Source organism: Zhongshania antarctica (assembly GCF_014202945.1).
In the GTDB taxonomy this organism is placed as follows: domain Bacteria; phylum Pseudomonadota; class Gammaproteobacteria; order Pseudomonadales; family Spongiibacteraceae; genus Spongiibacter; species Spongiibacter antarcticus.
Map to the genome: position 1 here is coordinate 115,344 of NZ_JACHHW010000002.1, position 115,343 is coordinate 230,686.

110 protein-coding genes, 1 other RNA gene, 1 pseudogene and 1 riboswitch (2 of these 113 cut by a window edge) are annotated in these 115,343 nt (G+C 52.2%); of the genes and pseudogenes, 39 read left to right on the forward strand and 73 right to left on the reverse strand.

Going from position 1 to position 115,343, the window contains the following annotated elements; translation table 11 throughout:
- Both ftsE and ftsY read right to left on the reverse strand, forming a co-directional pair.
- Positions 1-591 carry the 5' portion of a cell division ATP-binding protein FtsE gene (gene ftsE / locus HNQ57_RS03390; RefSeq protein WP_008252272.1) on the reverse strand. Its footprint begins 90 nt before the window's first position, so only the first 591 of its 681 coding nucleotides appear in the window; it begins with the start codon at positions 589-591; the stop codon falls past the left edge of the window.
- Positions 588-1,706 (reverse strand): signal recognition particle-docking protein FtsY, encoded by a 1,119-nt coding sequence (gene ftsY / locus HNQ57_RS03395; RefSeq protein ID WP_184461223.1) that lies wholly within the window; start codon positions 1,704-1,706, stop codon positions 588-590. Before ftsY ends, ftsE begins: the two co-directional genes overlap by 4 nt.
- Before the next feature lie 87 nt (positions 1,707-1,793).
- Between ftsY and rsmD the strand changes: the two genes are divergently transcribed.
- The 6 genes from rsmD to HNQ57_RS03425 all read left to right on the forward strand — a co-directional run bounded on the left by rsmD (position 1,794) and on the right by HNQ57_RS03425 (position 9,099).
- A complete protein-coding gene (gene rsmD / locus HNQ57_RS03400; protein WP_184461224.1) occupies positions 1,794-2,411 on the forward strand; it encodes a 16S rRNA (guanine(966)-N(2))-methyltransferase RsmD in 618 nt (205 codons plus the stop codon).
- Positions 2,412-2,475: 64 nt separating this feature from the next.
- Positions 2,476-2,856, forward strand: a complete 381-nt coding sequence (locus HNQ57_RS03405; RefSeq protein WP_184461225.1) for a hypothetical protein — start codon at positions 2,476-2,478, stop codon at positions 2,854-2,856.
- A gap of 127 nt (positions 2,857-2,983) precedes the next feature.
- Entirely contained in the window at positions 2,984-3,487 is a 504-nt protein-coding gene (locus HNQ57_RS03410; RefSeq protein WP_184461226.1) for a DUF411 domain-containing protein, read from the forward strand.
- Complete coding sequence (locus HNQ57_RS03415; RefSeq protein ID WP_184461227.1) at positions 3,487-4,761, forward strand: TolC family protein; 1,275 nt, start codon at positions 3,487-3,489, stop codon at positions 4,759-4,761. Before HNQ57_RS03410 ends, HNQ57_RS03415 begins: the two co-directional genes overlap by 1 nt.
- On the forward strand, positions 4,754-6,007 hold the full coding sequence (locus tag HNQ57_RS03420) for an efflux RND transporter periplasmic adaptor subunit (RefSeq protein WP_184461228.1): 1,254 nt from the start codon (positions 4,754-4,756) through the stop codon (positions 6,005-6,007). Before HNQ57_RS03415 ends, HNQ57_RS03420 begins: the two co-directional genes overlap by 8 nt.
- Positions 6,004-9,099, forward strand: coding sequence for an efflux RND transporter permease subunit (locus tag HNQ57_RS03425; protein ID WP_184461229.1), 3,096 nt, complete (start codon positions 6,004-6,006; stop codon positions 9,097-9,099). The genes HNQ57_RS03420 and HNQ57_RS03425 overlap by 4 nt, the downstream gene beginning before the upstream one ends.
- Positions 9,100-9,119: 20 nt before the next feature.
- Here HNQ57_RS03425 and HNQ57_RS03430 read toward each other — a convergent pair whose 3' ends face one another.
- The 15 genes from HNQ57_RS03430 to HNQ57_RS03500 form a co-directional block, all read right to left on the reverse strand.
- Positions 9,120-10,676, reverse strand: coding sequence for a cellulase family glycosylhydrolase (locus HNQ57_RS03430; protein ID WP_184461230.1), 1,557 nt, complete (start codon positions 10,674-10,676; stop codon positions 9,120-9,122).
- Positions 10,677-10,773: 97 nt separating this feature from the next.
- Positions 10,774-11,226, reverse strand: a complete 453-nt coding sequence (locus tag HNQ57_RS03435; protein WP_184461231.1) for a styrene oxide isomerase — start codon at positions 11,224-11,226, stop codon at positions 10,774-10,776.
- A 14-nt stretch (positions 11,227-11,240) separates the two neighbouring features.
- Positions 11,241-11,741, reverse strand: a complete 501-nt coding sequence (locus HNQ57_RS03440) for a nitroreductase family deazaflavin-dependent oxidoreductase (protein ID WP_184461232.1) — start codon at positions 11,739-11,741, stop codon at positions 11,241-11,243.
- A gap of 145 nt (positions 11,742-11,886) precedes the next feature.
- Complete coding sequence (locus HNQ57_RS03445) at positions 11,887-15,249, reverse strand: transglutaminase family protein (protein WP_184461233.1); 3,363 nt, start codon at positions 15,247-15,249, stop codon at positions 11,887-11,889.
- 273 nt (positions 15,250-15,522) lie between these two features.
- Complete coding sequence (locus HNQ57_RS03450) at positions 15,523-16,479, reverse strand: hypothetical protein (RefSeq protein WP_221301563.1); 957 nt, start codon at positions 16,477-16,479, stop codon at positions 15,523-15,525.
- A 168-nt stretch (positions 16,480-16,647) separates the two neighbouring features.
- Entirely contained in the window at positions 16,648-18,030 is a 1,383-nt protein-coding gene (locus HNQ57_RS03455) for a tetratricopeptide repeat protein (RefSeq protein ID WP_184461235.1), read from the reverse strand.
- A complete protein-coding gene (locus HNQ57_RS03460) occupies positions 18,030-18,629 on the reverse strand; it encodes an energy transducer TonB (protein WP_184461236.1) in 600 nt (199 codons plus the stop codon). Before HNQ57_RS03460 ends, HNQ57_RS03455 begins: the two co-directional genes overlap by 1 nt.
- Before the next feature lie 5 nt (positions 18,630-18,634).
- A complete protein-coding gene (locus tag HNQ57_RS03465) occupies positions 18,635-19,042 on the reverse strand; it encodes an ExbD/TolR family protein (RefSeq protein ID WP_008252309.1) in 408 nt (135 codons plus the stop codon).
- A 10-nt stretch (positions 19,043-19,052) separates the two neighbouring features.
- Positions 19,053-19,580 carry a MotA/TolQ/ExbB proton channel family protein gene (locus tag HNQ57_RS03470; RefSeq protein ID WP_184461237.1) on the reverse strand — a complete coding sequence of 176 codons (528 nt, stop codon included), beginning with the start codon at positions 19,578-19,580 and terminating at the stop codon, positions 19,053-19,055.
- Positions 19,581-19,583: 3 nt separating this feature from the next.
- Complete coding sequence (locus HNQ57_RS03475) at positions 19,584-20,969, reverse strand: MotA/TolQ/ExbB proton channel family protein (RefSeq protein WP_184461238.1); 1,386 nt, start codon at positions 20,967-20,969, stop codon at positions 19,584-19,586.
- The gene (locus HNQ57_RS03480) at positions 20,969-21,808 is read right to left on the reverse strand and encodes a DUF3450 domain-containing protein (RefSeq protein ID WP_184461239.1); all 840 of its coding nucleotides are present in this window, start codon (positions 21,806-21,808) and stop codon (positions 20,969-20,971) included. The genes HNQ57_RS03475 and HNQ57_RS03480 overlap by 1 nt, the downstream gene beginning before the upstream one ends.
- Positions 21,809-22,107: 299 nt before the next feature.
- The gene (locus HNQ57_RS03485) at positions 22,108-22,629 is read right to left on the reverse strand and encodes a dihydrofolate reductase (protein ID WP_184461240.1); all 522 of its coding nucleotides are present in this window, start codon (positions 22,627-22,629) and stop codon (positions 22,108-22,110) included.
- 12 nt (positions 22,630-22,641) lie between these two features.
- Positions 22,642-23,481, reverse strand: coding sequence for a thymidylate synthase (locus HNQ57_RS03490; protein ID WP_184461241.1), 840 nt, complete (start codon positions 23,479-23,481; stop codon positions 22,642-22,644).
- A 1-nt stretch (position 23,482) separates the two neighbouring features.
- Positions 23,483-24,334 carry a prolipoprotein diacylglyceryl transferase gene (gene lgt, locus HNQ57_RS03495; protein WP_184461242.1) on the reverse strand — a complete coding sequence of 284 codons (852 nt, stop codon included), beginning with the start codon at positions 24,332-24,334 and terminating at the stop codon, positions 23,483-23,485.
- Positions 24,335-24,337: 3 nt separating this feature from the next.
- Positions 24,338-25,129 (reverse strand): sulfite exporter TauE/SafE family protein, encoded by a 792-nt coding sequence (locus tag HNQ57_RS03500; protein ID WP_184461243.1) that lies wholly within the window; start codon positions 25,127-25,129, stop codon positions 24,338-24,340.
- A gap of 69 nt (positions 25,130-25,198) precedes the next feature.
- On the opposite strand from HNQ57_RS03500, the gene HNQ57_RS03505 reads away from it, so the two are divergent.
- Positions 25,199-25,948, forward strand: a complete 750-nt coding sequence (locus HNQ57_RS03505; RefSeq protein ID WP_184461244.1) for an NRDE family protein — start codon at positions 25,199-25,201, stop codon at positions 25,946-25,948.
- 15 nt (positions 25,949-25,963) lie between these two features.
- Here the strand turns inward: HNQ57_RS03505 and ptsP are convergent, their stop codons facing one another.
- Both ptsP and rppH read right to left on the reverse strand, forming a co-directional pair.
- On the reverse strand, positions 25,964-28,231 hold the full coding sequence (gene ptsP, locus HNQ57_RS03510; RefSeq protein WP_184461526.1) for a phosphoenolpyruvate--protein phosphotransferase: 2,268 nt from the start codon (positions 28,229-28,231) through the stop codon (positions 25,964-25,966).
- Positions 28,231-28,749: an RNA pyrophosphohydrolase gene (gene rppH / locus HNQ57_RS03515; protein WP_008252319.1), complete on the reverse strand. Its 519-nt coding sequence runs from the start codon at positions 28,747-28,749 to the stop codon at positions 28,231-28,233. Before rppH ends, ptsP begins: the two co-directional genes overlap by 1 nt.
- Before the next feature lie 158 nt (positions 28,750-28,907).
- On the opposite strand from rppH, the gene HNQ57_RS03520 reads away from it, so the two are divergent.
- Complete coding sequence (locus tag HNQ57_RS03520) at positions 28,908-29,561, forward strand: histidinol-phosphatase (RefSeq protein ID WP_184461245.1); 654 nt, start codon at positions 28,908-28,910, stop codon at positions 29,559-29,561.
- Between the two features lie 81 nt (positions 29,562-29,642).
- Here HNQ57_RS03520 and gcvH read toward each other — a convergent pair whose 3' ends face one another.
- From gcvH to HNQ57_RS03555, 7 genes are all read right to left on the reverse strand, one after another.
- The gene (gene gcvH, locus HNQ57_RS03525) at positions 29,643-30,029 is read right to left on the reverse strand and encodes a glycine cleavage system protein GcvH (protein ID WP_008252322.1); all 387 of its coding nucleotides are present in this window, start codon (positions 30,027-30,029) and stop codon (positions 29,643-29,645) included.
- 73 nt (positions 30,030-30,102) lie between these two features.
- Positions 30,103-31,743 (reverse strand): ABC transporter permease, encoded by a 1,641-nt coding sequence (locus HNQ57_RS03530; RefSeq protein WP_226968232.1) that lies wholly within the window; start codon positions 31,741-31,743, stop codon positions 30,103-30,105.
- On the reverse strand, positions 31,744-32,790 hold the full coding sequence (locus tag HNQ57_RS03535) for an extracellular solute-binding protein (protein WP_226968231.1): 1,047 nt from the start codon (positions 32,788-32,790) through the stop codon (positions 31,744-31,746).
- Positions 32,791-32,901: 111 nt separating this feature from the next.
- Positions 32,902-34,131: a UbiH/UbiF/VisC/COQ6 family ubiquinone biosynthesis hydroxylase gene (locus HNQ57_RS03540; RefSeq protein ID WP_184461246.1), complete on the reverse strand. Its 1,230-nt coding sequence runs from the start codon at positions 34,129-34,131 to the stop codon at positions 32,902-32,904.
- Entirely contained in the window at positions 34,131-35,387 is a 1,257-nt protein-coding gene (gene ubiH / locus HNQ57_RS03545) for a 2-octaprenyl-6-methoxyphenyl hydroxylase (protein ID WP_184461247.1), read from the reverse strand. Before ubiH ends, HNQ57_RS03540 begins: the two co-directional genes overlap by 1 nt.
- Positions 35,374-36,705, reverse strand: coding sequence for a Xaa-Pro aminopeptidase (gene pepP, locus HNQ57_RS03550; protein ID WP_184461248.1), 1,332 nt, complete (start codon positions 36,703-36,705; stop codon positions 35,374-35,376). The genes ubiH and pepP overlap by 14 nt, the downstream gene beginning before the upstream one ends.
- 118 nt (positions 36,706-36,823) lie before the next feature.
- Positions 36,824-37,405 carry a UPF0149 family protein gene (locus HNQ57_RS03555; protein WP_184461249.1) on the reverse strand — a complete coding sequence of 194 codons (582 nt, stop codon included), beginning with the start codon at positions 37,403-37,405 and terminating at the stop codon, positions 36,824-36,826.
- A 232-nt stretch (positions 37,406-37,637) separates the two neighbouring features.
- Here HNQ57_RS03555 and HNQ57_RS03560 point away from each other — a divergent pair, with 232 nt between their 5' ends.
- The 4 genes from HNQ57_RS03560 (at position 37,638) to HNQ57_RS03575 (ending at position 39,038) form a co-directional block, all read left to right on the forward strand.
- Positions 37,638-37,811 carry a TIGR02449 family protein gene (locus HNQ57_RS03560; protein ID WP_231856169.1) on the forward strand — a complete coding sequence of 58 codons (174 nt, stop codon included), beginning with the start codon at positions 37,638-37,640 and terminating at the stop codon, positions 37,809-37,811.
- A complete protein-coding gene (locus HNQ57_RS03565; protein WP_184461250.1) occupies positions 37,808-38,116 on the forward strand; it encodes a cell division protein ZapA in 309 nt (102 codons plus the stop codon). Before HNQ57_RS03560 ends, HNQ57_RS03565 begins: the two co-directional genes overlap by 4 nt.
- A 52-nt stretch (positions 38,117-38,168) precedes the next feature.
- Positions 38,169-38,349, forward strand: a non-coding RNA gene (gene ssrS, locus HNQ57_RS03570) — 6S RNA.
- 71 nt (positions 38,350-38,420) lie between these two features.
- Entirely contained in the window at positions 38,421-39,038 is a 618-nt protein-coding gene (locus HNQ57_RS03575) for a 5-formyltetrahydrofolate cyclo-ligase (RefSeq protein ID WP_184461251.1), read from the forward strand.
- Positions 39,039-39,047: 9 nt separating this feature from the next.
- Here the strand turns inward: HNQ57_RS03575 and ilvA are convergent, their stop codons facing one another.
- Complete coding sequence (ilvA, locus tag HNQ57_RS03580) at positions 39,048-40,565, reverse strand: threonine ammonia-lyase, biosynthetic (protein ID WP_184461252.1); 1,518 nt, start codon at positions 40,563-40,565, stop codon at positions 39,048-39,050.
- A gap of 240 nt (positions 40,566-40,805) precedes the next feature.
- Here ilvA and rpiA point away from each other — a divergent pair, with 240 nt between their 5' ends.
- Positions 40,806-41,477 carry a ribose-5-phosphate isomerase RpiA gene (gene rpiA, locus HNQ57_RS03585; protein WP_184461253.1) on the forward strand — a complete coding sequence of 224 codons (672 nt, stop codon included), beginning with the start codon at positions 40,806-40,808 and terminating at the stop codon, positions 41,475-41,477.
- 130 nt (positions 41,478-41,607) lie between these two features.
- Here the strand turns inward: rpiA and HNQ57_RS03590 are convergent, their stop codons facing one another.
- Together HNQ57_RS03590 and HNQ57_RS03595 are read right to left on the reverse strand one after the other, a co-directional pair.
- On the reverse strand, positions 41,608-42,273 hold the full coding sequence (locus HNQ57_RS03590; protein ID WP_184461254.1) for a fumarylacetoacetate hydrolase family protein: 666 nt from the start codon (positions 42,271-42,273) through the stop codon (positions 41,608-41,610).
- 15 nt (positions 42,274-42,288) lie between these two features.
- Positions 42,289-43,698: an FAD-binding oxidoreductase gene (locus HNQ57_RS03595; protein ID WP_184461255.1), complete on the reverse strand. Its 1,410-nt coding sequence runs from the start codon at positions 43,696-43,698 to the stop codon at positions 42,289-42,291.
- A 92-nt stretch (positions 43,699-43,790) separates the two neighbouring features.
- On the opposite strand from HNQ57_RS03595, the gene serA reads away from it, so the two are divergent.
- Together serA and HNQ57_RS03605 are read left to right on the forward strand one after the other, a co-directional pair.
- Positions 43,791-45,017, forward strand: a complete 1,227-nt coding sequence (gene serA / locus HNQ57_RS03600) for a phosphoglycerate dehydrogenase (RefSeq protein ID WP_184461256.1) — start codon at positions 43,791-43,793, stop codon at positions 45,015-45,017.
- Positions 45,018-45,035: 18 nt separating this feature from the next.
- Complete coding sequence (locus tag HNQ57_RS03605; protein WP_184461257.1) at positions 45,036-45,407, forward strand: hypothetical protein; 372 nt, start codon at positions 45,036-45,038, stop codon at positions 45,405-45,407.
- Positions 45,408-45,547: 140 nt separating this feature from the next.
- On the opposite strand, the gene HNQ57_RS03610 is transcribed toward HNQ57_RS03605, so the two are convergent.
- A complete protein-coding gene (locus tag HNQ57_RS03610; RefSeq protein WP_184461258.1) occupies positions 45,548-46,492 on the reverse strand; it encodes an alpha/beta hydrolase in 945 nt (314 codons plus the stop codon).
- A 16-nt stretch (positions 46,493-46,508) separates the two neighbouring features.
- Positions 46,509-47,279, reverse strand: a complete 771-nt coding sequence (locus HNQ57_RS03615; protein ID WP_184461259.1) for an SDR family NAD(P)-dependent oxidoreductase — start codon at positions 47,277-47,279, stop codon at positions 46,509-46,511.
- 250 nt (positions 47,280-47,529) lie between these two features.
- Between HNQ57_RS03615 and HNQ57_RS03620 the strand changes: the two genes are divergently transcribed.
- Positions 47,530-47,919, forward strand: coding sequence for a hypothetical protein (locus HNQ57_RS03620; protein ID WP_184461260.1), 390 nt, complete (start codon positions 47,530-47,532; stop codon positions 47,917-47,919).
- A gap of 51 nt (positions 47,920-47,970) precedes the next feature.
- Here HNQ57_RS03620 and HNQ57_RS03625 read toward each other — a convergent pair whose 3' ends face one another.
- Positions 47,971-48,777 carry a hypothetical protein gene (locus tag HNQ57_RS03625; RefSeq protein WP_184461261.1) on the reverse strand — a complete coding sequence of 269 codons (807 nt, stop codon included), beginning with the start codon at positions 48,775-48,777 and terminating at the stop codon, positions 47,971-47,973.
- 323 nt (positions 48,778-49,100) lie between these two features.
- Between HNQ57_RS03625 and mscL the strand changes: the two genes are divergently transcribed.
- Complete coding sequence (gene mscL / locus HNQ57_RS03630) at positions 49,101-49,553, forward strand: large-conductance mechanosensitive channel protein MscL (RefSeq protein WP_184461262.1); 453 nt, start codon at positions 49,101-49,103, stop codon at positions 49,551-49,553.
- Between the two features lie 28 nt (positions 49,554-49,581).
- Here mscL and HNQ57_RS03635 read toward each other — a convergent pair whose 3' ends face one another.
- Both HNQ57_RS03635 and HNQ57_RS03640 read right to left on the reverse strand, forming a co-directional pair.
- Positions 49,582-50,130, reverse strand: a complete 549-nt coding sequence (locus HNQ57_RS03635; RefSeq protein ID WP_184461263.1) for a hypothetical protein — start codon at positions 50,128-50,130, stop codon at positions 49,582-49,584.
- 41 nt (positions 50,131-50,171) lie between these two features.
- Positions 50,172-50,711: a DUF924 family protein gene (locus HNQ57_RS03640; protein ID WP_184461264.1), complete on the reverse strand. Its 540-nt coding sequence runs from the start codon at positions 50,709-50,711 to the stop codon at positions 50,172-50,174.
- A 148-nt stretch (positions 50,712-50,859) separates the two neighbouring features.
- Between HNQ57_RS03640 and HNQ57_RS03645 the strand changes: the two genes are divergently transcribed.
- The 3 genes from HNQ57_RS03645 to dxs all read left to right on the forward strand — a co-directional run bounded on the left by HNQ57_RS03645 (position 50,860) and on the right by dxs (position 54,007).
- Positions 50,860-51,093, forward strand: coding sequence for an exodeoxyribonuclease VII small subunit (locus HNQ57_RS03645; protein WP_184461265.1), 234 nt, complete (start codon positions 50,860-50,862; stop codon positions 51,091-51,093).
- 3 nt (positions 51,094-51,096) lie between these two features.
- Positions 51,097-52,014, forward strand: a complete 918-nt coding sequence (locus HNQ57_RS03650) for a polyprenyl synthetase family protein (RefSeq protein ID WP_184461266.1) — start codon at positions 51,097-51,099, stop codon at positions 52,012-52,014.
- 82 nt (positions 52,015-52,096) lie between these two features.
- Positions 52,097-54,007, forward strand: coding sequence for a 1-deoxy-D-xylulose-5-phosphate synthase (dxs, locus tag HNQ57_RS03655; RefSeq protein ID WP_184461267.1), 1,911 nt, complete (start codon positions 52,097-52,099; stop codon positions 54,005-54,007).
- A gap of 83 nt (positions 54,008-54,090) precedes the next feature.
- Here dxs and ribA read toward each other — a convergent pair whose 3' ends face one another.
- From ribA to thiE, 3 genes are all read right to left on the reverse strand, one after another.
- Positions 54,091-54,675 carry a GTP cyclohydrolase II gene (gene ribA, locus HNQ57_RS03660; RefSeq protein ID WP_184461268.1) on the reverse strand — a complete coding sequence of 195 codons (585 nt, stop codon included), beginning with the start codon at positions 54,673-54,675 and terminating at the stop codon, positions 54,091-54,093.
- A 74-nt stretch (positions 54,676-54,749) separates the two neighbouring features.
- Positions 54,750-55,391, reverse strand: a complete 642-nt coding sequence (locus HNQ57_RS03665; protein WP_184461269.1) for a retropepsin-like aspartic protease family protein — start codon at positions 55,389-55,391, stop codon at positions 54,750-54,752.
- On the reverse strand, positions 55,388-56,875 hold the full coding sequence (gene thiE, locus HNQ57_RS03670) for a thiamine phosphate synthase (protein WP_184461270.1): 1,488 nt from the start codon (positions 56,873-56,875) through the stop codon (positions 55,388-55,390). The genes HNQ57_RS03665 and thiE overlap by 4 nt, the downstream gene beginning before the upstream one ends.
- 157 nt (positions 56,876-57,032) lie before the next feature.
- Here thiE and HNQ57_RS03675 point away from each other — a divergent pair, with 157 nt between their 5' ends.
- The 3 genes from HNQ57_RS03675 (at position 57,033) to HNQ57_RS03685 (ending at position 59,210) form a co-directional block, all read left to right on the forward strand.
- Entirely contained in the window at positions 57,033-58,226 is a 1,194-nt protein-coding gene (locus HNQ57_RS03675; protein ID WP_184461271.1) for a SpoIIE family protein phosphatase, read from the forward strand.
- Between the two features lie 6 nt (positions 58,227-58,232).
- Entirely contained in the window at positions 58,233-58,715 is a 483-nt protein-coding gene (locus HNQ57_RS03680; protein WP_184461272.1) for an STAS domain-containing protein, read from the forward strand.
- Between the two features lie 87 nt (positions 58,716-58,802).
- Complete coding sequence (locus HNQ57_RS03685) at positions 58,803-59,210, forward strand: PaaI family thioesterase (protein ID WP_184461273.1); 408 nt, start codon at positions 58,803-58,805, stop codon at positions 59,208-59,210.
- 37 nt (positions 59,211-59,247) lie between these two features.
- Here the strand turns inward: HNQ57_RS03685 and HNQ57_RS03690 are convergent, their stop codons facing one another.
- From HNQ57_RS03690 to glyA, 24 genes and pseudogenes are all read right to left on the reverse strand, one after another.
- Positions 59,248-60,003 (reverse strand): sulfite exporter TauE/SafE family protein, encoded by a 756-nt coding sequence (locus HNQ57_RS03690; RefSeq protein ID WP_184461274.1) that lies wholly within the window; start codon positions 60,001-60,003, stop codon positions 59,248-59,250.
- Positions 60,000-60,689 (reverse strand): NAD-binding protein, encoded by a 690-nt coding sequence (locus HNQ57_RS18215; RefSeq protein WP_420825302.1) that lies wholly within the window; start codon positions 60,687-60,689, stop codon positions 60,000-60,002. The genes HNQ57_RS03690 and HNQ57_RS18215 overlap by 4 nt, the downstream gene beginning before the upstream one ends.
- Positions 60,681-61,799 (reverse strand): annotated as a pseudogene (locus HNQ57_RS18220) (monovalent cation:proton antiporter-2 (CPA2) family protein); the annotation flags it as partial. The pseudogene HNQ57_RS18220 and the gene HNQ57_RS18215, both read right to left, overlap by 9 nt.
- Positions 61,800-61,923: 124 nt before the next feature.
- Positions 61,924-62,859 carry a pirin family protein gene (locus HNQ57_RS03700; protein ID WP_184461276.1) on the reverse strand — a complete coding sequence of 312 codons (936 nt, stop codon included), beginning with the start codon at positions 62,857-62,859 and terminating at the stop codon, positions 61,924-61,926.
- A gap of 60 nt (positions 62,860-62,919) precedes the next feature.
- Positions 62,920-63,771 carry a TIGR03619 family F420-dependent LLM class oxidoreductase gene (locus HNQ57_RS03705; RefSeq protein ID WP_184461277.1) on the reverse strand — a complete coding sequence of 284 codons (852 nt, stop codon included), beginning with the start codon at positions 63,769-63,771 and terminating at the stop codon, positions 62,920-62,922.
- A 176-nt stretch (positions 63,772-63,947) separates the two neighbouring features.
- Complete coding sequence (locus tag HNQ57_RS03710) at positions 63,948-64,745, reverse strand: thiazole synthase (protein ID WP_184461278.1); 798 nt, start codon at positions 64,743-64,745, stop codon at positions 63,948-63,950.
- A 112-nt stretch (positions 64,746-64,857) separates the two neighbouring features.
- On the reverse strand, positions 64,858-65,061 hold the full coding sequence (gene thiS, locus HNQ57_RS03715; RefSeq protein ID WP_184461279.1) for a sulfur carrier protein ThiS: 204 nt from the start codon (positions 65,059-65,061) through the stop codon (positions 64,858-64,860).
- Positions 65,062-65,090: 29 nt separating this feature from the next.
- Positions 65,091-66,197: a glycine oxidase ThiO gene (gene thiO, locus HNQ57_RS03720; protein ID WP_184461280.1), complete on the reverse strand. Its 1,107-nt coding sequence runs from the start codon at positions 66,195-66,197 to the stop codon at positions 65,091-65,093.
- A 36-nt stretch (positions 66,198-66,233) separates the two neighbouring features.
- A complete protein-coding gene (thiC, locus tag HNQ57_RS03725; protein ID WP_244966101.1) occupies positions 66,234-68,129 on the reverse strand; it encodes a phosphomethylpyrimidine synthase ThiC in 1,896 nt (631 codons plus the stop codon).
- 116 nt (positions 68,130-68,245) lie between these two features.
- Positions 68,246-68,357, reverse strand: a riboswitch (TPP riboswitch).
- A gap of 116 nt (positions 68,358-68,473) precedes the next feature.
- Positions 68,474-68,677, reverse strand: coding sequence for a DUF6447 family protein (locus tag HNQ57_RS03730; protein WP_184461281.1), 204 nt, complete (start codon positions 68,675-68,677; stop codon positions 68,474-68,476).
- A gap of 103 nt (positions 68,678-68,780) precedes the next feature.
- Complete coding sequence (locus tag HNQ57_RS03735) at positions 68,781-73,466, reverse strand: beta strand repeat-containing protein (protein ID WP_184461282.1); 4,686 nt, start codon at positions 73,464-73,466, stop codon at positions 68,781-68,783.
- A 425-nt stretch (positions 73,467-73,891) separates the two neighbouring features.
- The gene (locus HNQ57_RS03740) at positions 73,892-75,070 is read right to left on the reverse strand and encodes a beta-barrel domain-containing protein (RefSeq protein WP_184461283.1); all 1,179 of its coding nucleotides are present in this window, start codon (positions 75,068-75,070) and stop codon (positions 73,892-73,894) included.
- Positions 75,067-77,214: an ATP-binding cassette domain-containing protein gene (locus tag HNQ57_RS03745; RefSeq protein WP_184461284.1), complete on the reverse strand. Its 2,148-nt coding sequence runs from the start codon at positions 77,212-77,214 to the stop codon at positions 75,067-75,069. The genes HNQ57_RS03740 and HNQ57_RS03745 overlap by 4 nt, the downstream gene beginning before the upstream one ends.
- Positions 77,215-77,220: 6 nt before the next feature.
- Positions 77,221-78,759 (reverse strand): TolC family protein, encoded by a 1,539-nt coding sequence (locus tag HNQ57_RS03750; RefSeq protein ID WP_184461285.1) that lies wholly within the window; start codon positions 78,757-78,759, stop codon positions 77,221-77,223.
- A gap of 592 nt (positions 78,760-79,351) precedes the next feature.
- A complete protein-coding gene (gene purT, locus HNQ57_RS03755) occupies positions 79,352-80,551 on the reverse strand; it encodes a formate-dependent phosphoribosylglycinamide formyltransferase (protein WP_184461286.1) in 1,200 nt (399 codons plus the stop codon).
- A gap of 33 nt (positions 80,552-80,584) precedes the next feature.
- A complete protein-coding gene (locus HNQ57_RS03760; protein ID WP_184461287.1) occupies positions 80,585-81,055 on the reverse strand; it encodes a phosphatidylglycerophosphatase A family protein in 471 nt (156 codons plus the stop codon).
- A 12-nt stretch (positions 81,056-81,067) separates the two neighbouring features.
- Positions 81,068-82,042 carry a thiamine-phosphate kinase gene (thiL, locus tag HNQ57_RS03765; RefSeq protein ID WP_184461288.1) on the reverse strand — a complete coding sequence of 325 codons (975 nt, stop codon included), beginning with the start codon at positions 82,040-82,042 and terminating at the stop codon, positions 81,068-81,070.
- A gap of 20 nt (positions 82,043-82,062) precedes the next feature.
- The gene (gene nusB / locus HNQ57_RS03770; protein WP_184461289.1) at positions 82,063-82,560 is read right to left on the reverse strand and encodes a transcription antitermination factor NusB; all 498 of its coding nucleotides are present in this window, start codon (positions 82,558-82,560) and stop codon (positions 82,063-82,065) included.
- A 113-nt stretch (positions 82,561-82,673) separates the two neighbouring features.
- The gene (ribH, locus tag HNQ57_RS03775) at positions 82,674-83,135 is read right to left on the reverse strand and encodes a 6,7-dimethyl-8-ribityllumazine synthase (RefSeq protein WP_008252422.1); all 462 of its coding nucleotides are present in this window, start codon (positions 83,133-83,135) and stop codon (positions 82,674-82,676) included.
- A gap of 25 nt (positions 83,136-83,160) precedes the next feature.
- Positions 83,161-84,291 carry a bifunctional 3,4-dihydroxy-2-butanone-4-phosphate synthase/GTP cyclohydrolase II gene (gene ribBA / locus HNQ57_RS03780; protein ID WP_184461290.1) on the reverse strand — a complete coding sequence of 377 codons (1,131 nt, stop codon included), beginning with the start codon at positions 84,289-84,291 and terminating at the stop codon, positions 83,161-83,163.
- A gap of 24 nt (positions 84,292-84,315) precedes the next feature.
- Positions 84,316-84,990, reverse strand: a complete 675-nt coding sequence (locus HNQ57_RS03785) for a riboflavin synthase (protein WP_184461291.1) — start codon at positions 84,988-84,990, stop codon at positions 84,316-84,318.
- A complete protein-coding gene (ribD, locus tag HNQ57_RS03790; RefSeq protein ID WP_184461292.1) occupies positions 84,991-86,121 on the reverse strand; it encodes a bifunctional diaminohydroxyphosphoribosylaminopyrimidine deaminase/5-amino-6-(5-phosphoribosylamino)uracil reductase RibD in 1,131 nt (376 codons plus the stop codon).
- 2 nt (positions 86,122-86,123) lie between these two features.
- Positions 86,124-86,597: a transcriptional regulator NrdR gene (nrdR, locus tag HNQ57_RS03795; RefSeq protein ID WP_184461293.1), complete on the reverse strand. Its 474-nt coding sequence runs from the start codon at positions 86,595-86,597 to the stop codon at positions 86,124-86,126.
- A gap of 134 nt (positions 86,598-86,731) precedes the next feature.
- Entirely contained in the window at positions 86,732-87,994 is a 1,263-nt protein-coding gene (gene glyA, locus HNQ57_RS03800) for a serine hydroxymethyltransferase (protein WP_184461294.1), read from the reverse strand.
- Positions 87,995-88,200: 206 nt separating this feature from the next.
- On the opposite strand from glyA, the gene HNQ57_RS03805 reads away from it, so the two are divergent.
- Together HNQ57_RS03805 and ettA are read left to right on the forward strand one after the other, a co-directional pair.
- Complete coding sequence (locus HNQ57_RS03805) at positions 88,201-88,500, forward strand: hypothetical protein (RefSeq protein ID WP_184461295.1); 300 nt, start codon at positions 88,201-88,203, stop codon at positions 88,498-88,500.
- 309 nt (positions 88,501-88,809) lie between these two features.
- Entirely contained in the window at positions 88,810-90,471 is a 1,662-nt protein-coding gene (gene ettA, locus HNQ57_RS03810; RefSeq protein WP_184461296.1) for an energy-dependent translational throttle protein EttA, read from the forward strand.
- A 216-nt stretch (positions 90,472-90,687) separates the two neighbouring features.
- Here the strand turns inward: ettA and HNQ57_RS03815 are convergent, their stop codons facing one another.
- The 5 genes from HNQ57_RS03815 to HNQ57_RS03835 are packed head-to-tail and all read right to left on the reverse strand — an operon-like array spanning position 90,688 to position 95,300.
- Positions 90,688-91,434 (reverse strand): SDR family oxidoreductase, encoded by a 747-nt coding sequence (locus HNQ57_RS03815; RefSeq protein WP_184461297.1) that lies wholly within the window; start codon positions 91,432-91,434, stop codon positions 90,688-90,690.
- Between the two features lie 14 nt (positions 91,435-91,448).
- Positions 91,449-92,144 (reverse strand): histidine phosphatase family protein, encoded by a 696-nt coding sequence (locus HNQ57_RS03820; protein WP_184461298.1) that lies wholly within the window; start codon positions 92,142-92,144, stop codon positions 91,449-91,451.
- Complete coding sequence (locus HNQ57_RS03825) at positions 92,144-93,217, reverse strand: phosphotransferase family protein (protein ID WP_184461299.1); 1,074 nt, start codon at positions 93,215-93,217, stop codon at positions 92,144-92,146. Before HNQ57_RS03825 ends, HNQ57_RS03820 begins: the two co-directional genes overlap by 1 nt.
- Complete coding sequence (locus HNQ57_RS03830; RefSeq protein WP_184461300.1) at positions 93,204-94,022, reverse strand: SDR family oxidoreductase; 819 nt, start codon at positions 94,020-94,022, stop codon at positions 93,204-93,206. Before HNQ57_RS03830 ends, HNQ57_RS03825 begins: the two co-directional genes overlap by 14 nt.
- 57 nt (positions 94,023-94,079) lie before the next feature.
- Complete coding sequence (locus HNQ57_RS03835) at positions 94,080-95,300, reverse strand: acyl-CoA dehydrogenase family protein (protein ID WP_184461301.1); 1,221 nt, start codon at positions 95,298-95,300, stop codon at positions 94,080-94,082.
- Positions 95,301-95,414: 114 nt separating this feature from the next.
- On the opposite strand from HNQ57_RS03835, the gene HNQ57_RS03840 reads away from it, so the two are divergent.
- The gene (locus tag HNQ57_RS03840; RefSeq protein ID WP_184461302.1) at positions 95,415-96,317 is read left to right on the forward strand and encodes a LysR family transcriptional regulator; all 903 of its coding nucleotides are present in this window, start codon (positions 95,415-95,417) and stop codon (positions 96,315-96,317) included.
- 93 nt (positions 96,318-96,410) lie between these two features.
- Here the strand turns inward: HNQ57_RS03840 and HNQ57_RS03845 are convergent, their stop codons facing one another.
- Complete coding sequence (locus HNQ57_RS03845; protein ID WP_184461303.1) at positions 96,411-97,658, reverse strand: malic enzyme-like NAD(P)-binding protein; 1,248 nt, start codon at positions 97,656-97,658, stop codon at positions 96,411-96,413.
- 286 nt (positions 97,659-97,944) lie between these two features.
- Positions 97,945-98,175, reverse strand: a complete 231-nt coding sequence (gene rpmE / locus HNQ57_RS03850) for a 50S ribosomal protein L31 (RefSeq protein ID WP_184461304.1) — start codon at positions 98,173-98,175, stop codon at positions 97,945-97,947.
- Positions 98,176-98,387: 212 nt separating this feature from the next.
- Here rpmE and HNQ57_RS03855 point away from each other — a divergent pair, with 212 nt between their 5' ends.
- From HNQ57_RS03855 to HNQ57_RS03880, 6 genes are all read left to right on the forward strand, one after another.
- Positions 98,388-100,571, forward strand: a complete 2,184-nt coding sequence (locus tag HNQ57_RS03855; RefSeq protein ID WP_184461305.1) for a primosomal protein N' — start codon at positions 98,388-98,390, stop codon at positions 100,569-100,571.
- A 110-nt stretch (positions 100,572-100,681) separates the two neighbouring features.
- Positions 100,682-102,436, forward strand: a complete 1,755-nt coding sequence (gene argS, locus HNQ57_RS03860; RefSeq protein WP_184461306.1) for an arginine--tRNA ligase — start codon at positions 100,682-100,684, stop codon at positions 102,434-102,436.
- Between the two features lie 3 nt (positions 102,437-102,439).
- On the forward strand, positions 102,440-103,042 hold the full coding sequence (locus HNQ57_RS03865; RefSeq protein ID WP_184461307.1) for an SPOR domain-containing protein: 603 nt from the start codon (positions 102,440-102,442) through the stop codon (positions 103,040-103,042).
- Between the two features lie 93 nt (positions 103,043-103,135).
- Positions 103,136-103,675: an ATP-dependent protease subunit HslV gene (gene hslV / locus HNQ57_RS03870; RefSeq protein ID WP_008252455.1), complete on the forward strand. Its 540-nt coding sequence runs from the start codon at positions 103,136-103,138 to the stop codon at positions 103,673-103,675.
- Between the two features lie 26 nt (positions 103,676-103,701).
- Complete coding sequence (gene hslU / locus HNQ57_RS03875; RefSeq protein WP_184461308.1) at positions 103,702-105,021, forward strand: ATP-dependent protease ATPase subunit HslU; 1,320 nt, start codon at positions 103,702-103,704, stop codon at positions 105,019-105,021.
- Between the two features lie 77 nt (positions 105,022-105,098).
- Positions 105,099-105,482, forward strand: coding sequence for a gamma-butyrobetaine hydroxylase family protein (locus HNQ57_RS03880; RefSeq protein ID WP_184461309.1), 384 nt, complete (start codon positions 105,099-105,101; stop codon positions 105,480-105,482).
- A 13-nt stretch (positions 105,483-105,495) separates the two neighbouring features.
- Here HNQ57_RS03880 and HNQ57_RS03885 read toward each other — a convergent pair whose 3' ends face one another.
- Complete coding sequence (locus tag HNQ57_RS03885) at positions 105,496-105,744, reverse strand: hypothetical protein (RefSeq protein ID WP_184461310.1); 249 nt, start codon at positions 105,742-105,744, stop codon at positions 105,496-105,498.
- A 134-nt stretch (positions 105,745-105,878) separates the two neighbouring features.
- A complete protein-coding gene (locus tag HNQ57_RS03890) occupies positions 105,879-107,264 on the reverse strand; it encodes a PhoH family protein (protein ID WP_184461311.1) in 1,386 nt (461 codons plus the stop codon).
- Positions 107,265-107,607: 343 nt separating this feature from the next.
- Between HNQ57_RS03890 and HNQ57_RS03895 the strand changes: the two genes are divergently transcribed.
- The 6 genes from HNQ57_RS03895 to HNQ57_RS03910 all read left to right on the forward strand — a co-directional run bounded on the left by HNQ57_RS03895 (position 107,608) and on the right by HNQ57_RS03910 (position 112,401).
- On the forward strand, positions 107,608-109,497 hold the full coding sequence (locus HNQ57_RS03895; protein ID WP_184461312.1) for a VacB/RNase II family 3'-5' exoribonuclease: 1,890 nt from the start codon (positions 107,608-107,610) through the stop codon (positions 109,495-109,497).
- A gap of 466 nt (positions 109,498-109,963) precedes the next feature.
- Positions 109,964-110,722 (forward strand): glycerophosphodiester phosphodiesterase family protein, encoded by a 759-nt coding sequence (locus HNQ57_RS03900; protein ID WP_184461313.1) that lies wholly within the window; start codon positions 109,964-109,966, stop codon positions 110,720-110,722.
- Between the two features lie 277 nt (positions 110,723-110,999).
- Entirely contained in the window at positions 111,000-111,125 is a 126-nt protein-coding gene (locus HNQ57_RS18015; protein ID WP_264299217.1) for a hypothetical protein, read from the forward strand.
- Between the two features lie 28 nt (positions 111,126-111,153).
- Positions 111,154-111,276: a hypothetical protein gene (locus tag HNQ57_RS18020; protein ID WP_264299216.1), complete on the forward strand. Its 123-nt coding sequence runs from the start codon at positions 111,154-111,156 to the stop codon at positions 111,274-111,276.
- A gap of 164 nt (positions 111,277-111,440) precedes the next feature.
- Positions 111,441-111,809 carry a PPOX class F420-dependent oxidoreductase gene (locus HNQ57_RS03905; RefSeq protein ID WP_184461314.1) on the forward strand — a complete coding sequence of 123 codons (369 nt, stop codon included), beginning with the start codon at positions 111,441-111,443 and terminating at the stop codon, positions 111,807-111,809.
- Between the two features lie 130 nt (positions 111,810-111,939).
- The gene (locus HNQ57_RS03910; RefSeq protein ID WP_184461315.1) at positions 111,940-112,401 is read left to right on the forward strand and encodes an Mpo1 family 2-hydroxy fatty acid dioxygenase; all 462 of its coding nucleotides are present in this window, start codon (positions 111,940-111,942) and stop codon (positions 112,399-112,401) included.
- 13 nt (positions 112,402-112,414) lie between these two features.
- Here the strand turns inward: HNQ57_RS03910 and HNQ57_RS03915 are convergent, their stop codons facing one another.
- Positions 112,415-113,194: a methyltransferase domain-containing protein gene (locus HNQ57_RS03915; RefSeq protein ID WP_184461316.1), complete on the reverse strand. Its 780-nt coding sequence runs from the start codon at positions 113,192-113,194 to the stop codon at positions 112,415-112,417.
- Positions 113,195-113,461: 267 nt separating this feature from the next.
- Positions 113,462-113,662, reverse strand: coding sequence for a YdcH family protein (locus HNQ57_RS03920; protein WP_184461317.1), 201 nt, complete (start codon positions 113,660-113,662; stop codon positions 113,462-113,464).
- A gap of 229 nt (positions 113,663-113,891) precedes the next feature.
- Here HNQ57_RS03920 and HNQ57_RS03925 point away from each other — a divergent pair, with 229 nt between their 5' ends.
- Entirely contained in the window at positions 113,892-115,019 is a 1,128-nt protein-coding gene (locus HNQ57_RS03925) for a nitronate monooxygenase (protein ID WP_184461318.1), read from the forward strand.
- A 53-nt stretch (positions 115,020-115,072) separates the two neighbouring features.
- On the opposite strand, the gene HNQ57_RS03930 is transcribed toward HNQ57_RS03925, so the two are convergent.
- Positions 115,073-115,343, reverse strand: partial view of a riboflavin synthase subunit alpha gene (locus tag HNQ57_RS03930; protein WP_184461319.1) — the 3' end only. Its footprint extends 350 nt past the window's final position; the window shows 271 of its 621 coding nt (coding positions 351-621); its start codon lies beyond the right edge, outside the window — the gene reads right to left on this strand; its stop codon occupies positions 115,073-115,075.

Consider the following 115,343-nt stretch of genomic DNA (forward strand, 5'->3'; position numbering starts at 1 on the left):
CAGGTCGTGGCTTGCAATTAATACCGTGACACCAACCTGCTTAAACTGCTCAAACAAATGCATAATTTCAGCTGAGAGCTGGGGATCAAGGTTACCGGTGGGCTCATCGGCCAGCAATAAGGCCGGTTTATTCACAACCGCCCGAGCAATACCCACCCGCTGCTGCTCGCCACCAGACAAGGTAACAGGATTTTTACGCTCTTTGTCGAGCAGGCCCACCTTGTCCAGCGCGGCGCGAACACGGCGGCCCACGTCACGATGGCCGTAGCCAGCAATAATCAGTGGTAACGCAACATTGTCGTATACGCTGCGATCAAATAATAATTGGTGGTTTTGGAATACCACGCCCACTTCCCGCCGCACTTCCGGAATATGACGCACCGCCAATTTTGATAAATTACGCCCGCCAACAATAACTTGTCCGGTGCTGGCGCGCTCCATCACCATAATTAGCTTCAGCAGAGTGCTTTTTCCGGCGCCACTATGGCCGGTTAAAAACCGCATTTCGCCACGGGGAATATGAAAACTAACATCGGTGAGTGCCTCATGACCGCCTTCGTAGCGTTTGCTGACTTGATCAAATTGAATCATTGCTGTTTTTGTGTCCAGCCAAATAAGGCGCCAACAAACTCTGAGGCGCGGAAGGGACGCAGGTCTAAAATACCTTCGCCTACCCCAATAAAGCGAATAGGTATGCCCAGCTGCTTGCTGATCGCAAACACAATACCGCCCTTGGCAGTACCGTCGAGCTTGGTCAAGGTCAGGCCGGTCACCCCGACTGCCTCCTGAAAATGCTTAGCTTGCGCTAAGGCATTTTGACCAGTTCCCGCATCTAGCACGAGCATGACTTCATGAGGCGCATCGGGATCGAGCTTCTTCAGCACACGCACCACCTTTTTCAGCTCCTCCATCAAATTGTCTTTATTGTGCAAACGGCCGGCGGTGTCCGCAATCAAAATATCGACTTTGCGCGACTTGGCAGCTTGCAGCGCATCGAATAACACCGAGGCGCTATCAGCGCCAGTGTGCTGGGCAATCACCGGCACCTCATTGCGCTCGCCCCACACCTGCAGTTGCTCTACTGCTGCCGCGCGGAAGGTATCTCCGGCCGCCAACATTACCGATCGACCACCGGCTTGAAATTGCTTGGCCAACTTACCAATCGTAGTGGTTTTACCCACACCGTTAACGCCAACCATAAGAATCACGTAAGGACCGGGGCCCTCGGGGATCACCAGTTCTTCCTCTGCCGCCGCCAGCAAGGTACTCAATTCTTCCTGCAGGGCAACGTAGAGCGTTTCAGGGTTATCCAATTCTTTACGAGAGACCCGCCGAGTAAGATTGCCAATAATCTCTTGGGTGGCATCCACGCCAACATCGGCCATAAGCAGATGGGTTTCAATCTCTTCGAGGAGTTCGTCGTCGATCTCTTTACGACCGAGGAAAAGATTGGCCATGCCCTCGCCTAACTGGGCGCCGGTCTTACTCAGTCCTTCGCGGAAACGCACCAGCAGTGAGGCCTGCTCTTCTGGCGTTAATTCTAGGTGTTGCCAAGGCGCGATTTCTTTATCGTCGATAAAGCCTTCCGCCGCCGCCAGCGCCGCTTGATCTTCTGCTGAGCCAACAAAAGACTCCTTAAAACGGGCGAATAAGCCCTTCTTGACTACGTCGGCGTCGGTCTCGGGCAGCTTTGAATTCTCTGTCATGCGAGTATTTATATTCCGGGTAAGGTTTACTGTGTAAATAAAAGCCGTATCCTACCATTTCTCTGAGTAACTGGCACCGGAAACACCATGCCCAAAACCCCTCGCAATTCAGGCCCCCAAACGACCACAAGCACCCGCCAACAAGGCAGCCTGAGAATCATCGGTGGCCAGTGGCGCAGCCGCAAGCTCGATTTTGAGGGCGCCGCTGGTCTGCGGCCGACCAGTGATCGTATACGCGAAACCCTGTTTAACTGGCTCAACCCCACTATTCACGGCGCCCGTTGCCTCGATTTATTTGCCGGCTCTGGGGCCTTGGGCCTGGAAGCGCTGTCGCGCTATGCCGCGCACTGCGATTTTGTCGACACCGACCGCAATAGCTGCCAGCAAATTCGCCAGCAGCTAGAGAATTTGCGCTGCCCCCACGCGACCGTGCACAGCAAAGAGGCCTTAGCGTTCCTGAATAAGAGCGCGCAAAGCTACAACATCATTTTCCTAGATCCGCCATTTCACTTGGATTTGCTCGCCCCCGTTATCGGCGCCTTAGCTAGTCATGCCCTTAAGCCCCACACCCAGATTTACATAGAAACCGCCAGCGACGAGGCACTACCCGCGCTACCCGCCAATTGGCAGATCGACAAAGAGAAAAAGGCAGGGCAGGTGGTTTACCGACTGATATCGGTTATGGAAGAACCGCCACTAGCTTGACGCGCTGGCAAAGCAAGTCGAGAATAGCCGAACTACCCCTACGCATTTGGCTGTAGCTACCTAGATGACACATAGGCGAACCAAGCATATTCAAATTATTTTGCTGTTACTGAGCTTACTGGCTCAGTCCTTTGCCTATGCCTATGCACCCTGCCCAGAACCGATGGATATGACTTCATCGTCTGCGCTAATGATGCCTGCCGATCACCGCAGCATGAACATGGTCCACGCCACGACAACACAAACACTAAGCGATACCAGTCACAACTGCTGCGACACCCAGCAAAGCGACTGCCCGAAAAGTAGCTGCGCCACCGCTGCACTACTGACTAACAGCAATGTAATTGGCATTCATTCAACATCTCTGACTCACGCCCAATTTAGCCTCCGGCACCCAAAACCCGCCCCACGCCCCAGCCTGTACCGCCCGCCCATATACAGCTAACACAGGACACTTGCGCCTATTTGTTGCGCTAACTTCTGTTAATCGACCAAGAGCACGGCAGCATCAACGCGTCTATATACCCGCCTTGGTTTATTGATTTAAAAGCTATGTTTATCGCGGAGCGATCATGACTATTTCTAAACTTAAAACCTATCTGTTTCTTTTTGTAATCGGTGCCTCAATAAGCACCTATAGCCACGGCGAAACTGCAGCTGCGACAACCCAGCTTGCACCTAGCACGGCATTATCAGTACACAAAAATCCCAACTGCGGCTGCTGTGGCGTCTGGATCGAGCATGCCCAGCAGCACGGTTTCACCACCACGGTTCAAAACCATGTAAACCTCAATATCCTAAAAGCGGAGCTTGGCATTCCCGTCGGGTTGCAAGCCTGCCACACCTCAGTCTCTAGCGACGGCTTTGTGTTTGAAGGCCATATCCCAGCTCGCTATATCACCCAGTTTTTAGCCGAAAAACCCAGCGGCGCCCGTGGCTTGATTGTCGCGAACATGCCCATGGGCAGCCCCGGTATGGACATGGGCCGCGGCTTTCAGCCCTACGACATTTTGCTGCTATTAGACAACGGCAACACCGAGGTTTACGCCACCATCAATAGCAAAGCGCAGCAGTAATGGGCAGCGCAAATCGACGTCGCCACCAAGTGGCGTTAGCTAGCCTGTGCCTGCTCATATCTGGCGCGGCGGTAGGCCTCAGCCTAGACCGCGCCATTCAGCTTGCCCAGGCCAACGATCCCTGGCAACAAGGCAGCCAGCTCAGGGAAAGTGCGCTGGCGGCCGAAGCAATTTCAGCATCTACCCTGCCCGACCCAATACTGAACTTTGGCGCCGCGAACTTACCGACCGACAGCTTCGATTTTCGACAGGAGGGCATGACGCAGGCCAGTATTGGTATTACTCAGCGGCTGCCGCGAGGTAATAGCCGCGAGCTCATGGGCAAGCAAAAGCGACAGCTAGGCCAGCAGCAAGCGATGCTACGCGCAGACCGCCAAGCCAAGGTGGTCGCTACCGTTAGCCAACTCTGGCTAGAGGGTTACCGCGCAGAGCAGAGCATGGCCTTAATTGAACGTACCCGCCCGCTCTTTGAACAATTGCTGACGCTGAGTCGCAGCAATTACGGCGCGGGGCTCGCCCGCGCCGGACAACAGGACATCATTGGCGCAGAACTCGCACTCAGCCGTCTGGATGATCGCGTACTCATGTTAAAACAACAGCGCGATAAGGCCCGTGATCAACTTGGCGAGTGGCTCGGCAGTGAAGTAATTACGGTGTTCAGCACCGGCACATCCCAGGGTATAAGCACTCGAGATATCAACGACCATCATGCAGCCTCCGCATTGCAGGCCCACCCGGCGATTCTGGCTATTGAACAAACAATTGCCGCCGCACAAAGCGACGTCGCCCTGCGCCAAGCGCAGTACAAGGCTGAGTGGGCCGTAAATGCGAAGTATGCACACCGAGCAGAAGACCCTCTGGGCAATGATCGCGCCGATTTATTTTCTGTCGGAGTGAGTGTCGACCTACCCCTGTTTACCGCCAAGCGCCAAGATCAAAACCTGAGCGCTACCCAAGCTCGCGCCGAGGCCAGCCGTACCGACAAGGCCTTGCTCCTACGCAAAATGATGGCCAGTTTAAAAGCTCAGTTCAACCGGCTTCAAGGCATTGACGAACGCCTAACACTTTATAGCAGCCGCTTATTACCCAAGGCCAACGAGCAAGTCCGCACCAGCCTCAATGCCTACCAAAATGATAAAGGTGATTTTAGGGAAGTAATACAAGCCCAGATTTACGCACTCAACGCCGACATTGACGCGCTCAACCTCAGCATCGACCGCAAGAAAACCAGAGCGACCATCGACTATCTACTCACCGGAGAACGCCATGAGTAGCAGTAAAAATATTTTGATTATCTCGGTCTGCAGCGGCCTTTTACTCGGTGCATTATTGGGCGTATATATTATTGCGCCGCAAACCACACCGCCAATAACAGGCAGTACGGAAAGCGACGCCCCGCCCGAACCACTGTACTGGGTCGCGCCCATGGACCCCGACTTTCGCCGCCCCGGCCCCGGTAAGTCGCCAATGGGTATGGACTTACTACCGGTCTACGCCGACAGCAGCGCCAACAACAGCAGCCCCGGCACCGTTAGCATTTCAGCTGATATTGTTAATAATTTAGGGGTGCGAACTGCACAAGCTCGCTACGGAAAATTCACCCAAACCATCAGGGCACCTGCAACTATTCAGTTTAATGAAGATCAACTTCAGCGTGTTCAGCCAAGGGTCGAGGGCTGGGTTCAAAAACTCTACGCCCACGCCGAGGGTGACGCTGTCACCGCAGGAACACCACTTTATACACTTTACTCACCAGCACTGGTCACCGCCCAGGAAGAGTTCCTGCTGGCACTAAAGCGCAACAATCACGAACTCATCATGGGCGCCGAACAACGCTTAATTAGCTTAGAGATAGACCCTTCAATTATTCAAAAAATTAAGGAAACTCGCACAGCCCTGCGCAGCATTACTATCTTGGCGCCGCGCACCGGCGTGCTCAGCGAACTCAATATTCGCGAAGGCGATTACGTTATGCCCGGCAAGGCCATTGCCACCATCGCCACCTTGGATTCAATGTGGGTGATAGCCGACATTATTGGCGGCCAAGGCAGCAGCGTTACCATTGGCGACCATGCCAGCGTGAGCATTGACGGTATTCCCAATCGCACTTGGTCTGCCACCGTAGATTATATCTATCCAACGCTGGACGAGATTAATCGTAGCCAACGACTTCGCCTAAAGCTCGACAACAATGAGCGCATACTCAAACCCAATATGTTTGCCCACGTTAATTTAACGCAAAAGGCTAAAACCAACAGCGTTATCATCCCCAAAGAAGCTGTAATTCGTAGCGAAAGCCAAGACCGCGTGATACTCGCTTTAGGCAGTGGCCGCTTCAAAGCCATCGCCGTCAGTGCAGGACAATTCAATAACCGCGAGGCCGAAATCATTCACGGTGTCGAGGCCGACGACGAGGTGGTTGTTTCTGCGCAATTTTTATTAGATTCGGAATCCAGCAAGGATTCTGATTTTATACGCATGAATCACAGCAGCGCGCCTTCGACTAAGGTTGCACCATGATTAGCCGCATTATTTACTGGTCGGTAGCGAATCGCTTTTTCATCCTACTCGCCACCGCAGTTTTAGTTGGTGCAGGTCTTTACGCCGTTAAAACCACCCCAGTCGACGCTATTCCCGACCTATCTGATGTTCAGGTCATCATTAAAACCAGCTACCCAGGCCAAGCCCCGCAAGTGGTCGAAGATCAAGTCACTTACCCCCTCTCCAGCGCTATGCTCGCGGTACCCGGCGCGGTGACCGTGCGGGGCTTTTCCTTTTTTGGCGATTCCTATGTCTATATTATTTTTGATGAGGACACCGACCCCTATTGGGCACGCAGCCGGGTACTCGAATACCTAAGCCAAGTCAGCCCAAACTTACCCGCCACCGCGAGGCCGCAACTCGGACCCGACGCCACCGGTGTTGGCTGGGTCTATCTTTACGCATTGACCGACCCGACTGGCCAGCACGATATCAGTCAGCTGCGCAGCCTGCAGGATTGGTTTTTAAAATACGAATTACAAACTGTAGCCGGGGTCTCTGAGGTCGCCACGATTGGGGGCATGGTTAAGCAGTATCAGGTAGAAGTAGACCCGCATAAATTACGCGCCTACAACATCCCCCTCGCCCATATTCAAATGGCGATTCAGCGCGGCAATCAAGAAGTCGGCGCCTCAGTGATCGAAATGAGCGAGGCCGAGTATATTATTCGCGCCAGCGGTTATATCCGCAGTGTCGACGACCTCGGCAATATTCCACTAGGCCAATCTGTAAACGGCTCGCCGCTGCTACTCAAGCATGTTGCCAACATACACCTTGGCCCGCGAATGCGCAGGGGCATTGCCGAACTCAATGGCGAGGGGGAAACCGTCGGTGGCGTAATAGTCATGCGCTTCGGCGAAAATGCCCAGAAAACCATCGCTGGGGTAAAGGCCAAGCTTGAGACATTAAAAAGTGGCCTGCCAGCCGGTGTAGAAATCGTTACCGTGCATGACCGGTCGGCCCTCATCGAGCGCTCGGTGAAAAACTTGACCCACAAGCTGCTTGAAGAATTAATCATGGTCGCCGTGATCTGCATAGTATTTTTAATGCATGTGCGTTCAGCATTAGTGGCCATCATCAGCTTGCCTGTGGCTATTTTAGCCGCCTTTATCGTGATGAAAGTGCAGGGAATCAACGCCAACATCATGTCCTTGGGGGGGATTGCCATTGCCATTGGCGCGATGATTGACGGTGCCATTGTCATGATCGAAAACATGCATAAGCATATTCAAGATACCCCCCTCACCCCAGTAAATCGCTGGCAGATTGTAAGCCAATCCGCCTCAGAAGTTGGTCCAGCGCTTTTCTTTAGCCTGCTAATTATTACGGTGAGCTTTGTACCGGTGTTTACCCTAGAGGCCCAGGAAGGCCGAATGTTCTCGCCACTGGCCTACACCAAAACCTATGCAATGGCCGCGTCGGCAATCCTGGCGATTACCTTGGTGCCGGTGTTAATGGGCTATTTTATTCGCGGCAAGATTTTAGCCGAAAATAAGAACCCTATTAACCGCGCGTTAATCGCCGGTTATATTCCAGTGTTGCGCCAAGTACTACGACACCCCAAGAAGACCCTGAGCGTTGCATTCATTACCTGCGCGATTAGCCTATGGCCCATTAGCCAGATTGGCAGCGAATTTATGCCGTCCCTCGACGAGGGCGACCTGATGTATATGCCCACCACCTACCCCGGCATTTCTATCGGTAAGGCGCGGGAGCTGCTACAGCAAACCGACAAGCTCATTCGCACGGTACCCGAAGTGAAAACCGTGTTCGGCAAAATTGGCCGCGCCGACACCGCAACCGATCCCGCCCCGCTCACCATGATAGAAACCTATATTCAGTTTCATCCCCAGAGTGAGTGGCGGCCGGGCTTAAGCAAAGACGACTTACGCGCCGAACTCGATCGGGTAGTTCAGCTACCCGGCGTAACGAACAATTGGGTTATGCCAATAAAAACCCGTATTAATATGTTGGCCACCGGCATTAAGACCCCAGTCGGGGTTAAAGTTTCTGGGCCAGATTTACAAACTATTCAGGATATTGGTCAGCGCCTTGAAACCTTACTGCAAGACCTACCAGGCACCACCTCGGTGTATTCCGAAAGAGTCGCCGGAGGCCGCTATCTGAGCATCGATATCCAGCGCGAACAGGCCGCTCGTTACGGATTAAATATTGCCGATATCCAACAGATTATCAGCACCGCCATTGGCGGTATGAATATTGGCCAAACCGTGGAGGGCCGAGAACGCTACCCCATTAATTTACGCTACCCCCAAGCGTACCGAGACTCTCCCGAGCAAATAGCCCTGCTCCCCATCATCACCCCAGGTGGCCAATACATTGCCCTTGGTGACGTCGCGACTATTGCAATCGAAAACGGACCACCCGGCATTAAAAGTGAAAATGCGCGTATCAATGGCTGGACCTATATCGACGTAAACAATGTGGATGTTGGCAGCTATGTCGCCAGTGCCCAGCAGCGGCTTAAAGATCAATTGGTGCTACCAGCGGGCTATGCACTGACTTGGGCTGGCCAATACGAATACATGGCGCGCGCCAAAGCGAAACTCAGTTATGTAGCGCCACTGACCTTGGCCATTATCATAATACTGCTGTACCTCAATTTCCGAAGGATGACCGAGGTCGCAATTATTCTGGCAAGTCTGCCGTTGGCCTTGGTTGGCAGTGTGTGGCTAATGTACTTATTGGGCTATAACTTTTCGGTCGCCAGCGGTGTCGGCTTTATCGCCCTTGCTGGCGTTGCCATAGAAATTGGTGTGCTGATGCTGGTGTATTTAAATCAAGCATGGCAAGGCTCAGCCAGCGCAGGTATCAATGATGAGGACTTAAGATCCCTGATTATTCGTGGCGCCGGTCTGCGCGTTAGACCTATCATAATGACCGCAGGCGCCACTATCGCGGGTCTACTACCGATTTTGTCGAGCAGCGGCACCGGTTCCGAGGTTATGAGTCGGCTGGCGGCGCCGATGGTCGGCGGCATGATTAGCGCGGTGATATTAACCCTGCTGGTGATACCCGCCATTTATTATTTGTGGCGAAAGTCAGCTTAAAATTAACGTGGGGCAAACCGCTAAGGTAATTTGCTAACCGTAACGTCGACTTCGCCTTCGCAGCTGTTGTTCTGGAGAATTAACAGGCTTGCGTTAGCCGCTGAGATTACTGTCGCACCACTGACTTCTATTTTATAGCCATTAGGATAATGGAGCTTGGGCACGTAAATTTCGGTGTCGGCATTGGCTGGGCGAATTTGGTAGCGATAATGAAAATCAGCGCTGATGGTATTAAAGGACAACTCCAGAGGAATACCCGCTGTCGCCTGAGGGTAGCCACGCTCTAATTCTTTAAGTTTATCGCGCTTTGCCGTACTCAGATCTCGGTCATCGGTAAACAAACCCTGGGCGCCGCTTTCCTGTGATTGGGTAGTAGGATCATTCCAATTCTTGTAAGCCCAATATTGCCATCCGGTTAAATGGCTGTCGGCCAAATTCGCCACCCTATTTAAGAGCACTGGATCATCGCTCGCACCAAACTCGGTCACCAGTTCCACCGCGCCAATTCTTTCACTTGTGATTCGCGCCTGTTCAAAGACCTTGGCCTCGAAGTCTTCACAGGTATCGGGCAGCAGATCTGGAATAGGTAGACCGAGATCCGCAGCCTGCAAAAATGCGGTCAAAGGGCAGTAATTATGAACCGAATACCCGAGCTGAGACTCCCCCGCAATTGGTGTAAAACCGGTCGGTGTGCCAGTGCCACCCGCCAACAACTGCGGTTCAATCCACACCATATTTTTGCTGTCAACACCGCGAATAGCAGAGATCGCCTGCTCAAAAAACGGTTGAATTTCGCGATCAGATGCTGGGCAACCCAGCTCCGGCACAATACAACTCGCCCACTCTAAGCCGGCCCAAGGTTCGTTCAGCAAGTCGTAACCCATCGAATATTTTTGCTCGCCCCATTTACTGGCCACCGCCTGCCAGGCTGCACTAAATCCCTGCCAAATCTGGCCTTGCTCGGACCATAAATTATCGAAAGCTTCCGAGACCTGAGGCGTGAAATAATTAAAGGGGAAGCCTAATGCGGGCGAGCCCAAAACTGTGGTTGTTAGACCACTGGGAATGCCCCACTCTGGGACACCTTCGCCCTGATATAGCTCACCGAGCATATCCTGATGAAAATCGAAAAGTATCCAAATACCCCGCTCAGCAAGCAACTGCACAACGCGATCCCACGCCGTGAGATAGCTTTGATCGATTTGCCCCGGCGCATCGGGCGAGACACCAATCCACAAAGTACCAATACGCGCGGTATTAAAACCATGTTCCACAAGCCAGTCAGCATCAGCGGCAGTAAAACCGTCAAGACTATTTGGCGGGAAATACGGCGTCAGCTTCCAAACGAGGTTTACGCCGTGACTAATAACCACTCGATTGTAGTGATCGACCAACCAACGGCCGTCACGCTGCAAACGCGGCACAGCATCTGGACTTTGCGCTGGCGCCGCGCAGGCATTGCTATTATCACTCACTGGTATCGGCGCAGACCGGCCATTGCTCTTGCAGCTCGGCAGGACTGCCGCAAGTATAAGCACCGTGATGAGTACGAAAAACAATCGCGCTTTATTATTCATGCATGCAATCCATTTGCCCGCGATAGCCCCGACGTGGCAGGGGCTGATTTAATATACTGATATTACATACACCCAGCGCACGTTGACGCGGTACAGTTCACACTAAATCGGCACGCTGACGATAAAGATTCATTACAAATACCGGCAACGCCAGCAGCGGCAGTGTGCCGGGAATATAGAAGCCATAAACCACGAGTGCCTCTAGGGCCGTTTCTGGCGTAACAAGTCGCCTACCAATAAACAAGGCATTGATTATCGGCCCAATAATATTCGCATAACAGCCCAAGACTAAGACGATTCGGGCCACGTCAATGAGCGCGCCGCGCAAATTGAGACGCAGCCAAATACCGGCCACGGCCAAGACTAGCAAGCCATTGATGATCCCTTCCATATGGGCAAATCGCCACGCGCCGTAGCTTGAATCGCTAGTGTCCACCGTGGCAGCAGCGTAGGCAAAACCGATGCCCGACAGCAAACCTAGAAATAGAATAATAAAACCGTGCATTGCCAAACGACGCTGCTGATCCTGCGCCAAAGGTGAGTCCAACATAGTCGATCCCTTGTTCAATCAGTTGTAAGTGAGCAGATAAATACAGGAATATCGCGATCAGTCCGAGCTTGATACTGGTCAAAATCGGGATATAAACTCAGCAGATGGGGCCACAGTTTACGCTTTTCCTCTGCGCTGGCCTGACGCGCGAGATAATGCTGGGTCGTGCCGCCAACCATAATATCGATCTTGGGGTTAGCGGCGATATTGAAATACCACAGCGGGTGTTTCTCCATTCCGCCTTGCGAGGCAACCAGCAGTTTTTTGTCATCCCAAGGGAGGTGGATCAAGGCTATTTCCCGACGTTCGCCGGATCGCTTACCCGTCATGCCAACGATACAAATTGGAAAGCCACCGGGGAAATGCTTCATTAAGCGACCGCTACTTGTCTTGTATACCCAGACATTAAAGCGGGTGAAATACTTCATCACGCGCTGGACAGTAGCCTGCCATTTAACTGGGATAGCGTCGATTTCGTCGCGACGGGTTTTGACGTAATCAAATTTGTTCGTCATTTTATTATTCTCAATCTTGAGTTTGGCACTGCCCACACCAATCTACCACTTAAGGACCCAGCTGCCAGTTGCAAAAAAGGCCATGCGCTAGTGCATTTTCTCACTAGCTACACGGCCTTAATGTTTCGGACAAAGCTTACAACTGTTAACCGATCCAGTTTGGCTTACGACGTAGATCCAATGTATGAGGGTACTCCCCGGGCGCTTCCTCCGGCGGCGGCGCCAAGGGGCGCGGCGGCTCAGTAAAGAACTCCCGCACTGCGTCCAAATCCGGTCGTGGCGTATAGGGACCGGGGGTATGCTCTAGCGTGCCAAACCGATTACCACGCCGAGCCTCCGCTTCCATTGCATTCACGGGGAAGGTCTCGTAGCTACGCCCGCCGGGGTGAGATACGTGGTAGCTACAGCCACCCATGGAACGCCCAGTCCAGGTATCGATTAGATCGAATATAAGCGGCGTGTGAACCCCAATGGTAGGGTGTAAGGCGGATGGCGGCGCCCACGCGCGGTAGCGCACGCCGGCAACATATTCACCGTGCGTGGCGGTATTGCGCAGCGGCACGCGCCGTCCGTTACAGGCAAGTATATAGCGGCCATCGGTTAGCCCAGTGACCTTCACCTGCAAACGCTCCACCGATGAATCCACATAGCGAGCGGTACCGAAGCTACCCACTTCCTCCCCCAGCACATTCCACGGCTCAACCGCCCAGCGCAGTTCAATTTCAATCTCGTCGAGCTTTACTCGGCCATAATGCGGAAAGCGAAACTCCTCAAAGGGTAATAGCCATTCCGCCTTGAACGGGTAGCCATGTTCCTGCAAGTCGGTGACGACTTCGTTCATGTCCTGCCACAAATAATGCGGCATCATGAACTTATCGTGCAATGCCGTACCCCAGCGCACCAGTGGCTTTTTATAAGGTTCAGCCCAAAATCGTGCGACCAAGGTGCGAATCAATAGTGCCTGAACAAGCGCCATGCGGCTGTGGGGAGGCATTTCAAATCCGCGAAACTCTAACAAACCCAAACGGCCGGTAGCGCTATTTGGCGCATACAGTTTATCGATACAGAATTCAGCGCGATGGGTGTTGCCGGTGATATCAATCAGCAAGTTCCGCATTAGCCGGTCAACCAGCCAAGGCTGATCCGCCAATCCTTCGGGCATTTGCTGAAAGGCTATCTCCATCTCGTAGAGCATTTCGTCCCGCCCTTCATCGACGCGGGGCGCCTGACTGGTTGGGCCAACAAACGCGCCAGAAAATATATACGACAAGCTTGGATGGTGCTGCCAAAACGTGACCAAACTGCGCAGTAAATCCGGGCGGCGAAGCACCGGGCTATCGGCCGGAGTGGCGCCGCCAAGGGTGATATGGTTGCCGCCGCCGGTACCCGTATGACGACCATCAAGCATGAACTTTTCGGCGCCCAAGCGACATTCTCGCGCGGCAGCGTAAAGCTCTGTTGTGTTTGCAACGAGCTCCTGCCAATTCGATGTCGGGTGTACATTCACTTCGATAACGCCAGGGTCAGGCGTGACCAGTAACTTTTGGATACGTGGATCACGAGGTGGTTCATAGCCCTCAATGATGACCGGCACAGCCAGCTCATCGGCTGTTTCTTCAATAGCCGCTACCAGTTCAATATAGTGTTCTAAACTGTGTAAGGGCGGCATAAAGATATGGACTTTGCCGCCCCGCGCCTCAATACACATCGCAGTGCGAACCAGTGGCAAACTGTCGTCGACTGCGTCAGCAATAGCCCTACTCGCACCTTGTAATTGCTGGGGGGTAGGCGGGTTCGATTCCAACGGAAAATGAATATCCTCCCGAGCCTGTAAATTACCACGAGGATCGAAGGGGTCGCGATCAGCTGGTATATCTGGTGCTGTTGATTCAGGTAGATCCCCTAACGGCAGGCGTAAGCCCATTGGCGAATCACCCGGTGTAAGGATAAGGCGCTCACGTTTTACATTCCAAATACTACTCGTCCATTCACCACTGGCGGGATCGCAAGCCAAAGGCACTATATAGCCGCTAGGGTCTTTAAAACCCTGTTCTAATAGCCTAGCCAAACGGCGGCGACCTAAATCGTCACTAATTTTGGCGGCGAGAATATCAATGTTTTTAGGAATCTTTTGTTCTTGTAAAAGATAGTGCAGAGCATCTTCGTACGCGGGCTGCACATAGTCCTTGGGCAAGCTCAATAATCCAGCCAATTTAACGGCAAATTTTTCCGCGTTTTTAACCGTGTGGCCATAATCCTGATCAACCCGCGCTAATAATTCAGGCTTAGTCCAAAGCGCCTCACCATCTTTACGCCAAAATAGACCCAGCGCCCAGCGCGGTACTTCTTCACCGGGATACCACTTGCCTTGGCCGTAATGCAATAAGCCCATGGGCGCAAAATGATTGCGCAATTTCAATAATAATGTCTTCGCCAAACGCAGCTTATCGGCGCCAAGGGCGTCAATATTCCACTGCGCGGATTCCATATCGTCTACCGACACAAAGGTCGGCTCGCCCCCCATTGTTAGGCGAACATCCTTTGCCACCAGATCGCGATCAACCGCATCCCCTAACAAAAGAATATCCGCCCATTGGGCATCGCTATAGGGCTTGGTGACCCGCGGATCTTCATGGGCACGCTCTACTTCATTGGAGTAGTCGAACTCTACTTCACACTCATCGGTGTAGCCTTCGATAGGCGCGGCTGAGACTGGGTCTGGCGTGCACGCCAGCGGGATATGACCTTCGCTGGCAAACAGGCCTGAAGTAGGATCTAGCCCTATCCACCCTGCGCCAGGAATATACACCTCGCACCAGGCATGCAGATCGGTAAAATCCGTCTCTGGGCCACTGGGGCCATCCAGGGATTTCTCGTCAGAGCTCAGCTGCACTAAATAGCCAGACGCAAAACGTGCAGCTAAACCTAAGTGACGGAAAATTTGTACCAACAGCCATGCCGAGTCGCGACATGAACCCTTGGCAAGGCTTAGCGTTTCTTCTGGTGTTTGCACCCCTGGCTCAAAGCGTATGCAATATTCTATTTTCTTTTCGAGTATCTGATTCACTTCAACCAAAAAGTCGTTCATTCTCCGTGGCGCTTTAGAGATCGACCTCACGAGCTTATTAAAAATTTTCCCTTGTTTTTCTTTTTCCAAATAGGGAGCAAGCTCCTTTTTAAGCTGCTTCTTATAGTAAAAAGGGAAGTTTTCAGCGTATTCTTCAAGAAAAAAGTCAAAGGGATTTATCACCGTCATGTCGGCGATAACTTCTACCTCAATAGAAAACTTATCGGTTTTCTCAGGAAACACCAAGCGGCCAAGGTAATTCCCGAAGGCATCTTGTTGCCAATTTAAAAAATGCGTCTCCGGAACGACCTTCATACTATAGCTGTGGATTGGGGTGCGACTATGTGGCGCTGGCCGAAGGCGAATGATGTGAGGCGACAAGTTAACCAAACGATCAAACTTGTAATAGGTTTTGTGGTGAATTGCCACGCGAATTGTCATTACATCTCCTGCGGAAACCGCATTTCAATCAATGTTGATTGATCATTAATTAGCCAAGCAATTGCCCGTTATAGCGCCTTGTCATAAAGAAGCAGTGGACCCAGCAAAATATACGCCTACCCTATGCAATAGCTACTGCATTAGTGTGACACCACCCATTTCTTTACAACGTCGACACGTTGAAACAAGCATATTTCGCGCCACATTCTATACAAAGCCTTTTAATGGGCTTTTCAAAAACAACGAACGGCGTGAATATTAACCAAAGCTGGGCTAATGGGAGAAGTAAACGTCCAGCTTAATGGTAAAGCTCGCCTCAGCGTTCCATCCATCCGCTTTTGGAAAAAAGACTTCTGGGCTCGCTGTTACAAACACCCACTCCTCATAAAGTTTGTAGGTGTAACTGGTGCCAACGAAATAGGCCGTCAATTGAGCTTGAAACTCATTTGAAAAAACCAAGCCCGCGCGGTACTCCATGGCAGTCCGATCCGAAAGCCCTTGCGTTAAGGAGTAGACATGCACATTCTGGAAAAAGTCATACTGATCTTCGTACTCAAGCACCGTCCAGTAGCGCAAGCCCATGCGTTCACCTAAAGGTCTCGTCAGCTCAAACTCTGAGGTTTCACCCCAGCCTCGATCACTGAAATACCATACTTCCTGCAAAAACTCAGGCGTCCATTCGCCCCATTTTTCAAAGGGTCGGCGTAAACGATAACGACCAAAACCAACCAGTGGCGCGCGCAGTTTGACACCGACACGAGCGGATCGTTTCCATTTATGCCACTCACTATCAGGGCTAATCTCGATGCCCGAGACAGACTCTTTGCGGTTAAAACGCTCGCCGGTGGAATTGCTCCGCACCCGCTCTTCTAGCGAGTTTTCACTCGCCTCGTCGCTGCTAAAGAACAGCTTCATTTTGCGCTGGGTATTGGGTAAATCAAACTTTGCCTTCACCCTTACGTCAGTCTGAATTTCGCCGCGCTCCTCCCAGGTTTGCTTAAACTGGAGTTTCACGTAGCTTTCATTCTTATAATCGGGAGGGGCGTCCTCTTTACTGAAGTAACGGTCGACGCCTTCGGCAAAATCGACCCAAGACTCCGACCATTCATCACGGGTCTCTTCAGCGCTTAAAAGCGATCGGGTAATGAAACTCGGCGGAGGCGTATCAGCATCGAGGGAGCGAGCTAAGACAGGGGGAACATAAAGCAAGACGACAGCACAGCACAGCATCACTATGTATCTGCACTGCCGGCAAAAACTCAAACCCATGACTGCTACCAACTTCATTGATGTCTAAAGACTATAGAAAGGGCGGCTGTTAACGTCCACTAAACAGTGCAAAATACACAAACAAAAAAGGCACCCGCAGGTGCCTTTTCTCGGAACATCAACTCTAGATCAACCGTCTTTCAACGCTTCTTGACGCTCTAGCTCTTTTGCCATGAACTGCATCCACTGCTTAGCGTAGTCCTTGGATTTCTCGCTTTTCGCTGCTTCTTTAAAGGCCTTTTTAGCACCTTCGTATTCCTGCAGGTTAAAACGAGCCATACCGAGCACGAGGTAAGCGGTATCTGGACGCTTGAGATCACCCTTTTTAAATGCGTTTTCAATCGCCTTCTCGGCTTTATCAAACTCATCATTATCGAGGTAAATATTCCCTAAACGTGACCACAACTCACCCTTATCAGACTTGGCAGCCGCTTTTTCCATTTCTGGAATCGCGCGCTTTAACTCCTGAGCCTGACGCCAAGCGTTACCCAGCAACTCCAAATTCTTAGACGTAGCGGGGATATCGCCTTTCTTAATCCCTTTATCCAGAACCTTAGCTGCTTTATAGGGCACTTCCTGAGACAGGAAGAGATACGCCATATTAATTAGCTCTTTGTCATTATCCAGAACACCTTCGGTGTAAGCCGTCTCCATTGCTGCAGTCGACTTGCTCTCCATTTTCAACTCGTTATACATCGCTGAAAGCTGAAGCCAATAGGCCTTCTTCTGGTAGTGCTTCAGCGTTTCTTCAAGAATCGCAGTTACACGTTTAATGTCGTTCTTTTCATAGTACAAATAGCGCTGCAAACCCCACCATTGCTCTTTAGGAACTTTGCCGCGACTGGTGTAATCATTGATAGCAACTTCAATGTACTTCAGCGCTTTATCTAAGTCCTTAAGCTGGTAGTAACCCTGCGACAGTAAGGCATAAGCACCAGCGCCCGGATCTTCTTGCATCTCTTGCTTTGCTTTAAACCATTCCTGAAGAGTTTTTACCCCGTTGCGGTAATCCTCTTTTACGAAGTAAAGCTGGGCAATGGTGTACTTGGTATTTAACTCCATCGCCTCCGGAATATCCGGCTGCTTAACCACGTTGCGGTATGCATCCAAAGCCAAATTGTACTTTTCTTGCGTAAAGTAAATAAACGCGTACATATTGTAGAGATTGGCAAGCTCATAGCTATTGAGTGAATTTCGCCCTTCTTTATCGCGAAGTTCATTCAATAAGTTAATCGCCTGACTGTATTTTTTCTCGTCCGCAGCCATCTGCGCTTCATTTAATTTTTCATAAATTTTAGCGCGGATTGCTGGTGTTCTACGTGTGCTACGCTTGGGCTTCTCTGATCTGTCGGCGGCGTGGGCGACACCCACGCTAAGCTCACCTACCAGCGGCTGCACGGCGGTGCTTACCACCGGCAGAGCAAGAACAGTGGCAACACCTAAGACCAGGGAGCAACCCAGCTTGACCAACACCGGACGCATCGCTTTAGTGCTCGAGTGATAATCAGACATTATTTTTCCAACTCATAAGTGAACCGGTTTTGAATGCCCGGCACCTCAATAGGCTCGCCGTCGGACACACGCGGTTTGTACTTAAACTTTTCTGCGGCTTTTACAGAAGCTCGCTCAAAATAGCCGGACGGCTCACAATCGACTGCCACGATATCACGGGTAGTACCCGCTTTTGTCACCGTGTATTCGACCGTACAATAACCCGTTACACCTCGACTCTGCGCACGACGTGGATATATTGGTGCAACTTTGACGATTGGCAAATATTCACCATCAGAGGCGGAAAGCCCCCCGGCGGTATTTGTCAAATCGACACTCTGAGCTGGCGTCATATTGACAACATCCATATTCGGATTGATGTCTTCCATCTCAGGCTGCTCCATATCCGGCGGTGGCTCATCTGGCTCCTTCGGCTTATCGGGCTTGCTGTCCTTCATTGTCTCAATTTTGGTGTCGGGCATTTGGATATCGGCCAGCTTTGTCCGCGGCTTTTCATCCAGCGATTTATCAGCCATCTCGATAAGCGACGGCATTATGATGAACAGCGCTGCTGTCACCATAAATGCCAATACCGCACCATATAAAAGTCGAATATTCATATTGATCAGCTGTCTTCAGTGGCCAATGAAACATCGTATACACCAGCCGATCGGCTCGCGTCGATAACCGCAGTAACCGTCTCGGTATTCGAGGCTTTATCAGCCTGAATAACCACGGCACCTTTTGGATTTTCGGCGTGCATCCGCTCAACAACAGAGCGAACTGCGCGCTTATCTACCCGGCGCTTATCAATCCAGATTTCATTAGTTGCTGTTACCGCAATCAGGATATTAACATTCTCTTTTTTACTTGATGTTGATGCGTCTGGTCGGTTCACCTCAACGCCAGCTTCCTTAATAAAGGATGCTGTTACAATAAAGAAGATCAACATGATAAACACAACGTCGAGCATCGGCGTTAAGTCTATTTCAGAGGGATTATCCTCTTGTCCGCCTCTTTTATTCCTTCTCATGTTAGCTCTCTTAGTGATCTGTTGTCAGATGGTCTTCCAAAAGCTCGCTCTCACGCTCTGCAATACTTTTAACATAGGTATTGATAAAAACGCCTGACAAAGCCGCAACCATACCCGCCATTGTCGGGATTGTTGCTTTTGAAACACCGCCGGCCATCGATTTAGCATCGCCGCCACCCGTTACCGCCATGATATTAAACACTTCAATCATACCGGTAACAGTACCCAACAACCCTAACAGTGGGCACAGTGCCACCATTGTCTGGATCATTGGCAAACTCGCATTAATCTTAATTGATACTTCAGATATCAATTTTTCGCGAATTCGCTTGGCATTCCAGGATTTACGCTCTGTGCGATTCTCCCAGGTACCAATGGCACCGTTGACGTCTTTCGACAACTCGAATTTGTAATACCAAAGTCTTTCCAGAGCGAGAGTCCACATCAAAAATGTCAGGCCGGCGATGGCCCAAAGTACGTCGCCGCCTGCATCCATGAATCGTCGAATTATCTCCGCCCATTCATTCAGTAGGTACATCGCTTAATTCCCCGCGTGACCTTCCGTGTGTTCGGCAATGATGCCCGTAGTTTGCTGGTCAAGAACATGGATAATCTTCTTGGCCCGACCGCTCACAAAGGTGTGCAGTAGAACTGTTGGGATCGCTACCACCAGACCGAGTACAGTAGTTACCAGTGCACCAGAGATACCGCCAGCCATTGCCTTTGGATCACCAGCACCAAAGATGGTGATGGCCTGGAAGGTGATAATCATACCGGTTACGGTACCCAGCAGACCCAGTAGCGGGGCAACTGCGGCGATAATCTTAAGCAGGTTCAATGAGTTCTCAAGGCGCGGCGTTTCTTTCAGAATTGCTTCTGATAGCTTCAGCTCCAAGGTCTCCGGATCCATGCTTGGGTTATCTTCATGAATTTTCAGTACACGACCAAGGCTGTTATTACTATTGGCCTTTTTGGTCTTCAGCTGGCTGTTAACTTTCATATCTTCCAGCGTCAGAACTACCAAGCGCCAAAACGCGATCAGCAAAGCCAGAGCACCAACTGCGGTGATGACATAACCAACGACGCCACCTTGATGCCAACGTTCAGTTAAAGTCGGGCTGTCGATCAATGCCGCCAAGTAAGAGCCGCCAGTAGGGCCTGTAGGGTCAACACCAAAAGGATGCATGCCTGAAGTTGCATTAGCCAAGTCTTCAGCCCAATCCATGTAGCGCGTAGGCTGACGAGACAACACAGCCAGAGTGCCGTTTTCTGCGATGTACTGAAGATACTCACCTTCAGTATTGACTGCGTTGAAGGTACCAACACGGACAACGTCCTGCTCGCTCTTCTCGCCGCCAGCACTGGTTACAGTGGTGCGGAATTTAACAACACGACCAGACTCAGTCATTTCACGCTGAAGTTCAAACCATACGCGTTCGATTTCTTCAATGCTTGGCAGCTCTTCAGCACCAGCCATCTTAGCAATCAAGTCGTCGATAAACTGCTCACGCTGTGGGAACTGAATACTAACGAGTGACGATTGGAAGTTTGAACGCAGATCACCAGCAGTAGACGTCAGGTGACCGAACAACTCAGTCAATGTACCCAGACGTTCCTTAAGCGTACGCTGACGCTCAGTGATCACTGTCTCATTTGCTTCGAAGCTTTTTTCCAGATCGGAAGAACGCTTTTCTTCTGCAGCCAGGGTACGCTTCGCTTCATCCAGTGTTTTTTGCTGGTCGTAACGAGCGGCAACAAAGCGCTGTTCGCGCTCTTTGTTTTCACGGGCGTCGGTCGCATAACCCTGACGAACCATTTTAAGCAGTTCATCTAGCGATTTAGCGTCTTCGGCCATAGCGGGCATCGCTGCAACGGCAATCATACCGCCAAAGGCAAGCACTGCGGCTTTAAATAGATTACGTTTCATTATTTCGCAGCCTCCGGAGCAGGAATCGGGAGTTTCATAATATCGATAGAAGCCTGCTTATTCGAAATCCGCAGACCCTTTTGGATCGCACCGCGGTAATCGCCAGCATCCAATTCAACCCAGCTGCGCTTGTCTTGATCCCAAGCACCAGACTTCTCGCCGTCGGTGGTTTGGTACATTAAGCCAATGCGACCAATACGCAAGAAGTTAACGTCGCGCTCAGAACCATTGACCAGCGCTACGCCTTTGTAGCTGTCAATTTTACGGCCGTACTCGTTCTCAATTTTATATGCTTCAAGAACTTGACGGAATTTCTCAGCAATCGTGATATCCGAGCGATCCATGTTGCTACGCAGGAACTCAACACGCTCTTTACGTTCATCGATATGGAACGGCACATCTAGAGAAACGAACTGATCAAGGCCGTCGATCATACGAATCAATAAAGGGGTAATCTGGCGCTGAATAATCGTTGCTTCATCAACAGATTTTTCCAGACCAGCAATGCGGCGCAACTGGCCGGCAATTTGTTTTTCTAGACGAGCATTGTAGATGCGTAAACCATCTACCTGTTTCATAACAATTTTATAGTCTTGGAGCAAATCACCAGTTTCGGCCGCCAGACGGTCAATTTTGACTTGTGACTGCTGAGCTGCTTTCGTTCTCTTCTGACCTACTTCAAGAACTTTACTAACAGGGATCAGTGGTTTAGGGGGTGGCAGTTGTGCTGCCGCATCTTGTCCAGCAGTTGAGTCAGCTGAGTAGGCCGGCGACGCAGCCAGCATACCAACAGCCATACCGACCGCTAGCGCGATTGTTTTCAATCGTTGCGTTTTCATGGGAATTGCTTTTCCTATTTGGGACGTTTAGTGAAAGCAGAGCTTATTATCTTGTTCAGCCGTACGGCCAGTCGTAAGACCGTGCTTTCATACAGCGGAGCTTATTTTAATCACGAGCAATCATAAGAATCAACGAGAAAACTAAATGTTTCGTAATATAAAATCGTTTGCCTTCCGGCTGGGTTAATGTGTTACAGATTCGAGAATTAAGGTAACAATATAAATATTATAAGTAACGCCTATAGCTGGCGTGATTTTGTTATTACGCGAAATACCTGATTGTTATTTGTACAAACCACCTAACACTCAGCCGAAACCCGCTCCAACGTTACAAAACTGTAGCCTAAACCTCCGACACTTGTTACGGGATAACACTCTCTAGCCGTCTCGCACCACTCCACAGCCACCAATTCCGGGAACCACGCGTCGCCATCAAGACTAATATCTACCTCAGTAAGATAGATTTTTTGCGCCTCATTGAGCGCACTTCGATAAATTGCTTCACCACCAATCACGACAATCTCAGCCAAACCCTCCGCCAAGGCATGCTCACGCGCCAGCGCCAAGCCCGCATTTAAGCTGGACACTACATCCGCGCCCTCAGCGACATATCCAGACTGCCGACTTATCACAATATTCTTGCGACCAGGCAGCGGGCGACCGATCGATTCCCAGGTTTTACGCCCCATCACAATCGGCTTACCCAAGGTCGTCGCCTTAAAATGCTTCAAGTCCGCAGGTAAATGCCAAGGCAATTGATTCTCCACACCAATAACTCGGTTATTTGCCATGGCAACAATCAAAGAAACAGTAACCGTCATGAAATCTCCAAATTAGATTGCGATTGGGGCTTTTATGGCCGGATGAGGTTCATAGCCAGCAAATTCAAAGTCTTCAAAATCATAGTCAAAAACCGATTCGGGACGACGCTTTATCAGCAACTTTGGCAAGGCTCGCGGCGTGCGACGCAACTGCTCTTCAACAATCTCGTCGGTTAGGTGATTTTGATATAAATGGCAGTCGCCAAAGGTGTGCACAAAATCACCGACGTCTAAATCACACTGCTGAGCGATCATATGGGTCAGCAGTGCATAGCTAGCGATGTTAAAGGGCACACCAAGAAACAGGTCTGCACTGCGCTGATAGAGCTGGCACGACAGCTTGCCGTCTGCCACATAAAACTGAAACAAAGTATGGCATGGCGGCAGCGCTGCGCGGCCGCGACGAACATTTTCTTGGGGACTCAAAGACTCATCGGGAAGATCAGCAGGATTCCAGGCATTTACCAGCAAGCGCCGAGAATCCGGCTTGCGACGAATCATCGCAACGACCTCGCTAATCTGGTCAATCGTACTGCCATCTGGACAAGCCCAACTGCGCCACTGCTTGCCGTAAATCGGACCTAGGTCACCATTCTCCAGTGCCCATTCATTCCAAATCGAAACGCCACGCTCCTGCAACCAGTTATTGTCGCAGCTGCCCTGCAAAAACCAAATCAGCTCGCAAATAATACTGCGCAAATGTACTTTTTTAGTTGTTAGCAGGGGGAAGCCCTGCTGCAGATCAAAGCGCAGCTGACGACCAAATACTGAGCGCGTACCCACCCCCGTGCGATCACCCTTATCAGTGCCATTGTCGCGAACATCCCGCAGCAAATCCAAATACTGTTGCATACTATTTCCCTGCTTTCTTCGTTGTTCTGCGCTTCACAGGAGCAGCCGTTGCTGCACCACTAGGCGCCGATTCATTGCGGGTATAAGTCCATACCAACAAAAACCCGCCAATAATAATCATCGGCAGCGACAATTCTTGCCCCCGCGTAAGCCAGCCCAAGGCGTCAAAACCAATATGGCTATCTGGCTCACGTACAAATTCCACCAAAAAGCGGAAGCTACCGTAACACAGTAAAAACAAGGCGCCCGCTGCCAGCGGAGGCCGCTGCTTACGCGTAAAGAAAAACAAAATTGCAAACAATACCACGCCCTCTAGCGCGAACTGATATAGCTGCGATGGGTGTCGAGGTAATTGTGACGGGTCGCGGGGGAACAACACACCCCAAGGGCCATCGGTAGGACGCCCCCATAACTCTTGGCCGATAAAATTGCCAATGCGGCCCAGGCCCAAACCAATGGGCGCCAAGGGAGCAATAAAGTCCCACAACGCCGCCACCGGCACTTTAATTTTGCGAGCATACAAGGCGACGGCGACAATCACCCCAAGCAAGCCACCGTGAAAGGCCATGCCACCTTCCCAGACCCTGAACAACCACAGCGGATCTTGCAAAAACTGGGGAAAGTTATAAAAAATAACATAGCCAAAACGGCCACCCAAAATCACCCCAACCGCGCCGTAAAAAATCAAATCTTCAACCTGAGCCTCATTAAGAGGACTCCAAGGCTGGTGGCTGCGACGCTTAGCCAAAAACCACGCAGCGGCAAATCCGGCTAAGTACATAAGCCCATACCAATGAATAGACAGCGGCCCCAAACTCACGGCGACTGGATCGAAATCCGGATGTCTCAACATGCTCTATAGTGCTCCCCAAATAAATTGACTACCAACCACTAACAAAAACCCGGCAAACGCACGACGCAGATGTGTCGCAGATAAACGCTGCGCAAGACGCGCACCCCACTTCGCGCAGGGCGCACTCAACAAAACCAAACCCAGCAATGCAGGCCAATACACGAACCCGGTACTGTAGTCCGGCAGGCTGCTATGACCGTAACCAGCAACAACATTACTCGACGCGCCCACAATCGCAATGGGCAAGCCACAAGCCGCAGAGGTTGCAACGGCGCCCTGCATACGCATATTGCACCAACTTAAATAAGGCACGGTTAACGAGCCACCGCCGACACCAAACAAGGCTGAAAAATAACCAATGCCCACACCCGCCGACGCCAGCCCAAGCGTTCCGGGCAGCGCTCTACTCGCGGCGGGTGCAATGGCAAGCCCCATATAGGCGGCAATAACCAGACAGAAAATACCAAAGGCCAGCTTCAAGCTCTCGGCCTCCATGTAACTCGCTGTCCCCACACCAAAAACAACACCAGCAGCGATGCCCGGCGCCAAGCCTCGCCAACTCGACCAGTCAATATTGCCCAGTTGATGATGGGCGCGCACCGAACTAAGTGATGTGACCACAATCGCCGCCAAAGACGTACCCACGGCCAGCTGCATCGCAATATCGGGGGACACCGCCAGCACTGCGAAGCACGCCACTAGAGCAGGCACAATAACAAGGCCACCGCCCACACCGAACAAGCCCGCAGCAAAGCCAGCAATCGCGCCTACCCCAAGATATATTAGCAATACCATCACACAGTAGACTCGCATCAAAGCTGCTATTATGACGGCCTCTACCGGCAAACAACAGCGTATGACTCCATGTGTTTAATATTATTGTCATGGCAGCAAGAGCCCGACCGGCCATTGATTATTGCGGCAAATCGCGATGAATTCTATTCGCGACCAAGCCTAGCCGCTGACTTTTGGCCGGATCATCCGCAAATATTGGCGGGACGTGATCTAGAACATGGCGGCAGCTGGCTCGGCATTAGTCGCAACGGCCGCTTTGCCGCCGTTACCAACCTCCGGGAAGTCGAGCACAGCGGCGAGCAAAGTCGCGGAGACCTCGTTAAACATTTTTTGCTGAGCGAAAACTCAGCGTCTGATTATTTAGCGGAACTTGAGGCAGAAAAAGACACCTACCGGCCATTTAACTTTATTGGCTTTGACGGCCACCGCTTAGGCTATAGCAATAACAGCGAAGCGGGCTGGCAACTATTGTCGCCGGGCAGCCACGCAATTGGTAATATTCCGCTGAGCAGCACGAATGACAAAACCGCCAAAGGCACAATCGATATGAACGCCGCGATTAGCAGTGAAGCCAGCCACTTAGCACTACTCGCCATGCTGCAAGATAAAAGCCCGAACGGACAGCACCAAGATGCGTTTCATCATGCGCTGTCTTGTCGCTTCGTAAGCGTCGCCGATTTCAACTACGGCACTCGTTCAAGTAGCGTGGTAAGTCGCCACCGAAATGGCCACTGGGATTTCTGGGAGCAGCGCTATAATACCAACTCAGCAGATCCAAACTTCCTGCAAGTAAACGCGCTAAACCATTTTCAGGCCTAAAACACGATATCGACGCTATGCACTGCCAATCGGCTGCAGTAGACGCTCCATGCCAACACCAATCATTGCCTTGCGCAAAAGGGCTTTCACCTCGTCAGCCGTATCGACCACCATCACGCCGTCGAGTAAGCCCTGCAAATCCTCAAAGCGGCAGCTGCGAATAACCGCCTTAACCCGCAGCAGACTGTTATCGTTCATTGATAACATATCGTAACCCATAGCCATAAGAATCAAGACCGCCGCGGGGTCTCCAGCCAGTTCACCGCATATACCAACCGGCTTACCTTCCGCGTGAGCGGCGTCAACAACCTGCTGCAGACTGTTTAAGACTGCGGGATGATAAGCGTGATAAAGATCCGCAACACGGGTGTTATTGCGGTCGACCGCCAGTAAATACTGCGTTAAATCATTTGAGCCTACCGACAAAAAGTCGACTCGCCGCGCCAGCTGCCGCGCCTGATAAACCGCAGCAGGCACCTCAACCATCACCCCAATAGGTGGCAGACTAATATCCCAGCCGTCTTCAAGCAATTCGTCAAAAGCCCTGCGCACCAGCTCCAGCGCTTCATCAACTTCCTGCACATTACTGATCATCGGCAGCATAATGCGCAAATTATTCAAGCCCTCGCTGGCCTTGAGCATCGCCCGAACCTGCACGAGAAATATTTCCGGATGATCCAAGGTTACCCGGATCCCCCGCCAACCAAGAAAGGGGTTTTCCTCCTCAATTGGGAAATAAGGTAAGGCCTTATCGCCACCGATGTCTAAGGTCCGCATCGTAACGGGCAGCGGCGCAAAGGCAAGCAACTGCTCGCGATAAATGATGCGCTGCTCTTCTTCACTGGGGAAACGCTCGCGCAATAAAAAGGGGATCTCTGTTCGGTATAAGCCAACACCTTCAGCGCCCCGATCGAGTGAGCGGGCAACATCAGCCATTAAGCCGGTATTAACCCACAACGGCATGCGATGACCGTCAAGTGTCTCACTAGGCAGGTCGCGTAAAGCCTCCAAGCCCTGATTCAGCGCGTGGTCTTCTTCAGAGACCGAGCGGAAATGCTCGTAGACGTCGGCGGTTGGATTATAGTGCACATACCCTGAGTAGCCGTCGACAATGAGATTGGCATTTTCAATTTGAGTATAGGGTAAATCGCTAGCACCCATCACTGTTGGAATACCCATAGCGCGGGCCAAAATTGCTACGTGGGAGTTACTCGAGCCCCGCACCGACACCATACCAACCAAGCGGTCCCGAGGCACGTCGCCAAGCATAGAAGCCGTGAGCTCCTCGCCAACTAAAATCGTTTTTTCAGGGTATTCCGTAGGCTCCACATCGCTGGCTTGCAGATACGACAAAACCCGGCGCCCCAAATCCTTAATATCCGTTGCTCGCTCTTTGAAATAAGCATCTTCCATCATTTCAAAGGCGCGAACATGGCTCGACATCACCTGGCTCAAGGCACCTTGCGCCCACTCGCCGGCCTCAATTTTAGCAACGACCTCAGATGCCCACGCCCCGTCATCAATAATGCGCAGGTATACATCAAATAAAGCGTGCTCATCCGCGGGCAATTGCGTGAGCAACTTATCACTTAAAGCGCGAATATCGACGCGAACAGCGTCCAGCGCCTCAGCAAAGGCTTTGAGTTCTGCCTGCGGGTCGTCGCTCTGGCGGCGAGGCACCGAGTGCAATTCAGCCAGCGGCACGATCACCACGGCCTGACCTATCGCCACCCCCGTCGCGCCGGCAATGCCCTTAAATGACGCGGTGGCACCGACGGTATTCTGCGCCGTATTAATTGAGCCCGTCGCCCGCGCGTGGGCGATAACCCCAGCTAGTTGAGCAGACATAGTGACGAGAAAAGCCTCTTCATCTTCATCAAAGCGACGGCTGTCTTTTTGCTGAACGACCAGCACTCCCATCACCGAGCGCTGATGAATGATCGGTGCACCAAGGAAGGAGTGGTAATGCTCTTCGCCGATACCCGGCAAAAACAAGAAATTAGGGTGCTTCTCGGCGTGGTCTAGGTTAACCGGCTCCTCACGGCGAGCGACTAGGCCCACCAAGCCTTCATCTGGCCCTAGGCTCACTTTGCCAATCAATTCTGGGTTCAAGCCTTGGTTAGCCATAAAGATCAGGCGTTTAGAATCCGGGTCGCGCAAATAGACTGTACACACCTCAGTATTCATTACTTCGGCGATACGGCTAACAATAATATCCAGAGCAGACTGCAAGTCACCGGCGGCATTAACCGCCTGAACAATACTGCGTAGCGCTTCTAGCATCATCGCAAATCACCTGCGCAAAGATCCCCGCCGCTATCTTTGACTAAGCGTGCATGGCGTGGCGCAAGCTCTTTCATGGCCCGCCGATACACCTCACGCTTAAACGCCACAACCTGACCAAGGGGGTACCAATAGCTCACCCACTGCCAGTGATCGAATTCCGCCTTATCACCGCAATCAAAACTGACTTTGGCGTCGTCGGTTTTCATCTGCAACAAAAACCACTTCTGTTTTTGGCCAATACACAGGGGTTTGTTCTCGCGCCGAATCAAGCGCTGAGGCAGGCGATAACGCAACCAGCCACGGGTGCAGGCGAGCAATTCTACGTCGTCTTCACGCAGTCCCACTTCTTCATAGAGCTCCCGATACAGGGCAGCTTCAGGCGTTTCGCCCTCATGAATACCGCCCTGAGGAAATTGCCAAGCACTCTGACCAACACGGCGCGCCCACAAAACTTGGCCCTGCTCATTCGCGAGCACGATACCAACATTTGGGCGAAATCCATCCGAATCGATCACTAGCTCACCTATAGTTTTGATTTTATGTCTGTTTTCTATTGTTCCACAAATTCACCACGCTGGGAATTCAGCAAATGAAGTCCGGGCGGGAAAGATGAAATTGCACGCTACTGGCGCTATGCTAGCCGCCCACTTCGACATCTTTCATGAGATTTACTATGGCCTTGGCAATTTTTGACCTCGACAACACCCTACTCGGCGGTGATAGCGACCACGCATGGGGTGAATTCTTAGTCAGCGAAGGCATTGTCGACAGCCGTGAATTCCAACAGCAGAACGACGAGTTCTACCGCCAATATCAACACGGAGGCTTAGATATACAAGCCTACCTGAGTTTTGCGCTAACGCCATTGAGTCGTTTTTCCAGTGCAGAGCTCAGCAAACTGCACCAAAGCTTTATGAGCAAATACATTACGCCACTGCGACTCCCTATGGCCGATGCGCTAATAAAACAGCATCACGAGGCAGGTGACTTTCTTATGATTATTACCGCAACCAACAGCTTCGTGACGGCACCCATTGCCGCCGCCCTTGGGATAGACACCTTGCTCGCCAGCGACGCCGAAATTATCGACGGGCGCTACACCGGCAAGCCCTCTGGCACGCCCTGTTTTCAAGACGGCAAAGTTCAGCGCTTAAAAGAATGGCTTGCCGCCAATAAGCAAAGTCTCGATGGGAGTTATTTTTACAGTGATTCTCACAACGATTTACCGCTACTCAAGATAGTCGATAAACCTTGTGCCGTCGATCCAGATGAGAAACTTAGACAATACGCGGAAACAGCAGGCTGGCCCGTAATCAGTTTGCGCTAGTCGCAAAACAAGCGACTAAGTAGTTTGTTAGCGTGACAGAGCCGCCCTTGGCTGCCCGGTCACGCCTGAGAGCAGACTATACTACTCGTCGCACTGCTCGTCATAAGCCTCGGCGTCGAGCAAATTATCTAGCTCGCTTAAATCCGAAGGCTGTATGCGGAAAAACCAACCATCACTATAAGGGTATTCATTGACGGTCTCGGGGCTCTCATCAAGCGCCTCATTAACTTCAATAATTTCACCTGATACTGGCGCATATATATCCGATGCCGCCTTTACCGATTCCACCACGGCCGCCTCATCACCAGCTGAGTACTCAGCTCCTACTTCTGGCAATTCAATAAAAACCACATCTCCCAAGGCATTTTGAGCGTGGTAACTGATGCCCACAGTCACGGTGCCGTCAGACTCAAGACGTGCCCATTCATGGGTGCTAGCGTATTTCAATTCGCTGGGGGTATTGCTCATTTAAGGCCGTCCTCTACAAACGTATGCGTAAGATGGGCGCATTTTAACGCCGCTGCGCGTAAATACAAAGTGCTCAGTGACGACTTTGGCGGATACTGATAATCACCGGGATTAATCCAGCCGCAACCAGTGCCAATGCAGGCAACGCCGCCAGCTGCCACTGGCCCTCTGCCGTCATTTCATAAATCCGTACCGCCAAGGTATCCCAACCGTAGGGCCGCAGTAATAAGGTGGCCGGCATTTCCTTCATGACATCGACAAAAACCAGTACCGCCGCCGTTAATAGACCCGGCCGCAGCATAGGCAGATAAATTCGCCATACCAGTGTCGCACCTTGCGCACCCAAGGTTCTCGCTGCCTCAGGCAGGCTTGGGCGAATGCGCTCAAGACTTGACTCCACGGGGCCCGACGCCACCGCAAGAAAGCGGATCCAATAAGCGGCCAAAAGCGTCAATAACGAACCCACTAATATTGGTGTGGGCGCCATCCCAAACACGCGCTGTAGTGGAATAAAAAACTGATTATCGATATAGGTAAACGACAGCATAATACCCACCGCCAATACCGAGCCGGGCAGCGCATAGCCAAGATGTGCGGCACCATAGACCGAACTAAAACGCCCTTTTTGACGACGATTAAAGGCCAGCACCAAGGCCAATACAACGGTAACCACGGCCGCAATACCCGCCAACCACAGTGAATGCGCTAATAATTCAAAAAATCGACGGTTGAGCTGCTCCGCGCCCGCGCCTAGCGCCCAAAGAATTAGTTGCAGTACCGGAAGCACAAACGCCATGAACAGGACCACTGAACAGATCAGGGTCATCATCCATGCGGTTAATGGTGATACCGCAAACCGAAACCGGTGCTGAAGCCGAGCGCCCTGTACAAAGCGCCGCCCACCCCGCGAACGGCGTTCAGCGAACAAGGTCAGTGCAACAAATAACAATAAAATCGACGCCAGTTGAGCGGCCGCCTGCAAATTAAAAAAACCAAACCACGACTTATAAATTGCGGTGGTGAAGGTATCGTAATTGAAAATGGCGACCGTACCGAAATCGGCAAGGGTTTCCATTAAAGCCAGGCTCACCCCAGCAATAATAGCTGGCCGCGCCATTGGCAGCGCTACCCGAAAGAACGCCTGCCACGCATTGCAACCCAACGCTCTAGCCGCCTCAATGGTATCGCTACTCTGAGATAAGAACGCACTGCGCGCCAACATATAAACATAGGGATAAAGCACCAGCGAGAACACCACAATTACCGTGGGTTCGCTGCGCACATCGATACTACCGTAGGCTTGGCCAACATGGTCTCTTAAAAAACTCTGTAGGGGCCCACCAAAATCGAACACCCCCAAGGTGACAAACGCCATAACATAAGCGGGCACGGCCATTGGCAGCATCAGCAGCCACTCAAACCAACCCCGCCCAGGGAAGTCGCACATCACGGTAAACCAGGCGAGGGCGATACCCAGCAGGCTCACCAGTATTCCGACCCCCACTAACAAGGTCAATGTATTGGCGAGCAAGCCGCCCAGCTGGGTGGCTATTAAATGCTGCCAGATATCTGTTTGCTCAGAAGACCAGCTGAATACAACAACCAAAATTGGCGCTAACACACACAGTACCGCCAGCAAACCAACGGCCCGCAGCAACCATATCGCCGCCGCAGATCGGCGCGATGTCGCCGCCACTAGCACAGAGGCCTGCACTCAGCGGTATCCCGCCCGGTCCATCATTTTAATGGCCTCGCCCTGCAAGCGGCCCGCCTCACTCATTGGCATGGTATCAGCACTGAAACTGCCCCATTGCTGAATGAGTTCCGACGGCGCAGTCGCGTCATTGACCGGATACTCTTGATTCAAACTCGCGAAGTCATATTGGGCTGTTGGCCCAGACATCCACTCCAGCAAACGCAGCGCCTCGGCTTTATGCTTGCTCGCCTTGGTTATACCTGCGCCAGAAATATTAACGTGCACGCCACGGCCTGCGGGCGCCGCACCTTGCTGATTGGCCCAAAACAAGCCCACAGGCAGATCGGGATTGTCGGCCAACATTCTGGCCAAATAATACGTATTGACCAAACCAACGTCACACTGCCCAGCATCAATCGCTTCAATCACTTTATTGTCACTGGCAAAAGGAGCAACAGCTAAGTTGTCGACCCAGCCGGCAACAACCTGCTCTGCCTTTTCTTGGCCCAACGCCACAATCAGGCTAGCCACAAGAGATTGGTTATACACTTTTTTTGCGGTACGCAAACACAGGCGCCCCGACCACTCAGGATTCGCGAGGTCTTCATAGGTCGACAACTCATCAGGCTTAACTCTATCGGTGGCATAGACAATGGTCCGCGCACGAATCGATACGCCGAACCAACGCCCCTGCTCATCCCGCAATGCCGGTGGCACATTACGAGCAAGAATGGCTGACTCGATAGGCTCTAGCACCCCAAGCTCAGCGGCCTGCCATAAATTACCGGCATCGACCGTTATAAGCATATCAGCAGGTGAGTTTTCGCCTTCGGCGCGCATACGCGCGAGCAACGGGCCAGCATCGTCAGTGACATAGCGAATGCGAATACCGGTTTCTTTGGTAAAGTCGTCAAAGATGGGTTTGATGAGCTGTTCAATGCGCGAGCTATAAACAACAAGCTCAGGACCCGTCGCACTATCGGCGGGAGGCGTACTGCGACCACAGGCGGCTAAACCCACTACTACCAAAATTGCCACTAGCCGTGCCGCGACTCTAAACATCATCAACGCCTCTCATATCAAACCTGGGCGTAGATGATAATTATTATCATTCAAATTCTCAATGCATTCCGCGGATTATTCAACATTAAGAAGGTATGGCTGCCTACTGCAACATCACAGCGGCCCAGAAATGCCCATCGCTTTCGCGATAATCTGCCGCTTTAGGGGCAATGCTTTATTCAGCCAGCTCATACCGCTATTGCGCAACAAGCGCAGCGGCATAACGGGGGTTTCAAACAGATGCTGAAAACCTTCCATCATCGCCATCATCGCTAAATTGCCACCTTTGCGACGGCGCTGGTAACGACTCAACATACCGGACTCGATCAAGGACAAGCCCCGATCATGGGCGCGACGACACTCTTCAGCCAGTACCATAGCGTCTTGAAAACCGAGATTAATACCCTGCCCAGCAAGAGGGTGAATGGTATGCGCCGCGTCACCGAGCAAAACAACGCCATCACTCACATAGTCGGCTGCGTGACGCTGGCGCAGCGGAAAGCTCAGCCGCCGACTACAAGCGATAATATTGCCAAGCCGATGCTCAAATTTTGCACCCAACTCCCGACAGAACGCCTCGTCATCCAGTGCCATCAATTGCTCGGCCTGCTCTGGCAAGGCTGACCACACAATGGAGCAGTAACGCTGCTCTCCAGCCGTATCAGGCAGTGGTAAAAACGCCAGCGGCCCTTCGGGCTGAAAACGCTGCCACGCGGTATTTTGGTGGGCTTCGGCGGTTTCGATGGTCGCCACTATCGCGTGGTGGTGGTAATCCCACTCGCGCGTCACAAAGCCCGCCCAATCGCGAATACGAGAGTTAGCGCCATCGGCGGCAACCACCACGGGGCTGCGCAACACTCGGCCATCGGCCAAGGTCAAGGCCACGCCGCCGCTCTGCTTTTCTAAGCTGGCAACGGGATTGGCAAAATAGCATTTCACCCCCGCCGAATCCCGCAGGCGATTCATTAACGCGGCATTGAGCAGGCGATTTTCAACAATATGCCCCAGCGCTGCACGCTTAACTTCGCTGGCTGCAAAATGAATACGGCCGGTGCCCTCGCCGTCCCACACTTCCATATCGGTATAAGCGCAGACTCGCCGATCACAAATATCTGACCACACCCCGAGCTGCTCGAGAAACTCCCGAGAGCCTTCAGTAAGCGCGCTAACTCGGCCATCGTAATCAAAAACACTTTCCTCCAGCGGCGGCCAGCCTTCGCGCACCGCCTGCCCCTCGATTAAAGCCACTTTCAAAGGCAAATCGGCCAGGGCTACCGCCAATGCGCCGCCGGCCAAGCCAGCGCCAACAATAATCAGATCAAATTCGGTGACGCTTGCCGGCATTACAAAGACTCCGCTGACGAACCCGGCATTATACCGGCGGCCCGAGCCACAAAACGCGATTTTGCCGCGGGCGTGACATCTAATAACAATAAACCCAAGTTACGCACCACACTCAGCACCGGCTGGCGATTGCTGAATATGCCAGTAAGCTGGTCCGAGAAGGCAGTGGTCAAACGTTGATCCACTTCTTGGCTCGCCAAATAACGCTGCAATAAATTCAAGTCGCCCAAGGCGCGCCTCTCGCTATGTGCTTTCGCCAGGAGGCGACTGAGGCTGTCGGCATCGCGCAACGCGAGATTAAAACCCTGCCCAGCGACGGGGTGCAGGGAATGGGCAGCATTGCCCATCACCACCACTTGGCGGCGCACCTGCTCCTCGGCCTGCATTAGCTGCAAGGGAAACGACGCCCGCTGCCCGACTTTTTGCAGTCGCCCCAGCCGGTAGCCAAAATTGCGCTGCAATTCAGCCAAAAACGCCTCATCAGACCACGCCATAACCTCATCTGCCATTGCTTCAGGGAAGGTCCACACCAAGGCCGAACGCGACTGGCCACTGCCGTCATCAACCAATGGCAGCAGCGCCAAGGGGCCACGCTCGGTAAAACGCTCGTAAGCATAGCCTTTATGAGGCTGCTCAGTGGCCACGTTGGCGATGACCGCGAGCTGATGATAATCCGCAACGGTGGCGGCAATGCCTAATTGATTGCGCAAACCCGACTCTGCACCATCGGCCACGGCAACAAGCTGAGTTGTGATGTCACGCTGATTTTCGCCTTCTTGCAAACTCAGGGTGGCGTAACCATCCCCGACATGAATAGCGCTAACCTTGGCGGGAGACAAAAATTCAATATTGCTATGCTGGCGCAAATGGTTGAGCAGTACATTGCCCAGCCACATATTCTCCACTACATAACCCAGCGCTTCCCAGCCCTGGCTCTCTGCGGTCATTAATACACTGCCAAAATGACCACGATCCGACACATGGACTTTGGCGATAGTACTCAGGTGTTCTTGCAGCAAAGGCCAAACACCCAATGTCTGATAAATCTGCTGACTACCGAAAGACAGCGCCGTAGAGCGTGCGTCGAAGCTAGGGCGATAGGCTGGCACACCCGATTCCGCCACGGGCGGCAGCGGGAAACCTTCAACCACCAGCACCCGCAAATCGCCCTTGCTATGCCCATAAAGGCTCAGGGCCAAGCTCGCGCCAACCATGCCCCCCCCGGCAATCACTACATCGTAATCAGTGCGCGGCAAGACGGGCCTCCGCCATTAACGCTTCAATCTCGTCAATTTCCTTGGGCACCGCCGCCGTTAAAATATCACAGCCGGTTTTGGTGACGACCACGTCATCTTCAATACGAATACCGATACCCCGCCACTTAGCGTCGACATTAAGGTTATCTGGTGCAACATAAATTCCCGGTTCGACCGTCATTGCCATGCCTTCTTCTAGCACCCGCCACTCGCCGCCGACTTTGTAGTCACCGACATCGTGTACGTTCATGCCCAACCAGTGGCCAGCGCGGTGCATATAAAAGGGCTTGTAAGCTTCACTGGCAATTAAGGCATCAACCTCGCCAGCCAATAAACCCAAATTGACCAAGCCTGTCGTAATTACCCGCACCGTCGCATCGTGGGCCTGATTCCAGTGATTACCGGCTTTAATCGTGGCTATCGCCGCTTTTTGCGAGTCCAAAACCACCTCGTAGAGGGCGCGCTGCTCGGGAGAGAAGTGACCATTGGCCGGGAAGGTGCGAGTAATATCGGCGGCGTAGTAATCCAGCTCACAACCCGCGTCTATCAACACTAGGTCACCATCGCGAATCTCACAGCTGTTTTCTACGTAATGCAAAATACAGCCGTTTTTACCGGCGCCAACAATGCTGCTGTAGGCAGGATAACGGGCGCCATTGCGGCCAAATTCGTGGAGTATTTCGGCTTCCAGCTGATATTCAAAAACACCGGGACGACACAAACGCATCGCGCGGCAATGAGCCGCAGCAGAAATTTCACCGGCGCGGCGCATCACTTTTTGCTCAGCAGCCGACTTATACAAGCGCAGATCATGCAGATGGTGATCTAAGTCCAAAAACTCACCCGGCGGTTGAGCGCCGGTGCGCACCTTGGAGCGAATCACATTCACCCACTGCATAACCTGCTGATCAAACTCAGTGTGCCGACCCATGGCGTAATACACCCGCTGCCGCCCTTCTAATAAGCCCGGCAAAATATCGTCGATATCGGCAATGGGAAACGCATCATCGGCGCCGTAGTTTGCGCAAGCACCGTCTGGCCCAGCGCGATAACCGGTCCACAACTCCATCGCCGGATCGCGATCTTGGCAAAACAACACCACTTCGCCGTTGGCGCGACCCGGCAGAAGCACCAACACGGCGTCTGGCTCGTCAAAGCCACTGAGATAATAAAAATCACTGTCTTGACGAAAGGGGTATTCAGTATCGCTATTGCGGCTCACCATCTTAGCCGCCGGAATAATGGCGATGCTGCCGGGCTCCATCAAGGCCATTAGGTTTTTACGACGACGGGCAAATTCCTGCTTGCTTATGCTCATGTTTATCTCATTGTTCGCAATATAGATCGCTAAAATCGCTCTAAGTGTACACTCGGCTTACGTGCAAAACTCAGCACCGAGCTTATCACAGGGCAAGCGTAACAATTAGCCGCTCACATCAGTGCAGTCGGCCGCTGGCATCCTCATCACCGTAGTTTGGCGACAGCGCATTAAATTCGGCAAATATCGTCATGGCAGCGATACGCACATATTCGCTGACGGCGAAATAATCCTGTTCGCCCTCTTCGTCGTCACCTTCATCAGCCGAAACCTGGGCAATCGCGGCGATATCACTAATCGCCTCGGTCAACTCTTCAGAGTAACTCTTGTCGCCATCGACTTTTTGCTTACCCGCCATGGCGAAGCCGGTTAAATAACCCTGACACCACTGGCCGAGACTGGCAATACGCTGATCCAGGTCAAATTCATCGTCAGGCAGCAGTAATTCTAAATCCATTTCACCAGACTCCAAGCCTAGCAGCGCCGTACAATACACGGTATACAGAGCATCACTTTGCTCTGGGTTTGGCGCCTCGCAGTCCAGCAGGTCTACACAGTGCTGCAACCAGCCATCCTGCTCTAAGCGACCACCTACCGAAATAAAGCCTGCAGCATAACCGTGCAGCTCAGCGGGTGGCTGTAATGCACCGAGACTGAGAAAAAGATTCGCGAGATCGTCGTGTTCTAAACTGGCGGCCATGATAAACGTCCATTAATACGGGTAAGCCCGCAATGGTAGCGCTGCACAGGACTAAAATCGAATATCTAATGGGATGAATAATAAAGATTTATGGCGAAGCAGGGGCAATTACGGCACAGCTTAATTGCATTGACCCACATACGAGCCACACTCTACTATAATCCGATCTTTTTCTGGGTACGGACGCGATCTAAATATGGATGAGCGACAGCTGCAACTTGTGGAACGAAAAGTGGATGAGCTTGTCCAGTTGTGTGAACAATTAGACAAGGAAAATCGTGCTCTAAAAGCCGACGCCAGACACTGGCGAACCGAGCGCGAACAACTGATCGAAAAAACCGATATTGCCCGCGCCAAGATTGAATCCATGATTCAGCGGCTACGCGCACTGGAGAAAGAATCGTGAGCACCCCAACCGTCGTCTTAAAAATTCTCGACAAAGAATACCAAGTTGCCTGCCCGCTAGAGGAACAGGGCGCACTCATGCAGGCAGGGCAGTATTTAGACAAGCAAATGCGCGGCATTCGCACCTCTGGCAAGGTTGTTGGCCTAGAGCGGATTGCGGTAATGGCGGCACTGAATATCAGCTACGAAATGCTGCAAAATAAAAAGCATGCAACGCCTAGCGAGGCCGAAACCGCAGCGGTGAAGCGCATTAACGACAAAGCGGAAGAGACCCTTCATCGCTGCCGGCAAATGGATATTAGTTAATCCCCTTACTTCCCCGGCCTATTATTGGGCCAACGCTGGCGGTATACTGGCCTCCACCCTGGGATATTTGCTAGGCCGTCTAGACCCCTGAGCCGATGCTTTTATACCCGGAGCGCTTTAGCCGAGATCTGTGTGCATGTCCGCTTGTCGGAAAGCCTAACGATCTCGCGGAGTGCTCCACCTTGAACCGCTGGGTTCAAGGGCCACGCGGCCAGCGGTATCTTGGGGCTTTTACGACACTCATCGCGCGCTCCCAATCTTAAACACTTATCAAGACTAGCCCTTCTGACGCTATAATGGCTTCATGAACTCAGCGCTTAAAAACCAGCTACGCCAAAGCCTCAGAGCACGCCGCCGGCAGATTTTACCCGATCAGCAACACCTGGCTGCCCAGCAATTAATGCAACGCGTCATCAAACTCAGCGTCTACCGCCGCGCCAGTCATATCGCCGCTTATATGGCCAGTGATGGCGAAATTTCCCCAGAATACCTATTGCGCCACGCGAGCCTGCAGAAAAAGCGCTGTTATTTGCCACGCATTCATTTGGGTGGCGCGGGCCAAAAACGTATGAGCTTCCAGCGTTTCCACCCCCGCCAAGCCCTACAGCTAAACCGCTACGGCATTGGCGAACCCGCAGGCCTGCGCTATTGCGCTATCGCGCCGGCGCAATTAGACATTGTTTTGCTTCCGCTGGCGGGTTTTGACAAAAACGGCGGGCGACTAGGTATGGGGGGTGGCTTTTACGACCGCTGTTTTGCCTTTAAAAAGCGTAGCGCGCAGCAAAAGCCATTATTAATTGGCATCGCCCATCACTGCCAAGAGGTCTCGGCGCTGCCAGTAGACGACTGGGATATCGGCTTAGACATGATTATTACCGACCGCGCGGTAATCATTCCTAAGCGCAGCCGGGGTAAAGCTTAGCAGCACGCCTCAGCTCAAAAACAACTTATACGCAGGGTTATCGCTTTCTTCGTTATAGGGGTACGCCAGCTGATCGAGGAAGGCCTCTATTTCCTTACGCTCCGCTTTTGTTGCCTGCAAACCGACCAGCACCCGGCCATAGGCTGCACCGTGGTTGCGATAGTGGAACAGCGAGATATTCCAGCGATTCCCCAGTTTGGTCAGAAAATTCATCAACGCGCCGGGCCGCTCCGGAAATTCAAAACGGTACAACAACTCATTTTCAATCGCAGCTGGGCGATGACCACCCACCATATGGCGAATATGAAGTTTGGCCATTTCGTTATCGGTGAAATCCGCCACCGGATAATCTAACTGCTGCAGCGCCGCCACGAGCTCATTGCGATCACCACCACCGGCAGCCACCGACACCCCAACAAAAATTTGGGCATCGCGATCATCGCTATAGCGGTAATTAAATTCAGTGATGTTGCGTCGCCCTAATGCCGCGCAGAATTTCTTAAAGCTGCCCGGACGTTCAGGAATCGTGACACTGAGTATTGCCTCGCGCTGCTCGCCGATCTCAGTGCGCTCAGCGATATAGCGCAGACGATCAAAATTGGTATTGGCGCCGCTGTCGATGGCCAGCAGCGTTTGACCGCGGCAGTCATTCTCTTCGACGTATTTTTTCAAACCCGCCAATGCCAATGCGCCCGCAGGCTCGGCTATAGACCGCGTGTCATCAAAAATATCTTTTATTGCCGCGCAAATCTCATCGGTTGTCGCGGTCATGCAACCGTCGATGGTTTTGCGCAAGACCCGAAATGTTTCCTTGCCGATTTGCGCCACCGCCACGCCGTCAGCAAATATACCGACCTCTGGCAATATCGCTCGCCGACCTTTTTCCATCGCCAATTTCAAACAGGCGGCATCTTCTGGCTCGACAGCAATGACCTTCACTTCTGGGCGTACATATTTAATATAGGCCGCCACACCAGCCGCCAAGCCACCGCCGCCAACGGGTACAAACACCGCATCTAAGGGACCCGTTACCTGACGCAAAATCTCCATACCCACGGTGCCCTGGCCAGCAATGACCTCTGGGTCATCATAAGGGTGGACGTAAACCATACCTTTTTCTTCAACCAGCTTTTTAGCGAATACCGAGGCCTCATCATAGGTGTCGCCAACTAAAACCACTTTGCCGCCGCGAGAGCGCACCGCATCCACTTTTATTTGCGGCGTGGTTTTGGGCATAACGATAGTGGCCTTCACTCCGAGTTTTAATGCCGCCAAGGCCAAACCCTGTGCGTGATTACCCGCCGAGGCGGCCACGACACCCTTGCGCCGATCTTCCTCGCTGAGGCTGATCATTTTGTTATAGGCGCCGCGCAACTTAAAAGAGAATACCGGCTGTAAATCTTCGCGCTTAAGCAATACGTTATTGGCCAAGCGCTTGCTCAGCAGCGGCATTTCATCCACGGGCGATTCAATGGCCACGTCGTAGACACGGGCTTTGAGGATTTTCTTTATATAGCTTTGGGGCATCGCTTTACGCAGTCTCCATTAACACGCCAGCCGTGGCTGCAACGCTAAAATTCCAGCGGGCAAGTCTACCGCGTCTCAGTGCAAAGCGCAGCATTAGCCGCGATTCACCCAGCCCGCGCAATCCCACCTTATGACAGCACTCGCGATCACCAAACTGAAATCCGCCTCGCAATTGGCCGCTGCAAATTTTATAATCGTGACCCAAACACCTCTCGCACAACGCCACGGCAAGGCCCAACCATGACACAAGATGAGCTAAAACTCGCGGTAGCTCAAGCCGCGATCAACCACATCAAGCCCGCTATTCTAGATGGCGAAATCATCGGTGTTGGCACCGGCTCTACCGCCAATTTCTTTATTGACCTGCTTGCTGATTTCAAAAATGAGCTCAAAGGCACCGTCGCCAGCTCCGAAGCCTCAGCTCAGCGCCTGCGTAAGCACGGCATCGAAGTGCTGGAATTAAACAGCTGCGGCACTATCGCGGTGTACGTCGACGGCGCCGATGAAGCGAATGAACGCCTAGAGCTCATTAAGGGCGGCGGCGCCGCGCTGACCCGCGAAAAAATCGTTGCCGCCGCGAGCAAGCAATTCATTTGCATTGCCGATGGCAGCAAACTGGTCGACCGCCTCGGCGCTTTCCCGCTGCCAGTAGAAGTCATCCCTATGGCGCGCAGCTATGTAGCGCGGGAGCTGGTTAAACTCGGCGGCAATCCGGTCTACCGCGAAGGCGTCGTCACCGACAACGGCAATATCATTTTAGATGTTTACGACTTTATGATTGCCACCCCGCAAAAAACCGAAGAGCAGATTAATAATATAACCGGCGTAGTCACCAACGGTTTGTTTGCCTGTCGGCCTGCGGATGTGCTGCTGCTGGGAACGGCAGAAGGCGTGAAAACGCTGAAGGCCTGAAAAGTCGGACGTCGGGTGTCTGACGACAGACGGAAAAACTTAGCCTGGCGCCAGAAGCCGGACGTCCGACGCTAAATTCAAAAACTGCACACCGCCGCCTTCACGTCAGACGCCAGACTTCCGACGTCCGTCAAAGAACTACCGTTTCCACCTTCAGCAAACCTTCCAACTCACACAACAAATGATCACCACTGCACAGTGGACCGACCCCTGCGGGGGTGCCGGTCAGCACCACATCGCCGGGCATCAAGCTAAAGTTGTGGCTAATTTCGCTGAGCAGGGTTTCGACCGAAAACAGCATATCGGCGCAGCTGCCCTGCTGCTGCACGCCGCCATTGCGCGTTAAGCGCAACTTTAACGAAGCAAAATCCAAGTCTTGCTCAAAGGCAATGAACGCCGACAGCGGGCTGGCGCCATCAAAGGCCTTGGCGCGCTCCCAGGGTTGGCCTTTCTTTTTTAACTCACTCTGCAAATCACGCAGGGTTAGATCCAAGGCCAAGCCAATACCGGCGACGGCAGCTCGGCACTGACCTGGCGCGGCGCGACTCAGGGGCTGCCCAATCAACAAGGCTAATTCCAGCTCGTGGTGACAGCTGCCATCGCCAGTGGGCAATTCCAAAGGCTCCGCCATCGCCACCATGGCGGTGGCGGGCTTCATGAACAACAGCGGAGTGTCGGGGATCTCGTTGCCCAACTCTTTGGCGTGCTCGGCATAGTTGCGACCAACACAGACCTGCTTGCCCGGCACAGCGGCAAACTCACTGCCGTCGGTAAAGTGGTGACGATACAAATTCATTGGGGCCGCTCCGCCTTAGTCGAATATTTTGCCGGGGTTCATCAAGCCTTTGGGATCGAATATCTGCTTCACTTGGCGCATTAAGGCGATTTCCGTCTCGGAGCGCGAATAAGTCAAATAGTCTTTTTTCAGCAGGCCCACTCCGTGCTCTGCCGACACGCTGCCGCCAAATTTCTCAACAATTTCAAACACCCCAACACTGACCTTGGCGCACTGAGCAAAGAAGGTTTCTTTATCCAAATCATCAGGCTTAAGAATATTCAGGTGCAAATTACCGTCGCCGATATGGCCAAACCAAATAATTTCAAAATCGGGGTACTGTGCCGTTACTAGCTTCTCGACGGCCTCAAGGAAATCCGGCACCTTTGAAATCACGGTGGAGATATCGTTTTTATAGGGCGTCCACTTAGAAATGGTCTCGGAAATATCCTCGCGCAGGCGCCACAAATTCTTAAGCTGCTCTATGCTTTGGCTCATCACGCCGTCGCTAACCCAACCCTCTTCCACGCAGGCTTCAAACAAGGCCATAGCCTGTGCCTCAACTTCATCGTTAAGGCATTCGAATTCCAGCAGAGCGTAATACGGGCAGACCGACTCAAAGGGCCGCGGCACTTTGCTGTGGGCGACCACTTTTTGCAGTGCCTGCTCGGAGAAGAACTCAAAGGCGGTCAGGTCCATTTCGGCCTGAAAGCGATTAAACAAATTCATAATGCCGTTAAAATCATCGACCCCCAGCACAAAGGCAGTGAGATTTTTGGGCTGCCGAGTCAGCTGCATGGTAGCTTCAACTATCAGCCCCAAGGTGCCCTCTGCGCCAATAAAGAGTTGACGCAGGTCGTAGCCAGCATTGTTTTTCAACAGCCCGCGATTCAATTCCAACAAATCGCCATTGCCGGTAACCACTTTCAAACCCGCCACCCAGTCGCGGGTCATGCCGTAGCGAATAACCTTAATGCCGCCGGCATTGGTGGCAATATTGCCGCCAATCTGAGAAGAGCCCGCCGAAGCGAAGTCTACGGGGTAAAACAGGCCGCGATCTTCAGCAAAATCCTGCAATTGCTCAGTAATTACCCCCGCTTGGCAAACCACCGTGCGGTCGATGGGGTCGAAGTCGCTGATGTGACTCATATAATCGAAAGACACCACGACTTCACCATTGGCCGCAACCGCGCCGCCACTCAGACCGGTGCGGCCGCCCGAGGGCACAATCGCAAATGCCAGTTTATTGGCCAGTTTAACAATGGCTTGCACCTCGGCCACCGTGCGGGGGAAAACCACCGCCAAGGGCGCTGGAGTGTGGACTTTGGTCCAGTCGCGACCGTGGCTGAGGAGGATTTCAGCATCGCTGCGGACCTTGTCCTCGCCGACAATGGCTTGTAAGTCTTTAATTACGCTAGCAGAGGACGGTATTTGGCTCGCCGACATGGTAAAAATGCCTCTCAGAATCGCACTTGGGAAAGTGTAATATGATAACATACTGCGCTTTCACTTTACCTCAGAGTGGGGCGAGCAAATTCATGGCAAAAACATCCCTCGACAAAGCCAAAATCAAATTCCTGCTGTTGGAAGGACTTCACCAGTCCGCTGTCGATGCCCTACACGCGGCCGGCTATACCAATATCGACTACTACCAAAAGGCCCTGCCTGACGAAGAGCTAAAGCAAAAAATTGCTGACGCCCATTTTGTTGGCATTCGCTCACGCACCCAGCTCACCGCTGAAGTGCTAGATGAAGCCAAAAAGCTGATTGCGGTAGGTTGTTTTTGCATAGGCACCAACCAAGTTGACCTGCAAGCCGCCACCGAGCGTGGTATTGCGGTATTTAACGCGCCCTTCTCTAACACTCGCTCAGTTGCCGAGCTCGTGATTGCCGAAGCGATTCTGCTAATGCGTGGTCTAGCCGAGAAAAACGCCGCTGCCCACCGTGGCGAGTGGATGAAGACCGCCGTAGGCTCCTACGAAATTCGCGGCAAGCGCCTTGGTATTATCGGTTACGGCTCAATTGGTATGCAGTTATCTGTTATCGCCGAAAGCTTGGGCATGGAAGTGTGCTTTACCGACGTGGTAAATAAGTTGCCGCTGGGCAATGCCAACCAAGTTAGCATGGGCGAACTATTAGCGACCTCTGACATTGTCACCCTGCACGTGCCTGAAACCGTATCTACCCAGATGATGATGGGCGCAGATCAATTTGCCCAAATGAAAACTGGCGCGATTTTAATTAACGCCGCGCGCGGTACCGTGGTCGACATCGACGCCCTTGTTAACGCCCTGCGCGACAACAAGCTCGCTGGCGCCGCCATTGACGTATTCCCAGAAGAGCCGCGTAGCAACAATGACGAATTCATCTCCCCACTGCGCGAATTCGACAATGTGTTTTTAACACCCCATGTTGGCGGTTCTACTGTTGAAGCACAGCTAAATATCGGCATGGAAGTCGCCGACAAACTGGTAAAATACTCAGACAACGGCACCAGCACCTCTTCAGTTAATTTCCCTGAAGTAGCGCTACCGGCTCACCCCGGCAAGCACCGTATTCTGCATATCCACCACAATGTGCCCGGCATACTCAGCGCGATTAACCAAATTTTCTCTGAAAACAACATCAATATCGCCAGCCAGTATCTGCAAACCAGCGAGAAGGTTGGCTATGTGGTTATCGATATCGATGAAGCCTCTAGCGAATTTGCGGTAGAAAAGCTGCTCGATGTGAAAGGTACGATACGCTGCCGCGTATTGTTCTAAGCAAAGGTAACGTCATTTATGTCTGATATTTTAAACGCCGAACTCGCCGCGCTGCTCGATAAACGCGCACTGGTCGGTATAAGCTATTACGACATCAATGGCGACACCCTGCAGCAGCGCATGCTCGCTGGCACTGTGGTGCGGGTAACCGCCAAAGACGGCATTACCCTGCGCCAGAGTAATAAAGACGAATTCACTATCCCCTCCTCAACCTCGCCGTGGTTTATTGCCCCTACGGGCAATTACAAAACCGGCGACGGCGAAGCGATTAGCGACCCAGACTACTTAGTCACCTGGGACGTACATCGCTGCCAAGATATGGACAAGCCAGAAGGTGAGCACCAGTGGTGGGAGTGGGTGGCAAATACCACGCCGCCGTCGGTAGGTTGAGTAAACGTCGGATGACTGGCGTCTGAAGTCGGACGAAAAGTTCAAAAGCAGCCTACAGCTACTTTAATTCACGCGCAATTATCTAACGAACACACTACTGCGTCAGACGTCAGACGTCAGACCCCCGACGGCCGACTCATTCAAAGATAATCATCACAGGCCTGCCACAACTGCTCCCGATACGCTTCACTCTCTTTCGCCAAATGATGGCGCGCACCCGCTACGAAAACGACTTTTGCATTTGGAAACTTCTGTTTAATACGCGGCAGGTTATAACGCCACTCTACCGTTTCATCGGCATCACCCTGCAGTATTAAAATAGAACTCTTCACCGGCCCCTGCTTGAGAAACCACGGCTGCCATTTTTTCAGCGCGCCAACCCAGCTTACGGGTAAGGTCCTGGCCTGAAGTGGGTCGCGCTCGCGGAGAAACTCCAAAAACGCTTGGTCGTCTGAATTATCAGCGAATTTGCGCGGCAGGCTATGAATGAAATATTTTAAAATGCTGTGCGCAGGCTTACCCCACCACCACTCGCAGGGCTTTAACAGCGGCGCCATTAACACCACTCGCTCAAAATCACCTTCGCCGCCACTGAGTAAATGCGACATGAGCACGGCGCAGCCAGTACTCTGCGCCAAGCCAATACGTCGCGCTGGCAGGCCAAAATCGGCGACCACCGTAAAAGCATCGCTCAGCACTTGGCGGTAACGCATAAAGTCGTCAATCGCGGCCGGCTCGCCACTGGACAGGCCATGGCCCGGCATGTCGTAGGCCACCACCGAGTAACCATGCTTTAAAAAATAATTGATTACGTTGTCGAATAAACCAACATGGTCGTAGTAGCCATGGTAGACAAAGGCTGTGCTATGGGCGCCGGGCAGCATAAAAACCTGCATAGCAATACGCTCACCGGCGCTGTCAAAACCACCGATCAAATGCCTCAGACCACTATATTCTCGTCTAAAATCAATACCGTAATAGGCACTGTAATTCTCCGCCCAAGACAGCTTGGCAATGTCAGCGTCAATCGTCATATCGGGCAAAGCGGGAATGGCTTGGCGTTCTAGCTTGGGCGACCACAGCATTATTACAACACTCTTCTTATTTGAATTTTTCGGCAGAAGCGCATAGCGCCTGATGGGCCAATTGACGGCCATCCTCACCAGGAACACAGATAACCGCGTCATTATCGCTATAGAGCTCGCCCAAACTGAACGCCACAAGCGCTTCTGCAGTCCACCACATTTCTGCGGGCACTCCGCTATTATCCATGCCTTTCAGGGGGGCCCGATGATGAAAGTCGCTATGAGTATAACTTGGGCAAAGACACTGCACTTTAATCCCATCGCGACGCACTTCTAATTGCAGAGCCTCGGAGTAAGCATTAAGAAATGCCTTGCTGGCGCCGTATACCGCAGCGTTCTTTAACGGAAAAAAGCTACCCAGTGACGACACATTAATGATCCGACCGCCGCCGTTCTCCTTCATATAAGGCAAGGCTGCACGACACAATGCCAAGGTCGCGTTGCAGTGCAAATTCACCATGGCCTGCTGCTCATCCAAATCTGACTCAGCAAATCGGCCATTAGTGCCAAAGCCGGCATTATTAATCAGCAAACTGATGGGGCCTTTCTGGCGAATTGCTTCCATCACCCTCGCCACCCCAATACTGCTGCTTAAATCTAGGGCGAGACTATAAATCGTTAACCCATTTTGCGTAAGATCCTCGGTCAGCGCAGCCAATTTGGCCTCATCGCGCCCCACCAGCACCATTGCCTTACAACGCGGCGCCAAGTGCTCAGCATAGGCCTTGCCAATACCCGCCGAGGCGCCGGTAATTAAGGCAATCTCTGTTCTCTGTTCAGTCGTCATCGCTACAGCCATTATGTTTATTTATTCACCACCGCAACAGCTGGGCCAACAATCTAAGCTCGGCACTGTTACAAACTTGTGTAAAGGCCGTCATTTTGCCCCTTATTGCGCCACGCGGATACCACCAGGCTATTACTAATTCGTAAGACGCAAGATCACCACGTAGCGGGGTAAAATATCAGCTACTATATTGGCCGCACCCTATAAGCTAGGCCGTGCGCAGCAATACCTAAATCTAAAGAGAGCCCACATGAGAAAATTTCTGATCTTTTTTGCCGCAGGCTGCCTAGGCGCTCTTGTTAATAGCCTGGCCATTTGGCTGCTTGGCGACCAAGGCATAACCACTCGCCTAGGTATTGCCATTGCGCCCAATCTAACGCCAAGCTGGCTTTATCCACGCATTGTCTGGGGAGGTATTTGGGGTTTATTGTTTGTTCTACCAATGCTGACATCACGCCCACTTAGCAAGGGCTTAGTGCTGAGTCTATTCCCAACAGCTGTTCAACTATTCCTCATTTTCCCGCAAGCTCAGAAAGGCTTAGGCGGCCTAGAGCTAGGCCTATATACCCCGATTCTTGTGTTAGCCATCAATGGGGTCTGGGGCGCAACAACGGCACTCACGATTCGCTACGCCCGCTAACAGTTGCAGAGAAATCAGCCAGCACCGTCGCGACGGTGCTGCGCCGCGACTTTATTTAGCGGCCTTTTTGGTCGCACCACTGATTGCATCTGGCTCGGAGCCATCCAACCCCTTAACGATGGCCTCGGCGCGCAGTACACATAATTTCGTAATCGACAGTAGCAACTCAATTTCATCGAGCATCGCCGCCTGATAACTCGCTATTATCGAGTGCCCCTGCACTGTTGCTGCCGCACCGCCGCCCGCGGCCTCAATACGAGCATCACCGGCGATTAGCACGCCAAATTGCTTTGTTTTCCAATCGTCGAACATCGCGTTCCACGCCCGAATTTCAGTTTTTAACTCATAGTCTCGGCGGCTAATAAGCCGCTTATTCGCTTCAATGACCGCCACATCCGTACAGGGCATGTCGCAGGGCGCCATGCTCTTGCTGATCTCCATTTGATTTCGCCCAAACGCCGCCTGTAGCCAACGCTTGCGCTTGCCAAGCACAGCCTTAGGCGCTGCATCACCCTGGGCGTGCGCCAAGTAATCAGCAAAACTGCGAGCCGCCGCCTGCACCTCAACACTATTTGGGACACTAGTCGCTACTGTTATCGGTATGCTCGGCATTGTGCCGCCATTCAGTGTCGCAATTTTTGCGCGTTCAGCCGCCAAGGCCGCCGCTACCGCGACAAACTTGCCGTGCACTATTTCCCCATCGCTGACCCACGTAAGCGCCTCGGGGACATCCGCTGGCGGCCTTGGTACTGCACTGTACAGTTCAGAAAGTGGCGTGGCGGCATGCACTGCCATCGCAGTAAAGCAAAGCACTATCGCTAGGGTTCGACGTAGGTTTGACGAAGATATCAACATCATTATTTACTTTTCCAAAATCAACAGGGATGGCTTAACACCATACAAGCAAAAATGGAGCCTAGATTTACCCCAGACCTAAATTCACGCGAGCGCCGCGCCTACCAAGCCTTTGCAGTCGCCTAACCTGCTTTACTAATCACAACACCATTGCCACGCACCAAAATACGCCACAGAGCCAAGGGCACCCCCTCAAGATAAGCGCCAAAATGGACAGCCCCCTGCGCATTTTCTGGCATCGCCGGAACTTTACTTCTATAAGTAAACTCGACCGCTGTGGAAAAACCTCGTAAAACCAACCTTCAATTAACAAGAGAACCAAAGCCATGTTGACTGAATTTAAAAAATTTGCCATGCGCGGAAATGTTGTAGATATGGCCGTGGGTATTATTATCGGCGGCGCCTTTGGCACCATTGTCAAAAGCCTAGTTGCTGACGTCATTATGCCGCCCATCGGGCTATTACTCGGCGGGGTCAACTTTGCTGATTTATTTGTCATCTTAAAAGACGGCGCCGTTGCCGGCCCCTACGCCAATTTGGCGGCAGCTCAAGCTGCCGGGGCAGTAACCGTCAATTACGGGGTATTTTTCAATGCGGTGTTCAGCTTTGTTATTGTCGCTTTTTCGGTTTTTATGCTGATTAAAAGCATGAACAATATGCAAAAAGCGGAGGAGACTGCCCCTGCGGCGCCAAGCACCAAAGACTGCCCGCAATGCCTATCTAAAATTGCGATTAAGGCCAGCCGGTGCCCGCACTGCACCTCAACGCTAACGCCCTAGGAGATGCATGGTAGTCAGCGACTAAATGCTAATGCTGAGCATCAGTCATGGGTTTATCCATGGGCATATTGAGTTTGCGCCAGACGTCCTTGCCCAACGAAGCAATTATCTGCGCTTTATTTGACGCTAATATTTCTCGTCTTGCGGTGTAAACCATGCCCGCTTGAAGTTCAGCTTCCACCCCAGCCAAGACATAGAGGTGGCGCTGGGGACTCACCGCTTTCTCAAGCACGCTAATGCCTTTAAAGCGCGCAACTTGCGCCCAGTCGACACGGTTAGTCACGGATAATTGCAGGCTCTCCGGTAATTCCGCCTGTAGTTCGGCAGCCGCGTGAGCATAAATTTTCGATACCACAGCGGTCATTGCGGTTTTACCCGCCAAGCGGTTTTGCAATGAAATCGACGGCATCCGGCTTTTGTCGCCAACAGCCAAGAATCCAGCGCCCTCAAAATCACCTTTACCACACAGCCAATCTGGCGCCTGCCCGCGATCACTATCTGGGTAGCCACACTCGGCATGCGCCGGCGCACTCACAATGAAACAAACTACTAAACACAGCGGCAATAATGCGCGCATTGATATCTCCATTTACTTTGCACGAGCCAGAATCGGCGCGCTTAAAAAGATGAACCTGCCGTTTTCAAAAAGGCGATTTCGGCGGTCGTCGATTCGCGGCCTAAAACAGCATTGCGGTGGGGGTAGCGGCCAAATTCTTTTATGATTTGCTGGTGCTTTATCGCAAAACGGTAGTTATCAGCCAAGCCCAGTCCCTCATATAAGCGAAGCGAGGCATTTTGAATAGCCCCTGACTCACTGTGCATATAAGGCATATACATAAACACCCGCTGCAGTTGACTCAAGTCTTCGTCGGCGCGAACCCGAATTGCTTCTTGCGCTAAAATTAAGGCCTGCCCGTCGGCAGCAAACGCTTTGGCCTGGTCGCGGTAGATATTGCGTGAAAACTGATCTAGCACGATGATTTCGGCCAAGCGGCCCATTGCCTTATAGCGCCAAGAATACAATTCGCCAGCAACGGCTGCCTGATGAACCCGGCCAAATTGATTGGCTATATATTGATCAAGATCTGGGTCTTTACGAAAATGCGCCGAAGCGGGCAGCTCATTAAACCAAAAATCGATAATTTTTTGAAAATGCATTAAAGCCTTCGCCCATCCTAACGATTCATCAGCATACCTTAGCCCTCTTTAGGCAACCATAGTAAGTTCGCAATTACCCTCATCTCCTCGACACTGCTAGAATAGCCGAGCTCAATACGCAATCATCGCAACACTTAGGGAGCATGTCATGGCCAAGGCAAAAACAGTGAATTTTGAAACCGCCCTTTCTGAGCTGGAAAAGCTCGTGCAAAACATGGAATCAGGGGATCTCAGTCTCGAACATTCATTAAAAGCCTTTGAAGACGGCATGCAATTAAGTCGAGACTGCCAGCAAGCCTTGGCCGACGCCGAGCAGAAAGTACAGCTACTAATGAACAAAGACGGAGAAATCGTTAGTAAAACCCTCGTTGCGGAAGATTGATTAATGACCCCAGATTTCGCCAATTTCCTCGCGCACTGCCAACAACGTGTCCAGCAAGCACTGCCCAGCCTACTTGGTAATATCGGCAGCGAATATGCAGACGCAGATGCCAGCAGCAGCCTACAAAGGCTGGGCGAGGCCAGTATTTACAGCGTACTGAACGGCGGCAAACGAGTGCGGGCAAGCTTGGTATACGCCACAGCCCAGGCCCTCGGCCACGACAGCCGCGCCGGATTGGACGACATTGCCAGCGCAATAGAAATGATCCACGCCTACTCCCTTGTTCACGACGATCTTCCCGCCATGGACGATGACGACTTGCGCCGAGGCAAACCCACTTGTCATATTGCGTATGATGAGGCCACCGCAATACTGGTTGGCGACGCGCTGCAAGCCCGCGCCTTTGAAGTTATCGCCACCTTGCCCGGCACAAATGCCGAGGCCAAACTCGCCTTAATTCAACAATTAAGTGCCGCCGCGGGCCCCAGGGGCATGGTTGGCGGTCAAGCAATTGATCTCGCTGCCGTAAATCAACAGTTGGATCTCGCCGCGCTACAAACCATGCACCAATTAAAAACCGGCGCCTTAATCCGCGTCGCCATTGCGATGGGCGCCACCTGGTGCGAGGCTGACCAGCAGCAACTCGCTGCGCTAGACCGCTATGGTAAAGCTATCGGCCTGTCCTTTCAGGTGCAAGACGACATTATCGACATCGAGAGCAATACCGAGACCTTAGGTAAAACTCAAGGCGCCGATCAAGCGCTAAACAAGCCCACATTTCCCGCCTTGCTAGGTATAGACGGCGCTAAGCAGCTAGCGCAAGACCTCCATGCCGAAGCGCTACAAGCCTTGACGGGATTCGACGAGCGCGCCGCACCACTGCGGGATCTTTCCCACTACATCATTGCGCGCCAGCACTGATACGCAGGCCGCTTTAAATAGGTAAATCACCGCAAATTCGTTTACAATCTCGACCTTTCATCGGTTCAGGGCCCCGCGCTTAATGTTTCAGGAAATTCCCCTTACAAGACCAGCCACGCCACTGCTCGATCGCATCGGCAGCCCGGCAGACCTGCGCCGTCTCGACGAAGCTGAGCTAGCAACACTGGCCCTCCAGCTGCGGGAATTCCTGCTCTACACAGTAGGCCAAACCGGCGGCCATTTTGGCGCGGGACTCGGGGTGGTCGAATTGACAGTCGCCCTGCACTATATTTACAACACGCCGGAAGATCGCCTAGTTTGGGATGTTGGCCACCAGTGCTACCCCCACAAAATACTCACCGGTCGCCGTGAGCGAATGAGCGGTATGCGCAAGGCCAAGGGCTTGGCAGGTTTCCCAAAGCGCGAAGAAAGCCCCTATGACACCTTTGGTGTGGGCCACTCCAGCACCAGTATTAGCGCCGCACTGGGCATGGCCATTGCCGCTCGCCAACAAAATATCGACCGCCACACCGTCGCAGTCATTGGCGACGGCGCCATGACCGCCGGCATGGCCTTTGAAGCCATTACGCACGCCACCCACACCGGCGCCAATATGCTGGTGATACTCAACGACAATCAAATGTCGATCTCCAAAAGCACCGGCGGGCTAAACACCTATTTTTCCAGAATGTGGGCCTCTAAGACCTATAACCAGATACGTTCTGGCGGCAAATCCGTACTGAAGAAATTCCCACGCTCAGCAACGGATCTCGCCGCCCGACTCGAAGAATATATGAAGGGCATGGTATCGCCAGCCACCTTATTTGAAGAGCTGGGGTTCAACTATATCGGCCCCATTGATGGCCACGATCTCGATGTATTGGTGCCTACTCTGCGCAATTTGCGCGAGCTACCCGGCCCGCAAATGCTCCATATCCGCACCCGAAAGGGCAAGGGCTTCGGCCCCGCCGAAGAAGACCCAGTCGGTTTTCACGCCATCTCTAAAATCGAGCCTAAACCCGGCAACGGCCAAGCACCGATTGTGAAACCCACTCTAGCGAAATATCAGGATATTTTTGGTCGTTGGCTTTGCGACCAAGCCGAACAAAGCCCGGAGCTCGTCGCCATAACCCCGGCCATGTGTGAAGGCTCAGGCATGCTCGATTTTTCAGAGCGCTTTGCCGACCGCTTTTACGACGTTGCCATTGCCGAGCAACACGCCCTAACCTTGGCCGCAGGCATGGCCTGTGACGGCTTAAAGCCCGTTGTCGCGATTTACTCCACGTTTTTGCAGCGTGCCTACGACCAGCTAATTCACGATATTGCCCTGCAAAACCTCGACGTGACCTTTGGCATTGACCGCGCCGGACTCGTTGGCGAAGACGGCCCCACCCATGCCGGTGCCTTTGACCTCAGCTTTTTACGCTGCATTCCAAACATGATCGTTATGGCACCTGCCGACGAAAACGAAACTCGGCAAATGTTACACACCGCATACCATTACCCCGGACCAGCAGCCGTGCGCTACCCCCGCGGCACTGGGCCGGGCGTAAGCATTGAACAAGACATGCATCTTATGGAAATTGGTAAAGGTCGCATTCAGCGCCAAGGCCAAAAAATCGCCATTCTCAGCTTCGGCACCCTACTCGCTTCGGCGCTAAACGCCGCAGAAGAGCTCGATGCCACCGTTGCCGATATGCGTTTTGTAAAACCCCTCGACACTGACTTAATTGACGCCTTAGCTGACGACCACGACCTTCTCGTCACCCTAGAGGAAAATGTCATTGCTGGTGGCGCCGGTAGCGCGGTAAGCGAATACCTAAATCAGCAAAATCGCTGGATGCCGGTGTTACAATTGGGCCTACCTGACGTGTTTATCGATCACGGCAAACACGGCCAATTACTCTGTGATATCGGTCTGGATGACGTGGGAATAGTTGCCAGCATTCGTCAGCGGGTAGCGCAAATACTCGAGTTCAAGAACACCCACTAAGCTCAGCCCGATGATGCAACACCAACCATTGCTACAATAAAAGCATTGCCGCAATGGTCAGCTTAAAGAATACGGCTAACCACTTAAAACAAATGCCCCAGCTTACCTGACTTTGTTGCGAGGTATTTGGCATTATGGGGGTTTTGGCCTGTTTGCAGGGGAAGCCGCTCAACCACATCAACACCCTGATCAGTAAGGGCTTTTACCTTACGCGGGTTATTGGTCATCAGGCGAACTTTACTGATTTGTAGATGCTCACACATGACCGCTAGCAAGCTGTAATCGCGCATATCGGCGCCAAAACCTAATTGCTCATTCGCCTCAACGGTATCCGCGCCGGCATCCTGCAGCTTGTAAGCACGGATTTTATTGACCAAGCCAATGCCGCGACCTTCTTGGCGCAAATAAAACAGCGCGCCACGCCCTTCCGTGGCAATGGCCTCCAGCGCCGCACGCAACTGCGAGCCGCAGTCGCAGCGCATACTAAATAGGGCATCACCTGTTAAACACTCAGAGTGCACCCGCGCCAGCACAGGTTCACCGTCGCCTACGTCACCAAGAGTGAGCACGACATGTTCCTTGCTGTTTTCTGTGTCCTCAAAGCCGTGTATATCAAACACGCCCCAGGGGGTGGGAAGCTTAGAGGATTCTATAAAACTAACCGCCACGGGTATCTCCACGAGCAAAACCGGTCGCGCATTTTACCAGTAGGATGCCCGCGAGGCGACCATTGTTGGTGTATTCAGTGATGACGAGGGGTTAGAGTCAGAATATTATTGTATTCCTGCAGGTTTACATGCTCTAAAAAGCTCATTCCCAGCAGCACGACATGGGGATAGTGGCCTTCGATAACGACCGCATTGACATGGGAAACGGCAATGTCGCCCAACTGCACTTTATTCAGTGTTACAGCGTAGCCATCGCTCATTCCGCTCGCGGTAGCGACGACTGTCGGCACGCCCTGCTTATACGCAATACCTAGCCGCAGCGCCTCTTGAGAACTCATTGCCAAAATTGTAGCGCCGGTATCAATAACCGCATCTACCCCACGACCATTGACACTGACCTTCATCCGATATTCGTTGCGGCTATTTTTACGCAGCACCACGGTGGTAATAGGCGCTTGCTCATAAATCGCGCCTACCTGCTTATTCAAACCGAGCACCTGCCGCTGGCCATCTATCTCTACCACAGCCTGCATTGGGGTCGCCGAGATTAACCGCACACCAGAGCTGTCACGTTGGCCATTGCGCAGTAATTGCCGACGACCATCTATTTCAAATAAGGCCGCTTTATCAAACAAGCCCCGCACCACGATATTCGCCGGTTCAGACCACGCGACAACCGCAAAAAGCAGGAGTGCGCCCGCAAGTATCAATCTCATTGCGATGGCGCGTCGTCGATCATCGCCATTAGCTCCGCGACAACGGCCTCAGGGTTTTCAGCTTGCGTAATAGCACTGATCATTGCGATGCTTTTTACGCCGGTAAGCAAGACTTCCTTGGCCCGCTTTATGTCGATTCCGCCAATCGCAGTCAGCGTGTAATTGTCCCCCAAAACCCCTACCCAGCGCCGCAACTGCATCAGCCCCTGAGGACTGTAGGGCATGTCCTTGCTCGTGGTTCGATACACCGGCCCAATAGCAATATAACTGGGCTGCAAACCATGCGCCCTCGCTACTTCATAATAAGTGTGGGTACTCACGCCTAACCGTAAGCCAGCATTGGCAATAGCCTCAATATCGGCAATATCGAGATCTTCTTGCCCCAAGTGAACCCCGTAGGCTCCCTCCGCAATGGCCAGCTGCCAAAAATCATTGATAAATACTCTGGCACTATATTCCCGGCCAAGTGCCACCGCGCGCGCCACCTCCTTGCGAAGCGCCTCACCCTGAAGGTTTTTAACCCTCAGTTGGATGGTCTTTACCCCGCAAACCAATAACCGTTCAATCCACTCGGCACTATCAACTACGGGGTATAAACCAAGTTCCCCCTCACATGAGGGAAATACTGGCCGAGGCCCACTTTGCGGGAGGCGCCGGCTCAGGCTTGGGAAGTCAATCAGTTGCTGAGGCCACCCAACATGGGCAACGGGGCCCGGCCCACCACCTAGCTGCACCCCCATCCGCAAACCCTGACTAACATAGGCTTTGGCAATTACTAGCGCATCTGGCAGGGCATAGCCTCGCGCTAGGCCCGCAGCAATAGCTGACGATAAAGTACAGCCGGTACCGTGGGTATTTAAGGTGTCCACATTGGCACCACTGAGCCAAAACCCGTCGACACCGTCGGTCCAATAATCATGGCGCTGGTTATTGCGAGCGGTAAGATGACCGCCCTTAATCAGTACCGCACGGGCGCCAAGTGCGACAATATCGGCCGCCGCGCGCTCAACATCATCCAAGCCTTTGATCGCACGATTTAATATCGATTCCGCCTCGCTTAAATTGGGCGTCAGCAAGTCACAGCGCGGCAGGAGCTTTTCGATTAAACACTCACCAAGATTTCCATCCGTTAAATCGCCACCGGTACTTGAGGTCAGCACTGGATCACAAACAACAAAACCGCGGTAGGTATCCAGGTATTTCGCCACCATGCCAACCACATCTTCGTCAGCGAGCATACCGAGCTTGATGACATCAGCCTGCAAATCACTGTCTAGCGCGTTAATTTGCGCCGCCAAGGTCCGCCGCGGTGTGACAGAAACATGACCAACAGCAAAACTATTCTGCGCTGTAATGGCCGTAATAACCGTACAGCCGTGCACGCCAAAGTCATGAAATGTCGCTAAATCAGCCTGAATGCCTGCACCACCACCAGAATCGGAACCCGCGATACTCCACACAATTGGTTTTTTACGACTGGCCATAATTTCTCAATATTTTTTGTCAACTAACATGCAGTATAGCCGCCACAGAAAGAAGGCAACACTGTAATTGCATATTCTCGAGCTACCGCTCGTTTTGGATTTTTAATGCGTACTCCACCATACTCAGTTCATCGTCACAAATGCCCAGGGGCGCCTCATGGCCAATAGCATGCCGCAGGATCCGCAAACCACCTTACTCATCGTTGACGATGATCTCGCGGTGCGCGAATCAATGGCGGCGTGGCTAGAAGTCAGCGGCTACACGGTATTTCAGGCGGCGGATGGGATATCGGCTATTGAACACTGCCGCCTAAACCCACCAGAACTTATGCTCTGCGATTTACAAATGCCGAACATGAATGGATTGCAGGTGTTGGCGATCATGGCAAAAGAATTTCCAAACCTACCTGTGGTGATGCTATCGGGACAGGGCGAGATGAGCGACGTTATTCAATCGCTCAAACTTGGCGCTTGGGATTATGTGACCAAACCCATCATCGACATTGAAATGCTTGAGCGCGCGATGCAACGCTGCCTCGAGCGGGCCAAACTCATACAGGAAAATTGCGCGTACCAGCGCAATCTTGAGACAGCCAATGTAAAACTACAGCAAGCCCTCGAGCATATGAGCGCGGATGAGCAAGCCGGGCGGGAGTTGCAATTTCAAATGCTCCCCGAGAACGGCGCGCAATTCGATCAGCTCCAATTCTGTTACCGCTTATTATCTTCATCAACCTTGAGCGGTGACTTTGTCGATTATTTTCGCATCGACGGCAATCACATTGGGTTTTACTTAGCCGATGTCGCCGGCCATGGTATTCCATCTGCCTTGGTGACCGTCATCTTAAAAAACACCATGGGCCGTTTTTTAAACGACTGCTGGCAGCAAGGTGACCATCTGTTGCTCGACCCCCAGCAAACCTTAAGCAGACTAAACAATCTCTTTCTCGAAGGCGGACTGCACAAGCACGTCGCTATGTTTTATGGCGTCATCGCCTTAACAGAGAATAAACTGACCTATAGCAGCGCTGGCCATTTCCCCCATGCCATTCTGTTTGAACAAGGTAGCGCACGCTACGAGGGCTATAAAAGCCCGCCCGCAGGGCTATTTAGCCAAGCAAACTACCCAAGCCACGAATGCGTACTGCATGAACGCTTTGCGCTGTTGCTGATCTCAGATGGTATTTTGGAAATCATGCCCCAGCCAAGCCTACTAGAAAAAGAAGCCGCACTACTCGCAATGATTGACAGCGAAGCGCTAAATCTCGATGATCTCATTCAAACGCTAGGCATTTCTATTGAGAGCAGCGACTTACCTGACGACATTACATTCTTATTACTGAAACGGTAACGGCACATGATTCGCTATGCGGAGACTGACAACACCCTGGTACTGCATTTCGGCAATGAGGTACGCTACACCCAATGCGGCCCATTAAATACATTATTAGATAATGTGTTCTCGCGCGGGAAAATAAAAAATGTGCTTATCGATCTCACCGACGCCATTAGCATAGACAGTACAGGGCTTGGTCTACTCGCCAAAATTAACAACTATATTGAAGCCGATTTTCAGCACAAAACTGCTATTTTCAGCACCAACCCCGACATTACTCGCACCTTAGACACCGCCGGTTTCAGTGACATATTTATCATCCTCAAACAAAAGCCACAGTTGGCGATTCAAGAAAACGAATTACCTGAAAATATTGGCACAGACCGCGAAACAGCGGAAATGATTTTAAATGCCCATCGCGACCTTGCCGCGCTCAACGAACAAAATTGGCAGGAATTTCGCGGCGTGGTCTCCGCACTTGAAAAAGAACTACGCAGAAAATAATTAGCACCGGATATTGATTAGCATCGCCACACAAACCTAGGCGCTAAATGGTCGGCATACAATGATGCACTTTTTATGGAGTCAGCAGTGGCAACTCAACAAGAAATCGCCATTTTCCTCGCCAAAGAATTCCCCGCAAGTCCATGCACGGTCGATGAGATTGGCCCTCAATCTGCCGTTGTTCGCCACAAAGTCGACATCAGCGCGCTGCGACCCGGTGGCACAGTCTCCGGGCCCGTACTCATGACCACCGCAGACCTCGGGCTTTACGCGGCTATACTCGGCGAAATTGGTATTGTGCCACTGGCGGTCACCACGAATCTCAATATCAATTTTTTACGCAAGCCCGCAGCAGGCAAGGATATTATCGGGGTTTGCAAATTGATTAAAACTGGCCGTTTACTGATTATCGGCGAAGTTTCCCTCTATTCCGAGGGTGACGACCGACCAGTCGCTCACGCCGTCGGAACCTATGCCATTCCGCCGCGAGACTAAGCCTAAACCCGGCGCCGCTCTGAGCTACTGAATAAAATCAGCCAAGCACGCCAAGACCACCGTCAAGTAAAAGCTTGACGCCAACCACAAACAAAAAGAAATAACAGATTCGATAAATTGTGGTTTCACTGACCTTATGCAGCAAATAAAAGCCGAGCCGCACCCCAACCGGTGCAAGCGGCATCAATATTGCCGCCGTGAGTAAATTAGTACGATCAAAACTACCTTGCAGACTATAGGGTATTAACTTCACTACATTGACCACCGCAAAAAATATCGCCATGGTTCCCATCAGCAGCGATTTTTCTAGGCGTTGTGGCAGCAAATAAATATTAATTGGCGGCCCTCCGGCGTGAATACCAAAGCTGGTAAACCCCGCGACCGCACCCCAAAAACCGCCGCGAATGTTGCTTGGTCCACGTTCAACTGCTGACTGAGATTTAAACCAATAATTTAAACAAAAGGCGACGGCAATAAAACCAATTAAGATGCGAATCATGTCCTCTGATAAATAACGAAAGCCAATACTGCCAATGACGATGCCAATCATTGCGCCGGGCAAAATAATTTTTAAATTGGGCTTACTCCACTGTCCACGAAAACTCCACAGTGCCACCGCATCCATAAGCAATAATATCGGCAGTAAAATTGCGGCCGCCTGAACTGGCGATATTGCCAAGCTCATTAACGGCACCGACACCACGGCAATACCACCGCCAAACCCACCTTTGGCCATACCAAAAATCAAAATAGCGGGTATCGCGCATAAGTAAAAAAATGGATCTTCGATCACAGCCCACGTTCCTCAATTACGTCGGCATCGAACAGCGCCTGCAACTCATCATGTGCGTCGCGGGCACTTTGCAGTAGCGCTTCGCGGTCGTTAAATACCTGGTGCTGCTGGGCCAGCAACTCTTCATCATGCTGTTGAAAACGGCTAATTCTGGCCTGCGCCCGCGCCTCACTCAAACCTAGCCCCATCAGAGCTATACGACTCATCTCCAAGCTTGAGTGAAACGTTTCCCGAATTGGAGTAGCACCCAGCTCCAGTAAGCGGTGAACGTGAAACCGACTTCTAGCCCGCGCAATAAACTTAATGTGGGGGTATAAACGACTGACCAATTCCGTAATTTTAATATTGGTTTCGGGGTCATCCGCCGCCAGTACAAAATACTCGGCCTTGTCGGCGTCGACCGCCCGCAATATTTCCGGCCGCAGTGGGTCGCCGTAAAACACGGGCATACTGTCAATACTCCGCGACAATTCGATCGTGTCTACCGACAAGTCCAATGCCACAAAAGGCACCCTTTGGGCGCGCAGAATACGCGCCACAATTTGCCCCATGCGGCCCATACCGACAATAACTACCCTCGGCTGGTCACTCTCAATTTCTTCGTATTCTGGCGGCACGCTTTGCGGCTGAGCCTTGGGTTGTAACACCTTGGCAATGAGAATAATCAAAAATGGCGTTAATGCCATCGACACCGTAATGGCCAAAATCAGCATGCTGTGCAACTCGGCGCTGAATAACTGCTGCTGACGAGCAATTTGAAAAATAACAAAGGCGAACTCGCCCCCCGCCGCCAACACAATGCCCAATTTCAAGGCGCTACTGCGGTCTAAGCCCCCTAATGTTTTACCAACCAAAGCCAGTACTGGCAGTTTGATAATCATCAACAGCGCGCTTAAGCCAAGTACCGTTAAGGGTTCTTGTAACAACAGATGAACATCGGCGGTCATCCCCACGCTGATAAAAAACAAACCGAGTAACAGTCCCTTAAAAGGCTCGATCTGCGATTCCAACTCATGGCGATACTCCGAGTCCGCGAGCAGCAATCCCGCGAGGAACGCCCCTAGCGCCATCGACACCCCAGCCATGTCCATTAACCAAGCAGTGCCAATCACCACCAACAATGCGGTCGCGGTCGAGACATCCTGCAGCCCCGTTCTGGCCACCATACGAAACACCGGTCGCAGCAAATAGCGACCACCGACGACCACTGCCGCTATGCACAGCAGTATCCGCAGGACCGATGTGCCGGTTTCGGCACCGTCTGCGCCGCTATTGCCACTGAGCAGTGGCACCAGCGCAATGAGTGGAATCGCGGCAATATCTTGAAATAATAAAATAGCAAACGCCAAGCGCCCATGGGGACTACCCAACTGCTTACGCTCAGCCAGAATCTGCAAACCAAACGCGGTCGATGACAAGGCCAAGCCCAGCCCTAAAACAATTGCCGTGCGAATTGGCTGATCAAAACTAAAATACGCTACGCCGCCGATTAAAAGACCACTGAGCGCGACCTGCGCAAGCCCCACCCCAAACACCGCGCGACGCATAAGCCACAAGCGCTTCGGCGACAATTCCAAGCCAATAATAAACAGCAGCAACACCACCCCAAATTCAGAAAAATGGGCGATATTTTCAGGATTGTGGATCAGCTCCAGAGCCGCCGGGCCAATAGCGACACCGGCTATTAAATAGCCTAATACCGCACCCAATTGCAGACGTTTAGCCAATGGCACAACGAGTACTGCCGCTAACAATAGAACCACCATTGCCTGGAGCAGGCTGCTTTCATGGGGCATTGAAATCTCCGGAATAAATTACGAGGTGCGGGTTTGTCGCATAGCAACGCCCCGCCGCAAGTTGATGACGGCGTTATTTTTACACGATAAAAGCTGGCGTCCTAAGTGTTTTATCGGCTAATCACTATTCCCGCCACGGGAGCGGCGGTGCAATGAGCGGCGCGCCGTCAAAGCCGGAAATACTGCCGAAACGAGAACCTCCTGCTTCCCAATCTCGCTGGGCCTGAGTAATTTCCGCGCGGCTGTGGCCAACAAAATTCCACCACAGCGTAATATCACCCGCAAAAGGCTCGCCGCCTAAAAAGATAATTTGGCTATTGGGGCTTAGCGTTACCCGCAGCTCATTAGCACCAGGCCTAAAATACGCCAAATCATTCTCTACAAAGCGCTGACCGCAGACCGCAACGTCACCTTGCAGCACCAATATGCCGTACTCAAAACGCGTGTCCAAGGGCAAATGAAGCTCATCGCCCGAGCGGCTGACAACATCCACCGCCAATAACGGCGAGTAAATTTTTGCAGGAGACTGCTCGCCTTCATAGCGCCCGGCTAGCAAGGTAAGCTGACTATGTCCTTGCCACCAGACTGGCAGCTCGGGGTAGTGATCGAAAGCGGGCTCGCACTCCCGATCTTGATAGGGCAGCGCAATCCAGAGTTGCGCGGCGTGCAATTGTTCGCTACCGGCCAAAGACTCCTCGGTGTGGCTAATGCCACGCCCCGCTGTCATCAAATTGACTTCACCAGGACGAACCTCTGCCACGTTGCCAAGGCTGTCGCGGTGCAAGACCGCCCCCGCTACCATCCAGGTAAAGGTTTGCAAACCAATATGAGGATGGGGCCCCACCTTCATGCCCGTGCCATCGCGGAAAACAGCCGGGCCAGCATGGTCAAGGAAACACCAAGCCCCGATCATCCGCCGCTGTCTTGAAGGGAGAACGCGATTAACCGTTATACCGCCGCCAATTTCCGCGCTGCGAGCGCTAATCTTTTGAATGGGGTCTAAGTGGCGTGGACAATCTGAAGACTGCGAAGCCTCTGAATCATGCTGCTGATTACTCATAATATCTCCATGAAGTAGACACTATTTTCCGCATTAGACCTCAAAGACTAGCAGCAAGCCTCACAACTGAGCAATGATCTTAGAGAAGCGCTCAATCATGGGCATCACAATTTCTGGCTTGTCCCAATTTTGCATGCCCACCCCGATATTACAGCGGTCTACGCCGCAATCGCGATAGTATTTAAGTAAATCTGGGGTCACCTCGGACATAACCACCAAGGTAATCTCCGCCTCATTCGGCTTGCGACCAAATTCAGCGAGCAAATCGTGAAACGCCTTAATGGCGGCCTTTACATCCGGCAAAGCCACGTCGACCGGCATCCAGCCGTCGGCCCACTCCGCCGTGTGGCGCATACCCAACGGCCCCATTGCACCAAAAATCATTGGCGGACTGCGCAGTGGTTTTGGCTCAAACCACACCGGATCAAAATCGATAAACTCACCGTGAAATTCCGGCGCCTCATCGGCAAACAGAGCCCGAGTCGCCGCCACGGTTTCCTTTAATACCGAATAGCGTCGCTGCCAAGGCTGATGGCTGACGTTCTCAAACTCTTCCTGATTCCAACCCACGCCGCTGCCGATCAGCACCCGGCCGCCCGAGAGGCGATCTAGCGTCGCAATTGTCTTGGCTTGGGAGAATAGTTCGCGCTCCATCAGCAGGGCAATGCCCGTACCGAGCTTTAATGTTGACGTCGCCGCGGCCGCCGCCATCAGCGAAATATACGGGTCCATCATTTCTTTATACGGTTCTGGCAACGCCCCTCCTGCGGGATATGCCGTGCTGCGGCAGCGAGGAATATGACTGTGCTCGCCATACCACAACGACTCAAAGCCTGCGTCTTCCAGTGTTTTTGCCAATTCCGCCGGATTGGGATCGTTTACCGTATTCATCGAACTGAAGCCGAGATGCATAGTCGCGTCCTATCTTATTATTGCTGTGTAGTCGCTTAGTCTAGGTGCAAGCGCGTCGTTGCAGCTATACCTCACATTGATGAGATGGCATAAGCGGAAAAACCGAGACAATACTAAATGAAACCTCGGCATTTTTATTAGAAGAGCTGGGCAATTAATGCGCGATCAAACCGCGTTTATTGCTGATGCCAGAAGGGCATACCCAAGGTTGGAGTGGATGGCGAAGCGGTTTGTCGCTCCGGCATTGCCCCCGCCAAGGTAGCTTGGCGGCCCGCCGTAACGGCATCGCGAAAGGCTCGCGCCATCAATACCGGATCCCCCGCCTGGGCAACTGCGGTATTCAGCAGAATACCGTCGTAGCCCAACTCCATGGCCTGCACCGCGTGAGAGGGTTTACCAATACCGGCATCAACAATGAGCGGCAGCTCGGGAATTCGCTCGCGAATAGTTTGTAAATTATAGGGATTCATCAGCCCCCGCCCAGTACCAATCGGCGAGCCCCAGGGCATCAAGACCTGACAACCCACATCGCGCAAGCGCTGGCAGATCACCAAATCATCCGTGCAATACGGAAATACCTTAAAGCCGAGTTTAATTAACTGCTCAGCGGCCTCAACAGTGCCAAGCGGGTCAGGCTGTAAATTATAATCATCGCCCACCACTTCCAATTTCAACCAATCAGTTTCAAACAACTCCCGTGACATCTGCGCCAAGGTCACCGCCTCTTTTACGCTATGGCAACCCGCCGTGTTAGGCAGTAGGGTTTTATTCAAACTCTTTAACTGCTGCCAAAAGCCCTCGCCGCCAGCTTCGCTCGGCGACTGCCTGCGCAGCGACACAGTAATAATCTCCGAACCCGAGGCAGTAATCGCTTCGCGCATTATTGCCGGTGACGGATACAGCGCGCTGCCAATTAAGAGGCGGCTGTGGAAGGTTTGGCCGTAGAGGGTCAAGTTGTCTTGATTTTGCTTCATTGCTAATTCCTGCTTTACGCTGGATGGGAGACGAGAGACGCTAAAAAATTAAAACCCGCACTAATCTTTTTTCCTTCGCGTCTCCCATCTCCCGTCACGCTTCTCCCGTCATTCAACCGCCTTGCACTGGCGCCAATACATCCACTTGATCACCAGCATTTAAACGCAGATCGCCATACTGGGATCGCGGAATAAAGTCGCCATTTATCGCTATCGCAATTTTCTCGCACTCAAAACCCCATAGCGGAAGCAGCTCAGCTAGCGCTAAATTCGCATCGCATTCACGGCGTTCATTATTCAAACTAATTGAAATCATTTGGGCGCTCTATCCATCAATCTCTCCACTTATACCGCAACACTATCTGCAGTTTGCTCCGCCAACATCGCCAACGCCTGTTCCACCAACTGTGGGCTGAGCAAGTAACCATGGCGGTATAGGCCGTTCACCGTTAATAAACCCACCTCGCCATTCAGCACCGGCAGATTATCGGGCATCGCCGGGCGACAGTGGGCAAAGGCGTGAAGCAAGCTCGCCTCCGCGAAGCCGCTGTGGACGCTGTAGAGCGCCGACATCAACTCCAAGGTCGAGCGTACGGTAACCGGCTGCATCGATTCACTTTCAATTTCAGTTGCGCCAATCACATAGCGATTGCCAGGGCGCGGCGAAATATACAATTTATAACGCGGGTGCATCAGCCGCACCGGCCGCTGTAAATTCACTTCCGGCGCGTGCACCCACAACACTTCGCCGCGCACGCCGCGCAAACCCGGCAGCTGAGCTTTAGCACCTAAACCACGACTGTCCACCACCCAGTCAAACGCTAGCGTTTCATCACTTAAAACAATACGCTTTGGCGCAACGCTGACGACCTCACGATGCTCATACCACTTGCCACCCAGCTTGCTTATCGCGATTTCTAGCGCCAACAGCAAAGCCCAATTATCGAGATAACCTTCGTCGGCAAGAAACAAGCCCGAGCTATAGCGGTCCGCTAATTCCGGTTCTAAACTCCGCAGTCGCTCACGGTCAATTCGCTCCACCCCATCAAGATGATCGGGGACTTTCGCTTGTAACTGTTGTTCAAAATGTCGCAAGCTGGACTTATCTAAATCGTGGGCCAGCACCACACTGCCGGCCATGCCGTAGTGAATGGTTTGCCCAGTTTGCTGTTCTAATAAAGCAATCTGTTCCGGCCACCAGCGCAATGCCATTAGCCCCCAATCAAACACCTGACGCTCGGCACTGGCCACTTCGCTATAGGGCGCCAACATCGATGCCGCCACCCGCGCTGCACTCAATTCTCCTTCGCGGCTACCCCGGTCAAAAAGACTCACATGATGCCCTTGCTGCAAGAGCTTCCACGCGAGGAGGCGGCCAAGGAGGCCTGCACCGGCGATACCGATATTAAGCGAGCCCGACGTCGGATGTCGGATGTCGGACGCGTCGTTCATTCGTCAGACCCCAGACGTCCGACGTCCGACTCGCCCTTACACCTTCTGATATATCTCACTGCCCAGCTCTTTAAACTCCGCGGATTTTTTCTGCATCTCGGCTTCCAGTTCATCTTCTTCTAACTTGGCGGCGTAGTCGCGAACGTCTTGGGTGATTTTCATAGAGCAGAATTTGGGGCCACACATCGAGCAAAAGTGCGCGACCTTGGCAGATTCTTTGGGCAAAGTTTCGTCGTGGTAAGCACGGGCAGTGTCGGGGTCGAGGCCGAGGTTAAATTGATCTTCCCAGCGGAATTCGAAGCGCGCTTTGCTCAAGGCATTGTCGCGCAACTGAGAGCCGGGATGGCCTTTGGCCAAGTCTGCGGCGTGGGCGGCAATTTTATAGGTGATGATACCGGTTTTAACGTCGTCTTTATTGGGCAAGCCCAAGTGTTCTTTGGGGGTGACATAACACAGCATCGCGCAGCCATACCAGCCGATTTGGGCGGCGCCAATACCCGAGGTAATGTGATCGTAGCCCGGGGCAATATCGGTGGTCAGCGGCCCTAAAGTGTAGAACGGCGCTTCGTCGCAGTGCTTTAGCTGCTCGGTCATATTCTCGTGAATCATTTGCATGGGCACATGCCCAGGGCCTTCAATCATCACCTGTACGTCATGTTTCCAAGCGCGTTTTGTCAATTCACCCAAGGTGCGCAGCTCACCAAATTGCGCCTCGTCATTAGCGTCGGCCACCGAACCGGGACGCAGGCCATCACCGAGCGAGAAAGACACATCATAGGCCTTCATGATCTCGCAAATGTCGTCGAAATGGGTGTAGAGAAAATTCTCTTTGTGGTGCGACAAACACCACTTCGCCATTATTGAGCCGCCCCGAGATACAATGCCGGTAACGCGCTTGGCAGTGAGCGGAACATAGCGCAACAATACCCCAGCGTGAATCGTGAAGTAATCCACCCCCTGCTCGGCTTGCTCAATTAAGGTATCGCGGAAAATTTCCCACGTTAAGTCTTCGGCCACGCCATCAACTTTTTCCAGCGCCTGATAAATCGGCACCGTGCCTACAGGCACCGGCGAATTGCGCACAATCCACTCGCGAGTTTCGTGAATATTTTTACCAGTAGACAAATCCATCATGGTGTCCGCGCCCCAGCGAATACCCCACGTGAGTTTGGCCACTTCTTCTTCAATGGACGAGCCCAGCGCCGAATTACCGATATTGCCGTTCACCTTCACCAGAAAATTACGGCCAATTATCATCGGCTCTAATTCGGGGTGATTAATATTGGCAGGAATAATTGCACGGCCGCGGGCGACTTCGTCGCGCACAAATTCCGGGGTCACTTCTTTGGGAATACTGGCACCAAAGGCGTTACCCGGATGCTGATGGCCGAGCTGCCCCGGCAGCTCACCGGCTTCTTTTGCGGCGGCTAAGGCCATGTTCTCGCGAATCGCTATGTATTCCATTTCTGGGGTAATAACCCCCTGGCGCGCGTAGTGCATCTGGCTGACATTTTTACCCGGTAAAGCCCGACGGGGGTTGCGCTTTAAATCAAAACGCAATTGTTGCAGGCTTAAATCTGCAGCCCGTTTGCGGCTGTATTCGGAGCTGTCACCAGCGAGCAATTCGGTGTCATTACGGTCGAGAATCCACTGATCGCGAATCGGCTCCAAGCCTTTACGAATATCAATATTGGCCTTGGGGTCGGTATACGCACCCGAGGTATCGTAAACCCGCACCGGTGGATTTGGCTCGAGACTAGTAGTGCCATCTCTGGCCTGCACTGGGGTCGGGGTCAATTTAATTTCCCGCATTGGCACCTGAATATCGGCGCGGCTACCCTGCACATAAATCTTTGACGAACCCGGCAATGGCTCAACTGAGGCGGCATCTACTTGGGCGGTATCGCGAAGCAGCGGATAATCAGAACTCATTATTTCCCCTTTTTGCGCGCAACACAGCGCAAGTCTTTGATTCAAGTACTTTAAAAATAAAACCAAAGAAGGAAAATAAGACCGGTTCTCAGAAGAACACAACGCAGAGGGACCCCTGCTGAGAAGATCTTGTTTCCTACGCTGGCATTATCCAGATCAGGTCTACGGGATTCGAAAACGATCTCAGCCATTGCGTATTTTCATACGCGGGCACCCCGACAAGAGCGGCTAGTGTAGGCTGCAAGATTAGGTTTGGCAATAGAGGTGCAAGTACACGAACGGCATATTGCATAAAAACTAATGAGCATGGCACTTTTTTAACAGTGCCATAAACAGGCAAAATATTACTGAGTAACTTTGGGCAAACTCTCAGCCAAGGCTTTTGCATAAGCATTGCGTGCAGTTTGCAGCATCGCCAAATCCTGTTGCACAGCTGCAATTTTTTGGTCTGCGACCCTTAGATTCATGAGTTGGTTTTTCGCTTCGTTATCCAAACTTTCGAGCGGGTACTCCTTACCGTCGATTTTAATCATTTGTTCTTGATTCATAAATCATCCATTTTATGTAAAAAAATGACCTCCACAACTTTCGTCATGGAGGCCGAGGGGAGTTCACCAAAGAAATGCCATCTAAGTCAGATGGCATTTCAAATTAAACGGCGAAATCAACCACATCAAATTGCGCAATGGAACTCACGCCTACCAGAGTGATCTGCAAATCATTGCCGTTCAACGTTCCATCATCGTTAACATCTACCCACAAAGTGTTGGTATCTGTCTGGAAGACGTAATCCATAACACCATCGTTCTGGGTGAGCGCACCTTGGGCCTGACCAAAACTTGCTTGGTTACCCGCAAAGTTAAGGCCATTTAGATCTGACCCACCAGCCGGAGCCGGAGCTACTGCTATACCAGCAAACATTGCTGCAAAGTCCACGTCGATCACATCAGTTCCGCTTACAAAGTCCATAATTTGATCGATAGTAGCAGCCCCAGTTGATGACTCCGCCTTAGCGTCGTAGTCAAAGATATCCGCGCCAGCACCACCTGTCAGCAAATCTTTACCCAAACCGCCAGTAATAGTATCGCTGCCAGCGCCGCCATTGATGATATCGTCTGCAGCACCAGTCAACAAAGTATCGTTACCCTCACCACCAGTTAATACGATATTCTTGGCAGTAACCGAAATCGCACTTGCATCAACTGCTGCATTTGCAGTATTACCAACAACATTCACCAAACCGGACGCATCGATAGTTAAGGAGTTAACCCCTGCACTTAAGCTATTTAACACTGCATCGCCAGTTACCGCTCCAAATACTATACTCACGTCTGCTCCATTTGGCGCAGCAGTAGAAATAAGATCAATAAATTCTACACCTCTGAGGTTATCAAGGTTTGCAGGTACTGAGTTATCAGCTTCCAAAACCAGGCGGTCAGCAACGTTGATACCGGCAGTCAACAAATCCCCAGCATCGATATCTGCGGCTTGTCCAAATACAGTGATTGCACCCTTAGCGGTCGCACCAACCAATGTATCCGATCCACCTGCAGAAATATCGATTCGTAATGGACCAGTGAAGCCTTCACCAACGTTAAAGATATCATTGCCATTGCCGCCAGTAATACTGCTTAAACCTGCGGCCAAACCAATTGAGTTGATCGTAACTTGGCTACCGGCACCATTTGCCAAAGTCAAATTCTCTACACCATTCCAGTTGAAGAAAATCTGGTCGTTCAGCACAGCACCTGGGGTCAATATCTGCACGGTGTCATTACCTGCGCCACCAATAACAGTATCAGCAGACGTAATACCTTCTTGGCCAGCTGTGGCGTTGAAAGTAAACAGGAATGTATCGTTGCCATCTCCGCCATCTAGGTAATCAATACCTTCTGAAACCCCAACCAAAGGAGCCGCTAGGTTATTGTCTGAGCCTGCTGCAATAATGTCGTTGCCAGCACCACCGAAAATCTTGTCATCGCCAGCGTTACCGATTAAAAGGTCTGCACCTGCTCCGCCATTCAGAACGTCATCACCCGCTGTAGCGAATACCTGATCAGCTTGGCCTGTACCAGTGAAGGTAACATTACGCATGGTCAAGCCAACGTTGCTTTGTTCAAACAAGAAGGCGTTCGGCGCTCCCAGAGTTGCCGTTGTTGTCAAGCCTGACGCATCTACTGTGCCATTGAACAGAGTAGTTCCTGGGCTATTTTGCTCTATGTTAATGAATATAGAGTCGGTAGCGCCAGTCAGGGTCAATGTGGCGGAATCGTCTAAGAAGACATTGTTAATGTTTACCGTTGAAGGGTTACCAGCAACATTACCGTTAACGGTATTTTGCACAGCCAAATTAACTTGGCTGAAGCCGTTTGCCGTTAATGCACCGAATGCGTCATCATCAAGGCCACCCTCTTCTACAGCATCACTGCCTGCATAGCTCACATTTAAAACACTTTGACCTGCAGCGGCAGTGAACGTAGCAGAGTTAACATCGTCTGTTACAAAACTAAATTTCTGAGCATCGCTGACTTGAGTTACAGTCACGAGGCCAGATATATCCAGATCTTGCACATTTGGTTGGTTAGGAACTCCTGGGAATACCGCACCGGCATCAGTAAATGTATCGTCGAATACAATAGTGCTGAAGCCATTGGCCAAAGAAGCATTTAGGTTTACATTTTCAGCAGCTTCATTCCAAACATCTACTACCAAGGTTTCAACCCCAGTGGTCTTCGCCAACGCTTGAGCCACAGTATCACTAACTGAGTCTATAGTTGTCGCTGCCGATGCCGCGGCATTGAAGTGGATTTCCAAGGTGTCATTACCAGCACCGCCAACGTATGAGTCATTGCCATTTAAGCCGACAGAAGACACTACAACCAGATCGTTGCCGCCTTGCATTACGATCGCGTTATTGCCTTGGCCAATTACCAAGGAGTTATTACCGGCAGCACCATTAAATGCGATATTACGGTCTGCTGCACTTGGCCCAGCTAAGGCATCACCCAGCAAGTTAATGTTCAGATTACCAGTTAAGGCTGCAGCATTGAAGGTAGTCACATCGTTGAAGATAGCAGGAGCTGCATCTTCGGCGAGGTTACCCGCACCAGCTACATTTGCATTACCTGACAGATTTACTGTTGTGAGGTTATTCACACCAGTAATGGTGCCGCTACCAATAGTAGTGGTTGCCGCAGCGTTTCCAACTACAGGACCATTTACAGTCAGATTCAGAGTGTTTATGCCCGCAGTTTGAGCAGCATTGAAGTTAAATACCGCACCGTTGGCATTGTTCATATCGACATCAAGCACGTTATCGATATTCTGGGTACCAACTTGTGAATAATTAATAGTGGTTACAGCTGCGCCATCTTTTTGAATAAATTTCGCATCATTATTCAAACTATTTACGGTAAAGAAGTTACCCGCTTGAGAGGTATTGGTAATTTGTTCAACATCTGTAGCGCCTGCAAAATCCAAGGTCGTCAAGGTATTACCTAAAATACGCGCTTCAATATTTTCAACACTTACCGAGTTCAACACCAAGTTGCCGAAGGTATTATCCGAGAGCTTTAATGTATCACTGCCGGCCTTACCGTCAAAGCTATCCGCAGAGCCTAAGGTGTGCTGAGTGCCACCAAAACCACCACTGTTAACAGTACCGGCAGTAAACACGTCATCTTGGTCTGTACCAACAATAGTATCGTCAGCCAAAGTTGCGTTTTGCTGATTCGAGTCATCATTTAGAATCAAGGCTTCTAAGTCACCAGCAACGGTAATATTACTTGGCGCAGTAATAACCAACTTAACAGATTCGTCTTGCTCGAATGCAGTATCGCCATTTATATCAACAGAAAACAGCTTTTGTGTTTCGCCCGGACCAAACGTAATTTGAGTCAAGCCAGAGACATAATCGGAACCAGCCGACGCGGGGTTAGTATCGCCAGGAGCTGTAGCGACTGTAATAGTTACGGCTTCATCAGCTGGCGGCGCTTTATCTAAAGTCAAAATATAGTTCAACTTATTATTTGAACCTACATTACCCTCGACTGAATCTGTCGCCGCTACAGTAAGAGTATAAGCCTCAGCAACCGCTGCCACGTTTACATTAACTGTTTGCGTGGTGCTACCACCGTTGCCATCACTTACTGTCACAACAAAGCTATCGGGACCGTTAAAGTCCGCGTTAGGTGTGTAGATAAACTCACCGGCACTATTGCCTGCAACTACTGATCCATTTGTTGGTGTAGCCGCAGTATAAGTTAAGGCATCGCCATCAACATCTGAGGCTGACACGGTTATAGTTTGCGCAGTGTCTTCAACAGCATTTACGGTTTGGCTTGCAGCAGTGGTGGGCGCGTCGTTGACGGCCGCTACCGATATATTAATCGTTTGCGTGGTGCTACCACCTTTGCCATCACTTACTGTCACAACAAAGCTATCGGGACCGTTAAAGTCCGCGTTAGGTGTGTAGATAAACTCACCGGCACTATTGCCTGCAACTACTGATCCATTTGTTGGTGTAGCCGCAGTATAAGTTAAGGCATCGCCATCAACATCTGAGGCTGACACGGTTATAGTTTGCGCAGTGTCTTCAACAGCATTTACGGTTTGGCTTGCAGCAGTGGTGGGCGCGTCGTTGACGGCCGCTACCGATATATTAATCGTTTGCGTGGTGCTACCACCTTTGCCATCACTTACTGTCACAACAAAGCTGTCGGAGCCGTTATAGTCAGCATTTGGAGTATAGGTGAATTGGCCATTGCCATTGTTGACGACTACACCATTGCTAGCTGCAGCGGCCGTGTATGTCAAAGTATCTCCATCCACGTCAGTTGCAGCAACGGTAATAGTTTTAGGTGTATCTTCTGTAGCGTTTACCACTTGCTGAGGAGCGGCAAATTCAGGCGCTGTATTTGGTGTTGGTGGCGCACTTTTACTATCGTCATCGTCGGCCGCCACTGCAATGCCACCGACTGCCAAAACACCACCACCAACATACAGAGCGGTAGTCGATATACCAGCAGCTGCGCCAGCTCCACCTGCCGCAGCGCCACCGGCGGCTGCACCACCTGCAGCTTGAGCATTGACGTCGGCAAGCAGCATAGCCGCCATGCCGCTGTCAGATGAAGCAACTTGAACTAATTGTTCTTCGCTGGTGTTTTTGCCGAGCAAAGCTTCATCTTCAAGCTTTTTCTCGTCTTCAAAGAGATTTTCAATTTCGAGGGAGGCACCATCGTCGAGGGCAATGGCTTGAGTTTGTTCAGCAGCTAATGCTTCGACAGCCGTCGTATCCACATCCACTACTGATTGGTCTTGCGTTCCTTGCTTTTTCATTTGTATCTCCTGGGTACGATTGCTATCCGGCATCCTGCCGGAATTTCTTTACGGGTACTGCTAAAAAACAGGCCATAAATAAAGTCAATAACAGGCTCCGCCTGCCGTATCACACACCATCACAATCCTTGTAGATAGCTCCGTGTGACGTTGGTACGTACACATACCAACTTGACATATTCTTATATCACTTCCGCAAAAGGTACGTCAGCCTTTTATAGACGTCAACACCTTTCTAAAATTTTTACTACATTCATTGCCTATTTACTTCAAAGAGCTTAGCGGCATAGCCTAAGACTTCTCATTAACTCTAAACGCGCACTTAATTAGAATTTAAATACTAATCCCGTCTAAACGGATCAGTCATGTTGAAGCATCACAATATATCAACGACGAAGGTTCTATAAAATCAAATAAATCACTGACTAACGCTCCGTTAATGCCTCAGCACTACCCCTTCGCAGGGGCTTCATTAGGTATTGCGCCACCGTTTTATGGCCGGTGATTATTTCTACCGTTGCCGTCATTCCCGGAATAACCTGCATTGGGTCCACTCCAGGCCGCTCCGGAATTTTATTTATTTTAACAAGCGCGCGATAATACGGTTCTTCGTTATTTTTTAAATCTTCGTCAATAGTATCTGGGCTAACGTAGCTGACTTCACCTGCTAGGGAGCCATAAACCGTAAAATCATAGGCATCAAGTTTTACATTTGCGTGAAGCTCGGGCCGAACAAAGGCAACATCTTTGGAAAAAATGCGAGCTTCTATCAGCAAAGGCTCGTCAGACGGCACAATTTGCAATAATTCGTCGCCACTCTTTAGCACTGCGCCAAGCGTGGTCACTCGTACGTTTTTGATCGCACCGGACATCGGCGCCGTGATAGTAGTCGCCGACAGCGCCTCCTCCCGTTGACGAAGAATTTGCATGGTCTGCTCAAGCTCGGCCTGGGTATTCGCCAACTGCTCTTGCGCATCGCGACGATACTCATTCTTGCGGTTAATTAACTCTGCTTGTAAATCAAGCACCTGCCGCCTCGCATTAAGGAGTTCTGACTGCGATGCATCACCGGTTGACGCTAAGTCTTTTAATGCGACCATTTCTTCCTTGGCCAGCGCTAAGGATTTGTTAATGCTTTCGCTTTCTTGCCGTTGCTGACGCAAGCGACGGCGATGTAAATCACTTTGCCGAGCGATCACCGTCGCTTCGGCGGCAACATCATCGGAGAAATACAGCGGAACGTTAGTTAACTCGGCGTTTAGACGCTCGACATTGGCTTTTAGATTGATAGCCTTGGACCGCGTTTCAGCTGCATTTGCCGCAAACCGAACTTGATCGAGCTCGGCAAGAACATCACCAGCCTCGACAATATCCCCTTCTTTTACGTGCAACACCAAGAGCACACCGCCGTCGACAACCTGCACGACTTGCGAACGACTGGAGACAATGACTTCGCCTACAGCACGCACCTGCTCATCAAGCACGGCCCAATTTGCCCAACCAATAGACGCCAGCATAACAACTGCCATTAACCACAATACGCGGCCAGCAAAACCGACATCAATGGGGCGGGTTCTAGAAAACAATTGTTCGGCCAAAATCATTGCGCCGCTCCAACATTAACCACACCAACTCGCGTATTCGATGGCGCAGCCTTTTTCTTGCTTGCAGGGTCGATCAATTGATTCGCCTTTATTTCGCCATTTTCAATCAGTAGCACTCGGTCAGCGAGTTCCACCCAGGATTGTTTATGCGTGGTAAAAATCACCGTGTGGTCAGTGGGCAAGTCGCGAATAATATCGATTACTTTCTGCTCTAACACAGAATCCAAACTCGCCGCGGGCTCATCCAACAGCCAGATTTTGGGGTTTTGCAACACCAAGCGCGTTAAGCCAACGGTCTGTCGTTGCCCGCCAGACATACCCGCGCCACCCTCGGCAATGGGCAGCTGCAATCCAAGTGGGTGACGCTTTACCGCGTCTAGCAATCCGGTTTTTTCGAGCGCAGCGATGACTTGTTCCTCGCTCGGCATGCTCATTCCCAAGGTAAGATTGTCGAGTAATGTGCCGGAGAACAGGCGAGGGTCTTGAGGAAGGTAGCCAATTACTTCACGCAGCCAACTCTGCCTACACACTTCATAATCTAAACCAGCGATTCGAATTTGCCCCTGAGAGGGTGTGGCTATGCCCGCCAATAATTTTAACAACGTGGATTTACCACTGCCGTTTCGACCAAGTACCGCTATTCTTGTGCCTGCAGGTATTTGTAAATCGGCAGCACTAAATTGGGGCGTTTGCGCACCACTATAAAGGTAATGAAGCTCATTCAGCTGTAGATCAAGTGGCAAAGATCGCGTATTGGCTTCTCGATAAGGGTGCTCATCGCTAGGCGAGGCCAGTACTTGATCGAGTATTTTCATGGAGTAATTCGCGTGATGCCAGCGTAGTAATAGCGACGAAATATTGGAGATTGTCCCCAGCGTGCGCCCACCCAAAATGGAGCACGCTATTAATCCCCCCATGGTCAGTTCACCTGTTTCGATAACATAAACGCCAACAATAATAATACCGACATACGACGCTTGCTGGAAAAAATTCGTCGCGATCTGCGCTATTGAGGTTACGTAATTAAGCTCCTCACCCCGGTCGCAGGTTTCCCGTGTCGCCGCTAGCCAAGCATCGCTGAACTTCGCCTCACCACCCTGAGATTTGATAATCTCACCACCGGCAACGGCTTCAAACAGAAGACCCTGGCGGCGCACTACAGCGTCATTATTAGTTTGCTGTAAGCGTGCTATCGGGCGATAAGCAATAAGCCCCATCAACAAACTCAGCACGACAAAGGCAGTGGGCACCAGCGCTACCGGTCCTGCAATGAGATATATCACACTAATAAAAAGGAAAATAAAGGGAAGATCAACTAGGGAGAACATGGTCGACGATGTAAAAAACGCCTTTACCGATTCGTAATCGCGAACCTGTGCAACCAGAGAACCTTGCCGAGACGGGCGACGATCTAGCTTTAACCCCAGTAGTCGTTCAAATACAAATAGCGACAATGCCTCATCAAGGTGCTTGGTCATGGCCTCCATCATTTTTAAACGCACTAATTTAAACACCACATCAAAGATATAAGCCAGTAACATGCCCACCGACAAAAACCAAAGGGTGGCGTAAGCAAAGTTCGGCACTACCCTGTCGTAAACTTGCATAACAAAAAGTGACGCCAAAACTGCAATTAAATTTATGAATATCGACACTACCGCCATACGCCGAAATAACGGTGCGTGGGCTTTTATGCCTGCAAAAATTGCGCTCGATGCCAGACCTTTTGGCACCTTTTTAAGATAAGAGTCCTGCGATTCTGCAAAGGGTACTACAGGTGTAAACACTTTCGTCGTGGGATCGATGTCCGTTTTATTTTGCGTACTGTCCAGCCAAAATATGTCTGCCCCCGACTCGGACGTAGCGACTTTATGCACAACCCCAATATTGTCATCTACCACAACCCACGCGGGTAATTGCGCACTCGACAACAAACTTAGCCGAGTCTCTGTTGCAGTGTGGCCTTGGAATAAATGTTTCCACGCCGCAACCAAGCGATCGTGCTCATGCGCTACGGTTACAAAATCCCACGCTAACTCTGCTTCAAGCAAGGACGCATGCAGACCGCGCCGATGAGCCATTTCAATCAGAGCGTTAACACCCGTTGATTTTTTAATATCGTTTTTTGGTATCGCATTTAACATACAGACTTATTCTTCCTTGATTGCGATATGTGTTGGCGGTGCATTTTTACTCAAACGTGTCCAGAGCATCCCTTGTAGCGCTAAACGTATATTGGCCGACCAGTAATTTTTTCTTATAGTGGATATTTGGAGCAGTGCCTCATGCGCTTCGCGATGAGCATTCAACACCTCTAACCACGCTTTGCGGCCGACCTTAAATTGCCGCAAAAAACTATCGACCAGTTTCACCGCTGCCCCCGCCGCTTCAACTTGCGCATAAAACTGGTTTTCTGCCACTGCCCGTTCTGCGTATGCCGTGCTGAGCACGTCAGTTACATCCCGCCTTGCGTAGATTAGATCCTGCTCAGCGCCATGCAGCCGTTGCAAAACAGCACGATAGCTATTTATGCCGCGCAGGCCGTCATTAGACTGCATCTGGAATACTAATTGGGTAGAGGAATCTGGGGTAAAATCACCCGCCGATTGGTCGAGCTGGGTGGTGTATTGAAGACTCAGCTGAGGAAATATGGAGGACTTCGCCAAACGTACATTGGCGCGCTGTAATTCTATTTCTGACAATACTTGCTGACCACTCGGGTGAGCGCTCACAGCGTTATTATTTAATACCCGCAAACTTTCCTCAGGCGTCAGCGCATAAGATTGATCCGGCCATGCCAAATGCACTGTTGAGCGATGGATTAAGGATTCCAAATGCAAGCGGTTGCGAAGCAACACCGAGTTACTTGCGGCCAGCCCAGCTCGCGCTTGGCTCAAGCGGGTTTGCGCTGTCTGGATATCGGCTGGCGGTGACACCCCCTGCTCTGCCCGCCGGGATATGGTACCTAGCAATCCCTCAAGACTTTTTATATACCTTACCCACAGCATGCCCTGCTCTTCTGCCAACACGACACTCAAGTAGGCATCAGCCGTTTCCAAGCCGAGATTTAACCTGAGGGAATTCAATTCAGCTAATGCTTTACTCTGATTCGCCTGCGCCTCCTTCACTTCGGCGCGGGTTCGCCCCCCCGACCACAGCGGCTGCACGACACTTAGCGTAGTTTGCGATGCATCGTTGCTCGCCTGCGCAGCGCTAATTGACACATAAGGGTAATACCCCGTCTTGGCGCCAGAAATTTCGAAACCAGTCGCAGTAACCTCCGACAGCGCCCTCACCACATTAGGGTGATTGCGCCACACCTCTGCTAAGGTAATTCCGAGCGGTAAGACGCCATCTTCATACGACTGATCGTTAGAAAGCTGCATGAATTGATCACTGGCCAAATCCAATACATCAACATCTTGATAAGACTCACTCCGCAAGCCATAACGCTGCGCGGCATTTGCTGAATCTGAGGCAGAGTCCACCAAAACCTCGGAATACAAATAATCTCTGCTTGGATTAGATTGGACAGATGGTGGCGTAGAGGTAGTGGTGGAGTTGATATTATTCGAGGAGCAGGCAGCGAGAACGAATGCAGCGCTTACCAAAGTCATATACGCAGCAGTATGACCAATCCTAGCGCAGGGGAAGGCGTATTTATCGCTGATTGAGGCAAATCTGCTCATACCACCAACGTCTTTTTGCGGTGGCTGATGAACGAGGTAGCACGAGAATCGAATTTTCGGAATATTGGCGGCGAAAGAAACGCATCGCCCGAACTTAAAGCATTATAAGTCAATTACTTGCACCTCCCTGTGCGTACTACCTAGAGCAAACCAATATTCCTTATTGGCTACCTGTAAATACAGGCAAAAGCTCGTTCGCTATTGAATGCTGAAACTAAAAAACGCCATTATCCGCACGGCCAGCAACAAATTTCCAGCGCGATCCTAGCAGATCGTCCCAAAGCAAGCAACGGAACTAAATCTTAAGGCGCCCATCATGGGCGGCTACATATCAGCGTCACAAGCATATACACGGACAAAACGTAGGCTGGAACAAGCAGCGCCAGCTTCCGGCAACAATAGCATAGTCACGACCAACAATTCGTCAGAGCTAAAGGGCTTCGCGCAATCATAATTCCGATTTTCACCTGCCAAAACAGATGTTATCGCCGTACATGTATCAATCAATATTATTGATGAAACAAGCCTGACAATGGCGCTGCATAGCTATTTTAGATGCATTAAAACCAAAAAAACCTCTTTAAAGCGGAGCTCATAAACTCACCGTTAAGGCTTCAACCACCGCCAAGGCCTTGGCTCGGGCTTCGTCGATGTCGCTACCGCGCGCCAGTGCCACGCCCATGCGGCGCTTGCCGTCCACCTCGGGTTTACCAAATAAACGCAGCTGGGTGTCGGCTACATCTAAGGCGTGGTCGAGATTGCCAAAACGCACGCGACTTGATTTGCCGTCGACTAAAATGACCGCCGAGGCCGAGGGGCCGTGCTGCTGAATATTGGGGATGGGCAGGCCCAGTATGGCTCTAACATGCAGGGCGAACTCTGAGAGGTCTTGAGAGATTAATGTTACTAAGCCGGTGTCGTGGGGACGCGGCGAAACTTCGCTGAAGATCACTTCATCACCTTTTACAAATAGCTCTACACCGAACAAACCCCAGCCACCTAGTGCGGTGGTGACTTGCTCGGCCATGTGCTGAGCGCGCTGCAAGGCGGTCTCAGACATGGGCTGCGGCTGCCACGACTCTTGGTAGTCTCCGTCTTTTTGGAGGTGGCCAATCGGCGCGCAATAACTGGTTGCGGTGTCTACGCCATCACTGCCGCGATGGCGAATGGTGAGTAAGGTAATTTCGTAATCGAAGTCGACAAAGCCTTCCACAATCACTCGGCCTGCACCGGCACGGCCGCCCTCTTGGGCATAGGTCCACGCCGCGTCGATTTCAGCGGGGCGACGCACCAAGCTCTGCCCCTTGCCCGAGGAGCTCATGATGGGCTTGATCACACAGGGCAGGCCAATTTCCGCCACGGCGGCATCGAACTCGTCTTTGCTGTCGGCAAAGCGGTAGGCTGACGTAGGCAGCTCCAGTTTTTCGGCAACCAGGCGCCGAATGCCTTCACGGTTCATGGTGAGCTGTGCTGCTCGCGCAGTAGGTACAACGTTATAGCCTTCGCGCTCGAGCTCGACCAAGGTGTCGGTGGCAATGGCTTCTATCTCTGGCACGATATAATCGGGTTTTTCTAGTTCAATCACTCGGCGCAATTCGGCGCCGTCGAGCATGGAAAACGTATAGCTGCGGTCGGCAACCTGCATTGCCGGGGCATTGGCGTAGCGGTCGCAGGCGATCACTTCCACCCCTAGGCGTTGCAACTCGATGGCCACTTCTTTGCCGAGTTCGCCCGCGCCACACAGTAAAACCTTACAAGCGCTGTCGCTAAACGGCGTGCCTAAAGAAACCATGATTGTCCTCGCAAATACTTAATAATTAATTTTTTAACTCAACACATACAATAATTGCAGCGTTAGATAAGCGTAAACACCGGCCAGCACATCGTCGATCATAATGCCAAAGCCGCCGTGCACCTTGGCATCCAACACCCGTATTGGCCAGGGCTTCCAAATATCAAATAAGCGAAATAAAGCAAAACCTAAAAGGATCCAACCAAGATGCATTGGCACCATAAACAGTGCAATCCACAGGCCGACAAATTCATCCCAGACGATGCCGCCGTGATCGTGCACGCCTAAGGCGTCGGCAGTGGCGCCACAGAGATATACACCAAGCATAAAGGCTAAGATCAAGACCACCACATAATAGGCCGGTGGCAAAAATTGCAAAACATACCAAAATGGCAGGGCGGCGATTGTACCGAAGGTGCCCGGCGCTTTAGGCGCCAGTCCGCTACCAAAACCAAGAGACAATAAATGCACTGGGTTTTTAAGTAATGAGACGGGTATTTTCATTGGGTGTACCACTCAAAAATGTTGGTAGCCAGCAGCAGGCGTTATCACACCGCCGTCGGCTGCATAGCAGGCAAGGCCTTCACCAATGTCGATATAACCGACTTCTGTGAGGCGCAAATTTAATTCAGCACTGAGCGCCACCACTGCCTCGCGGTGTTCAGCGGGCACGGTAAAGCACAGTTCGTAATCGTCGCCGCCGCTAAGGGCAAACTCAATGGCGCGCTCGGAATTCGTTTCAGTGAGCGCCGCCGACAAGGCTAGGTGCTCGGTATACAGCACCGCCGCCACGCCACTGGCGTTGAGAATATGACCAAGGTCTGCGGCCAAACCGTCAGATATGTCGACCGCTGCGCTGGCGAGGCCTCGCAGCTGTTGACCTAGGGCCAAGCGTGGTTCTGGCGAGTGGTAGCGGGCCAGCAAGGCTGTCTCTGCCGCACTTAGCTGCGCCAGCGGTTTATCTAGGTAAGCCAGTGCCGCTCTCGCATCACCCAGCTGGCCAGAGACAAACACTAGGTCACCGGGACGCGCACCACTGCGCAAAATAGCGGTGCCCGCTGGCGCCGAGCCCATAACTTGCAGGCTTAAGCACAGCGGCCCACGCGTGGTGTCGCCGCCCACCAGTACAATACCGAATTCCGCGGCGGCGACGGCCAAGGCATCCGCAAAGCCCGCCAGCCAAGGCTCGTCCACCTTGGGCAGTGTTAAGGCCAAGGTAAAGCCAAGCGGTGTTGCACCACAAGCCGCCAAATCGCTAACGCACACGGCTAAGGCGCGACGGGCAAGTAAGTCTGAGGGATAATTGGCAGGGAAATGCACTGACTCCACCAAGGTGTCGACTGACACCAGTAGCTCGTCTCCTGCCGGCAATGCGAGAACCGCACAGTCGTCACCAATACCGCAACGCACCGGTGAGTTGGGGCAGGCCTGCGCCGCAGCGGCGCCTGCCTTAAAATACTGTTGGATTAATTGGAATTCAGATACCGGCATAAGCTTCGCTAAGCGCCGACTTATTCGGCGTCGCTTGCTGGTTTGGGAGATTTACCGCGTTCTGCCGCTACTTCAACCCCGCGACACTCCATTGCCACCTTGTCTAGAATACCGTTTAAATAGCGATAACCGTCAGTGGCACCAAAGCGTTTACCGAGGTTGATGGTTTCGTTTATCGCCACTTTATACGGCACATCGATACGGCGTAGCAGTTCATAACTGCCCATGCGTAACAGGCACAATTCAATGGGGTCGAGATCGCTAAGTTTGCGGTCTAGATGCTTTTCAAACAGACCGTGCAAGTCGGTGAGCTGGGCGGGAATGCTGTGCACCAAATCGTGAAAAAATTCTTTATCGACATTGCTCATGTCGTAGTCAGCTTGAAACTCAGCTTCAATAACGCTCAGGGCCTGGCCAGCCATATGCCATTGATACAGTGCCTGCATCGCGTAGTGACGGGCCTTGCGACGACCTGCGGCAAGCTGATTATGGGACGGACTTTGCTGACGATTAGCCACAAAAATTTACTCATTCACAGTGGATAAAACCACATTTAAAAAACCGCGCCACCGCTTACCAGAAACTGAATGGGTGACGCGAAAATCATTTACCAAAACTAACACGACAAAACTTAGAGCTGCTTCAGCAGGCTCACCATCTCAATGGCAGACATGGCCGCTTCTTCGCCTTTATTGCCCGCTTTAGTACCCGCGCGTTCAATGGCCTGCTCGATGCTGTCTACCGTCAACACACCAAAGGATACCGGCACGCTGTATTGCATAGAAACCTGTGCCAAGCCTTTCACGCACTCGCCGGCAACGTATTCAAAGTGCGGGGTGCCGCCGCGAATAACTGCGCCAAGGGCGATGATGGCGTCGTAGTTTTTACTGTCTGCCACCTTCTGGCATACCAGCGGAATTTCAAAGGCGCCGGGGGCGCGCACAATAGTAATATTGTCTTCTTTAACACCGTGACGGCGCAGTGAATCTAGAGCGCCTTCCAACAAGCTCTCAACCACAAAGCTATTCCAGCGGCCCACAACAATCGCGTAATTACCACCAACCGCAGTGAAAGTACCTTCAATCGTTTTCATAGTCGTTCCTTAAAGTCTTAATTAATTAGGCTTGGCCAACGTCTTCGGGGCTGACAAATTCCACTACTTCTAGGTCGAAACCAGAGATAGCATTGTACTTAACCGGCGCACCCATCAGCCGAATTTTGCCCACGCCAACATCGCGTAATATTTGCGAACCCAGACCAACGTTAAAGTAGGTGGTTTGGTATTGCACACTGTCACCCTGCAGCGGCGGCGTCAAACCTTGGGCAATGCCGAGGTCAGCCAATATCGACTCTGACGTTTCGCGGTGAGCGAGTAATACCACTACACCACCTTCTGCGGCGACGGTGGCCAAACTGCGGTGCATATTCCAACCGGTGGTTGAGCCCGGCGGTTGAGTTTGCAGTAAGTCGCGAATGGTGGAACCCAAATGCACCCGTGCCAGTGTTGGCGTAGCGGCATCGATAGCGCCTTTTTGAAGTGCAAAATGGATTTCGCCAGCGACGGAATCTTTGTAGGCATGCAGTTCGAAATCACCAAAGTCTGTGGCGATGGTGCCACTGCTAATTTTTTCAATGGTCTGCTCGTTCAACACTTGGTAGTGAATGAGATCGGCAATGGTGCCCATTTTTAAATCGTGCTCGGCGGCAAATATTTCTAAATCTTCGCGGCGCGCCATGGTGCCGTCTTCGTTCATGATTTCGCAAATCACGCCAGTGGCTTCAAAACCGGCTAAACGCGACAAATCACAGGCGGCTTCGGTGTGACCAGCGCGGCTTAATACGCCACCTGGCTCAGACATTAGCGGAAAAATATGGCCAGGCTGCACAATATCGCCAGCCACTGCATTGCGGGCTGCGGCAGTGCGCACGGTGTGAGCGCGGTCAGCCGCCGAAATACCGGTGGTTACGCCCTTGGTCGCTTCAATCGATAGGGTGAATTTGGTACCAAAACCCGAGGCATTGCGGTCAACCATCAAGGGCAGGTTCAACTGCTTACAGCGTTCCTTGGTCATCGGCATGCAAATCAAGCCGCGACCGTATTTGGCCATAAAATTGATGTCTTGGGGGCGCACACACTCTGCCGCCATCACCAGATCACCTTCGTTTTCGCGGTCTTCGTCGTCTAAGAGAATAACCATCTTACCCAGACGAATGTCCTGAACCAGTTCTTCTACTTTGCTAAACGCCATAGTCATTGCCTTTATTTGCACGCTTTATTTGCGCGCTGTCAAAAACCCATTTTCTGCCAAGGTGGCCATCGACACGCCTTGTGCACGTGCGCCCCCCGCCTCGCTATTTTGCGCTTGTAATAAACGCTCTAAATAGCGGGCGACAACATCGACTTCTAAATTTACTGCGGCGCCGGGCCGGTAGTGCTGAATAATTGTTTGCGCTGCGGTGTGCGGCACGATATTGAGATCAAATACCTGATCCTCAATACGATTTACGGTCAGGCTCACGCCATCGACGCAAATTGACCCCTTGGTCGCAATATAGCGTGCGAGCTCTGCTGGCGCCTCTACCCGCAGTCGAACCGAGCGCGCATCTTTTTCGCAGCTCACGATCCGGCCCACGCCATCAATGTGGCCACTGACAATATGGCCGTCAAACCGGCTGCTCGCTAGCATGGCCCGCTCTAAATTTACCGCCTGCCCAACGCTGGCCTGCGCGAAACTGCTGTGGGCCAAGGTTTCTCTAGACACATCAGCCCAGTAACCGTCAGCCAGCAATTCTACCACCGTCAGGCAAACGCCGTTGGTGGCAATACTGTCGCCAAGTTTGACCTCGTGCATGGGTAAATCAGCACTTTGCACGCGCAGACGTAAATCGCCACCGCGCAGTTCAGTGGCGGCGATCTTACCGCAGGCCTCGATAATGCCGGTAAACACCTATGCGCCCCCTAGTAATGCAGGTAGACGGCAGTGGATACGCCAGTCTTTACCCACTGCGCGAATATCAACGATTTCCAGTGCCTGCTGGCCAGCCATCTTGGTCATCGGCCAATCCACTAGGGGTCTGGCTGAGCTGCCCATCAAACTCGGCGCCATATACACAAACCACTCGTCTACTAGGCCCGCGCGCAGCGCCGAACCCGTCAATGTTGGCCCCGCTTCGAGCAAGACCTCATTACAGCCCAGGTCCGCCAAATAGCGCATCAGGGCAGGCAGCGACACGCGGCCGTTACCGTCATCTTCAAGGCTGAGGATAATTGCGCCCGCCGCAGACAAGGGCGCATAGCGCTCCGGGTCTTGCACCACGGTAGCAATAATAACCTCGCCACCTTCGTCAAACAGCTTGGCGTTAACTGGGGTACGTAGCGTCGAATCAACAATAACCCGCAAAGGCTGCCGCCAAAATTCATTCACTTGCTCGGGGGCAAAACTCTCGGGCCGAACATTAAACTGGGCATTGTCGTGCAAAATAGTGTCAACGCCACTGACAATAACGCAGCTCTGTGCGCGCAGACGCTGCACATCTTGGCGCGCGGCCGCGCCGGTAATCCACTGGCTTTCACCCGACGCCATCGCGGTGCGACCGTCTAAACTGCTGGCCGATTTCAAACGCAACCACGGCAAACCGCCGTTAATCCTGCGCATAAAGCCTTTGTTTAATTCCGCCGCCGCCGCGGCCATTAAACCGACATCCACCTGAATACCTGCGTCTCTCAGACGCGCGATGCCCTGCCCCGCCACCAGCGGATTGGAATCCTCAACGGCAACCACGACACGGGCCACATTGGCGGCAACCAGTTTGTCGGCGCAGGGTGGCGTACGGCCCAAATGGCTGCAGGGCTCAAGTGTGACGTATATAGTGCAATCTTCGGCGCTCGCTATTTGCGCGAGGGCATTCACTTCGGCGTGGCCATCGCCGGCGCGAATATGCCAGCCCCGTGCAATGACTTTATCATGCTGCGCAATGACGCAACCTACTCTCGGATTTGGACTGGTGCTATAACGGCCGCGCTCTGCCAATTGCAAAGCAAGCGCCATCATCTCACGATCTATATCTGAGAAACTCATTACTAGTCCGCTTTTCCTGCCCGAGGTTCGGCCGACAAACGGTCTATCTCGGCGCGAAATTCATCTAAATCTTGGAAGCTGCGGTACACCGATGCAAACCGTACATAGGCGACATGATCTAGCGCCTTTAAGGCCTCCATCACTTGCTCACCGACATCGCGGCTGCCAATTTCACGTTCACCGGTTGCTTGGATACGACGCTTGATGCCACTGATTTCCGCCTCGATATGCTCAACACTGACCGGCCGTTTCTCTAAGGCCTTTAGCACCCCAGAGCGCATTTTGGCTTCATCAAAGGGCTCGCGAGAACCATCGCTCTTGATGATTTTGGGCATCAATAGCTCAGCGCTTTCGTAGGTGGTAAAACGTTCAGAACAGGACAAACACTCCCGCCGCCGACGAACCTGTCCACCCTCGGCAACCAGCCGAGAATCGATTACTTTGGTGTCGTCAAAATTGCAGAACGGGCAGCGCATGGTTTTGCCTCAGGGGCGTTTAATATTGCCAAAGTTTAGCACAGTGTGGGAGGCGCTTGACGGGAGACGGAAGACGCTAAGAAAACGGCGCGATGCGCCGCAACTGTTTTGCGTCTCCCGCCTCCCGTCCAGCATTAAGCGTATACGGGATAGCGCTTACAGATTTCCAGAACCTTCACTTTCACTTCTTCGATTTTGGCCGTGGCATCGCCAGCTTCCAATGCTTCAAGCACGTCGCACATCCAGTTAGCCAGTTCTACGCACTCTGCTTCTTTGAAGCCGCGCGTGGTCACCGCAGGCGTACCAACGCGTAAACCACTGGTGATGAACGGTGAGCGCGGATCGTTTGGCACCGCATTTTTGTTAACGGTGATGTTTGCGGCGCCCAGTGCGGCGTCGGCGTCTTTACCGGTGTAGGACTTACCGATGAGGTCGACCAACATCAGGTGGTTTTCAGTACCGCCAGAGACGATATTAATACCGCGACCAATAAAGGTTTTTGCCATCGCCTTGGCGTTGGTCACTACCTGCTTTTGGTAGGTAACGTACTCAGGGGTCATCGCCTCTTTAAAGCTAACTGCTTTAGCCGCAATAACATGCATCAGCGGGCCGCCCTGACCACCGGGGAATACCGCCGAGTTCAGTTTTTTCTCGATCTCAGGATTGGCCTTGGCCAAAATCAAACCGCCGCGTGGACCGCGCAGGGTTTTATGGGTGGTGGTCGTTACCACGTCCGCATACTGAATTGGGTTGGGGTAAATACCAGCGGCAACTAAACCGGCAACGTGTGCCATGTCGACCATCAGGTAGGCGCCAACCATATCGGCGATTTCGCGGAATTTTGCCCAATCAACAATACCGGAGTAGGCAGAGAAACCCGCCACGATCATTTTAGGCTTGTGCTCTAAGGCCAAGGCTTCAACCTGGGCGTAGTCGATTTCGCCGGTTTCATTATTCAAACCGTACTGAACCGCATTATAGGTTTTGCCTGAGAAGTTGGGCTTGGCGCCGTGGGTCAAGTGACCGCCCGCATCCAAACTCATGCCCAATACCGTTTCACCCGGCAGCACTAAGGCTTGGTATACCGCGCCATTGGCCTGTGAACCGGAGTGCGGCTGAACGTTGGCGTAATCGGCGCCGAACAGTGCCTTAGCGCGATCAATAGCCAATGTTTCAGCTTTATCCACATACTCGCAGCCGCCGTAGTAGCGCTTCCCGGGATAGCCTTCGGCGTATTTATTGGTCAGCACCGTGCCCTGCGCCTGCATTACAGCCGGGCTGGTGTAGTTTTCCGACGCGATCAGTTCAATATGCTCTTCCTGACGCACTTCTTCCTCTTGGATCGAAGACCAAATTTCAGCGTCAAATCCGGCTATTGTCATCTCTTTACTAAACATCACTACCCCCGAGGCATACACAGGCTCTGAAAAGCCGCGCATTGTACAATAAATGCGCGTTATCGGCACCGTTTAATGTTGGCATAACGATTACATTCGCGCGCCTGAAAATGGCGGGGCACCAAGCGCGGCAGGCACATTAAAGCCCAATATTATTATTGGGCTAAATTCGGAGGCGACGAGAAATAAATTTTAGGCGATAGCTGATGCGTTCAAAGCCAGCGCTCATGGAGTTTACTGGCACCCCGCACCTGCGTGACAACCTTAGCGTTATCAACATTTGCAGTCATGGTAATGTCGATTTGGGCGCCACAGGCGGCGCAGCGAAACGTCCAAGGCTGCTGCGGGCGATTAAACAGGGCGAGCCGACAATTGGTGGTGCATGCGCATTTATCACAGCAAACACTGACATTGAATTTCATCAAGTTCCTCTACGGCACACGCCAACAATCAAACAAGATACAAGCGGCACGAACCCCTACCAAGCCCACGAAACGCAGCTTTAATCGCCCCCGAAATTGTGCGATGCAAATAGCGCACAACAACAAATAAAGGGCCTAGCAGGAAAACTCTCGGAACATAAAACAAGGAGTATGCACGCCATTCCATGGCTATCCACTGCATACAGGTCACAGCAGATACCCGCGCAGAATAACGCTAGCGAGCTTGTCTAGCAATATTATCGTCAGGACGGCCCGCACATACCATCGCCCCGCGCTAATACCACCTTGCGCAATATCGTCGCTTTCGGTACCTTTCTTCCCTGTTTCTAAGCCGCCGTATACTGCGGCTTTCCGCTATTTTCAGGAGTCAGCATGGCGCAATTCGTCTATACCATGAACCGTGTCAGCAAAGTCGTGCCCCCCAAGCGCGAAATTTTGCACGATATCTCTTTATCTTTTTTCCCCGGCGCTAAAATCGGTGTTCTCGGCCTCAATGGCTCTGGTAAATCCACCCTACTGCGGATTATGGCCGGGGTAGATACTGAGTTTAACGGTGAAGCCCGCCCCCAGCCTGGCACCAAGATTGGCTATTTATCTCAAGAGCCGGCCTTAGATCCCGCTAAAGATGTGCGCGGCAATGTTGAAGACGGCGTAGCCGAAGCCAAAAATGCGCTTACCGAATTGGATCAGGTGTATGCCGCTTACGCTGAACCCGATGCCGACTTTGATGCCCTAGCAAAACGCCAAGCCCAGCTCGAAGATATTATTCAAGCGACCGACGCCCACAACCTCGACCACAAATTAGAAGTGGCGGCGGACGCTCTGCGCCTACCCCCGTGGGACGCCGATGTAACGACGCTGTCGGGTGGTGAACGCCGCCGTGTTGCCCTGTGCCGCCTGCTCTTGTCGAACCCCGATATGCTGCTGCTGGACGAGCCCACCAACCACTTGGATGCAGAATCGGTTGGCTGGCTAGAACGCTTTTTATGCGATTTCCCCGGCACCGTAGTGGCCATTACCCACGACCGCTACTTCCTCGACAACGCCGCTGGCTGGATTTTGGAATTGGATCGCGGTCGCGGCATTCCTTACGAGGGCAATTACTCCGACTGGCTAGAAGCCAAAGATGCCCGCCTTGCCCAAGAAGCCAAGTCTGACGCCTCACGCAAAAAGACCATTGCCGCCGAATTGGAATGGGTACGCAGCAACGCCAAAGGTCGCCAGAGTAAGAGCAAAGCGCGTCTCGCTCGTTTTGAAGAACTAAACTCGCAGGAATTCCAAAACCGCAGCGAAACCAACGAAATTTATATTCCACCAGGACCCCGCCTCGGCGACAAGGTGATTGAGGTTAACGGCGTAAGTAAAAGCTATGGCGACCGCCTGCTGATTAACAACCTGAGCTTTGCCATTCCCAAGGGTGCGATTGTCGGCATTATCGGCGGTAACGGCGCCGGTAAATCGACCTTACTGCGCATGATGACCGGCAAAGAGCAGCCTGACAGCGGCGAAATTGTGATTGGCGAGACCGTAAAACTGGTCTCGGTTGAGCAGATGCGCGACGACCTCGACGACAAGCAAACCGTTTGGGAAGCCGTATCCGAAGGGCAAGATATTTTGCGCATTGGCAGCTATGAAGTGCCGTCACGAGCGTACATTGGCCGTTTCAACTTTAAAGGCAGCGATCAGCAAAAGCGGGTTGGTGAATTGTCTGGTGGTGAACGCGGCCGCCTGCATTTGGCATGCACCCTAAAAGAAGGCGGCAACGTCTTACTGCTCGATGAACCCTCCAACGACTTGGACGTAGAAACCCTGCGCGCACTGGAAGACGCTCTACTCGACTTTCCTGGCTGTGCACTAGTGATCTCGCACGATCGCTGGTTCCTCGACCGCATTGCCACCCACATCCTTGCCTATGAAGGCGATAGCGATATTGTGTTCTTTGAAGGCAATTACGCTGAATACCACGAAGATTTTGTGCAGCGTAAAGGGAAGAATGCGGGGCCGAAGCGGGTGAAGTATAAGAAGTTGAAGTAAGGCGTCGGATGTCGGATGTCGGATGTCGGATGTCGGATGTCGGATGTCGGATGTCGGATGTCGGATGTCGGGAAATTACCGTGCACCGGCAATGTACAGTCAAGCACGCCTTTGATTTTTTCGTCTGACATCACACACCTGACTCCCGACTCATCCGTTTCGCTTTTCCGTCCGACGTCAGACACCCGACGTCGGACTAGCGCGGCAACCGCCGCGCTAGGTCATCTTCGCCACGACACTCAGCGGCAACACCTTCATCGCAAGCCCCACTGCAACCCACGGCCAGCCTGGCACTTTGGCTTCGGCGGGTTCTTTTTCGATGGCCTTAACCATTGCTTTACAACCGGTTTTTAAATCCACCCGCAGCGGCGCTTTTTTAAGGCCCGAGTTGATCGGTGTAAGAATAAAACCCGGCAGTATGCAGCTAACCTTAATCGGCGTACCGATCATGTCGGCGCGAATACCTTCGGTCATATTGCGCAGGCCCGCTTTGCTAGCGGCGTAAACATTTAATGCGCGTGCGCCGCCGCGCACAGCACTCATGGACGACACTGTGACTAAATGGCCACTGTTTTGGGCGCGGAATATTTCCAGCGCCGCTTCGCACTGCGCCAGCGCGCCAATAAAATTAGTTTCTGCGGTTTGCCGATTCGCCGCAAAATGGCCAGTGCCCAAGGATGCGCCCTTACCCATACCCGCGTTCACAATCACCCGGTCTACGCTGCCAAGATCGTCGCGAAAGGCGCGAAAAACCTCAAAAACCTTTTCGTAATCGCAAACATCCAGCTCACGAATGAAAATCTTTACGCCGGGGTGCGCAGCTTCTAGCTCCGCTTTTAAGGTTTGCATGGGCTCAATACGACGAGCACACAAGGCGAGGTTACAACCCTTGGCAGCAAACTCACGGGCCATGCCTTCACCCAAGCCTGAACTAGCACCAGTAATAAGAATATTTTTACGCATAATAAATTTCCGTGTTAACGATAACTAAGGAGTTCGCGATGACGGCCATCGAAGTGACTGTGCTCATTAATGCTGAGCAATTTCAGGCCCGACTGACCGCTGAGAATTTTGCTATAGGCGGCGTTGGCCAATTGCCAACTCAACTCGGCACTGGCGTTAGCACTTAACCCCAGCACTTGCCCGCACACTGCCGAGATCGCGCCACCCGAGGTGAAAACAAAGACATTGCCTTTGGCATTGCGACTCGCTGCGTCTAAACCGCGACGAATACGCGCGCTAAACTGCGCCCAGCTCTCGGCGTATTCGCCATCGTATTGACCACTGACCCAGCGTTGCATTGCCTTGGCAAAGTGGCGCTGAAATCCGGCGCGGGGATTATCACCTGCCATATCGGCCACCATCTGCTCCCCCACACCGGGCTGAGCAGTGTAGGCGTTCAGTAATTCGAGATGATCGTACTCATTCCAGTCGGGATCTATTTGCCAATCCAGCTCGCTAACAGAACCTCCGCCCAAGCCCGCCAAACACTGCTCTGCCGTCTGCCGATGGCGCTTCATGCCGCCACATACAATATGCTGAGGGTGTAGCGCCGTCGCCGCAAAAGCACGACCTAAATGCGCCGCCTGTTGCTCGCCCAGCGAGGACAACTGATCGTAATCTTCTGCGTCGAACGAGGCCTGACCGTGACGAATTAGATACAACGCGGGCATCAGCGCTGCTCTCTAATGATGCGTCGGCAGCGACGGTCGAGATACCAAACCACCACCCAGAAGTTTTTAAACGCGGGGTTATTCGTCTGTTTATGGTAGTAGCGGTAGTAAATTTGCTGAATGATTCCAGCCAACCGGAATAAGCCAAACACTTCGTAAAATGCCCAATTGTCGATTTTCAGGCCCATCTTCTCGCTATAATATTCAAGCACTTCGTCGCGACTTAACATGCCGGGCAAGTGCGTCGGCTGACGTCGCGTCGAGCGCATAAAGCGATCATCATCGGCCTGAACCCAATAGGCTAAGGCGCTACCCAAATCCATTAGCGGGTCGCCGAGGGTTGCCATTTCCCAATCGAGAATGCCCAGCACCGAACTCGGGTCGGCCGGGTCGAGCACCACATTATCAAAACGAAAATCATTGTGAATTACGCAGCTCTGCACGTCTTTCGATGTGTTCGCATCCAGCCATGACATGACTTTTTTAAACGACGGCACATTCCACGTTTTGGCCTTACTATAGCGGCCGCTCCAGCCTTTGACCTGACGCTCGCAATAACCTTCGCCCTTACCCAAATCATTCAAGCCTGCCGCGTTGTAATCCACCTGATGCAAAGCCACCAGCTTGTCGACCACCGACAAACACAAATCTCGAGTCTGCTCAGTACTGAGCACCAAGCCCTTGGGCATATTGGCGCGGGGAATCAATCCCGGAATACGGCGCATCACATAAAAATCGCAGTCAATTACCGCAGGGTCGTCACAAAACGCCAGCATCTCTGGCACATAGGGAAACACCGGCGCCAAGGCCGCCTGCACTTTGTATTCGCGGCCCATATCATGGGCAGACTTGGCCTTGGTGCCCTTTGGCGGCCGACGCAGAATCAGATCATGACTGGGGTATTCCAAACGATAAGTCCAATTCGATGCACCGCCACTGTACTGGGTAACCACCGGCTCCCCAAGCAAACCGGCAATCCGCGGCTTAAGCCACGCATCTACCGCAGCGATATCCAACTCTTCACCGCTGCGCACACCACCAGCAATATCAATTAGGGCGTTATTTTCGGGCATTACGCTTACTCATCATGCGATTGGTTTGCTTTAGCATCATTGCGCGGAATTGCGGAAAGGGTAACCAACGCTTTAGACGCCAGATTTTGCGCCCCTCAGGATGAGGCAGGATATAAAATTCGCGTTTTTCAATCGACTTAAATACCCGCCCAGCAATTTCGTCAGCGCCGAGCTTGGCTTTGTTCACCAAGCGCTGAGTCGCCGCTTGCGAATCTGGATCAGACGCCCGCACCGACTCCGCCAAATTAGTGCGGAAGAAACTCGGGCAAACCACCGACACCGCAATATTGTCTGGGTCTAACTCCAAGGTTAGCACCTCAGAAATTGCCACTACTGCCGCCTTTGTCGCGCAGTAGGAAGCCATTTTCGGCGGCGAAATCAAACCCGCTAACGAGGCGATATTCACCAAATGGCCGCTGCCCTGCTCTTTCATCAGCGTTGCAAAAACCTTACAGCCCCGCACTACGCCCAAGACATTGATATCGACAATCCACTCCCAATCGCTCAACGGGAACTCGGTAATGCCGCCAGCCGATGCCACGCCAGCGTTATTCACCACCACATCCACGCCGCCCCACTCACTGAGCAACCAGTCGGCAACCGTTTGCAGTGCACTCTCTTTGGTGACATCGCAATTGCAGTAATGGGCAGTGGTTTTCGCCTGTAATTCAGCGAGGGCTTCAGCGCCACGACCATCGTCGACATCGCCAATGCATACCCAGTAACCCGCATCGGCGAAACGATTTGCCAACGCCCGGCCCAGACCAGACGCTCCACCGGTGATAAAAACTCTCTTTGCACTCATCTTATATTTGCTCCCGCCTAAGGCGACATTAATGCTGAATGTAGTTGTACAGCAGCCTTACTTGTATTTAGCCAATTCCATTCGGGCAATCAAGCCACGGTGCACTTCGTCTGGACCATCCGCCAAACGCAGCACCCGCGCCATCGCGAACATACCGGCGAGCGGCGTATCGTTTGATACCCCGGCACCGCCGTGCATTTGAATCGCGGCGTCGACCACGTCTTGCAACACATTCGGTGCAACCACTTTGATTGCCGAGATCTCAGTCAATGCCGCCAAGGCGCCAACATTGTCAATTTTCCATGCCGCATATAAGGTCAGCAGGCGCGCCTGATCTATCGCAATACGTAAATTGGCGATGCGCTCTTGGTTACCACCTAAATTAATCAGTGGCTTGCCAAAGGCGATCCGCGACTTACCGCGCTTAATCATCAATTCCAGCGCTTTCTCTGCGGCGCCAATTGCCCGCATACAGTGGTGAATTCGACCAGGCCCAAGCCGGCCCTGTGCAATTTCAAAACCGCGCCCCGCACCCAAGATCATATTTGTTTTGGGCACCCGCACATTTTCGAACCACACTTCACCGTGACCCTCTGGCTCGTCATAGGCATTGAATACCGGCAACATGCGCTTAATCACCACGCCCGGCGTTTTCATTGGCACAAGCACCATGGAATGCTGGCTGTGGCGCGCGGCGTCGGGATTACTCACCCCCATAAAAATACCGATCTCACAGCGCGGATCACCCACCCCCGACGACCACCATTTTTTACCGTTAAGAATGAGGTCATCACCATCTTCAATAATCGTGGCTTCCATATTGGTTGCATCGGAAGATGCCACGTCAGGCTCGGTCATAAAAAATACTGAACGAATTTTGCCTTCCAGCAAGGGCTCCAACCACTGCTGCTTCTGCTCATCGCTGCCGTACTTCCACAGCACTTCCATATTACCGGTGTCGGGCGCACTGCAATTAAAAATCTGCGCAGCAATATGCGAGCGGCCCATTTCTTCGGCCAGCGGCGCGTATTCTAAGGTGGACAAACCTGCACCGCGCTCGGCGTCGTGCAGGAAGAAGTTCCACAGCCCCAGCTCCTTAGCCTCAGCCTTAAGCGCTTCAATTCTTGGATCGACCTGCCACTTAGTCCAATCGCCGCCATTGCTACTCGCCAACATTGCCGGCAGCAACTCGGCATCTAAGGGCTCTATACGGTCTTTTATAAACGCCCGCACTTGATCAATTAATTCTTGGCAACGGGGGCTATGACTAAAATCCATGACGTACTCTCCTCAATTATTGCATCAAACATACGGCTTGATTAAATATCAGTCTAATTTATTTTATAAATGTTATATCATCATTCTAGTGAATGTACTGAAGCAGTCGAATCCATGGATCTCAATCTCTTTAAAGTCTTTGACGCCGTCTACCGCGCCAGCTCGCTTACCGAGGCAGCCAAAGACCTGCACATCACCCAGCCCGCGGTAAGCAATGCCCTCGCGCGCCTGCGCGAGCACTTTGACGACCCACTATTTGTGCGCCGCGGCCGGAGCATAGCCCCCACCCCACTAGCCGACAGTATTGCCGCCGACATCAGTAATTCATTAATTTCACTACAAGAAAGTTTGCACCGCGGCCAACAATTCGACCCCGCCACGTCTAAGCGCCGCTTTATTATTAGCATGGGCGACCCAATGGAGTTCGTGGCTTTGCCTAGCCTAATTAAGCAATTGCAGCAGTATGCCCCAGGCATACGCCTACAAAGTCAGCGCCTAGCTCGCGATCAACTCAGCCGACAGTTAATCAGTGGCGAAATATCAATGGCGGTCGATATCCCGCAAGCCGTCGACCCTAGTATTCAACAGCAATTCTTATTTAAAGATGATCTGTGGGTGATGATGCGCAAGGGTCATCCACTGGAGGCAGCGGCGCTAAACCTTAAAAACTATCTGCAAGCCCAACATATTTCGGTGTCTGGTCGCAGCCGGGGCAGCGTCATTGAAGATGCCGCACTCAACCGCAAAGGCCTCAACCGCAATATTATTTTGCGTGGCCAAAGTTACTATTCAGCCAGCCACATCGTTGCCGAGTCAGATTTATTACTCACCCTGCCCCAGCATTTGGCACTGCGTTTTCAACAGTTTTTACCCCTGCAAAGCTACCCTCTGCCACTAAAACTGCCCGCCTTGGAAATGCAGATGTATTGGCATCGCAGCGCCAATAATGACACAGCTCACCAATGGTTAAGGGAACGTATTCAAGAGATTATCGCCCAGAGCGGCGACGGAAATTAGATCAAACGCCCAGCCATAAAAAAACCGCCGCAATCAAAATTACGGCGGTTTTACTTTTTGCGTCTAGCGTTTTGCCTCTAGCTCAAGCTCACCTCAAGACAAGGGATAATGCGCTGGGTAGGGCAAGTTCGCCACGCCACTGTCAACAGCCGCCTGTGCAACAGCCGCCGACACTTTGCCTAGCAAGCGACGGTCTACCGGCTTAGGAATAATGTAATCTGGCCCAAACGACAATTCCGTCACGCCACAGGCATCCACAACAACTTGGGGAACCGGCTCTTTCGCCAATTCACGAAGCGCGTGTACCGCAGCAATTTTCATTTCTTCGTTAATTGCCGTGGAACGCACATCTAAAGCACCCCGGAAAATAAAGGGGAAACCCAAGACATTATTAACCTGGTTCGGGTAATCGGAACGTCCTGTTGCCATAATTAAGTCGCTGCGTACTGACAACGCCAACTCCGGCTGAATCTCTGGGTCTGGATTAGAGCAAGCAAACACAATCGGCTTTGGCGCCATCGACAAGAGCATCTCAGCACTGAGCAGATCTGCACCAGACAAACCCACAAATACGTCGGCGTCTTTAATCGCATCCTGCAGAGTGCGAGCCTCGGTATCGTTCTGGAACTCTTTCTTATACTCGTTAACACCTTCGCGGCCGGGATAAATCACACCGCTGCGGTCAATCATAAAAATATTTTCGTAACGAGCGCCCAAGCTAACCAGCAGACGCATGCAGGCAATCGCTGCAGACCCTGCACCAAGACAAACTACTTTGGCGGTTTCTAGGTTTTTGCCCTGAATTTCCAGCGCATTCAACATGCCCGCTGCCGTCACAATTGCGGTGCCGTGCTGGTCATCATGGAAAACGGGAATATCGCACTGCTCTTTCAAAACTCGCTCAATCTCAAAACACTCTGGCGCCTTGATATCTTCAAGGTTTATGCCGCCGAAGGTAATGGAAATGCGCTTAACGGTATCAATAAATGCCTGGCTGTCTTCGGCATCGACTTCAATATCAATGGAATCGATATCGGCAAAGCGCTTAAACAAGAGCGCCTTGCCTTCCATTACCGGCTTGCTGGCCAAGGGACCTAAATCGCCCAGACCCAAAATAGCAGTGCCGTTGGAAATAACCGCGACCAAATTACCCTTACTGGTGTATTTGTAAGCATTGGCAGGATCGCGGGCAATTTCCCGCACTGGCTCGGCCACACCGGGGCTATAGGCTAGCGATAAGTCGTACTGGGTTTCGGCAGGCTTAGTCAGCATGATGCCGATTTTGCCTGGTGTCGGGAGCGAGTGGTAATCCAGAGCCGCCTGCTTAACATCTTTGGACATTCGATTAATCCCAATATGAATGCATTCTCAGAGAGGCGAGAAAGCATATAGAAAAGAACTTGCAGTAACAAGTCACTGTATGTGACAAAGCCCGTCACAGCTGGGTTTTAAAGGCATTTTTGTATTCAATGACAACATTTGCTGTCACCGCGGGTAACGAAAACCCTAGCGCATTAATACGAGACTCGACCTAAACCCAAAGCCCACAAACAAAAATGCCCGGTCAGATGAGTACCGGGCATTTCTATGGTGGCTGCCTGCGCAGCCACTAAGCACTACCGGGAAATTACTCGGTAGGTACTGCCGCTGCTGCGCCACGCGCGCCAAAACGCTTGCGGAACTTATCAACACGGCCGCCGGTATCAAGCATTTTCTGCTTACCAGTGTAGAACGGGTGGCAGGATGAACAAACGTCAACGTGCAGGGCATCGCCCAAAGTAGAACGCGTTTCAAAGGCGTTACCACAGCTGCAAGTCACGCTCATGGCAACATAATTTGGATGGATATCTGCTTTCATGGGTCTTTCCTCAATGGACGCCGCCACCCGATCGTTTGCCGGGCACCGCGCAGGCTGCTACTTTCAAAATTAGCTTGAAATTCAGGCGGCGAATGTTAACAGAATTATCTCAATAAGCAAGCCGAGCGCGCCGCTGCGCAAAAACTTCGCTCCGCCCCAAGCCATAATTCTTATACACTGGCGTTTTCACACGCCCAAATAGCCGCCGCTTTATGCCAAAACTCGTCACCGTCGCCGTCCCCTGCCCTCTGCGCCGAGGCTTTGACTACCTATGGCCGGAGAGTTTGGGGCGCGACGCGGAAATTGGCTTGCGCGTGAGCATCCCCTTCGGCCGCCAACAATTAGTGGGTGTTGTTATCGCGCTGGATGTCATCTGCGACATACCGAGCAATAAATTAAAAGGCGTATTAAAGGTACTCGAAGAACAGCCTAGCCTACCAGCCGATTTAGTCCAGCTCGGGCGCTGGGCCGCTGAGTATTATCACCACCCTGTTGGTGATTGTTTTGCGCAAATGCTTCCGGTAGTACTGCGCAAAGCCAGCCCCCCGAAAGAGAGACCCGCCCAGTACTGGCAACTCAGCACCAACTGGGAGCAACTGCCACAACCGGCCTCTCGCGCCCACCAGCAGATCAGTTTGTTAGCGGTAATTCGGCAAGCGGGGCAACTGTCTCGCCGTCAAATCAAAGATCTTGGCTACAGCAATGCGGTGCTCAACGCCCTAATTAATGGCCGCTATTTACAACAAGCCGACACCCCCGTGGCGCCAATTATCGACGCCAACAACACAGAACTCGCACTCAATGACGAACAGCAACAAGCCGTATTAGCCGTCAGCAATAGCCTCGGCCAATTTGCGCGCTACCTGCTTGACGGCGTCACCGGCAGTGGTAAAACCGAAGTGTATTTGCGCAGCATTGCCGAGTGCTTGGCACGGGGCGAGCAAGTACTCACTCTGATTCCTGAAATTGGCCTAACCCCGCAGACCTTAGAGCGCTTTGAAAGCCGCTTTCCCGGCCAAGTGCGCGCCCTGCACTCAGGTCTTAGTGACGGCGAGCGCTATCGCAGCTGGCAGGACATTAGCAGCGGCCGCGCCCGAATTCTGCTTGGCACCCGTTCGGCGGTGTTTACACCATTTCAAAAACTCGGGCTGGTCATTGTCGATGAAGAGCACGACGCATCCTACAAACAGCAGGAGGGCTGGCGCTACTCGGCCCGCGACATCGCGGTTAAGCGCGCCGCCGACCACAACTGCCCCGTGGTGCTCGGCAGCGCCACGCCAAGCCTCGACAGCCTCCACAACGTGGGCCAAGACCGCTATCAATTACTGGAGTTGCGCGAACGCGCAGGTCGCGCCAGCAAGCCCGATATTCGGCTCTTGGATATTCGCCAACAAAACTTAGACGAAGGCCTAAGCAAGACCCTGCTCGACGCCGCCCACGACACCCTGCAAGCAGGCAATCAGGTTTTAATTTTCCTCAACCGGCGAGGGTTTTCACCGCTGCTGCAGTGCCACGGCTGCGGCTGGATCGCCAATTGCCAAGCCTGCGACGCCAAAATGACCGCCCACTTTGGTCGCCGAGAACTGCGCTGCCATCACTGTGACGCCCGCGAAGCCCTGCCGAACATTTGCCCCCAGTGCCATAACAGCCAGTTGATTTTTCAGGGGCCGGGCACCGAGCGTTTAGAGCTAAGCCTTAAACGCCATTTCCCCGAGGTTGACGTGATTCGCATCGACCGCGACACCACCTCCGCCAAGGGCAGCATGCAAAGTCTGGTAGACGGCATTCGCGACGGCCGACCCAGTATTTTGGTTGGCACCCAGATGCTGGCAAAGGGCCACCATTTCCCCGACGTGACCTTGGTCGGCATTATCGACATAGACGGCGGCTTGTTCAGCGCCGACTTCCGCGCCCCCGAGCGCAGCGGCCAATTGCTAGTGCAAGTTGCCGGGCGCGCTGGCCGGGCCGACAAACCCGGCCGAGTTTATATTCAAACCCACTGCCCAGATCACCCGGCCCTGCTGGCACTGGTGAGCGAGGGCTACCAACCCTTTGCCCAACAATTGCTGGCGGAGCGCCAATTATTGAACCTGCCACCGGTGAGTTTTAGCGCGGTGATTCGCGCCGACGCCAGCAGTCTGCGCTGCGCCGAAGACTTTTTAGCGGCCATTCGCGCCGAACTCGCCCCTGGCGATAACCACTGGAGCATCGTTGGCCCCCTGCCCGCGCCTATGACTCGCAAAGCCGGACGTTTTCGCGCCGCGCTCATTCTCCAAGCCGAGCGCCGCCCCATCCTTCACCGGCAACTCGCTACTGCCTGCCGCACTGGCGACCAGCTACCGAAACATAAAAGCCTGCGCTGGTCGGTCGATGTAGACCCGATCGATTTGTTTTAGGCACTATTGCGGGGAATAAGGCCGCGCCAGCCGTTCCGACACTAGCCCCGACAGGCGTAAACAGGGATAATACGCGGCCTTGTTTCGCGCCAGAGAGTTAGCCTCACGCCATGAAAGAGAAAGTTGCCGCACATATCCATCAGGCCCTGCAAACCCTACGCAGCGCTCACGCTTGGCCAGAAGATTTGGTGGCAAATATTCAAGTGGAGCACACCCGCGACAAGGCCCACGGCGATTTTGCCAGCAATATCGCCATGACCTTGGCCAAGCCACTAAAGTCTAACCCCCGCGCGATTGCCCAGCTGATTGTCGATGCCCTGCCCGAGACCAGCGATATTGTTAAAGTCGACATCGCCGGCCCCGGCTTTATTAACTTTTTCGTCGACGAAGCCAGCAACTATCAGGTTTTGCACGACATTTTTGCCCAGGGTGAGCAGTTTGGCCGTCACGCCAGCCGCAATAAATCAATGCAGGTTGAATTTGTCTCTGCCAACCCGACTGGCCCGCTGCACGTTGGTCACGGTCGCGGCGCAGCCTACGGCGCCAGCGTTGCCAATATGCTGGAAGCGGCCGGCTACGATGTGTGCCGTGAATATTATGTGAATGACGCCGGTCGCCAGATGGATATCCTCGGTACCAGTGTATGGCTGCGCTATTTACAAGCCTGCGGCGAAACGATCACCTTCCCCAGCAATGGCTACCAGGGTGACTATATTGCCGACTATGGTCGCGAGCTATTGGCCGAGCACGGCGAAATTTTGCGCCACTCCGCCGCCGAAGCCTTTGCCGATGTTTGCGCCGACGCCCCCGAGGGCGACAAAGAAAAGCATATCGACGGCCTGATTAATCGCGCCAAGATTCTGCTCGGCGATAATTATCAAATTACCTTTAATAAGGGCTTAGATGCCATTCTTGGCGATATTCGCAGCGATTTAGCGGAATTCGGCATTGAATATCAGCAGTGGTTTTCTGAGCGCAGCCTAACTCAGAACCCTGACCAGGTCAGCCGCGCCATTGCCAAACTGCAAGACAACGGCTTTATTGAAGAGCGCGACGGCGCACTGTGGTTTATGTCTACCCGCTTTGGCGATGACAAAGACCGCGTGGTGAAGCGCGACAACGGTCAAACCACCTATTTCGCCTCAGACATTGCCTACCACCTCAATAAATTTGAGCGCGGCTTCGACACTGTGGTCAATATTTGGGGCGCCGATCACCACGGCTACATCTGCCGGGTAAAAGCAGCGCTGGAAGCCATGGGCATAGACCCTGAAAAACTCGTGGTGCGGCTGGTGCAGTTTGTGTCACTGTATCGCGGCGACCAGCAAGTGCAAATGTCGACTCGTTCGGGCTCTTTTGTGACCCTGCGTGAATTGCGTGAAGATGTCGGCAACGACGCCGCGCGCTTCTTTTACATTATGCGTAAAGCCGACCAAGCCACCGATTTCGACTTGGAATTAGCAAAGTCCGAAACCAAGGACAATCCGGTTTACTATATTCAGTACGCCCACGCTCGGGTTGCCAGCATTCTGCGCAAACTCGCTGAGCAGGGCGAAACATGGACGCCAGCAGCCGGCCTTGCCAATTTAGCCAAGCTGGACAATGAGGCCGAAAAAGACCTGTTAGTAAAATTGTCACGCTACCCTGAGACACTGGCCAGCGCAGCCGAGCACTTTGAGCCCCACAGCTTGGCGCATTATTTGCGAGAATTGGCTGGCGACTTTCACACCTATTACAACGCACACAAAATGCTCGGCGAAGATGTCGCTGTGCGCGACGCCCGCCTTGCGCTAGCCTGCGCTGTACAACAAGTCTTGCGCAACGGCCTGAGCTTATTAGGCGTGTCAGCACCAGAGGAAATGTAAGGCATGGCACAAGCACCCAAAAGGACCAGCCGCGGCGCCACTCGCAGCCCCGCCAGTAGCGGCCTACCTGCGTCGGTTTTACTGGGCACAGGCTTTATTGCCGGGGTAATTTGCTCGGTTCTGGTGTTCAGCGCGCTGAGCAAGCAACCCAATAATGACGTTAAGGTGGCCGCTGCCAAGAGCGCCGCCGAGGCCAAGGTCAAAGCTGACCGCAAAGAAGTGACCACAAATACCAAATTCGATTTCTTCACATTGCTTCCTGAGCGCGAAGTTATTGTCAATGACGAACGCCCCGCACCCAAGCCGGTAGCTGCAGCAAGCGCACCCAAAAATGACCGCCCACCGGTTGATGCCAAGCCCGACCCCAATATGGAAAAGTATATTCTGCAGGCTGGCTCCTTCCGCCAAGGCGCCGATGCAGATCGCCGCCGCGCCCAGATTCTGCTGCTAGGCTTAGACGCCAAGGTTGAATCTGTTGAGGCCAATGGCGAGCGTTGGCATCGCGTCTATGTTGGCCCCTTCCAATCGCACAACACCTTGAGCGATGCCCGCAGCAAGCTGATTAATGAGAGTATTGATACTCTGGTTATTCGCCAAAAGAACTAAGTATAAGCTCGCCGCGCCCTTGAAAACCTCAAGGGCCAACCCCACTAACCCTGTTCACACTCGCTTTTCCCTATCAATTATAAGGAGTCCCGCGTGGAACAGTTTCGCGGCACCACAATTCTCTCGGTTCGCCGGAATAATCAGGTCGTTATCGGCGGCGACGGTCAGGTCACCATGGGCAACACGGTGATGAAGGGCAACGCCCGCAAAGTCCGCCGCCTGTATAAAGAACAAGTACTCGCTGGCTTCGCTGGCGGCACCGCCGATGCCTTCACCCTGTTTGAACTCTTCGAAGTTCAACTCGAAAAACACTCAGGCAAGCTTACCAAAGCCGCCGTTGAACTCGCCAAGGCCTGGCGCAGCGAGCGCTCACTGCGCCAGCTTGAAGCCCTGCTGATTGTTGCCGACAAAGAAACCACCTTAGTGATCAGCGGCAATGGCGACGTCATCGAACCCGAAGACAATATGATTGCCATTGGCTCTGGCGGCTCCTTTGCCACCGCCGCCGCCCGCGCACTCATGGACAACACCGAGCTTAGCGCCGGTGATATTGTTGAAAAAGGTCTGACCATTGCGGGTGATATCTGCATCTACACCAACCACAGCCGCACCATTGAATCTTTGGAATACTAGCGCTCAAGGGCGCCCTCGGAGTCTCCATGTCGACCATGACACCCCGTGAAATTGTTCACGAATTAGATAAACACATTGTTGGCCAAAGTGATGCCAAGCGCGCCGTGGCCATTGCCCTGCGCAACCGCTGGCGCCGCATGCAGCTTAGCGAAGATCTGCGCGACGAAATCACCCCCAAGAACATTTTAATGATTGGCCCCACCGGCGTCGGCAAAACCGAAATTGCCCGCCGCTTGGCCAAACTCGCCAACGCGCCTTTTATTAAGGTAGAGGCCACCAAATTCACCGAAGTGGGTTATGTTGGCCGGGATGTAGAATCCATTATCCGCGACCTAGTTGATGTTTCGATTAAACTGTATCGCGAACAGGCTATGGAGCAAGTTGCGCACCGCGCCGCCGATGCCGCCGAAGAGCGGATTCTCGACGCCTTATTACCACCAGCTCGCGGCGAAGCCACCGAAGAAGAACGCAACACCACAACTCGCCAGCTATTCCGCAAAAAACTGCGGGAAGGCGAACTCGACGAGCGGGAAATTGAAATAGAGCTCAATATGGCTCCGGTTGGCGTAGACATCATGGCCCCCCCTGGCATGGAAGAAATGACCAATCAGCTACAAGGCATGTTCTCCAAAATGGGCGGCGACCGCAAAAAGACCCGGCGCCTAACCGTTAAAGCCGCTGCCAAGCAATTGCAGGACGAAGAAGCCGCCAAGCTAGTTAATGAAGAAGAGCTGAAAGCCCGAGCGGTAGAAGCCGCCGAGCAAAATGGTATTGTCTTTATTGATGAAATCGACAAAGTCGCCAAACGCCAAGAAACCGGTGGCGCCGATGTGTCCCGCGAGGGCGTGCAGCGTGATTTACTGCCGCTGATAGAAGGTTGTACGGTCAGCACCAAACACGGCGTGATTCGCACCGACCACATTTTGTTTGTCGCCTCAGGCGCGTTCCACCTCAGCAAGCCATCGGACCTAATCCCAGAACTACAGGGCCGTTTGCCGATTCGGGTAGAGCTCTCAGCATTAACACCTGAAGATTTTGAACGTATTCTCACCGAGCCCCATGCCTCGCTAACCGAGCAGTATCAAGCGCTGCTGGCAACCGAAGGCCTAAGCATTGAGTTTACTGCCGACGGCATTCGCCGCATTGCTGAAACCGCGTGGGAAGTGAACGAACGCACTGAGAATATCGGCGCCCGTCGCCTCCACACCATGCTCGAGCGTCTACTGGAAACAATCTCCTTTGACGCTGGCGACATCAAAGACGCGGTGAAAATTGACGCCGATTACGTGAATGAGCAGTTAGGTGAATTAGCGAAGGATGAAGATTTGAGCCGCTTTATTCTCTAGGCTTCGCGTCGGACATCAGACGTCTGGCGTCCGACGCATGCCCAGCTCTACACCACCACAAAGGCAGAGATCACACCATGAGCCAAGCGCCTACCGACATTAAATTTCGCAAGCAGTCCCAACAGCTGGAACTCACTTACGTCAGCGGCGAGCAATTTGCCTTGGACGCTGAGTTTTTGCGGGTGCATTCGCCCTCGGCTGAGGTGCGCGGCCATGGCGCAGGACAGGAAACCCTGCAAACCGGCAAAATGCACGTGAAGATTACCGAGCTAATTCCGGTGGGCAATTACGCTTTGCAGCTGGTGTTCAGCGATGGCCACGACAGTGGTATTTTTTCTTGGGCTTATCTGCGGGAGCTGTGTAAAACCAAAGAAGCTAAATGGGAAACGTATTTACAAAAGCTTCACGATGCTAAGGCCAGTCGCGACCCAGACCAGCAGGTGGTTAAGTTTTTTGGTTAAGCAACAAAAGGGATTAATCGCGCAAGATAATTTGCGGATTTAAGTTTACCCCACCGTCTTCTTCTAAAACGCCGATATTGACACCGGTCGAGTTTTCAACCACCACCAATGGCGGCTCAAAGCTAGGGTGGCGGATAAACTTCAACTGCCAGCCAAAATTTTCGATGCGCCGCAAAGCGATTTTTTGCAAATCCGTCAGCATGCTCAAGGCATTATCGGGCACCCCCAGGGCGGCTTTACGCTTATCGTGTGTCATGTCCACAAACAGCCCTCCAAGTTTCGGTCTTTAGCGACTTAACGTTAGTCTTAAGTCGCGTCAAGCTCTAGCTCGGATTCACCGTATTGACATCGTTAAAACCACACCAAGCACATTAGTACTACCCAAGCAGCCCATCTTTAGAGATTTTCTTCAGCGAATGCCGCCAGTCGCGAGCGCTCAATACCGTTGACGTGCATTATTCCCGCATGTTCAAAATTCTTACATTTCTCAACAAGATAGGTTAATCCTGAAGTCAGCGGCGAAATATACTTATTGTCGATTTGCGCTAAATTGCCCAAGACCACAATTTTTGAGTTCACCCCCACCCGGGTAATAATGGATTTTAATTGAAACTGGGTGAGACTCTGAGCCTCATCAATAACAATATAGGCATTATTAAAGGAGCGGCCCCGCATAAAATTCAGCGACTTAAATTGAATATTCGCCTTATCTTTTACGTACTCAATACTGCTGTAAGGCGATTCATCACTGCCGTGCAAGACTTCTAAGTTATCCTCAAAAGCCGCCAACCAGGGCGCCATTTTCTCTTCTTCGGTACCAGGCAAGAAACCTATGTCTTCAGCCATAGGCGGCGTAGAGCGCGCCACAATCATTTTGTCATAACGCTTTTCTTCTAAAATCGCGTGCAAACCATACGCGAGCGCGATCAGCGTTTTACCGGAACCAGCAGGGCCCGTCATCACCGTCATATCAATATGACTTTGCGCGATGAGAAAAAACGCCATGGCCTGCTCAAAATTGCGCGGACTCAAGCCCCACATGCGCTGGTGCATCAACTGATCGCGACTGAGGTCGAGGAGCTCCAGTTTATGTTCATCAAGTGAGCGCACCATACCGACAAAATCATTGTCGTCGTAAACAAACTGATTAATATGGGCCTTAGGTAACAACTCGCGGTTGAGCACATGGATGGTTTGACTGCCCTCGCGCAGGGTGTCGACCTTGTCGACCGACTCCCACAATGTTCCCGCCAAATGCTCGTAGCCCTTGGCCATGTACTGAATGTCTTCTAGAACTCGATCTTTGCGGTAGTCCTCGACGTTTTCCAAGCCGGAGCCTTTGGCCTTGAGGCGCATATTAATGTCTTTGGTGACCAAGCAAACATAGGCGTCGGGGTTTTTAAGTTGCAGATGCAGGGCGACATTAATAATCCGATTGTCATTGGCCTGCTGCTGACTGCCGTCCAAATAGGGGGCTGCGGTGTCGTGATTAATTAGCTGGTCGGGAAATATTGCTAAACTGCCGTTTTTATCATCATTGCGGGCTGAGGGAATAGGCACCCCTTCTTGTATTGCCTTGGGGCTGGCGTTGAATAAAATTTTATCTATGGCGTTGATTGCAATTCGCGCTTCGCGACTCACATCCTTGTCGCGCCTGTCCTTGATGTGATCGAGTTCCTCCAGCACTGTCATCGGGATAACGACCCGATGCTCTTGAAAGGCGCTTAGCGCCATCGGGTCATGCAATAGAACATTGGTATCAAGAACAAAGATTTTTTCCATAGGGGACTCTCTGTTGGCAACATAGCGAAAAATCGGCACATCATCGTCTTCGAACCTTGAACACAATGGGGCCGGGAATAAACAAGGGCATCAAAAAGAAGGGTGTAAAACGGTAGCGACGGCGCAGCGTAGACGCGAAGCGCGAAAGGTTTGTTACTGTCAGCCCGTAGGCTATAAGAGTTTGGCGGCAACAGCCCGCTCCATACAACACAGCGTAGCTTGATTATTAAAAGCGATGGCCGTCAATGTCAACCGTTATTACTTTGATATCGGAAGACTCAGCAGCGCATTTCCGCTACCCTGTACCCCTTTTTAGCGACCCGAATACAGGTACCAGGCCTCCATGCTCGACAAAAATGCCCTGCAGCAACTCCGCCAACTCAAAACTCATATTGTTGAAACCAAAGACCAAGGTGAGGGCGAAGTTCGCGGCAGTCAACGCCGCTTCGGTTTTGTTCGCCTCGACGACAACCGCGATGTATTTCTGGCGCCAGACGATATGCAGCGGGTGTTTCCCGGTGATCGCGTCAAGATTACGGTGCACACCGACGACAAGGGCAAGTTTAAAGCCGAGCTGGAAAAACTGATCGACAGCCCGCTGGACTGCTTCACCGGTCGCTATGTGGTGCGGGGCCAAGGCCATTTTGTAGAACCCGACTTACCGCGCTTTAACAAACTGCTGTTTATTCCACCGTCACAACGGAAAAAATGCGCTGAAGGCGATCTACTGTACTGCCAGGTGGCACAGCACCCCTTTAAAGACGGCAAATCTCAAGTGAAGGTACTTGAAAGTATCGGCAGCCCCGATCAGCCCGGTATCGAAGGCAAATACACTCAGCGTAAATTCAAACTGCCTAGAGACTGGCCGGCAAGCTGCGGTATAACCGAAGATACGTACCTAGACGGCCGCGAAGATCTGCGAGAATTACCGTTTGTCACTATCGACTCGGCAGAAACCCGTGACTTAGACGACGCACTATGGGCCCAAAGCAATGACCAAGGTTGGTTGCTAAAAGTTGCCGTTGCCGACCCCGGCGCGGTAATAGCGCCAGGCAGCCCGGCGGATATCGCCGCCAAGCAGCGCGCCAGCAGCGTTTACCTGCCAGGCTTTACCCAGCCGATGATACCCAATAGCATTTCGCAGGGCGCCTGTTCACTGCTCGCTGACGAAGATCGCGCCGCCATTGTCTGCACCCTCCAGGTGAGTGTTGATGGCGACATTAGCGACATTCAATTCAGCGAGGCGCTGATCCGCTCCCACGCCAAGCTGAGTTACAACGACGTTCACACCCACATCCACGGCGAAATGGATTTAGGCTACCCGTCACTAAATGAGCTTTATGCTGCGAGCCAAGCATTAAATCGCTACCGCCGGGAACATCACATCGTGATGCCCGAGCAGCCTGACTTTCACTTTCAGCTCAATGAGCAGCGTAAAATTGAAAGCATCGTCAAAGTTGAACGCAATGATGCTCACCGCTTAGTCGAAGAGTGCATGCTCGCCGCCAATCGCAGTGTTGCCCAGTGGCTGGGAGACGCCCCCGCACTATTTGTTAGTCACGCAGGGCTACGGGAAGACCGCTTAGATAATGTTCGCAAAGTCATTGCAAAAGAATTACCCGAGTTGGGTGACTGCGACATAAGCAGCCTAGAGGGTTATAAAGCCCTGATTAAAGCCTGTGATACGAGCGAATCCAGTCTGCCACTGCGCAGCATATTTGCCCGCATGCTTCAGCCCGGCAGCATTAGTGCTGAGCCAAAGCCCCATTTCGGCCTTGGTCTAGAACGCTACAGCACGTTTACCTCGCCACTGCGCAAGTACAGCGACCTTATAGTACAGCGCTGCATTCGCGCCAAGCTTCGCGGCGAAACCATTCAGCGCCCAGACGAAGAAACCGCAACTAGCTTACAAGAAGCCCTGCGCAATGGGCGCCAAGCCAGCAACCAAATGGAACAATGGCTGCAGTACCAATACCTTGCCACTAACACCAGCGACACGGTATACAGCGCGCGCATTGCCCACGTCAATGGCGGTGGTTTCACCGTAGAATTAGTCAACTACGGTATTAGCGGCTTTGTAGAGGCCCGCACCATTACTGAGAAATTAAGCTTCGACGCCGACACCCTGCGCCTGCACAGTGCCCACAGCAATTATCAGCTAGAGCAGATTGTGAATGTAAAGGTATCTGAGCTCGATGATTTTCAGCGTAAGTTGATGTTTATCCTGGCCTGACCGAAAGTTAGTAAAATGCCAAGATATTCGCGCAAGAGAATGCCTGAAGTCGAACGCGTAACAGGATAGCCGTCCCTGTCTACTCAGAGATGACGCGCAGGGACGGCGGCACCTTATCGGCCGCCTCAGCGCCACTCCTGCGAAGATTGGACGTCACCCTCACCATAATTTAACGTCACTCCTGCGCAGGCAGGAGTCTATTTCCGCCTACGAAGCTTGGACGCCTGCGCCAAACGTATTCACCGTGCTCCTACCCCTGTCTCGGCAGGGGTAGGATCTACGCCACCTGTTCGGTCTTATACGACTCCAAACCGTTGGAATCACTTCGGCGGCCAGCAAGCATTTAATCGCTACTTCTCTAGCAGGTCTTCATCTATTTAAAACACAGAATGCTCTCCCACAAAGCTGAATTTAGCGCTACAGTAAAAACCATTAGCCATCGTTATGGCACACCAATGGGGACCTTATGCAAGCCACTAATTTTATTGCCCATCGCGGCTGGCGCCAACACTACCCCGAGAATACGCTCATTGCCTTCCAAGAGGCGCTTGCCGTTGGTGCCCTCAATATTGAGTTAGACATTCAGCTTAGCGCCGACGGTGTACCCTTTGTATTCCACGACCCTAACTTAGACCGTATGTGTGGCTGCGAAGGCTTGATTTGGAATTTCAGCGCCGAGACCTTGCTCAGTTTAAATGCCGCAGAAGCAGAACGCCTTGGCGACAAATTTCACAATAACCCAATGTGCTTGCTAGCGGACATCGTCGACTTATTACGCAACTACCCCGACGCGAATGCCTACGTTGAAATAAAGGCCGAGAGCCTCAGCCATTTTGGTACCGCAAAAGTTGTAGATGCCGTCACTAAGGTACTGAAGCCGGTGGCCGACCGCTGCCTGCTCATTAGCTTTGAGCTAGATGCCTTAATTTATGCCCAGCAAGCGGGCTGGCAGCGCTTTGCAGCCGTCTTTGATTATTGGCCAGACTGGCAGCTAGCCACCCTCGCCGCGCTCAAGCCCGAAGTTATTTTTTGCGATAAACACTGCGTACCACCCGAGGCAGATTTGCGCTGCCTGCCCTGGCCGCTATTAGTTTACGAGGTGGGCACGCTGCAAGAAGCCAAGGATTGGTTTGCTCGCGGCACCGTGGCGATTGAAACATTCTTAGTGGGCGAGATGCTCCGAGACTTTAATTTAGCAGACAACGCCCATGTGAATTACGCCTAGTTTGTAACCGGAAACCAGAAAAAATCACTGTATTACAAGGATTTAACCCCAGCGCCATGATTACCGCGCCTTAACCGCCAGCTAAACTATAGGTAATACACGCGCTAAGTCCTTGTATTACCACGCTAAGACACATGACCAATAAATTAAAAAAGCCATTAAATCTCCCCCACACCCGCGAAACGCCCGCCTCATCAGTAACCCAATAAAAGATTGATTCTTCGTATACTGACTACGTCATCAAGACAAACAACAAAACATATACCGGAGAAACACCATGAGCCATTTACAAGCCGCTATCGAAAGCCAAGACCTCAATTCTTTTGCTGAACTCGCTGCCAAATACAGTCTGCTAGCTATTGTTACCGTTGGCATTATCGCCAGCTTCGCCGGTTTGAGCTGATTAACGATCTCTTTCTATGGAGAACACTATGAATACCGAAATGCGCACAGGTACCGACACCTTAAATGAGATCGCGCAACAGGGTGCAAAATTTAGCCTAATATCCATCGTACTTACCGGGCTATTTTATTGTATCGCAGCACTGTATTAAGTTTGCCGGAAAACAACTCCAGCACCGCTTACTTAAATTAGATGCCCTATTTGCCGCCAACATTGGCGGCAAATAATAACGAAGCCATTCATACTACAGCCGCTCTTGCCAGCCTTAGTGGCACACGCCACACTAGTGTCATTTCTATCACCGTGAAAAACACAATGAAGCCCCTACACAAAGCGAACTATATTTTATTAAGTACCAAAAAACGCGATGGCAGTTTTGTTGCCACGCCGGTGTGGTGCGCGGGTGATGAACATGCCATTTACGCTTTTTCAGCTGGCGATGCCGGTAAAGTAAAGCGTCTACGTAACTTCCGCGAGTGCAAAATTGCTGCCTGCACCGTTTTAGGTAAACGTCTTGGTGAAGATCACAGTGCCACAGCCTATTTGCTTAACGCAGAAGAAAGCGTGATCGCTCACCGCAGTCTTGTGAAAAAATATGGACTGCAAATGCGTCTATTGGACCTAGGCGCCAGCTTAGCAGGTCGCAAAAAGAGCCGAGCGTTCATACGTATTGAGCTCGCTTAGGCTGCACGCCGCCAGCTAATATTTTAAGACTTAAATCGGAATGCCATTTTACATCGTCAATTCGGCCATTGACGATGTGCAACGCTTGGCCTAACTTACGGCTTTTAACCCCCTTCTGGAGATTCCCGCTGTGCGCACCCTGAATCAGTGGCTAGACGAATACGACGCCTCTCACCAAAATCCCCGTAACAAAAGTATCCATATTTGGTGTGTACCGGCCATCGCAGTGTGTACCGTTGCCCTACTGTGGCTAGTCAATATTCCTTACACCGCGGTAAATCTTGGCCAAATATTGCTCATCGCCGCGATGTTTTTCTACGGCTATCTATCTGTCCGTTTAGCCTTAGGTATGCTGCCCTTTGTCATACTACTCGCCGCTGGCATTATGCTTTACCAGGCCTATGTACCTTTAGCGCTGTGGATTCCCGCTGGGGCAATTTGGATTATTGCCTGGGTCATGCAGTTTATTGGTCACAAAGCCGAAGCCCAGCAGCCCTCGTTTTTTACCAATATTTTATTTTTACTGATTGGCCCACTGTGGATACTCGGTTCGGTTTACCAAAAGCTCGGAATTCAATTTCGCAACGCTTAATGACTGCTTAAGTTTACTCGGGCAATCGACACAGTAAATGCACATAGCGACCCAGCGCCCAAAAAGGCTCTTGGTCGCCGTATTGCCACTCTAGCGCCAATACATCCGCCACACTGCGTTCGGCCCGCACCGCTCGTGGCATTAAATCGTAAACGAGGCGAATTCCGCGCTTGGCGACCAGCTCCAGCCCCGCTGCTTCGAGTGCAGCAATCATTTCTTGGGGTTGCCGAGGCGCTGGCGGTGTAAGCCCACCAGGGTGACCGGCAAAGTCACGGTCGCGCAACTTATACAAATTGCCCTTCGCCATATTGCTAATAATCAAGGCATTGAGGTTGTAGAACATCAGCGACAGGTAGCCACCGGGACGCATTCCCGCGACCAGCGCAGCAATCACCTCTTCTGGGTCGTTCACCCACTCCAATACGGCATGGCAAAGCACCAAATCAAACGCCTGCTGCTTGGCCGGATTCACGACCACCTGCTGAATTGGCGCCAGCGCTAAAGAAACCTGATCCGCGACCCCAGCCACCGCAATATCCTGTTCGGCAATAGCGAGCATATCTGCCGAGATATCGTTTAACAGCACGTGGTGGCCCAGCTCGGCCAGCCGGATACTCATCTGCCCCAAGCCGCCACCCGCGTCCCACACTGCCAAGTTTGAGGGCTGACCCAGCGCCGGCAGCTGAGCCAATAATTCACACCAACACAACGCTAGCCGCAGCTCACCCTTGGCGTTGCCGTAAATATTTTTGCGAAAACGATCTGCGATGCCGTCGAAATTGCGGTCGCTCATATTGACCCAAGCCTAAAGAAAAGATGCCGAGCATAAGCAAGCCCAGACCAAAGCTCAACGCATAAAAAAACCGGAGCAATTACTTGCTCCGGTTTTTAGAATTTCGACATCCGATGTCGCACCCAATCCGTTGAATGCCTTGGTCTTCCAGACGAGGACTATTATCCCCCTATTTGAGAGATTCAATAGGGGAAAACACCAGTACGGCACGTGCGACATATCGCACAACAACAAACTAAAACAATTAAAATGTGTATTAGTGTGCTATTAAGCATCTAAATCGGGAATCAGATCATCCTTCAGTAATTCAATATCATCCTTAATACGTAACTTTTCCTTTTTAAGTCGCTGCAGTAGTAACTGATTCTGATAGGGGTTCGCGGCCAATTGCGTTATTTCTTCGTCTAATGCCCGATGGCGAATTTGCAAAAGCAAAATACGAGCGCTAGTAGATTTAATATGATCCATTTTTAGCAGTATTCCAGTAAAAATAACAAAGAGCCTACTTCTCACTTTTTACGCTGCGCAAGCGCTATACACAAGCCCCTCGCCGCCGCCAAAGAGATTTAGACTGATCTTTTTCGTCATTAGCAATTGATTGCTTCCGCCATTGTTACCCTTCACCCCCTCCGCAATACTGATGCCATCAATTTAGGGTGCGCTCAATTTGCGGCCCGCTAGCAGGCAGAGGCTAATAATGTATACCGATTTATGTAAAAAGCTTGGCATCGAGTATCCCATCTTCGCATTCACTCACTGCCGTGACGTGGTCGTCGCCGTCAGTAAGGCCGGTGGCATTGGTGTTCTTGGCGCAGTAGGCTTTTCGCCAGAAGAACTGAAGGCGGAACTCGACTGGATAGATGAGCATATCGGCGACCTACCCTACGGCGTTGACATCGTAATTCCGCAAAAGTACGAAGGCATGGGCGATATGAGCCCCGAAGACCTTGAAAAAGAATTGTGGAAAATGGTGCCAAAAGAGCACATCGACTTTGCCCAAAAATTACTCGCCGATGCTGGCGTGCCAGAGTGGCCGGACGGCAGTCACAGCATGGGCTTACTCGGCTGGACCGAAGCCACCGCCACGCCACTGCTCGTTGAAGCGCTCACCCGGCCAAAGTGCAAGCTTATCGCCAACGCACTAGGCACCCCGCCCGCAGACAAGGTGAAAATGATTCAGGACAGCGGTCGTCTCGTCGGCGCCCTCTGCGGCCGGGTTAAACAGGCCAAAGCCCATAAAGAAGCGGGCTTAGACTTTATTGTTGCCCAGGGTGGCGAAGGTGGCGGTCACGCCGGTGATGTTGGTTCTGTTGTGCTTTGGCCACAGTGTGTGGAAGCGGCCTCGCCCGTGCCCGTACTCGCTGCTGGCGGTATTGGCAGTGGCCAGCAGATGCTTGCCGCGATGAGCATGGGTTGCGCAGGGGTGTGGACCGGCTCACTGTGGCTGACAGTTGAAGAAGCGCACGCTGAGCCCGCACAAAAAGAATCACTGCTCAAAGCAACGAGTGAAGATACCGTTCGCTCGCGCTCATGGACGGGAAAAACCTGTCGCATGTTAAAAAATGAATGGACTGAAGCCTGGGATCGCGCTGACACCCCAGACCCACTCGGCATGCCGCTGCAGGGCTTAGTCAGTGGCGATGGTATTCGCCGCACCGCTCGCTACGCGTCGGTTGGCGATTGCCAGAAAATCGCGTTTAACCCCGTCGGTCAAGTGGTCGGGCAGATGAATCACGTTGAATCGACCCGTGGCGTGATATTCAGACTGATCAATGAGTACGTAGACGCCCTTGAGCGGCTCAATAACTTAATGCCTGAAAGCTAAGATTCAGGCCTTACCGACCAGCGATCACCCTGATCGCTGGTCAACAGCCGCCGCTAATCACTATACCGCTCAGCCAATACCCGCTCTACTGTATCCACAATCACCTGGGTTTGACGATCGACCTCAATATTCACCCAATCACCGACGCCTTTTTGACCTAAATTGGTCACCCGCAGCGTTTCCGGAATCAGGCACACGCTAAAACACGCCTCACTGCGCTGGTAATCGGCAACGGTTAAACTGCAGCCATTCACGCCAATAAAACCCTTTTTAAACACATATTTTGTCAATTGCGGCGGTATGCGAAAATGCAGACTACAGTTA

Bases quoted from the DNA above. Each gene is read 5' to 3' on its own strand.
- ftsY (WP_184461223.1), bottom strand. From the start codon at position 1,706: ATGACAGAGAATTCAAAGCTGCCCGAGACCGACGCCGACGTAGTCAAG.
- rsmD (WP_184461224.1), top strand. From the start codon at position 1,794: ATGCCCAAAACCCCTCGCAATTCAGGCCCCCAAACGACCACAAGCACC.
- HNQ57_RS03405 (WP_184461225.1), top strand. From the start codon at position 2,476: ATGACACATAGGCGAACCAAGCATATTCAAATTATTTTGCTGTTACTG.
- HNQ57_RS03410 (WP_184461226.1), top strand. From the start codon at position 2,984: ATGACTATTTCTAAACTTAAAACCTATCTGTTTCTTTTTGTAATCGGT.
- HNQ57_RS03415 (WP_184461227.1), top strand. From the start codon at position 3,487: ATGGGCAGCGCAAATCGACGTCGCCACCAAGTGGCGTTAGCTAGCCTG.
- HNQ57_RS03420 (WP_184461228.1), top strand. From the start codon at position 4,754: ATGAGTAGCAGTAAAAATATTTTGATTATCTCGGTCTGCAGCGGCCTT.
- HNQ57_RS03425 (WP_184461229.1), top strand. From the start codon at position 6,004: ATGATTAGCCGCATTATTTACTGGTCGGTAGCGAATCGCTTTTTCATC.
- HNQ57_RS03430 (WP_184461230.1), bottom strand. From the start codon at position 10,676: ATGAATAATAAAGCGCGATTGTTTTTCGTACTCATCACGGTGCTTATA.
- HNQ57_RS03435 (WP_184461231.1), bottom strand. From the start codon at position 11,226: ATGTTGGACTCACCTTTGGCGCAGGATCAGCAGCGTCGTTTGGCAATG.
- HNQ57_RS03440 (WP_184461232.1), bottom strand. From the start codon at position 11,741: ATGACGAACAAATTTGATTACGTCAAAACCCGTCGCGACGAAATCGAC.
- HNQ57_RS03445 (WP_184461233.1), bottom strand. From the start codon at position 15,249: ATGACAATTCGCGTGGCAATTCACCACAAAACCTATTACAAGTTTGAT.
- HNQ57_RS03450 (WP_221301563.1), bottom strand. From the start codon at position 16,479: ATGCTGTGCTGTGCTGTCGTCTTGCTTTATGTTCCCCCTGTCTTAGCT.
- HNQ57_RS03455 (WP_184461235.1), bottom strand. From the start codon at position 18,030: ATGTCTGATTATCACTCGAGCACTAAAGCGATGCGTCCGGTGTTGGTC.
- HNQ57_RS03460 (WP_184461236.1), bottom strand. From the start codon at position 18,629: ATGAATATTCGACTTTTATATGGTGCGGTATTGGCATTTATGGTGACA.
- HNQ57_RS03465 (WP_008252309.1), bottom strand. From the start codon at position 19,042: ATGAGAAGGAATAAAAGAGGCGGACAAGAGGATAATCCCTCTGAAATA.
- HNQ57_RS03470 (WP_184461237.1), bottom strand. From the start codon at position 19,580: ATGTACCTACTGAATGAATGGGCGGAGATAATTCGACGATTCATGGAT.
- HNQ57_RS03475 (WP_184461238.1), bottom strand. From the start codon at position 20,969: ATGAAACGTAATCTATTTAAAGCCGCAGTGCTTGCCTTTGGCGGTATG.
- HNQ57_RS03480 (WP_184461239.1), bottom strand. From the start codon at position 21,808: ATGAAAACGCAACGATTGAAAACAATCGCGCTAGCGGTCGGTATGGCT.
- HNQ57_RS03485 (WP_184461240.1), bottom strand. From the start codon at position 22,629: ATGACGGTTACTGTTTCTTTGATTGTTGCCATGGCAAATAACCGAGTT.
- HNQ57_RS03490 (WP_184461241.1), bottom strand. From the start codon at position 23,481: ATGCAACAGTATTTGGATTTGCTGCGGGATGTTCGCGACAATGGCACT.
- lgt (WP_184461242.1), bottom strand. From the start codon at position 24,334: ATGTTGAGACATCCGGATTTCGATCCAGTCGCCGTGAGTTTGGGGCCG.
- HNQ57_RS03500 (WP_184461243.1), bottom strand. From the start codon at position 25,129: ATGGTATTGCTAATATATCTTGGGGTAGGCGCGATTGCTGGCTTTGCT.
- HNQ57_RS03505 (WP_184461244.1), top strand. From the start codon at position 25,199: ATGTGTTTAATATTATTGTCATGGCAGCAAGAGCCCGACCGGCCATTG.
- ptsP (WP_184461526.1), bottom strand. From the start codon at position 28,231: ATGCTAGAAGCGCTACGCAGTATTGTTCAGGCGGTTAATGCCGCCGGT.
- HNQ57_RS03520 (WP_184461245.1), top strand. From the start codon at position 28,908: ATGGCCTTGGCAATTTTTGACCTCGACAACACCCTACTCGGCGGTGAT.
- gcvH (WP_008252322.1), bottom strand. From the start codon at position 30,029: ATGAGCAATACCCCCAGCGAATTGAAATACGCTAGCACCCATGAATGG.
- HNQ57_RS03535 (WP_226968231.1), bottom strand. From the start codon at position 32,790: ATGATGTTTAGAGTCGCGGCACGGCTAGTGGCAATTTTGGTAGTAGTG.
- HNQ57_RS03540 (WP_184461246.1), bottom strand. From the start codon at position 34,131: ATGCCGGCAAGCGTCACCGAATTTGATCTGATTATTGTTGGCGCTGGC.
- pepP (WP_184461248.1), bottom strand. From the start codon at position 36,705: ATGAGCATAAGCAAGCAGGAATTTGCCCGTCGTCGTAAAAACCTAATG.
- HNQ57_RS03555 (WP_184461249.1), bottom strand. From the start codon at position 37,405: ATGGCCGCCAGTTTAGAACACGACGATCTCGCGAATCTTTTTCTCAGT.
- HNQ57_RS03575 (WP_184461251.1), top strand. From the start codon at position 38,421: ATGAACTCAGCGCTTAAAAACCAGCTACGCCAAAGCCTCAGAGCACGC.
- ilvA (WP_184461252.1), bottom strand. From the start codon at position 40,565: ATGCCCCAAAGCTATATAAAGAAAATCCTCAAAGCCCGTGTCTACGAC.
- rpiA (WP_184461253.1), top strand. From the start codon at position 40,806: ATGACACAAGATGAGCTAAAACTCGCGGTAGCTCAAGCCGCGATCAAC.
- HNQ57_RS03590 (WP_184461254.1), bottom strand. From the start codon at position 42,273: ATGAATTTGTATCGTCACCACTTTACCGACGGCAGTGAGTTTGCCGCT.
- HNQ57_RS03595 (WP_184461255.1), bottom strand. From the start codon at position 43,698: ATGTCGGCGAGCCAAATACCGTCCTCTGCTAGCGTAATTAAAGACTTA.
- serA (WP_184461256.1), top strand. From the start codon at position 43,791: ATGGCAAAAACATCCCTCGACAAAGCCAAAATCAAATTCCTGCTGTTG.
- HNQ57_RS03605 (WP_184461257.1), top strand. From the start codon at position 45,036: ATGTCTGATATTTTAAACGCCGAACTCGCCGCGCTGCTCGATAAACGC.
- HNQ57_RS03610 (WP_184461258.1), bottom strand. From the start codon at position 46,492: ATGCTGTGGTCGCCCAAGCTAGAACGCCAAGCCATTCCCGCTTTGCCC.
- HNQ57_RS03615 (WP_184461259.1), bottom strand. From the start codon at position 47,279: ATGACGACTGAACAGAGAACAGAGATTGCCTTAATTACCGGCGCCTCG.
- HNQ57_RS03620 (WP_184461260.1), top strand. From the start codon at position 47,530: ATGAGAAAATTTCTGATCTTTTTTGCCGCAGGCTGCCTAGGCGCTCTT.
- HNQ57_RS03625 (WP_184461261.1), bottom strand. From the start codon at position 48,777: ATGATGTTGATATCTTCGTCAAACCTACGTCGAACCCTAGCGATAGTG.
- mscL (WP_184461262.1), top strand. From the start codon at position 49,101: ATGTTGACTGAATTTAAAAAATTTGCCATGCGCGGAAATGTTGTAGAT.
- HNQ57_RS03635 (WP_184461263.1), bottom strand. From the start codon at position 50,130: ATGCGCGCATTATTGCCGCTGTGTTTAGTAGTTTGTTTCATTGTGAGT.
- HNQ57_RS03640 (WP_184461264.1), bottom strand. From the start codon at position 50,711: ATGCATTTTCAAAAAATTATCGATTTTTGGTTTAATGAGCTGCCCGCT.
- HNQ57_RS03645 (WP_184461265.1), top strand. From the start codon at position 50,860: ATGGCCAAGGCAAAAACAGTGAATTTTGAAACCGCCCTTTCTGAGCTG.
- HNQ57_RS03650 (WP_184461266.1), top strand. From the start codon at position 51,097: ATGACCCCAGATTTCGCCAATTTCCTCGCGCACTGCCAACAACGTGTC.
- dxs (WP_184461267.1), top strand. From the start codon at position 52,097: ATGTTTCAGGAAATTCCCCTTACAAGACCAGCCACGCCACTGCTCGAT.
- HNQ57_RS03665 (WP_184461269.1), bottom strand. From the start codon at position 55,391: ATGAGATTGATACTTGCGGGCGCACTCCTGCTTTTTGCGGTTGTCGCG.
- thiE (WP_184461270.1), bottom strand. From the start codon at position 56,875: ATGGCCAGTCGTAAAAAACCAATTGTGTGGAGTATCGCGGGTTCCGAT.
- HNQ57_RS03675 (WP_184461271.1), top strand. From the start codon at position 57,033: ATGGCCAATAGCATGCCGCAGGATCCGCAAACCACCTTACTCATCGTT.
- HNQ57_RS03680 (WP_184461272.1), top strand. From the start codon at position 58,233: ATGATTCGCTATGCGGAGACTGACAACACCCTGGTACTGCATTTCGGC.
- HNQ57_RS18215 (WP_420825302.1), bottom strand. From the start codon at position 60,689: ATGGCATTAACGCCATTTTTGATTATTCTCATTGCCAAGGTGTTACAA.
- HNQ57_RS03700 (WP_184461276.1), bottom strand. From the start codon at position 62,859: ATGAGTAATCAGCAGCATGATTCAGAGGCTTCGCAGTCTTCAGATTGT.
- HNQ57_RS03705 (WP_184461277.1), bottom strand. From the start codon at position 63,771: ATGCATCTCGGCTTCAGTTCGATGAATACGGTAAACGATCCCAATCCG.
- HNQ57_RS03710 (WP_184461278.1), bottom strand. From the start codon at position 64,745: ATGAAGCAAAATCAAGACAACTTGACCCTCTACGGCCAAACCTTCCAC.
- thiS (WP_184461279.1), bottom strand. From the start codon at position 65,061: ATGATTTCAATTAGTTTGAATAATGAACGCCGTGAATGCGATGCGAAT.
- thiO (WP_184461280.1), bottom strand. From the start codon at position 66,197: ATGAACGACGCGTCCGACATCCGACATCCGACGTCGGGCTCGCTTAAT.
- thiC (WP_244966101.1), bottom strand. From the start codon at position 68,129: ATGAGTTCTGATTATCCGCTGCTTCGCGATACCGCCCAAGTAGATGCC.
- HNQ57_RS03730 (WP_184461281.1), bottom strand. From the start codon at position 68,677: ATGAATCAAGAACAAATGATTAAAATCGACGGTAAGGAGTACCCGCTC.
- HNQ57_RS03735 (WP_184461282.1), bottom strand. From the start codon at position 73,466: ATGAAAAAGCAAGGAACGCAAGACCAATCAGTAGTGGATGTGGATACG.
- HNQ57_RS03740 (WP_184461283.1), bottom strand. From the start codon at position 75,070: ATGATTTTGGCCGAACAATTGTTTTCTAGAACCCGCCCCATTGATGTC.
- HNQ57_RS03745 (WP_184461284.1), bottom strand. From the start codon at position 77,214: ATGTTAAATGCGATACCAAAAAACGATATTAAAAAATCAACGGGTGTT.
- HNQ57_RS03750 (WP_184461285.1), bottom strand. From the start codon at position 78,759: ATGAGCAGATTTGCCTCAATCAGCGATAAATACGCCTTCCCCTGCGCT.
- purT (WP_184461286.1), bottom strand. From the start codon at position 80,551: ATGGTTTCTTTAGGCACGCCGTTTAGCGACAGCGCTTGTAAGGTTTTA.
- HNQ57_RS03760 (WP_184461287.1), bottom strand. From the start codon at position 81,055: ATGAAAATACCCGTCTCATTACTTAAAAACCCAGTGCATTTATTGTCT.
- thiL (WP_184461288.1), bottom strand. From the start codon at position 82,042: ATGCCGGTATCTGAATTCCAATTAATCCAACAGTATTTTAAGGCAGGC.
- ribH (WP_008252422.1), bottom strand. From the start codon at position 83,135: ATGAAAACGATTGAAGGTACTTTCACTGCGGTTGGTGGTAATTACGCG.
- ribBA (WP_184461290.1), bottom strand. From the start codon at position 84,291: ATGGCGTTTAGCAAAGTAGAAGAACTGGTTCAGGACATTCGTCTGGGT.
- ribD (WP_184461292.1), bottom strand. From the start codon at position 86,121: ATGAGTTTCTCAGATATAGATCGTGAGATGATGGCGCTTGCTTTGCAA.
- nrdR (WP_184461293.1), bottom strand. From the start codon at position 86,597: ATGCGCTGCCCGTTCTGCAATTTTGACGACACCAAAGTAATCGATTCT.
- glyA (WP_184461294.1), bottom strand. From the start codon at position 87,994: ATGTTTAGTAAAGAGATGACAATAGCCGGATTTGACGCTGAAATTTGG.
- HNQ57_RS03805 (WP_184461295.1), top strand. From the start codon at position 88,201: ATGCGTTCAAAGCCAGCGCTCATGGAGTTTACTGGCACCCCGCACCTG.
- ettA (WP_184461296.1), top strand. From the start codon at position 88,810: ATGGCGCAATTCGTCTATACCATGAACCGTGTCAGCAAAGTCGTGCCC.
- HNQ57_RS03815 (WP_184461297.1), bottom strand. From the start codon at position 91,434: ATGCGTAAAAATATTCTTATTACTGGTGCTAGTTCAGGCTTGGGTGAA.
- HNQ57_RS03820 (WP_184461298.1), bottom strand. From the start codon at position 92,144: ATGCCCGCGTTGTATCTAATTCGTCACGGTCAGGCCTCGTTCGACGCA.
- HNQ57_RS03825 (WP_184461299.1), bottom strand. From the start codon at position 93,217: ATGCCCGAAAATAACGCCCTAATTGATATTGCTGGTGGTGTGCGCAGC.
- HNQ57_RS03830 (WP_184461300.1), bottom strand. From the start codon at position 94,022: ATGAGTGCAAAGAGAGTTTTTATCACCGGTGGAGCGTCTGGTCTGGGC.
- HNQ57_RS03835 (WP_184461301.1), bottom strand. From the start codon at position 95,300: ATGGATTTTAGTCATAGCCCCCGTTGCCAAGAATTAATTGATCAAGTG.
- HNQ57_RS03840 (WP_184461302.1), top strand. From the start codon at position 95,415: ATGGATCTCAATCTCTTTAAAGTCTTTGACGCCGTCTACCGCGCCAGC.
- HNQ57_RS03845 (WP_184461303.1), bottom strand. From the start codon at position 97,658: ATGTCCAAAGATGTTAAGCAGGCGGCTCTGGATTACCACTCGCTCCCG.
- rpmE (WP_184461304.1), bottom strand. From the start codon at position 98,175: ATGAAAGCAGATATCCATCCAAATTATGTTGCCATGAGCGTGACTTGC.
- HNQ57_RS03855 (WP_184461305.1), top strand. From the start codon at position 98,388: ATGCCAAAACTCGTCACCGTCGCCGTCCCCTGCCCTCTGCGCCGAGGC.
- argS (WP_184461306.1), top strand. From the start codon at position 100,682: ATGAAAGAGAAAGTTGCCGCACATATCCATCAGGCCCTGCAAACCCTA.
- HNQ57_RS03865 (WP_184461307.1), top strand. From the start codon at position 102,440: ATGGCACAAGCACCCAAAAGGACCAGCCGCGGCGCCACTCGCAGCCCC.
- hslU (WP_184461308.1), top strand. From the start codon at position 103,702: ATGTCGACCATGACACCCCGTGAAATTGTTCACGAATTAGATAAACAC.
- HNQ57_RS03880 (WP_184461309.1), top strand. From the start codon at position 105,099: ATGAGCCAAGCGCCTACCGACATTAAATTTCGCAAGCAGTCCCAACAG.
- HNQ57_RS03890 (WP_184461311.1), bottom strand. From the start codon at position 107,264: ATGGAAAAAATCTTTGTTCTTGATACCAATGTTCTATTGCATGACCCG.
- HNQ57_RS03895 (WP_184461312.1), top strand. From the start codon at position 107,608: ATGCTCGACAAAAATGCCCTGCAGCAACTCCGCCAACTCAAAACTCAT.
- HNQ57_RS03900 (WP_184461313.1), top strand. From the start codon at position 109,964: ATGCAAGCCACTAATTTTATTGCCCATCGCGGCTGGCGCCAACACTAC.
- HNQ57_RS18015 (WP_264299217.1), top strand. From the start codon at position 111,000: ATGAGCCATTTACAAGCCGCTATCGAAAGCCAAGACCTCAATTCTTTT.
- HNQ57_RS18020 (WP_264299216.1), top strand. From the start codon at position 111,154: ATGAATACCGAAATGCGCACAGGTACCGACACCTTAAATGAGATCGCG.
- HNQ57_RS03905 (WP_184461314.1), top strand. From the start codon at position 111,441: ATGAAGCCCCTACACAAAGCGAACTATATTTTATTAAGTACCAAAAAA.
- HNQ57_RS03915 (WP_184461316.1), bottom strand. From the start codon at position 113,194: ATGAGCGACCGCAATTTCGACGGCATCGCAGATCGTTTTCGCAAAAAT.
- HNQ57_RS03920 (WP_184461317.1), bottom strand. From the start codon at position 113,662: ATGGATCATATTAAATCTACTAGCGCTCGTATTTTGCTTTTGCAAATT.
- HNQ57_RS03925 (WP_184461318.1), top strand. From the start codon at position 113,892: ATGTATACCGATTTATGTAAAAAGCTTGGCATCGAGTATCCCATCTTC.